This is a genomic window from Streptomyces sp. CB01881, assembly GCF_002953255.1.
In the GTDB taxonomy this organism is placed as follows: Bacteria; Actinomycetota; Actinomycetes; order Streptomycetales; family Streptomycetaceae; genus Kitasatospora.
Map to the genome: position 1 here is coordinate 7,877,610 of NZ_CP026498.1, position 84,957 is coordinate 7,962,566.

Below are 84,957 nucleotides of genomic sequence, written 5' to 3' on the forward strand. Positions count from 1 at the left end.
CAGTCTGCTGGGTCCCTGCCCGAGCAGGGCGGCGACCATGGCCTTGGGGACCAGGTTCTTCGCACCACGGACGCGGATCTCGCCTTCGAGCGGGTTTCCGCCGTGAACCAGCAGGACGTCGTCGGTCATCGTTCTCGCAATCCGGGGTGCCAGAGGAGTGGGTGGGGCTCCGGTCGGGAGCCGGCGGTGGACCGGTCGTACGGGCGCGTTCGGGCCCCCGGCGTGACCGAGTCGGCACCGTATAAGGGCGTCCACCATCAGTAGATGGTAGTGGGCGTATCGGTGGTTCCCGTGAGCCTCTCCCGTGATGGTGCTCTCTCGGGGTGGTGTCGCGCCCGCCGGTGCGTCCGTACGGGTGTTCGCGCGGCGCGGCGGCGGCCGTGCGGACGGTCTCCGTGTTGCGGTGTCCGCCCCCGGGGGTTCTGCGGGATCATGTGAGGCATGACGGCGGCCCATTCGCACGGAGGCCGGTCCCACACCGGCCGTTTGCTCGTCGCGACCCCCGTGCTCACCGACCCGAACTTCGCGCGGGCGGTGGTGCTCCTCCTCGACCACGACGCCGAGGGGGCGCTCGGCGTCGTCCTGAACAGACCGACGCCGGTCAAGGTCGGCAGTGTGCTGGACGGCTGGGGCGGCCTGGTCGGTCCGCCGGCCGTGGTGTTCCAGGGCGGTCCGGTCGCCCTGGACTCGGCGCTCGGCCTGGCGGTGGCGCCGGGGGAGCCGGGCACCGTCGAACCGCTCGGCTGGCGGCGGGTGCACGGCGCGATCGGCCTGGTGGACCTGGAGGCGCCGCCCGAGGTGCTGGCCGGGGAGCTGGGCGGGCTGCGGATCTTCGCCGGGTACGCGGGCTGGTCGCCGGGGCAGCTGGAGGCGGAGGTCGACTCCGGCGCCTGGTACCTGGTGGACTGCGAGCCGGGCGACATCTCCAGCCCCGAGCCGGAGCGGCTCTGGCGTGCGGTGCTGCGCCGCCAGCGCGGCCCGCTGGCACTGCTCGCGACGTACCCGGACGACCCCACGCTGAACTGACGTGCGACCGCCCCGGGCGCGACACTGGCCCGCTTTCCCGGGGCCCCCATAGACTTGGCACCCATGAGCACTCTTGAGCCCGAGCGCGGCCTCGGCACCGGCACCCTGGTCGAGCCCGTCCCGCAGGTGTCCAACGGGGACGGCGACCACGAGCGCTTCGCGCACTACGTCCAGAAGGACAAGATCATGGAGAGTGCGCTCTCCGGATCCCCCGTGGTGGCGCTCTGCGGCAAGGTCTGGGTGCCCGGGCGCGACCCGAAGAAGTACCCGGTCTGTCCGATGTGCAAGGAGATCTACGACGGCATCGGCAAGCCCCAGGACGGCAAGGGCGGCGACGACAAGTAGGCCGCCGGCCCGGCCCGTTTTGCACAGTGGACCATTTCGCGAAGTGGTCTATGCCAATTGAGCCGGGCGGGGGCAGGATGGCGGGATGGACCTCATCCCCGCCCCCTTGAGCTCCGTCCGCCTCCAGGACCAGGACTTCCCCCTCGACCGCGGCACCACCCTCACCGCCCCGGCCTCGCTGGCCGGTGCCGAGCGGTGGTTGCGGGCCTCGCTGACCGCGGCGACCGGACTGCCGCTCGCCCCCGGGCGGCCCGGTGAGGGCGTCGAACTGGTGCACGACGAGACGCTGGCCGGCGAGGCGTACCGGCTCTCGGTACGCCCCGGCCGTGCCGTGATCACCGCCGGAGGCCCGGCCGGCGCGCTCTGGGGCGCGCAGACGCTGCGCCGGCTGCTCGGCCCGGACGCCTACCGCCGGGCCCCGCTGCGCGACGGCGGCTGGGTGCTGCCGGGCACCGACATCGAGGACGCCCCCCGCTTCGCCTGGCGCGGCGCGCTGCTGGACGTCGCCCGGCACTTCCTCCCCAAGGCCGACGTCCTGCGCTTCGTCGACCAGCTCTCCGCGCACAAGCTCAACGTGCTGCACCTGCACCTGACCGACGACCAGGGCTGGCGGCTGGAGATCAAGCGTTACCCGAAACTGGCGGAGCAGGCCTCCTGGCGCGAGCGCTCGATGGTCGGCTACCGGGCCGGCGGGCGGCGTGACGACCGCCCGCACGGCGGCTTCTACACCCAGGACGACGTGCGCGAGATCGTCGCGTACGCAGCCGAGCGGGCGGTCACCGTCGTCCCGGAGATCGACCTGCCGGGCCACTCGCAGGCCGCCATCGCCGCCTACCCGGAGCTGGGCAACACCGACGTGGTGGACACCGCGGCGCTGGGCGTCTGGACCGACTGGGGCGTCAGTCACAACGTGCTCAACCCCTCCGAGGCCACCCTCCGCTTCTTCGAGGGCGTGCTGGAAGAGGTGCTGGAGCTCTTCCCGTCCGAGTTCATCCACCTCGGCGGCGACGAGTGCCCCAAGGAGCAGTGGAAGGACAGCGCGGCCGCCCAGGCGCGGATCCGGGAACTGGGCCTGGCCAACGAGGACGAGCTGCAGAGCCACGTGATCCGGCACTTCGACCGCTGGCTGGCCGGGCGCGGGCGCCGGCTGATCGGGTGGGACGAGATCCTGGAGGGCGGCCTGGCCCCCGGTGCGGCCGTCTCCTCCTGGCGCGGATACGGCGGCGGGATCGCCGCCGCGCAGGCCGGTCACGACGTGGTGATGTGCCCCGAGCAGCACGTCTACCTGGACCACCGGCAGGCGCCGGGCCGGGACGAGCCGGTCCCGGTCGGCTTCGTCCGCACCCTGGAGGACGTCTACCGGTTCGAGCCGGTGCCGGCGCAGCTGGACGAGGCCGCGGCCCGCCGGGTGATCGGCACCCAGGCCAACCTGTGGACCGAGTTCATGGACAGCGCCCGGGACGTCGACTACCGGGCCTTCCCCCGGCTCGCGGCCTTCGCCGAGGTCGCCTGGTCCGCGCTGCCCGCCGACCCGGCCGCGCGCGACTACGCCGGCTTCGAGCGCCGGATGGAGGCCCACCGGGCCGTGCTGGACGCGCTCGGCGTCGAGTACCGGCCGGCCGCCGGGCCGCACCCCTGGCAGCGCCGGCCCGGCGTGCTCGGCCGCCCGCTCGACGGAGCGCCGCCGGCCGTCTGACGGGGGAGGGTCCCCGAGACGTTCGGGAACTTCTGAGTGGTCATCTGACGTCAAGAACAGATGAACATCTGCTTCGGTCCGGTCCGGGCCGGAGCAGATACCGCCCGGTATCCGTCCCAATCGGGCAGTTCCGTTCGCCCGTCCCGAAATGATCATCGAGCATTGTGTGCCAGAGTTGCCCAACCCGGCCCGATCGCCCGTACCCTACGGGCCAGGCCGGGCTGCCGACGCGGACACCCCGGCCGAGGCCTGCGGGCGGCAGGCGATCGATGAGCAAGTGGAGCACGGTGGGACCCAGGTGAACCGGACGATCATGCTGCCGGCCTCCCTCGACGAGGCCGTCGACGCGCTGGCCTCCCACCCGGCCGCGGTGCCGGTGGCCGGCGCCACCGACCTGATGGAGGCCGTCAACGCCGGACGACTGCGCCCTGCCGCCCTGATCGGCCTCGGCCGCATCACCGAACTGCGCGGCTGGCGCTACGAGGACGGCGGCACCGCCGTCCTCGGCGCCGGGCTCACCCACGCCCGGATGGACCGGCCCGACTTCGCCGCGCTCATCCCCGCCCTCGCCGACGCCGCCCGCACCGCCGGACCCCCGCAGGTGCGCAACGTCGGCACCCTCGGCGGCAACATCGCCACGGCCGCCCCGGCGGGCGACACCCTCCCGGTGCTCACCGCCCTGGAGGCCAGCGTCACCCTCGCGCGGGCCGGCGCCACCCGCGAGGTCCCGGTCAGCCACCTGCTCACCGGCCTCGACCCGCTGCGCCCCGGCGAACTGCTCACCTGGGTGCGCGTCCCGCTGCTGCACGCCCCGCAGGTCTTCCTCAAGGCCACCGGCCGCAGCGGCCCGGCCCGCGCCACCGCCTCCGTCGCGCTCGTCCTCGACCCCGCCCGGCGCGCCGTGCGCTGCGCCGTCGGCGCCGTCGCCCCCGTCCCGCTGCGGCCGCTGGAGGCCGAGGCGTGGGTGGCCGGCTGCATCGACTGGGACGGCAGCCGCGAGATCGACCCGGCCGCGACCGCCGCCTTCGGCGAGTACGTGGCCGCCGCCTGCGTGCCCGACAACTACGGCGCCGAGGGCGCCTGGGAGGCCGTGACCGAGGGGCCGAGCGCGGCCGCCGTCCGGCTACGGCGTACCGTGTCGGTGCTGGCCCGACGGGCACTGGGAAGGGCGCTGAAGTGACCACTGACCCCATCGAGACCCTCGACGCCGGTCTGTTCGACCATGCGCCCGTCAGCCGCGAGCTGCGCCCCTGCGCCTCCTACACGCTGCGGGTCAACGGTTTCGAACGGCCCGTCACCGACGCCTGGATCGGCGAGAGCCTGCTCTACGTGCTGCGCGAGCGGCTCGGCCTGGCCGGTGCCAAGGACGGCTGCGAGCAGGGCGAGTGTGGCGCCTGCTCGGTGCAGGTCGACGGGCAGCTGGTGGCCGGCTGCCTGGTGCCCGCCGCACTGGCCGCGGACAGCGAGATCAACACCGTCGAGGGCCTCTCGGCCGCCGGCGGCGCCAGCGACGTCCAGCAGGCGCTGGCCGAGTCCGGCGCGGTGCAGTGCGGCTACTGCACGCCCGGCATGGCTATGGCCGTGCACGACCTGCTCCAGCGCAACCACCGGCCCACCGATGTCGAGGCCCGTCAGGCGCTCTGCGGCAACCTCTGCCGCTGCACCGGCTACCGGGGCGTGCTGGCCGCGGTCCAGAGCATCGCCGACGCGCGTGCGGTCGAGGCCGAGGACGCCGGGGACGCGCCCGCCGGGGAGCCGGCCGGTGAGGCCGCCGCCCAGAACGCGGGGACCCCGCTCCCGGCCGCGCCGGAGGAGCCCGGGCAGACGGCCGGGCCGACGGTGTACACCGACGAGGACGCCTGGATCGAGCACGTCCCGCAGCCGCCCGCCGAGGAGGCCCAGGCCGTCGTCGGGACCACCGCCGGCACGGGCGTCGGCGTCGGCATGCAGTACGGCACGCCGGACGACCAGGGCGGCTACGACACGGGCGTCTACGACACCGCGGTGCTGCCGCCCGTGCCGGTCATCCCCGCGCAGGCCGACGGCCAGGGCTACTACCCGCAGCAGGGCTACCCCGAGCAGACCGTCTACCAGGAGACGGCCGGCCTGGGGAGCGCCGGGCAGGGCATGGGCGCGCCGGGCACGGGCGTGCACGACGTCGGCATGCAGGGGATGGGCGGGCAGCCCGCCCCGGCCCACGGCGGCTACACACCTGGCGCCTTCCCCGACGGTGGCTATCCGCAGCCCGGCTACGACGCCGCCCCGCCGTACGACGCCGCCCCGCCGTACGAGGCCGCCTCGCCGTACGACGGCCCGGTCTACGAGCCGACCCCCGCGCACGGCGTCCCCGTACCCGGCGCCGCCTTCGACGGCACCGGGTACGACGGCACCGGGTACGACGGCCCCGGCTTCGAGGCCCCCGCCTTCGACGGCACGCCCGCGCACGGCACGCCGTACGTCGCCACGCCCCCGCACGGCGTCCCGGCCGAGGGCACCGCCCCCGCCGGGGTCCCGTACGGTGCCACCCCCGCCCACGGCATCCGGCTCCCCGAGGACGACCACGCATCATGACGTCGCCTACCGACATCGGCGCAGCGCCCCAGCAGGACGGTGACGAGGGCGGCGCAGCGGAGCCGTTCGGGCTCGGCAGCTCCCCGCTGCGCAGCGACGCCCTGCCGAAGGCGCTCGGCATCTACCCGTACGCCGCCGACCTCTGGGCCGAGGGCCTGCTCTGGGGCGCGGTGCTGCGCTCGCCCCATCCGCACGCCCGGATCAACGGCATCGACACCTCCGCCGCGCTCGCCCTGCCCGGCGTGCACGCCGTGGTCACCGCCGCCGACCTGCCGGCCGGCCCGGACGGCGGCTTCGACGGCGCCCCGGCCGGCCCGATCGTCGCCGACCGGCCGGTGCTCGCCGCCGGGGTGGTCCGCCACCACGGCGAGCCGGTCGCCGCCGTCGCCGCCGACCACCCGGACACCGCCCGTCTCGCCGTCGGCCTGATCGTCGTCGACTACGAGCCGCTGGAGGCGGTCACCGACCCCGAGCAGTCCTTCACCGCCCCGGCGCTGCACCCGGACGGCAACCTCTTCCGCCACCTGCCGCTGCGCACCGGGGACCCGGAGGCGGCCGGCGAGATCATCGTCGAGGGGCTCTACCAGGTCGGACGGCAGGACCCGGCGCCGCTGGGCGCCGAGGCGGGCCTGGCCGTGCCGCGCCCGGACGGCGGCGTCGAGCTGCACCTGTCCTCCACGGACCCGCACGGGGACCGCGACCGCACCGCCACCTGCCTCGGCCTGGAGCCGGACCGGGTGCGGCTGGTCGTCACCGGCGTGCCCGGCGCCACCTCCGACCGCGAGGACCTCTCCTTCCAGGTCACCCTGGCGCTGCTGGCACTGCGCACCGGCCGGCCGGTGAAGATGACGCTCACCCGCGAGGAGTCCTTCCACACCCACACCTCCCGGCACCCCGCACTGCTGCGCTACCGCCACCACGCCGACGCCGAGGGCCGGCTGGTCAAGGTCGAGGCGCAGATCCTGCTGGACGGCGGCGCGTACGCGGACGTCTCCGCCGAGGCGCTGGCGGCCGCCACCGCCTTCTCGGTCGGCCCTTACGTCTGCCCGAACGTCTTCGTGGACGCCTGGGCGGTGCGCACCAACAACCCGCCGGCCGGCCGGATGCGCGGCGAGGGCGCGCTCCAGGCCTGCTTCGCCTACGAGTCCCAGCTCGACCAGCTGGCCGCCCGGGTCGGCGTCGACCCGGTCGAGATCCGCCGCCGCAACGCCATGGCCACCGGTGACGCGATGCCCACCGGACAGGCCGTCACCTGCCCCGCGCCGGTGGCCGCACTGCTGGACGCCGTCTCCTCGGAGCCGTTGCCCGCGCTGCCGGTGGACGACCCGGACGCCGATTGGCTGCTGCCGGGCGGGCCCGGCGGTGCCGGTGACCCGGCGGCGGTGCGGCGCGGCATCGGCTACGCGGTCGGCATGGTGCACATGCTGGGCGCCGAGGGCGAGGACGAGGTCTCCACCGCGACGGTGCGGGTCAGCGGCGACCACGCCACGGTGATCTGCGCGGCCGTCGACTCCGGGCAGGGCTTCGCCACCCTGGCCCGGCAGATCGTGCAGACGGTGCTGGGCGTCAGCGAGGTGTACATCGCGCCGGCCGACAGCGACCAGTCGATCGCCGGGCCGTCCGCCCGGGGCCGGCACACCTGGGTCTCCGGCGGCGCGGTCGAGCGGGCCGCACTGATGGTCCGTCACCAGCTGCTCCAGCCGATCGCCGCCAACTTCGGGATGTCGGTCGAGCTGCTCCAGATCTCCGACGGGAAGATCACCTCGTACGACGGGGTGCTCGGCATGCCGGTCGCCGAGGCGCTGGAGGGCAAGGAGCTCTGGGCCACCGCGCAGTGCCGTCCGCACCCGACCGAGCCGCTGGACGAGGCCGGCCAGGGCGACGCCTTCGTCTCCATCGCGTTCTGCGCGATGCGGGCCGTGGTGGACGTGGACATCGAGCTCGGCGCCGTCCGGGTGGTCGACATGACGGTGGCCCAGGACGTCGGCCGGGCGCTCAACCCGCGCCAGATCGAGGACCGGATCGAGGCGGGCGTCGCCCAGGGCGTCGGCCTGGCCCTGCTGGAGGACCTGCGCACCGAGGGCGGGCTGCTGATGAACCCCTCCCTCACCGGCTACCGCCTGCCGACCGCCCTGGACACCCCCGAGGTCCGGATCGCCGCCCTGCTGGAGGAGCGCGACGTGGTCGCCGCCTTCGGCGCCAAGGCGGTCAGCGCCGCCCCGGCCGTGGTCGCCCCCGCCGCCGTCGCCGCGGCGGTCCGCGCCGCGACCGGTCTGCCGGTGGGCCGCCTGCCCATCCGGCCCGAGGACGCCGTCACCGGCTGACCCGTCGGGGGCGGCCGGCCGGCCGCCCCGGGAATTCCCGGGAATTCCCCGGGGTGAAATAGAACGACGAATTGCCGGTCGGCGCAACAGGCGCCGACCGGCAATTCGTTTCACGGAGGCCATGACGGGAATCGAACCCGTGTAAACCGCTTTGCAGGCGGTTCCCTCAACCACTCGGGCACACGGCCGTGGGGGGTGGAGCTGTACTGCGGGTGCGGCTCAGGCGCAGTGGCAGCAGCGACAGGCGCGACAACACCGGGGAGCGGTGGTACAGGTGCGGGGGGCCGCGGGGGCCGCCGTCTTCCTGTCCATTGCCGACTCCTGTCGTCGTTCGCCGTGTTGGTGAATTCATCTTGGCGGAATGGGCGGGGGAGCGTCAATATCCGTTTGTAAATTCTGTATGGCGGCTTGTGCTACCGTCGAAGACAGGTGGCCGATTGAAGGCCGCCCCGGACGAGCGCGTCGTACCCGGTGACGACAAGACGGCGCAGCACAGCGGCAACCCGGCCGCTGCTGACTGCGGAGGTGCTGTCGTCATGGCGTGGCTCGTTCTGATCGTTTCCGGTGTCCTGGAAACCGTCTGGGCGGTGGCCCTGGAGTCGTCCAAGGGGTTCTCCCGGCTCGTCCCCACCGTCGTCTTCGGCATCGCGCTGGCACTGAGCATGGGCGGCCTGGCGTACGCGATGCGCTCCATCCCGATCGGCACCGGCTACGCGGTCTGGGTCGGCATCGGTGCGGTCGGCACCGCGCTGTACGGCATGGCGGTGCTGGGGGACGCGGCGACGGCGGCCCGGATCGGGTGCCTGCTGCTGATCGTCTCCGGCGTGGTGGGCCTCAAGGCGCTGCACTGAGGCGGGACCTAGGCCCTGCGCAGTAGGCGGCCACCGCCGCTGGTCAGGGGCCATCCGGCCGGACGCGCCTTACGATGGCACGCATGACCACTGCCTCCCCCACCTCGGTCGACGCCGGCCCGACACCCCCCGACACGAGCGACTCCGGCGGGGTGCTCGGCGCCCGTTACCGGGCGCTGACCCTGGGCATCGTCTCGGTGGTCCTGCTGCTCGCCTTCGAGGCGACGGCCGTCAACACCGCGATGCCGGTGGCGGCCCGTCAGCTGGACGGGCTGGGGCTGTACGCGTTCGCGTTCTCCGGCTACTTCACCACCACCCTGTTCGCCCTGGTCGTCTCCGGCCAGTGGTGCGACAAGCGGGGCCCGCTGCAACCGCTGTTCACCGGTATCGCGGTGTTCGGCGCGGGCCTGGTGGTGGCCGGGGCGGCGCCCGGGATGTGGGTGTTCGTCGCGGGCCGGGCGATCCAGGGCCTGGGAGGCGGGCTGGTGATCGTCGCCCTGTACGTGGTGGTCGGAAGGGCCTACCCGGAGCGGCTGCGGCCGGCCGTCTTCGCGGCCTTCTCCTCGGCCTGGGTGCTGCCCTCGATCGTCGGCCCGGTGGTCTCCGGAGCCGTCACCCAGCACCTGGGCTGGCGCTGGGTGTTCCTCTCCGTCCCGGTGCTGATACTGCTGCCCCTGGCGGTGATGGGCCCGGCGCTGCGCCGCTCGGAGCGGGAGCAGCCGGTGCTGAAGGGCGTCGACTTCGACCGCCGCCGCACCCGGCTGGCCGCGATGGCCGCGCTCGGCGCGGGCCTGCTGCAGTACGCCGGGCAGCGGCTGGACCTGGTCGCGCTGGTTCCGGCCGCCGCCGGGGCGGCGCTGCTGCTGCCCGCCGTGCTGGGGCTGCTGCCCGCGGGGACGCTGCGGGCGGGGCGCGGGCTGCCGACGGTGATCCTGCTGCGCGGGGTGGCGGCGGGGGCGTTCTTCTCGGCGGAGGCGTTCATCCCGCTGATGATGGTCACCGAGCGGGGCCTGTCGCCGACGCTGGCCGGCCTGACGCTGACCAGCGGCGGCCTCTCCTGGGCGCTGGGCTCCTGGCTGCAGGGCCGGCCGGGGGCGGAGCGGTTCCGGGAGGCGATGATCCGGGGCGGCTTCGTACTGACCGCGGTGGCGATCGCGGGGGCGGCCCTGGTGCTGGTCCCGGCGGTGCCGGCCTGGGTGGCGGCGGTGGCCTGGGGGGTCGGCGGGATCGGCATGGGGCTGGCGGTGGCGAGTGTCAGCGTGCTGATGATGAGCCTGTCCGCGCCGGAGGACGCCGGGGCCAACTCGGCCTCGCTGCAGGTGAGCGACGCGCTCGGCAACGTGCTGCTGGTCGGCCTCGCGGGGGTGCTGTTCTCGGCGCTGGGCGGCGGCTCGGCCGCCGCCGCCCGCGAGGGCGCCGGGGGCACCGGCTCGTCCGGCGCGTTCGCGGTGATCTTCCTGACCATGACCGGGGTGGCGCTGCTGGGCGCCCTCGTCGCGGGCCGGGTGCGGAAGGCGTAGGGCCGCGGGTCAGCCGGCGGCGGCCGCGGGGGCGGGGGAGCCCAGGAAGGTCTCCCAGCCGCCGGCGGGGGCCTGGCCGGGGGCGAGGCTCTGGAGCTTGCGCAGCACCGCCGGGTCCTGCGCGTCCAGCCAGTTCACCAGCTGGCGGAAGGAGACCAGCCGGACGCCGGGCCGGCCGGCGATGGCCTTCAGCGCGTCCTCGACGGCGTTCATGTAGATGCCGCCGTTCCACTGCTCGAAGTGGTTGCCGATGACGTACGGCGCCCGGTTGGTGGTGTACGCCCGCTCGAAGCCCATCAGGTAGGAGTCCCGGGCCTGGGTCTGGTACGCCGCGTGGAGCGAGGGGTCGGCCTTGGTGTTGCTGCCGGACTGGTTGAACATGATGTTGTAGTCCATCGACAGCACCTGGAAGGTGTGCCCGGGGAAGGGGATGGACTGCAACGGGAGGTCCCAGAGCGCGCCGCCCTGGATCTTCTGGGGCCACACCTGGGTGCCGTTGCCGCTGCTGTCGTACCGCCAGCCGCGCCTGGCGGCGGTCGGCAGCAGGTTGCGCTGGCCCTCCAGGCAGGGGGTGCGGCTGCCGATCAGCTCCTTGCGGTAGTCGAAGGGCAGCGCGGGCAGGTCGGTGAAGCCGGTGTTGGTCTTCCAGTTCATGACGAAGTCCATCGCCTGCTCGATCTCGCTGTCCCACTCCTCCGGCGACCACCTGCCGACGCCGGTGGCGCCGCAGAAGTGCCCGTTGAAGTGGGTGCCGATCTCGTGCCCCTCCATCCACGCCGCGTGCAGGTTCGTCAGCGTGTCGTGGATGTGCTGGTCGCTCAGGTAGCCGATGTCGGAGGCGCCGGCCTTGTGCTGCGGCGGGCGGTAGAGGTCCTTCTTGGACTCGGGCAGCAGGTAGAGGCCGCTCAGGAAGAAGGTCATCGAGGCGTTGTGCTCCCGCGCGAGCTTGCGGAACCGGCCGAAGAGGCCGTTGTCGAGCTCGCCGGCGCCGTCCCAGGAGAAGACCACGAACTGCGGCGGGCGCTCGCCGAGCTTCAGCGGTTCGGCGGTGGGCTGGCCCGGCTGCGGGCCGGTGTCCGAGGTGGAGCCGTCGCCGATGAGGGTGGCCGGGGGTTTGGGGGCCTCGGACGAGTGCCCGGCCTGGTCCGCCGCCGGGCTGGCCGGCGCCGGCGCCGGCGTGGCCCCCTGCCCACCGACCTGCCCGCTGTTTCCGCCGCAGCCGGCCGCGAGGGTGGCGGCGGTCGCGGCACCGGCGGCCAGTAGGGTGCGGCGGGAAAGAGGGTCCATGGTCACTCCGTTCGTGAGGCGTGCGGACGGCGTGCGACGGCCCCGGCGGGAGGAAGCGCCACACGTCCGGTCGGACAAGTGCGGTGATAGACCTTGAGCGGGGTCAGCATGGCATGTGGTCTCGACCGGTCAGTGATGCACCACGGTCGGTCCGAACTGATCGCCCGATTGATGCAACCGGATGGGCCGCCCAGATGGTCGATGCCCATGCGGGCGGAACCGGGGGCAGTCATTCCGGGGACCGCTGCTCTCTCCGGGTGGTCGGGGGTCTACTCGGAGTACGCCCCGGGCCCTCGGCCCTGCCGATCGGGGGGTGCCGGTACGACCATCGTGTTGATGTGCCTTAGGGTCCCGTCCGGTTGGATTGTTCCCAGGGATCTCCCAGGGAGCAGCAAGTCGTCAGCAGAGGAGAGCACCGGGTGGGTGCCCAGCAGAGCAGGAGCCCGTGGCCGGGCACCCTGGCGGTCGGTGCCGCGCTCGTCCTCGGCGCCTGGATGCTGAACCAGGGCGGCCACCTCGAACTGCCCCCGGCCCCGGCCGCCGGCCAGGCCCTCTCGGGCTTCGCCCCGGTCTCCGTCGTCCCGCCGCTCGGCCCCTCCGCCCCCACCCGGATCCGGATCCCCGCCGTGAAGCTCGACGCCCCGGTCACCGGCCTCGGCCTGGACGCCGACGGCCACCTCCAGGCACCCCCGGAGACCGACCGGAACCTGGCCGGTTGGTACCGCGGCGGCGCCACCCCCGGGCAGCGCGGCACCGCGATCATCGCGGGCCACGTCGACAACCGGACCGGACCCGCCGTCTTCTACGATCTGGGGGCGCTGCACCGCGGCGACCGGATCGAGATCGCCCGCGAGGACGGCGCCACCGCCGTCTACCAGCTCTACGCCATCGAAGTGCACGACCGAAAGGACTTCCCGGACGACCGGGTGTACCGCCAGGCCGCAGACGCCCAGCTCAGGGTGATCACCTGCGGCGGCGGGTACAGCGAGGAACACGGCTACCAGGGAAACGTGGTCGCCTACGGCTTCCTGGCCGACACCACCCGGCCGGGGAAGAAGATATGACGCCCGTCTCGCTTGCCGTCCGCTGGAACCCGATCGACTGGCCGCTGACGCACGGCCCGATCCCGTACGCCGTGCTCGCGGCCGGCTGGGGGTCCCTGCTCCTGCTGGGGCTGGCCCGCGGCCGCGCCTGGTGGGGCCGCCGGCTGCCCGCCGCGCTGCTCGCGGCCGCCGCGCTCAGCGTGCTGGTGGACGTCGTCGTCGACGGCTGGTGGCACCCCTTCCCGGAGGGGCTGCCGCGGTACGTCCGCTGGTGGATCGCCGTCGCCCTGCTGGCCGGCTGCCTGGCCGGGTTCCGGGTGCCGAGGCTGCGCCTGCGGGGCAGGCTGCTGGCGGTCGGCGGCGCGCTCCTGGTGCTGCTGATGTCCTCCTCGCAGGTCAACCGCGGCTTCGACCAGTACCCCAGCGGGCGCGTCATGCTCGCGCCCTGGCTGAACAAGACGCAGGAGCTGACCACCAGCAGGAGGGCCGAGACCGTGGCGGCGCCGCCCGGCAAGGCGCTCTCCGAGGTCTGGCACGCCCCTCCCGGCCTGCCGGCCAAGGGCACCGTCTCCAAGACGCCGATCCCCGGGGCCAAGTCCGGCTTCAAGGCCCGCGACGCCTACGTCTACCTGCCGCCCGCCTACCACGCCACCCCCAGGCCGCTGCTGCCCGTGGTGGTCCTGCTGGGCGGCCAGCCGGGCGTGCCCGAGGACTGGGTGAACACCGCTCAGGTGAACGAGGCCCTGGACGCCTTCGCCGCCGCGCACGAGGGCCTGGCACCGATCGTGGTGATGCCCGACCAGCTGGGCTCCACCTGGGCCAACACCCTCTGCTTCGACTCGAAGATCGCCAAGGTCCAGACCTACCTGGCGGTGGACGTCCCGGAGTGGGTGGGCGAGCACCTCCAGGCCGCCAAGGGCCGGGGCTCCTGGTCGATCGGCGGCGCCTCCATGGGCGGTACCTGCGCCCTCCAGCTCGCCGTCAACGCCCCCGAGGTCTACGGCTCCTTCCTCGACATGTCCGGCCAGGACGAGCCCACCCTGGGCACCCGGACGGAGACCGTCAACGTCGCCTTCGGCGGGGACAACGCCGCGTTCGAGGCCGTCAACCCCATGCACCTGCTGACCCGCAAGAAGTTCCCGGACACCGCCGCCGCGATCGTCGTCGGCCGCACCGACGACTACTTCCGCCGGCAGCAGGAGAAGATCTACCAGGCGGCCCTGGCGGCCGGCATGAAGGCCAAGTTCGACCTGATGCCGGGCGGACACGGCTGGGTGATCTTCCGGCCCGGCATCGCCGACCAGCTGCCCTGGCTGGCCCAGCAGACCGGGCTGACCCCGTGATACGGCTCGGTGCGGCCCCCGTGGTGCCTGCCCAGCGGACCGCCGCCGACCCGGCACCGGCAGCGGCACCGGCAGCGGCCCCGGAACCGGGCCCGGAACCGGGCCGGCGGGTGCTGACCGGGCCGGCCGCCCGGCTGCGCGCCGCACCGCTGACCCTCACGCTGCTCGCCGTCCTCTGGGCGGTCGGCGGTGCCACCGGCAGCCTGGCCCACGGCCCCTCCCGGGGGCTGCTGGCGCAGGCCGGCGTCGGCCTGCCCACCCTCGCCGAGGGACGCTGGTGGACACCGTTCACCTCGCTGCTCTGGTGCTCCGGCCTGGCCTCGTACGTCTCCACCAGCCTGCTGCTGCTCCTGGTCGGCCCGGCCGCCGAGAACCGGCTGGGCCGGCGCCGGACCCTCCTGGTGCTGGTCGGCGGCCAGCTGGCGGGCACCCTGCTGGGGACCGCACTGGTCGCGGCCGGCTCCCGGGCCGGCGAGCACTGGACCCACTCGGTCGCGGACCAGACCGCGATCGGCCCCATCGTCGGCCTGTTCGCCCTGGCCGGGGTGCTCGGCTACCGGCTCACCGTGCTCTGGCGGCGCCGGCTGCACCTGCTGGTAGTGCTCGTCCCGCTGGTGATGACGCTGTACGTCGGCCATCTGCAGAGCGTCCAGCGCTTCGCCGGCGCGCTGGTCGGCCTCGGCGCCGGCGCGCTGCTGGCCCGGGGCCGGTGGCAGCTGGGCCCGCACCGGGCCTCGCACAACGAGACCCGGGTGCTGGTCGCGCTCTGCCTGGTGGCCGCGGCCCTCGGGCCGCTGATCGCCTCGCTGTACGACAACGCCGCCGGGCCGTTCAACACCTTCTCGGAGCTGTACTTCTCCCAGCGGCTCACCCCGGACGAGGTCGCCGACTTCTGCGCGCTCTCCGCCCACGAGTGCGCCCGGGCGCACGCCGTCGAGCGGATCTTCGACACGCCGGCCCGGCTGATGGCCGCGCTGTTCCCGGCGCTGCTGCTGGTCCTCGCCGAGGGGCTGCGGCGCGGGCTGCGGCTCGCCTGGCGGATCACCGTCGCCACCGAGCTGCTCTGGGCCGCGCTGCTGGTCTGGCTGTTCACCGAGACCGGTACCGGCTCCGGGGACGTGGTGCAGTACTTCGTCGAGGCGCTGCTGCTGCCGCTGCTCACCACCGGCCTGCTGCTGACCACCCGGCAGCGGTTCGGCCTGCGGCTGCCGGGCGCGCTGCACGGCCGGCTTGCCGCCCTGCTCGGCGGGGCGGTACTGGCCGCCTCCGCCGCGTACGCGGGCCTCGGTCTGCTGGCGTCCGGTCAGTTCGAGCCGGGCGCGACCTTCCGCGGGCTGGTCTCCGGGCTGCCGGCGCAGTTCCTTCCCCCGGCCTACAACGACCTGCTGCCCGACTACCCGATCGCCGTCGGCCCGCTCGCCCGGCTGCTGGAGACGTACTGCGGGCTGGTCTTCTGGGTGGTCGCGCTGACCGCGCTGCTGGTGGCCTTCCGGCGGCCGGCGGTGCACGCGGACGCCGCGGACGCGGCCCGCGCCCGGGCGCTGCTCACCGCGCACGGCGGCGGCACGCTCTCCTTCATCACCACCTGGGACGGCAACCACTACTGGTTCGACGAGGAGGGCCGGGCCGCGGTCGCCTACCGGGTGCTCTCGACGGTCGCGCTGACCACCGGAGACCCGTTCGGCGAACCGGAGGCCCGCCGCCGGGCGGTGGCCGGCTTCGCCCGCTACTGCGACGCCCGCGGCTGGACGCCGTGCTTCTACAGCGTCACCCCGGAGACCATGGCCGAAGCCGGGCAGCTCGGCTGGCGTTCGCTGCAGGTCGCCGAGGACACCGTGGTCGCGCTGCCCGGGCTGGCCTTCACCGGCCGCAAGTGGCAGGACATCCGCACCGCGCTCAACAAGGCCGGCAAGCAGGGCATCACCGCCGAGTGGTGGGCCTACCGCGACGCGCCGCTCGCGCTGCGGGACCAGATCCGCTCGATCTCGGAGGAGTGGGTCTCGGAGAAGGGCCTGCCCGAGATGGGCTTCACCCTCGGCGGCCTGGAGGAGCTGGACGACCCGGCCGTCCGGCTGCTGATCGCCGTCGACGGGGACCGGACCGTCCACGGGCTGACCAGCTGGATGCCGGTGTACGAGAACGGGGCGCCGGTCGGCTGGACGCTGGACTTCATGCGCCGGCGCTCGGACGGCTTCCGCGGGGTGACGGAGTTCCTGATCGCCTCGGCCGCGCTCGGCTTCAAGGAGGAGGGCGCGCGCTTCCTCTCGCTCTCGGGCGCGCCGCTGGCCCGCTCCGGGCAGGACGCGGCGCCCACCGGGATGCAGCGGATGCTGGACTGGATGGGCCGGGTGCTGGAGCCGGTGTACGGGTTCCGCTCGCTGCTCGCGTTCAAGGCGAAGTTCCAGCCGGAGTACCGGCCGATGTTCATGGCGTACCCGGACCCGGCGGCGCTGCCCAGCATCACCCGGGCGATCGGCAAGGCGTACCTGCCGCACCTGACGGCGGCGCAGGGCGTCCGGCTGATGCGCCGGCTCTCGTCCTGAGTCCCGGCCCTCCCGTCCTCCGGCTCCGCTCTGCCCGGGCCCGGCCCGGCCCGGGCGGACGCGGACGGCCGGGCCTGCCCGGGGGCTCCCGGGCGTGGGCACGCTCCGGCGCCGGGCACTCAGCCCAGCAGCTCGGCCAGCGCCCGGTCGGCGTCCAGGTGCAGGTGCTCCTCGCCCTCGGGGACGGCCAGCCGGCTGCGCCAGAGGAAGCGCCGCAGGTCGGCGCTGTCGAACTGGACGAGTGCGGTGCCCTCGGGCGCGCGCAGCTCGACCATGGTGCGCCGGCCGATCGCGGGCCGGACGTGGACGTCACCGACCCCGGCGGGCAGCTCCAGCCCGGCCGTGAGCAGCCGGCGGGCGAACACCCAGACGATGTCCGGGCCGCCGTCCGGGCCGGGCGCGTCGGAGGGCTCGTCCAGGGAGAACTCGGCCGGGAAGGCCATCCGGACCGCGAGCGGGTCGTCCGGGCGGTAGGACAGGGCGACCCGCAGCCGGGCGGAGCGGTGGGTGGAGAGGATCAGGCGGGCCTGGACGGTCTCTTCGACGGCGGTGTGCACGGCGCGTCCCTTCTCGGGGTGTGGGGCCTTCTCGGTGGCGTGAGGCCGCAGTGACGGCTGTGGAGGGTGGGGCGGCCTCACCCTGGTGAGAGTCGGTACAGGTGGCTCCGCTTACCCGCTTTTCCCGGGCAATCCCTGTGACCTGCGTCATATCGCTTTCCGGCCGCGCAGGCCGCGCGGGGGCCCGGCCTGGCCGCCCGGACGGTGCCGGGCCGGGTAGGCTGGGCTGGTTGTCCGATTGCCTCCCGACCGCGGGTCAGGGCTGCCAAACCGCCTCTGACCTGCGATGATCCCCCCTCGGAGACCGTGAGTACTGCCGCCGCCTCCTCGATGCCGCTCTTCTCCGACGTGCAGGAGCCGCACGCGCCCGGCCGGACCGCCGGCCATGCGTCGGCCTCCCCCTCGCACCACCTGTCGCCGGCCTTCCCCGGCCGGGCCCCCTGGGGCACCGCCGGGAAGCTGCGGGCCTGGCAGCAGGGTGCGCTGGACAAGTACATCGAGAACCAGCCGCGCGACTTCCTCGCGGTCGCGACCCCGGGTGCAGGCAAGACCACCTTCGCGCTGACCCTGGCCTCCTACCTGCTCCACAACCACCTGGTGCAGCAGGTCACCGTGGTCGCGCCGACCGAGCACCTCAAGAAGCAGTGGGCCGAGGCCGCCGCGCGGATAGGCATCAGGCTGGACCCGGCGTACTCCTCCGGGCCGCTCTCCCGGGACTACCACGGCATCGTGGTCACCTACGCGGGCGTCGGCGTGAACCCGATGCTGCACCGCAACCGCACCGAGGCCCGCAAGACGCTGGTCATCATGGACGAGATCCACCACGCCGGTGACTCCAAGTCCTGGGGCGAGGCCTGCTTCGAGGCCTTCGAGCCGGCCTCCCGCCGGCTGGCGCTGACCGGTACGCCGTTCCGCTCGGACACCAACCCGATCCCGTTCGTCCAGTACGAGGCGGGCGGCGACGGCATCCGCAAGTCGGTCGCCGACTACACCTACGGCTACGGGCACGCCCTCGCCGACCACGTCGTGCGCCCGGTGATCTTCCTCTCCTACAGCGGCAACATGCGCTGGCGGACCAAGTCCGGCGACGAGCTGGAGGCGCGGCTCGGCGAGCCGATGACCAAGGACCTGATCGCCCAGGCCTGGCGCACCGCGCTGGCCCCGCAGGGCGAGTGGATCCCCAGCGTGCTCCAGGCGGCCGACCGGCGCCTGACCGAGGTCCGCAAGGCGATCCCGGACGCCGGCGGCCTGGTGATCGCCACCGACCAGAACGTGGCGCGCGCGTACGCCAAGATGCTGCGCGAGATCAGCGGCGAGAAGGCCACCGTGGTGCTCTCCGACGAGGCGGAGGCGTCCAAGCGGATCTCCGACTTCTCGGCGGGCGACTCGCGCTGGATGGTCGCCGTCCGCATGGTGTCCGAGGGCGTCGACGTGCCCCGCCTGGCCGTCGGCGTGTACGCCACCTCGATCTCCACCCCGCTGTTCTTCGCGCAGGCCGTCGGCCGTTTCGTGCGCGCCCGCAAGCGCGGGGAGACGGCCTCCGTCTTCCTGCCGACCATCCCGACGCTGCTGGGCTTCGCCAACGAGATGGAGCTCCAGCGCGACCACGTGCTGGACCGGCCGAAGAAGGAGGGCGAGGGCCTCTTCGATGAGGAGGACCGGCTGCTCGCCGAGGCCGAGCGGGCCAACGACGGGCCGGACGGCGCCGGCGGCGACGAGTTCTCCTACGAGGCGATCGGCTCCGACGCGGTCTTCGACCGGGTGCTGTACAACGCCATGGAGTTCGGCATGCAGGCGCACCCGGGCAGCGAGGAGGAGGAGGACTACCTCGGCATCCCGGGCCTGCTGGAGCCGGACCAGGTGCAGATGCTGCTGCAGAAGCGCCAGCACCGGCAGATCCAGCGCAGCAAGGCCAAGCCGGCCGATGAGGCCGACCTGCTGGAGCTGCCGGCCGAGCAGCGGCCGGTCGTCACCCACCAGGAACTGCGCGAGCTCCGCAAGGAGTTGAACGCGCTGGTGGCGGCCTGGCACCACCGGACCAGCCAGCCGCACGGCACCATTCACAACGAGCTGCGCCGTCAGTGCGGGGGGCCGCTCACCGCGCAGGCGACCGCCAATCAGCTGAAGGCGCGGATCGAGCGAATCCGGGAATGGGCGAAGTAACGATCCGTCAGCGGTTCGTTTTAACCGGTAATCCGGGCTGTTCCCAAGAGCATGTGACATTCCGGTATACGCGAAGGAATTGTAGAGACAGCCGGTGTGATGATCGGCTAGTGTTCCGCGTGCTGCGCCGCCTTCGGGCCGTCGGAGTTGTGCGCCGGCCCGTCAGGGGCGGCCGCCACGGCCTCCGATGCGCCAGGCCGGCGAACCTCACCGACCCGAGGCCGCGACAACCGTCGGGCCCGGGCCTGTCGTCACAAGGAGCACACCGAACGTGTCGTACCCCCCCTACGCCCAGCAGCCCGAGCTGTCCGACAAGTCGAAGGTCGTCGCGGGCGTCCTGACGATCCTGCTCGGCAGCCTGGGTGTCGGCCGGTTCTACACCGGTCACATCGGCATCGGCATCGCCCAGCTGCTGACCTGCGGTGGCTTCGGCATCTGGTCCCTGATCGACGGCATCCTCTTCCTCACCAGCAACGACCGCACGGACGCCCAGGGCCGTCTGCTGCGCAGCTGATCTTGCGCATGCCATCCACGGCGCGCCGCCCCGGCTCCGGCCTGGGCGGCTTCGCCGTGCCCGCGTCCTGGGCCGCCCGGCTGCCCCTGCTCGCCCGGCTGTCCCGCTCCGCCCGGCTGCGCTTCGCCGGGCCGCCGCTGGCGGTGGCCGCCGGCGGCCTCGCCGGTGCCGCGTACCTGTGGTCCCGCAACCCGCACCTGCCCGGACAGGCGCTGCCGTTCTGCCCCTGGCGCAGGATCACCGGGCTGGACTGCCCGGGCTGCGGCGGCACCCGGATGACGTACGACCTGCTGCACGGCGACCTCGCGGCGGCCTGGCACGACAACGCGGCGCTACTGCTCTCGCTGCCGCTGGTCGCGCTGCTCTACCTCACCTGGCTGCGGCACGGCCTGGCCGGCCGGAGCTGGCGGCCCCCGCTCGAACGCCGCGGCACGGCCGTGCTGCTCGGCGTCGCGGTGGCCTGGACGGTGCTGCGCAACCTGCTCTGACCCGGAGCGTGGCGCCCCCGTGGCCCGGAGTGTCCGGACATCGGACTGTGCTCGAACTTGCACCCGGTCGTCACCGGCGAAATACGGGCCTTTGCCCGTATTTGTCATGCGTGGCGAAATTGATCATGCCCGAATTTTGGACAAGCACTTCCGCTGGGGGAATTCCTTCACTACCTTTCCCCCACGCTCTCCCGCTGGGAAACCCCCGCGAGACGGGCACCGCAGGACCGCCAGGACGTCAAGGACGACACACCGCGGCCCGAGCGCGGCCACCCACCCTGCGCGCGACACCTGAGTCCCGGACCGGCGCCTCCGTTCCGGCGACCCGCCGCGGAAAGGAATTGCGCGTCGTGACTGCAGAGACCTCCCAGACCCTGGACCGTGGCGTCCGGGTCCTCAAGCTCCTCGCCGACTCCGAGCGCGGGCTGACCGTCACCGAGCTGGCGGCCCGGCTCGCCGTCAACCGGACCGTCGTCTACCGGCTGCTGGCCACCCTGGAACAGCACGGGCTGGTCCGCCGGGACATCGGCGGCCGTGCCCGGGTCGGCCTCGGCGTGCTGAGGCTGGCCCACCGGGTGCACCCGCTGCTGCGCGAAGCGGCGCTGCCCGCCCTGCGCAGCCTGGCCGAGGACCTCGGAGCCACCGCCCACCTCACCCTGGTGGACGGGAGCGAGGCGCTGGCGGTCGCCGTGGTCGAGCCCAGCTGGACCGACTTCCACGTCGCATACCGGACCGGGCTGCGCCACCCGCTGGGGGAGAGCGCCGCGGGGCGGGCGATCCTGGAGGCGCGCGGCTTCCCCAGCCAGCGCCGTCCGGAGCAGGGGTTCGTCATCACCCGCGCGGAGGAGCAGTCCGGGGCGAGCGGCGCGGCCGCCGCGCTGGTCGGGCTGAGCGGGATCGAGGGCAGCGTGGGCGTGGTGATGCTGAACGGCCTGGTCCCCGAACGGGTCGGCCCCCGGGTCGTGGAGGCCGCGACGGAGGTCGCCGACGCCCTCCGGTAGTGCCTGACCAGGGGCCCGGGTGTGTTTGGATGCCTCTGTGTCCGACTCCAAGCTGCCCCCGGCCCTGACCTCCCCCCGGACCCGCGCGCTGACGCTGTGCGGGGCGCTGGTCGCCGCGCTGTTCGCCGTCGCCGCCTACGTCCCGCTGCCGTACACGCTGACCTGGCCGGGCGTGACCGCGGACACCCTCGGCAGCTACCAGGACAAGCCGGTGCTCACCATCACCGGCGCGCCGCTGCGGACCACCGGGGGCCAGCTGCGGATGGTCACCATCTCGGCGACCAACCCGGACGAGAAGACCACCTTCTGGCGCTCGCTGCGGGCCTGGTTCGACCAGGACGAGGCGATCCGGCCGACCGAGACGGTCTACCCGGCGGGCAACCCGGCCAAGGCCGAGGAGGAGAACGCCCGGCAGATGACCGAGTCGCAGGACAGTGCCACCGCGGCCGCGCTCTCCTACCTCCACCTCTCGCCGGACCAGGTCAAGGTGAAGGTCGACCTCGGTGACATCGGCGGCCCGAGCGCCGGCCAGATGCTGGCACTGGGCATCGTCGACAAGCTCGCCGGGGACGGCAAGGGCGGCGACCTCACCGGCGGGCTGAAGATCGCGGGCACCGGGACCATCGACGACCAGGGCGTGGTCGGTGCCGTCGGCGGCGTGCCACTGAAGACCCAGGCGGCCGCCCGGGACGGTGCGACGGTGTTCCTGCTGCCCAAGGACGAGTGCGCGGACGCCAAGGTCAACACGCCCGAGGGGCTGCGGCTCGTGCCCGTGGGCACGCTGGGCGAGGCCGTCTCCGCGCTGGAGGCGCTGCACAGCGGCGGCGCCGTCCCCGGCTGCTGAGGACGCCGGCCCGGACGGCGGGGCGCGCTGCCGCGGCTCCTGGCGTGCTGCGTGACGGGGCCGGTCGCCGTCGTGGCGGGGTCCCGTCCCGGGGGCCGGGCGAGCCCTGTCCGACGGCCCCGGGGGCCCGGTCGTGTCCCCGCTCCCGGCCGGCCCGGGCTACTCGGCGGCGGCCTGGTCCACCAGCGGCAGGATCCGGTACGGCACCGGGTTCTCCAGGGCGATCGCCGTCGAGGACCGGACGATCCCGTCGAAGCCGACCACCCGGTCGATCACCCGCTGAAGATCGGCGTTGGAGCGGGCCACGATGCGCACCATCATGTCCCCGCGTCCGGTGATCGTGTGCAGCTCCAGCACCTCCGGCACCGCCGCCAGGTGCGTCCGGACGTCGGAACCCTGCCCCTGGGAGATCTCCAGCGTGGCGAAGGCCGTCACCGGGTAGCCCAGCGCCGCCGGGTCCACCTCCGGCCCGAAACCGCCGATCACCCCCTTGGACTGGAGCCGGTCCAGCCGGGCCTGCACGGTGCCCCGGGCCACCTGGAGGCGGCGCGAACACTCCAGCACCCCGATCCGCGGCTCCTCGGCCAGCAGCCGGATCAGCCGGCCGTCCAGCGCGTCGATCGCGTCGTTGCCGCCGCCCGCCGGCGTGGAATTGCCCTGCCCGGCAGGGGAGTCGGGGTCGCTCGGGGCGTGGGCGGGGGGCATCGCGGGCTCCGTCCTCCGGTGGGCAATCTGTACAGCGGTACCGCCGATTCTCCCGCCCCGGCGCACACCTTGACCAGGAGGAAACGGAACAGTTGCGCGGCGGTCGGCGCGGCGCCACCCTCCAGCCACAACCCCGTGAGCCGCTCCCCACACCGGCCCGCGGGGGCAGATCGTGGTCCCGTACGCCTTCCGGGAGGGCCGACATGACCGACACCGCCGCCGAACCCGTGCTGCTCACCGCGGGCCGGGAGGAACCCGACCTCGTCCCGATGGGGCACGCCGACGCGGTGGTCTTCGCGGTCGGCGACGCCGGGCGGGCGGCCCGCCGCTACGCCACCGCGCTCGGACTGCGCTGTACCGCCTACGCCGGCCCGGAGACCGGCGAGCCCGAGACCGTCTCCTACGTCCTGGACGCGCCCGGGACCAGGTTCGTGATCACCTCGCTGGTCCAGGTGATCGGGCCGCGCGGCCGGGAACTGGCCGCACGCCTGGCCCGGCACGGCGACGGGGTCGTCGACCTCGCGGTGGCCGTGCCGGACGTCTACTACGCGTACGACTACGCCGTGGACCGCGGCGCCGGCTCGCTCGCCGAGCCCTACGAGGTGCAGGACCGGTACGGGACGGTGGTGCTCGCCGCGATCGGGGTGCCCGGCGGCACCCGGCACACCCTGGTCGACCGGTCCCGCTACCGCGGTCCCTACCTGCCCGGGTACGTGCCGTTCGCGGGGTGGTAGCCGGCCCGGGGTCACCACCGCCCGGGGGTGACGGCCGGGCGGGGGCCGGTCAGCGGACGACGGTGTCGACGGTCGGCGGGTGGCCGTTCCACGCGACGAAGACCGAGTTGGCCTGGTCGCCCCTGGTGAAGTCCACCCGCAGCCACTGCGGGCCGTTCCAGACCTGCATCTGCCAGCCCGGGTCCGGTGTGGCGGAGACCAGCGAGGCGCTGTCGGTGCGCAGGTCGAGCGCCACCCGGCCGCCCGACACCGGGTAACTGCGCACCGAGGACGTGGTCGTGGCGACCGGCGCCGGGCGGCGCGAGGACGGCTGGGCACCGGACGGCTGGGCACTGGACGGCGCGACGCCGTGCGGGGCGGCCGTCGAGGCCTGGGCGGACGTCGGCGTGGGCTGCTCCGGCCGGGGGGCGGACTGCGCCGGGGCCGTCGCGGTGGGCGTCGGCGCCGCCGCTCCGGCGGACGCCGGGGACGGCAGCGGCAGCGCCGTCGGCTGCTCGAACGCGGCGCCGGTCAGCACCGCGTGCACGCCGAACCAGGACAGCGCCACCGCCGCCCCGGTGGCCGCCGCCCAGGCGCCGAGCTGTACGAGTCCGTTCCGCATCGTCCGCACATCCTGCCGTACTCCGGGGCGCGGCAGGCGGGCACCCCTGCTGTTCAACAGGGAAGTTGCAGAAAGCCCGAGGGTCGCACCGGAACGGCCCGGGCCCGGCCCCGGCGGCCCGTCAGGAGCCCGCCGCGCCGTGCGTCCCTCCACCGGTTCCGACCCACCCGAGGTACAGACCACCGGAGGCCGATGGCGTACCGTGCAGGGCCATGGCAACAGTGCTCGTGGTCGAGGACGACCCCTTCGTACGCTCCGCCCTCATCCGGCACCTGGCCGACACCGGTCACGCGGTCCGCAGTGTGGGCACGGCACTTGAGGCTCTGCGCGAGGTCGCCCAGGTCGGCTGCGACCTGGTGATCCTCGACCTCGGCCTGCCCGATCTGGACGGCAGCGAGGCGCTGAAGATGATCCGCGGCCTGACCAACGTGCCGGTGATCATCTCCACCGCGCGGGACGACGAGGCCGAGATCGTCCGGCTGCTCAACGACGGCGCCGACGACTACCTGGTGAAACCGTTCTCCGGCGAACACCTCAGCGCCCGGATGGCCGCCGTGCTGCGGCGGCTCGGCGGCGGCGCCGCACCGGTCGCCCAGGTGCTCAGGGTCGGCGGTCTCGCCATCGACCTCCAGCGCCGCGAGGCCTCCCTGGACGCCCGGCCCCTCGACCTGACCCGGCGTGAGTTCGACCTGCTGGCCTTCCTCGCCGCCCGCCCCGGCGTGGTCGTCCCGCGCAAGGAGATCCTGGCCGAGGTCTGGCGCCAGACCTACGGCGGCGACCAGACCATCGACGTCCACCTGTCCTGGCTGCGCCGCAAGCTCGGCGAGACCGCCTCCAACCCCCGCTACCTGCACACCGTGCGCGGCGTCGGCGTCCGGCTGGAGGCGCCCGGGCAGCCGGCCGGGCCGGGACCCGCCCCCGCGGAGCGCCGGACATGAGGAGGTTCGGGCACTCGCTGCGCTGGGCCCTGATCAAGGCCGCCGTGGCCGGGACCACCATGGTCGCGCTGGCCTTCCTCATCCCGCTCGGGCTGATGGTCCAGCAGACCGCCCGGGACCGGGCGTTCACGGCGGCCGAGCGTCAGGCGGCGGCGCTCGGGCCGGCGCTCGCCATCACCACCGACCAGGACGCCATCGCCCGCGCGGTGGCCAGTACGGACGCCGGCGCGCAGGGGCGGATGGCGGTCCATCTGCCGCTGCCCCTGCCGCTGCCGGCGGGGGCGGTCGCCCCGGCGGCCGCTTCGCCCGGCACGGCTTCGCCCGGCGGCGTACCGTCCGCTGCCGCCGCAGCCGGTTCCGCTTCGCCCGGCGGGGCGGCCGGGACGCCGCCCGCCGCGACGGCGATGGCCGGGCCGGACGGCGGCGCGACCATCGGCGAGGCCCGCGCGCTGGCCGCCGACGTGGCCACCGCGGGCGGCCAGGGACGCTCGTTCACCGTCGGGGTGCCCGGCGGCTTCGCGCTGCTCCAGCCGGTCGCCGTCGACACCGGCCGGACCGCCGTGGTCGAGGTGTTCGTCGCGGACGGCGACCTCACCCGGGGCATCTCCACCGCCTGGCTGGTGCTCTCGGCGGTCGCACTCGCGCTGGTGGCCATCTCGGTGCTGGTCGCCGACCGGATGGGCGCGCGGATCGTCGCCTCCGCCCGGCGGCTGGCCGCCGCGGCCCGTTCGCTCGGGGCCGGCAACCTCGCCGTCCGGGTGCCGGTCGACGGCCGGGAGAGCGCCGGCAGCCCCGAGGAGCTCCGCGAGGCCGGCCACGCGTTCAACTCGATGGCCGACCGCGTCGTCCAGCTGCTCGCGGCGGAGCGGGAGTTGGCCGCCGACCTGTCGCACCGGCTGCGCACCCCGCTCACCGTGCTGCGGCTCAACGCCGCCTCGCTCGGCGAGGGCGACGCCGCCGACGCCACCCGGCACGCCGTCTCCCAACTGGAGCGCGAGGTCGACCAGATCATCCGCTCGGCCCGCCGCGCCCCCGAGGACGCGCCCGCCGTCACCGTCGGCTGCGACGCCGCCGAGGTGATCCGGGAGCGCGTCGGCTTCTGGTCCGCGCTCGCCGAGGACGAGGGCCGCCGCTGGCAGCTGGCCGGCGCCGACCGGCCCGCCCCGGTGCCGGTCCAGCGCGGCGACCTCGCCGCCGCCGTGGACGCGCTGCTCGGCAACGTGTTCCGGCACACCACCGTCGGCACGGCCTTCTCGGTGGACGTGCTGGCCACCGACAGCTCGTTCATCGTCCTGGTCGGCGACGCCGGTCCGGGCTTCACCGACCCCGAGTCGGCCCTCCAGCGCGGCCAGGGCCACGGCGGCGAGGGCTCCACCGGCCTCGGCCTGGACATCGTCCGCAAGCTCGCCGAGGCCACCGGCGGAGACCTCGCACTCGGCCACTCCGCGGTGCTCGGCGGCGCCGAGATCCGGCTGCGGCTCCAGGCCCGGCCCGACGGCGCGCCGGCCCGCGCCAGCCGCCGGCGCAGCCGCAGCGCGCTCTTCCAGCGGTGACCGGCGGACAGTGACCGGCGGACGGCGGACGGCGGACGGCGGACGGCGGGCGACGCAGGACGGGCGGCCGGCGTGCCGTGCGGCGATGGTGGCGGCGGCGGGACCGCCCGGGTCTCACCCCTTCTTTCTTAAGCGGGCCCTAAGAGAGCTGTACCCCTCGCTCAGGGGGCCGTTTCCGGCCACCCGCCCCCGCTAGCGTCGTCCGCGCCGGTCACCCGACCGAGCCGGGGCACGCCGCCCGCAACGGGTCCACGGGACCCCTGCCCGGCCGCGGCGCCCCCATCCGGCCCAGCTGCCACCTGCGGAGGTACGCCCACATGACGACCCAGCCCAACCGCCGCCCAGGCCGCCGCCGTCGCAGCCGCAAGGGTGTTGTCCTCGGAGCCTCGGCGGTCGCCGCCGCGCTGGTCGCCGGTGGTGTCGTCGTCCTCGCCTCCTCGGCCAGCGCCGCCTCGCTCGGCGCCGTCTACAGCCGCACCAGCACCTGGGACGCCGGCTACACCGGCCAGTACCTGGTCAGCAACCCGGACGGCAGCGCGATCGAGAACTGGACGCTGACCTTCGACCTGCCGGCCGGGGCGAAGATCGACTCGCTCTGGAACGCCACCTTCAGCGCCGAGGGCCAGCACATCACCGTCAAGCCCGAGTCCTGGAACAAGCGGCTGGAGCCCGGCAAGAGCGTGGTGGTCGGCTTCGTCGCCCAGGGCTCCGGCGCCGCCCAGGCCGAGCCGGGTAACTGCCTGATCAACAACGTCTCCTGCAAGGCCGGGGACGGCACCGCGCCGACCCCCTCGGGCCGCCCGACCGGCACGCCCACCACCTCGCCGACCGCGACCACGGCGCCGACCGCCACGCCGACCGCGACCGCGACCGCGACCGCCAAGCCCACCACGGCACCGCCGAGCCCGACCGCCACGGCCAGGCCCACCACCCCGGCGCCGACCGCGACCACCACCCCGGCGCCCACCCCCACCGCGACCGGGGCCCCCGTCCCGGCCGCCGGCGCCGGCTTCGCCCCGTACGTCGACACCTCGCTCTACCCGCCGTACGACCTCGTCGCCACCGCCAAGGCCACCGGCGTCAAGAACTTCAACCTGGCCTTCGTCGTCTCCGGCGGCGGCTGCACCCCCAAGTGGGGCGGCGTCAGCGACCTCGCCGCCGACGCGGTGGCCGCCCAGATCGGCGCGCTGCGGGCGGCCGGCGGCGACGTCCGGGTCTCCTTCGGCGGCGCCAACGGCAGCGAGCTGGCCCTCGCCTGCTCCTCGGTGGCCGACCTCACGGCCGTCTACCAGAAGACCGTCGACGCCTTCGGCCTCACCAAGGTCGACTTCGACGTCGAGGGCGGCGCGATCGGCAACACCGCGGCCAACACCCGCCGCGCCCAGGCCATCGCCCAGTTGCAGAAGAACGCCGCCGCCAAGGGCAAGGCCCTGGACGTCTCCTTCACCCTGCCCGCGCTGCCCTCCGGCCTGACCCAGGAGGGCGTCAACCTGGTCGCCGACGCCAAGAGCAACGGTGTCGCGATCGGCGCGGTCAACATCATGGCGATGGACTTCGGCGACGGCGTCGCCCCCAACCCGCAGGGCCAGATGGGCAAGTACGCCATCGCCGCCGCCACCGCCACCCAGGCCCAGGTGAAGAGCGTCCTCGGCGTGGACGACGCCGCCGCCTGGCGCAAGGTCGCCGTCACCCCGATGATCGGCGTCAACGACGTGGCCAGCGAGATCTTCACCGTGGCCGACGCCAAGCAACTCGCCGACTTCGCCACGAGCAAGCACCTGGCCTGGCTGGCGATGTGGTCCGGCACCCGCGACAAGGCCTGCGAGGGCGGCGCCAAGGCCTACGCCGACGCCAGCTGCAGCAGCATCGTCCAGCAGCCGCTGGACTTCACCCGGGCTCTCGGCGCCTACGCCGGCTGAGCCCACACCCGGGAGGCGCCCCACCCCTCCCGGGGACCCCGGCCGGCCCTGCTCCGCCCGCAACGGAGCACGGCCGGCCGGGCCTGTTGCTCACTTTCCGTCACCGGCTCTGGCCGGGCCCGCCGGGCGGGCATCCGGTATCGTCGCTGGTTGGTCGAACGGTGGACGGAGCGAACAGTGACAGCGGTGCAAGACGAGCGCAGCACGGTGCGGAACGCACCCGACCCGGCGCCCGCCCCCCTGTCGGACCGCCTCGCGGCCGCCCTCGGCGCACCCGTACGGGCGTTGCGCGAGGCACCGCGCCGCCCGCTGCTGGCCGTCTCGGCCGTGGCGCTGCTGTCCCTGGTGGTCTACGCCGTGGTCCGGCACTTCGTCCACACCTCGATGGTCGACATGATCGTCTACCGGGCCGAGGGCGCCGCCGTGGCCGACGGCCGCGACCTCTACGCCCTGCGGGTCACCGAGTGGAACCTGCCCGCCACCTACCCGCCGTTCGCCGCGATGCTGTTCGTGCCGACGACCTGGTTCCCCGTCCCGGTCCTCCGGATCGTGATCACGCTCGGCAACCTCGGGCTGCTCGCGCTCCTCACCCATCTCTCCTTCAAGCTCGTCGGCTGGCCGCGCCGCGAACTGCGCGCCCTCGGCGTGATCCTGGTCACCGGCGCCGGGGTCTGGCTCGAACCCGTCTTCACCACACTGCGCTACGGCCAGATCAACCTCGCCCTGGCGTGCCTCATCCTCTGGGACCTCACCCGCCCGGACGGCCGCCGCAGCAAGGGCGTCGCGATCGGCATCGCCGCCGGCATCAAGCTCACCCCCGGCCTGTTCGCCGTCTACCTGCTGCTCACCGGCCGGATCCGGGCCGCCTTCGTGGCCGGTTTCACCTTCCTCGGCACGTTCCTGGTCGGAGCGCTGGTGCTGCCCGACGCCACCTGGGGCTTCTGGACCAAGTACCTCTACGACTCCTCGCGGGTCGGCAAGACCCACATCGTCGACAACCAGTCTCTCCGCGGCGCCTTCGCCCGGCTGCTGCACACCAGCGACCCCGGGACCGTCGCCACCCTGGGCGCCGGCCTGGCCGCACTGGCCGGCCTCGCCATCGCCGCCTGGGCGGCCAGGAGCTCGCGCTGGCTGCCGCGCGCCGAGGCGTGGGGCGTCTGCTGCGCCGCCGTCACCGCGGTGCTGATCTCGCCGATCAGCTGGACCCACCACTGGGTCTGGTGCGTGCCCCTGCTCGTCCTGCTCGCCTGCGAGGCGTCGGTCGAGCGGGCCCGTCCGGTCGCCGTCCGCAAGGTGCGCTGGCGCGCCGCCTTCGGGGCGACGCTGGTGGCGTTCCTCTCCTTCGCGATGTGGGCCGCGAAGCCGCTGGGCGACCTCGTCCTGCACCTCTCGCCGCTCCGCCAGATCCCGACCTCCATCTACCCCCTGGTCGGGATCTGCTTCCTGCTCGCCGCCACGCTACGGATATGGGCGCGCCGACGGGCCGCCGGCGCGCCGCTGGTCCGGCTGCCCGGGCAGCGGGCGGGCGGCGGCCGTCCGGGCCCCGCGCGCGACCATCAACAGGCCCCCGCGGCCCGCTGAGTCGTCGGGGCCGGGTCGGGTCCCGGGGTGGGCCGGGCCGTCGTGGCCGGGTCGGGTCCTGGAGTGCGCCGGGCCGTCGTGGCCCGGTGGGCCGGTGGGATGCGCCGGGCCGGTGGGGCCGTGCCGCGCGACCAGGTCGCGCGCACTCACGCGAGCAACTCGGCGAGCGAGCCGTCCATGTCCAGCGCAGCCGTCTCGCTGCCCGGCGGCACCAGCCGGTGAGCACGCTCCAGCCAGGCGGCCACCACCGGCAGCGGCGCCTCCAGCAGCGCATCCCCGGCCGGCGAGCTCAGCGCCATGCAGAGCACGCTGCGCCGCCCCGACCGGGTCGGCCAGATCCGCACGTCCCCCTGCCCGCACGGGCGGAAGGTGCCCTCCACCAGCAGCTCGCGGGCGAACACCCAGGTGACCGGCGAGCCGGTGTCCAGGTGGAAGGTGATGTGCACCGCGTACGGGTCGTGGCTGCCGTACGACAGCCGGGCCGGGACGGGGACGCTGTGCTCGGGGGAGAGCACCAGGTTGAGCTCCAGTTCGTGCTCCACCACGCTCGTCGGGCGTTCCATGATCGCTTCCTCTCTGCCTGCGGTTCGTGCCCGGTGCCGGGCCCTGTGACTTTGGAGAGCGCGGGCCGGGCGCGCTCTTACACACGTTTCCGGGATTTCTTCGCGGGAGTCCGCGAGCCGCGGCGCAGGGCGGTGGGGTGCCGGGGGAGCGGGCGCGGGACCGCCGCGGTGCGCCCTCGTCCCTACCCCGGCCGGGCCGGGGCTGTCCGGTGATTGGCCAAGTTCCAACCTCCGGGCTTCCGAGGTACTACCCTTTGTGACTGTCCGGCGACTGTCCGCCTATCCGGCGGTACCCTCGCGCGCGCCGACGGCGAAGCCACCCGTGCCGCCCGAGCCGCCGCCGTGAACCACTCGCCGGGCGCGCCGCACGGCCCTGCGAGGAAAGAAGACCCCCATGACGGACCAGCCCTTCGCCGGCGGCGCGGACACGGCCGTCGATCCCGCACCGGGCTACTACCCCGACCCCTCCATCCCCGGCTTCGTCCGCTACTGGGGCGGCACGGCCTGGGTGCCCGGGACCAGCCGCCGCGCACCGGCGGAGGGCGAGGTGCTTCAGCCGCCCCGGTTCGTGGCCCGCGGCAGCGGGGCGGCGAGCGGTGCCGGCGGCGCGGGGGCCGGGGCACGGTACGTGCCGCCGCCGGCGGTGCCGGCCGGACCGGAGGAGGCGGAGGGCGGGGCGGCGCCGCACGCCCCCGGGGGTGCCGCGGCTGCCGTGGAGCGGGTGCCGGAGCGGGCGCCCGACAAGGTGCCGGAGGCAGCGGCGGCCTCGTCCGGGGAGACCGGACCGGTGTACCTGGACGAGACGGCGGGCGGCGCGTCGTTCACCTTCGGGCCGCAGCTGGCCGCCGGCGGGATGGTGTTCCGGCCGGAGGGCGCGGACGACGCGGCGGGCGCGGCGGGATGGGACTCGGTGCGCGAGGCGGTGCGCGAGGTCGGGCCGGCAGACGAGGCGCCGGCCGGCTGGCAGGTCGATCCGCGGGCGCAGCGGGGGCTGATGGAGACCGGCGGCGCGCCGCGGTGGGTCTCCTGGGGTGTGCTGCCCGGGGCGGAGCCGTGGGTGGAAGAGTCCAGGGGTGAGGCGTCCCGGGTTGAGGCGGTTCGGACGGAGGCGTTCGGGGCGGAGGTGCCCAGGACGGAGGTGTCCAGGACGGAGGCGTTTGGGGCGGAGGTGGGCGCTCCGGTCGCTGGGCCGGTCGTGGCGGCCGAGGCCGCGGCGGATCCCGCGCCGGTGCCGGCGGCCGTGCGGGTCACCGCGCCGGTGCCCGTTCCGGTGACGGGGCCGGAGCCGGTGGCGGGCCCTGAGTCGGCGGCGGACGTGGCGCCGGAGCCGGGCCCTGGGCCGGCGGTGAACGTGGCGCCGGAGCCGGCGCCCGTTCCTGCCGTGGCCCCCGCCGCCCGTGCGGTGCGGCCGGTGCCCGGGCCGCGCCCGGCTCCCCGTCGCCGCCCGGCCCCGCCGGTGCCGGCCGGGCTCGGACGCCGGCTGGCCGCCCGGCTGGTGGACACCGCCGTCCTGGCCGTGGTCGCCACCGCCGCCGCCGTTCCGCTCGGCAGCTCGGTCATGACCCACCTCCAGCACAAGCTCGACCAGGCCCGGATGGCCAGCTCACTCACCCGCCGCCAGGTCGACGTCTGGCTGGTGGACGGCGTGGTGGTCGGCAAGTTCGCCGTCCTGGTCGGCATCCTCGCCTTCGTCGGCCTGCTCTACGAGGTCCTGCCGACCGCCCGCACCGGCCAGACCTTCGGCAAGCGGCTGGCCCGGATCCGGGTCGTCGACGCGGCCCCCTCGGCCGCCCGTGTCCGGCTGACCGTCGGTCGCTCGCTCTGTCGATGGCTGGTCAGGAACGCCTCGGCGGTCCTGCTGCTCGGCCTCGTCTGGCCGGTGTTCGACCGTCCGGCCCGGCGCGGCTGGCACGACCGCGCGGCCCGCACTCGGGTCGTCCGGTCCTGACCCCGGCCCGGCGGAGGTTACCGGGCGAAACGGACTAAATATCCGAAGCTCGGAGAATGTGTGATGTTCTACTCGGGGCATGAGCACCTACAATCCCTCAGGCCCCGAGCCGGAGGGGGGCGGCCAGCCCTCCTCCGACAAGCAGCCCTCGCAGTCGGCCGGCGGCACGCCGGAAGGTGCGCCGTCAGACCCGTACGGAAACCCCCAGCCCGGCAGCCCCGACGACCGCCCCGGCGCGTACGGCGGCAACTACGGCGGCACCCCCGGCGGGTCTCCGTACGGGCAGAACCCCTACGGCCAGTCGCCGTACGACCAGCCGCCGTCCGGCTACGGCCCCACGGGCTACGGCTCGCCGGGCGCCGGGCCCGTCCCCGGGATGCCGCCGCTCGGCAGTTGGCCCAGCCGGATCCTCGCCCAGCTGATCGACTACGTGCTGGTCCAGGCGGTCGCACTTCTCGTGGTGCTGCCCTTCGCCAGTCTCGGCGACCGCTCCGGCTCGGCCGGCGCGTTCTGGCTTGCCTGCGGGCTGTACCTGATCTACGACGGTGTGATGCTCAGCCGGGACGGCCAGACCCTCGGCAAGAAGGCGATGAAGATCCGGGTCGCCATGCTGATCGACGGCAGCACGCCGACCCCGGCCGCCGCCTGGACCAGGTCCGCCGTCTTCATCCTCCCGGCGGTGGTCTGCTGCGCCGCCTTCTGGTGGGTGATCGACGGCCTGTTCGGCGTCTTCGACAAGCCGTACGGCCAGTGCATCCACGACAAGGCCGCGAAGACCGTGGTGGTCTCCACGGCCTGAACGTCCGTGACTCCGGTACCGCCCGGTGGCGCCTCAGCGCTGCCGGGCGTACTCGTGCCCGGCGGGAGTGGGCTCCGGCGTGGGTGCGGGTGCGGGTGCGGGTGCGGACTCCGGCGCGGGGGTGGGTGCGGGGGCCAGCGCGGGAGCCGGCTTCGGTGCAGGGGTCCCGCGCTGCGCGGCGGTGGACAGCGACAGCACCGTCACCAGCGTGCCGAGCGCGAGCGCGAACCCGACCAGCACCGCGACCGCCAGGACGCCCGAGGCGCCCGAGACGGCCAGCAGCGCCACGGTGGCGGCGACGACGGTGAAGGTGCCGAGGCAGATCTGAGCGGTGGTCGGGCGCGGCATGGCGTCGGTCCTTCGCACGTCGGGGGAAACGGGCGGGTGGTGCCGGTACCGAATATTCCTACCCGGAACGGGAGTTCGGTAAGTGCAGCCTAATCCGCCGGACCTGGGGCACGGGGGGCGCACGGGCTCACCGCGGGGTCGTGCGCCCCGCTCGGTACGGTGATCGCGACCGGACCGTCCACGCACCCAGGGGGAACCGCCGTGCCCGTCGCCGACTGGCCCACCACCGAGACCGAGGCGATCGCCGAACAGGAACGGCTGCGCCCGCTCGTCCAGCCGTACGGCCCCGGCCCCTCCGGCGCGGCGGACGACCGGCTGATCGCCGGCGTCGACGTCGCCTACGACGACGAACGGGACCTCGTGGTCGCCGCCGCGGTGGTCCTCGACCTCGACGGCCTCGCCGTCGTCGAGGAGGCCACCGCCGTCGACCGCGTCGCCTTCCCCTACGTCCCCGGCCTGCTCGCCTTCCGCGAACTCCCCGCAGTCCTGGACGTCCTCGAACGGCTCATCCACGCCCCCGGCACCGTCGTCTGCGACGGCTACGGTCTCGCCCACCCGCGCCGCCTCGGCCTCGCCAGCCACCTCGGCGTGCTCACCGGTCTGCGCACCATCGGCGTCGCCAAGACCCCGTTCACCTTCGACCACCGCGAACCGGGCGCCCCCCGCGGCTCCTGGACCCCGCTCACCGACCCGGCCACCGGCGAGGAGGTCGGGCGCGCCGTCCGCACCCGGGCCGGCGTCAAACCCGTCTTCGTCTCCGTCGGCCACCGCATCGGCCTGACCGAAGCCGTCGACACCACCCTCGCCCTCGCCGGCCGGTACCGGCTGCCCGAGACCACCCGCCACGCCGACTCGCTCTGCCGCCGGGCCCTCGCCGCCCTACAGAAGGGGACGTCCGCGAACTGACGGTGCGCCAGGCCGTCGGCGGTTCGGCCGAAGCGCCATACTCCCGGCCCGGAGCATGTGTTAGACATGTGTCTCCGGAAGCTGCGCAGGACAGTCGAACGGGACGGCTCCACAAGGTGGCTTCACGGGGCCGCTTCACGGGGCAGCTTCCATAGGGCAGCTTCACAGGGCAGCGGAACGACGGACGCAGGGGGAGGCGCCGGAAGTGGCGACGGGGACCGGAACGACCGGCGGGGGCGGCCAGGGATACCGCGTCGAGGTCGAACAGCTGAGGGCGTTCGCCGCCCAGGTGCGCGGACTGCTGGCCGAGTTCCAGCACCACGCCGACGGCACCACGGCCCACGGCCAGAGCGCCGTGGGCAAGAGCGCCCTCGGCACCTTCGCCGAGGCCACCGAGCTGCACGACCGCTACCAGACCATGCGGGACGGCCTGCGCGACGTCCTCAACCAGCTCCAGGACGCCGTCGACGACGCCCAGAAGAAGGCCGAACTCACCGCCACCAACTACGAGGAGCAGGAACACCGCACCTCGGGCAAGCTGAAGCTCGGCGACGACGGCTGGTCGGTCGCCAGCCCCTCCGCCACCAGCGCCGTCGCCTACGCCCAGACCGTCGCCCCGGCCCAGCACAGCGGCGGGAAGTCCGAGCGATGAGCGCCGCACGCCAACAGCCCCCGGAGAACGGAGACGGCCACCGATGAGCGGATCGGGCTACACCAAGTTCAACGACTACAGCCACGCCGAACTCCGGAAGATGGCGCAGGCCCTCAACCCCGGCGAGGTGATGGCCGCCAGCGACCCCTGGCGCCGCGCCGCCGACACCCTCAAGGCCATCCGCGCCACCCTCACCCGCGCCAGCACCGAGGCCGCCGTCAGCTGGGAAGGCAGCACCAGCGACGCCTTCCACAAGCGCATGCTCAACCTCGCCGCCACCATCAACAACGCGGCCTCCTACGCCAACGACGCCGCCAACACCCTCAAGCACCTGTCCGAGGCCATCGCCCAGGCCAAGCACGACATGCCCGAAGAGCCCAGCGGGTGGGAGCAGTTCACCGACGGAGTCGGTGACACGGTCTCCGCCGTCTTCGGCGGCGACGACGAGGACACGAAGACGGCGGTCGCGGAGCAGAAGAAGGCCGAAGCGGCGGCGATCATGCAGACGCTGGCGATGCACTACCGGGTCGCGGCGCCGATGCTGAAGCCGCCGCCGGCGCTTCCGCCGCCAAAGGGCGAGAAGAGTCGTGGTGATCTCGACGACGCCACTTCGTCGGGCGATTCCACAGGGGAGGGTGCATTCAGCGCCATGATGGCCGGGGCTGGATACACCAGCACTGCTGCCACTCCGAAGTCGAGTGGCAGCAGCACGCCGTCGCTGTCTCAGCGTCCCGCTGCCCAGTCCGCACCGAAGCGCTCGACGCCGGCCGGACCAGCCGCGCCGACCGATTCGGGAATCAAGGGCGGCACGGTGCATGCAGTGCCCAAGCCGCCCTCCGTCACGAACTACGGCCCCGGCACGGGGATCGACGGTACGACGGTCAATCCTCCCAGCACATCCGGGACCAGCCCGCTGTCCACCAACCCCGCCAATCCGACGTCCAACCCCGGAACACCCATCAGTCCCACGACGAGTGGCAATGGTGGCGGACCGGGTCCGACCGGAGGTGGGCCGATCATGGGTGGGCAGGCAGGGCAGGGAAACAACCCGGGCAAGGGCGGCGGGACTCAGAACAAGGACGTACTTGGCCGTACAGCAAGCGTCCCCGGCAAGGCTGCCGGAGGCGGGGGTAAGGCGTTCGGCGCGGGAGAGGTGCTCGAAGGCGGTTTCGGGACTGGAGGCCGCGCCGCAGGGGCCCGTCCCGGAGGCGGCCTTTCGGGGCGGGCCGGAGGCATCGTCGGCGGGGGAGCGCGTCCGGGCGGCGGATCCGGGGCGAAGCAGGCCTTCACCGAAGGCGGTTCCGGGCTCGGGGCCCGAGGCCGGGTCAGGGGAGAGTTGGGCGCGAACGCTACGGGCGGTGTGGCTCCCGGCATGCCGCTCACCGATGCCCAGCGGCGCAACAGGGACAAGGACAAGGACGGCAAGCGGCCGGACTACCTCGTCGAGGATGAGGAGACCTGGGCGTCGGACAAGCCCACCAACCCGAACGTGGTGGAATGAGTCCTGTCCGCTGGTGGACAGGCTGATGATCGGTCGTCCCGCAGGTCGGAGACCTGCGGGACGCTTCGCTGAGTGGGGTGACCAGGCTTGACGAGCAGCCGGCTTGTGCGAGGTGCAGCTTCGTTGGCTGCTGGGACCCTGCTTTGGGGAATCGCTGTCTCACCGGCAGCGGCGGACCAGGCTCGGGACTCTCAGTGGGCACTAAAGAGCTTCGAGGCGGAGACCAAAGTCTGGCCCATCAGTCAGGGTGAGGGCATCGTGGTCGCAGTGGTGGATGGTGGCGTCAGTCCTGACCACCAGGACATGATCGACCAGGTGCTTCCCGGTGCCGACTTCTCAGGCGGGAAGACGGATGGCAGGGACGACAAGACCGGCCATGGAACAGGCATGGCGAGCCTGATTGCTGCTCGTGGACACGGACCCCAGGCAGGGGTGATGGGTCTGGCGCCGAAGGCGAAGATCCTTCCGGTGAAGATCAGAACCAACGATGAGTCTCCGGACCTCCAGCAGTCGGACATTGCGCTGGCTGTCAGATTCGCCGTTGATCACGGGGCGAAGGTCATCAATATGTCGATCGGCGGTTTCTCGCGGTTCGACTCCCAAGCGCGTGCCGCGATCAGTTACGCGGTTTCGAAGGATGTCGTCCTTGTAGCAGCCACGGGAAACAGCGGGGACAAGTCAGGGTCCGTTGAATACCCGGCTGCCTTCCCTGGGGTCGTGGCGGCGGCGGCGATCGACGAGTACGGCAAAGCATGGGAGAGATCCACATTCGGTCCTGAAACCACGCTTGCGGCGCCAGGCGTGGAGGTGTACCAGGCCACGGCCAAATCGGCGTCGAGCTATGGCATCGGAAGGGGAACCTCTGACGCCACTGCTTATGTGTCCGCCACGGCGGCCCTCATTCGTTCGAAGTACCCCAATCTCTCCGCCGGGCAGGTCATCAACAGGATGATCAAGAGCGCTGCCCCTCCGTCGGACGGTTCGGCAGTGCCCGATGCCCACTACGGGTACGGGATCGTCGACCCTGCCAAGGCCCTGGCGGCGAATCCTGCCGTCGATAGCGGGCCGAGGGAGAACCCGTTGCTGAAGCGGGTGGAGTCTCAAGGCGCTCCGCCCGATGCGGCGCCGGAGTCCACCGACGAGGCTTCCGAGGCCCCGCCCGGCGTGCCCTCCGCGGGGGTGAAGGGCAATCCCGGGATCACCTACACGCTCATCGGCGCAGGGGTGCTGTTTGGGCTGGTGCTCGTCGCCGTCTGCGTGTCGTTGGTGGTGCGCGGGAGGCGGAAGCAGCGGGAGGCGGCGGCGGTGCCGGGTGGCACCGGCTACCCGTATCCGGTGCCACCGCCTCCCGGGCAGCCCGGGCAGCAGGGGTACGGCTACGCGCCGCCGCCGCAGCAGCCTCCGGCGCCGCCGACGGGGAACCCGTATCAGTAGGCCTGCGCCCGGGCCGCCAGCCACTCGTCGCGCAGGGCGGCCATGTGCAGGACGTCGTGGAACTCGCCGGCCCAGTGATGGGCCTGGCGGGCGCGGCCTTCGAGGATGAAGCCGGCCTTCTCGTAGGCGCGGGCGGCGCGTTCGTTGAAGGCCCAGACCTCCAGGTGGACGCGGTGGAGGCGGACCTCCTCGAAGGCGTGGCGGAGGAGGAGGCGGGTGGCCTCGGTGCCGATGCCGCGGCCGGTGCTGCCGGGGGTGAGGGCGATCCGGAAGCTCGCGGAGGCGTTGTCGCGGTCGAGGTCGTTGAGGGCGAGTTCGCCGAGGAACCGGCCGGTGGCGGGGTCCTCGACGGCGAGGTCGAGGCGGTCGGGCTGTTCGGCGCGGGTGGCGCACCAGGTGCGGATCTGGTCCTGGGTGAAGGCCTGGCGGGTGCCGGTGAGGCGGTTGGTCTCCTCGTCGGCGGTGAACCGCCACATGGGTTCGGTGTGGTGGGCGGCCAGGGGCACGAGGGTGATGGTGGGCCCGTGCAGGGTGGGCTTCTCGGCGAGTGCGGCGTCGTTGATCATGTCCGGGCGGCCTCAGAGCTTCCGGTGCATGACGTGCAGGCCGACGTAGCCCTTGTCGGGGTGGTGGAAGGCCTCGGGGACGGTGGTGAGGATCTCGAAGCCGAAGGTCTGCCAGAGGGCGACGGCGCGGTGGTTGGTCTCGACGACGGCGTTGAACTGCATGGCGCGGTAGCCGTCGGCGCGGGCCCGGTCGAGGACGTGGGCGCAGAGGGCGCGGGCGACGCCCCGGCCGGAGTGCCGGGGGTTGACCATGAAGCCGGCGTTGGCGACGTGGGAGCCGCCGCCGGCCTGGTTGGGGTGGCTCTCGGCGGTGCCGAGGACGGTGCCGTCCTCGTCGACGGCGACGAAGGTGCGGCCGGGTGCGGGCTTGAACCAGAGGGCGCGGGCGCGTTCCTCGTCGGTGTCGCGGTCCCAGCTGTAGGTTTCGCCGGCGGCGATGATCTCGCGCAGGAAGGGCCAGATCGCCGGCCAGTCGTCGGGGGTGGCTTCGCGGATGAGCATGGTGTCCAGCATGGACCGCTGCGCCCCGGTCCGACCAGCGGATTTGGCCGGGCGGATCTCCCTGCGGCCGGGCGGATCTGCCTGCGGAGGGCCCGCGCCGGCCCGCGCCGGCCCGCGCCGGCCCGCGCCGGGCACGCCGGGCTACGCGGCGACGGCGATCTGCTCGCGGTGGTGGGCGGGTGCGGTGAGCTCGTCGACCACGGCCACCGCGAGGTCGGCCTGGGCGATGCGCTCGCCGAGGACCTGCGGGCCGCCGGTCCGGTAGCGGCCGGTGCCGGGGGCGGTGCGGTCGAGGTCGAGGGGAGGGGTGACCACGACCCAGTCGAGGGCGGCGCCGGACTCCCGCAGCCGGTCCAGGGCGAGGGCGTGGCCGAGCGAGAAGGCGCGATAGGCCTCGGGGAAGGCCGGGTCGTCGTGGACGGCGGTGCCGGGCGCGGTCTCCAGGGTGGTGGCGACGCCGACGTGCACCAGCCGGCGGACCCGGGCCGTGCCGAGGCCGGCCACCAGGGCGTCGGCGGTGGCCCCGTAGAAGTCCGTGGAGGGGACGTCGGGCGTGTAGACGGTGGAGACGGCGGCGGTGTGCCCGTGTGCGGTGGCGGCGACGGCGGCCGGGTCGGTGACGTCGCAGCGCACGAGGCTGACGCCCTCGCCGACGAGGTCCCGGTGGCGTTCGGGGTCGCGGACGGCGGCGGTGACCGTCAGTCCGCGCCGGAGGGCCTCGGTGACGACCGCGCGCCCGACCTGGCCGCCCGCGCCGAAGACGACGATGCCGCGGTCAACCTGCTGGGGGGTGCTGCTCATTGTGGTCTCCGTCCGCTCGCCGGGGGCGCTGTCGCCCGCCGTTGCGGTGACGGTAGACCGGGGGGTGCCGGTTACTTCAACGGTACCGGCGGGGGCCCGCGGGGACGGCGGGTCGGCTACGGTCGGGGCCATGCCGCAGACCGCGATCGAACCCCTGCCGCTGGAACCGTCGCCTCTCGCACCCCAGCCTCTCGAACACCCGCCCCTCGCACCCCTGCCGGCGGACTTCTTCGACCCGGACTGCCCGGTGCAGACGATGCCGGTGCTGGGCGGCAAGAAGTGGACCTGGAAGCTGATGCGCTGTCTGGAGGGCGGTCCGCGCCGGTTCTCCGAGCTGCGGGTGCCACTGGTGGGCATCACGGCGAAGGTGCTGGCCGAGACGCTCCGCGCGATGGAGCACGACGGGGTGGTGAGCCGGACCGAGTACGCCGAGAACCCGCCGCGGGTGGAGTACGCGCTGACGCCGCTGGGCCGTTCGCTGCTGGGGCCGATGGACGCGGTCTGCGGGTGGAGCCGCGAGCACCTGGCCGCCCTGCTGGAGGCCCGCGAGGCGTACGAGCGGGACGAGTAGGACGAGCACACCCAGCAGGACGAGCACACCCAGCAGGCCGAGCAGGCCGAGCGGGCCCAGCGGGCCGAGCCGCGGCGCGGGGGCTGAGCGGCGTCGGGCTGGCAGCATTTCGGTGCCCGCTGGCGCTGTGGCCGCTGGTGGGGGCCGCGCCCGGGCGGCCATTCTGGACGCATGACCACTCCTGAGAACACCCCCGCCGCCATCACCGCCGTCCCCGGCGACGCCATCGTCCCGGACACCAAGGACTGGACGTGGGTCCTGGAGCGCGCCTGCCCGGACTGCGGCCTGGACTCCGCGGCCGTGGCCCGTGAGGCCGTCCCCGGGCTGATCCGGGACAACGCCGGCGCCTGGGTGGCCGTGCTGGCCGGGGACGAGGAGGAGCTGCGCCGCCGCCCCCGTCCGGAGATCTGGTCGGACCTGGAGTACGCGTGCCATGTGCGGGACGTCTTCCGGTTGTTCCACTTCCGGCTGAACCTCATGCTCGACCGGGAGAACCCGGACTTCCCGAACTGGGACCAGGACGAGACGGCCGTGGCGGAGCGCTACGCGGAGCAGCTGCCGCAGAAGGTCTCGGTGGAGCTGGACGAGGCCGCGCAGGTCCTGGCGGACGCGTTCGAGCGGCTGGCCGCCGAGCAGTGGCAGCGCACCGGAAACCGCAGCGACGGCGCGCGCTTCACCGTGGAGTCGTTCTCCCGCTACCTGGTCCACGACCCGGTCCACCACCTGTTCGACGTGACGGGCGAGCGGGTCTGATCCCGCCGGCCGAACGGCGGTGCGGGGGAGTGGGGCGCGACGGCCCGGCCGGGGTCACCAGCCGGAGGCCTCGCGGAGCATGGTGCGGCGGAGCCGGCCGGCCACGCTGGCGGTGTCGGTGCCGATGACGTCGGCGATCTCGGGGGCGGCGAGGCCGACGATGTAGTGCAGGATCGCCAGGTCGTCGTCGGCGGGGCGGCTGGGCCCGGCCGGCGGGTCGGCGCGGCGGGTGTGCTCGTTGACCGTCCCGCGCAGGATCTGCCAGGCGTTCGCGGTCGGGTTGGAGCTTCCCAGCAACTCGCGCCACTGGACGGCGATTTCGGCGAACGCCTGCTGGACGGCGCCGGCCGCCTCGGTACTGTCCGGCAGCCAGACCCGGGCGTAGCTGAGGTAACGCGGCCGGTGGAGCTCGCAGAACGCCGCGAACTCCAGTGATACCGCAGGCGGTTCGCCGGGCCCCGGGGGAGGCTCGGCGGTGCTGTCATGACGGTTGGTCATCTCGGCTTCTCGGCAAGTGAGATGGGCTTCTGGCGGTCGATCATCCGTGCTCACTCTACGGTAGGCGCTCGGTGCGCTGGGTTACCAATCGGATTGAATGCCCGGAACGTGCCGCCGCTCGGCCGGTTCCAGCGGTGGCCGGGTGTGGGCCGACGGGCGGCGGGGTGGCGCGGGGCCGGTGATGGAGGTGGTGCGCAGCGCTGCCAGGGTCGCGAGAGTGAAGATGTCATGGCCGGTCAGCGAGGGTGGCCGGCAAGGGCGGTGGAGCGGTTGATGGGCCACCGTAGGCGGTCCGGTGGCTCACGTCCACACCCGAGGCGTGAAGCCCCGCCCGCGCCACCGGACGCGCGCGCGGCGGATGGGCAGCGGGCGCGGAGGCGGGCGTGCGGGTGGGTGGTGCGCTCCCGTGGGCCGCGGCGCGCCGGGGGCGGGCGAAGCCGGGCGTCCGGGGTGGCGAAGGTGCGGGGCCGGGTGGTGGGGTGGGGCAGGGATTGGTGGGGCGGGTCGGCCTGCGCCCGCCCCGTTCGCACCCCTCGCGCCTGCCGTATGTGCGGACGGCCGGACGGGAAGGGCGGTATGACGATGCGTCAGCTGGGTGTGCGGACCTCCGAGGGGGAGGGCAGGTCGTCCGCCGCGGTGCTCCGTCCGAGCTGGGCGGGGAACGACTCGACGGCCCGCCGCCGGGCCAGTTCGGCCGCAGTGGCCGCCGCCGCACGGGCCGCGGCCGCCACGCTCTCGGCGTCGCCCTCCCCGGGGCCCTCCCCGGTACCCCTCGCGGCGCCTTCCCGGTGCCGCCGGACGGCCGCGCCGGCCCCGTCGGCTGCCCCGGCCGCGCCGGCCGCGCCGGCCGCGTCGGCCGCGTCGGCCGCGTCGGCCGCGTCCGCCGGGCCGGTCCCGCCGCCCGCGTCGGTTCCGTCACCTCCCCGCCCCCGGCCGGCGGCCGTGCGGGCGGCGTGTTCCTCGGCCGCCTGTCTCGCGGCCAGGTAGGCCTGGACGGCGGCCATCCCGTAGACGGGCTGGATCAGTTGGTGCCCCTTGAAGAAAGGCCTGGCCGGGGCGAATCCGGCGGCGACCACGAGGTCGCGGATCTCGGCTATCTCGGCTTCGCTGCGGGCGGTGAAGCGGACCTCCCAGCCCTTCTTGTACGTATGGCCCTGTTCGCCGCTGCGGCGGGCCGGGTCCGGCCGGCGGACGTATCCGGGCAGGCGGCCGAGGCGGAGCTGGGCCGCGCGGAGGCCGGCGGTCTCGTCACGTGACATGAACTAAGGGTAGGCAATCCAGGGAGCGGGAGTGACGTCCGGCGGCGCTTCGGCGTATGCCCTTGGTCACTCTCGGTCAGAAACCCTGGTCGTTGACCGGCCACGGCCAGCGGCGGCAACCGCCTGACCTCCCATTACTCCAAATGGGTGAGGGTATGGGGACTTTAGTGCGGGCTGATCCCGTTTTCGCGACGGTTGGGTAACAGTGCGTCAGGCGACCGATGAGCGGTCCGGGCTGTTGGGGATGGTGTCGGCATGAGCTACCGGATTCCCTCGCCGCCGCCGTCCCTGGAGGAACTGGCGAAGCGTCAGCAGAACGTCATCACCGCCAGCCAGCTGCGCGCCCGGGGCGTGCCGGGCCGGGTCGTCAGTGAGCACTGCCGCCGCGGCGGGCCCTGGCAGCGCCTGCTGCCCAGGGTCTACCTGCTGCAGTCCGGCGAACCCACCCCCGAGCAGCGGATGTGGGCCGCGCTGCTGTACGCGGCGCAGAACGGCCGGGAGGAGGGCCGCCGGGAGGGCGCGGTGATCACCGGCACCGCCGCGCTCGCGCTGTACGGCTTCGCCGCGGTGCCCCGGCTTCCGGCCGTCACCGGGGTGGACGTGCTGGTGCCCCGTCAGCGCCGCCTGAAGGACGCCGGCGAGGTCCGGATCCGGCGTACCGAACGGGAGTTGGTGGCCCGCTCGGTGCACGGGCTGGCCTGTGCGCCGGTCGCCCGGGCGGTCGCGGACGCGCTGCGCGAGTGGACGGCCGAGGGCGCGGCGGAGTCCGGCGACGGCGCCGCGCTGCCCGTCCGCGAGGTGCTCCGGGAGGCCCTGGGCCGGGCCGGCGCCCGGGTGCGCCGGTCCGAGGCCCGCTGCACCCTCCGGGAGCTGGTCGCCGAGCTGACCGAGTCCGGGCTGGCCGCCGACCTGCGGGTGCGGCCCGCGCTGGACGAGCTGCTGGCCGAGGAGCGGGACGCCGCGCTGGCGCGGATCGGCGAGCTGGTGGACGAGTGGCTGCTGCCCGTCCCGCTGGCCGGCCCGGAGCTGCGGATGCGCGGCGGCACCTACATCGCCGTGCCGGACCTGTACTGGCCGCAGGCCGGCGTGGCGGTGGAGGTCGACTCGGAGCTGCGCTGCGTCAGCGAGGGCGAGGCCGCCTGGGTGCGCGGCGGCCAGCACCGGATGGAGTACCTGGGGATCCGGGTGGTCTACCTCTCCGGCGCCCGGCTGGCCACCGAGCCGGACGCGGTCGGCGCCGAACTGCGCGAGGCCTTCCGGCAGGGCGGCACCGACGTGGTGGAACTGCTGCTCGGTGAGGGCTGACCCGGCTCAGCCGTGAACGGTCGGCGTGCCGACCAGCTCGACCCCGGCCGCCCGCAGCTCCTCCAGCGCGGCGGCGGTGGTCCCGGGTGCCACGCCCGCCGTCAGGTCCAGCAGGACGCGGGTGGTGAAGCCCGCCCGGGCCGCGTCCAGCGCGGTGGCCTTGACGCAGTGGTCGGTGGCCAGGCCGACCACGTCCACCTCGGTGACCTGACGCTCGCGCAGCCAGTCGACCGGCCCGCGGTTGTTCTCGTCCAGCCCCTCGAACCCGCTGTACGCCGCCGCGTAGGCACCCTTGTCGAAGACCGCCTCGATGGCGCCGGAGGTGACGGAGGGCGCGAAGTTGGGGTGGAAGCCCACCCCCTCGGTGCCCGCCACGCAGTGCACCGGCCAGCTGTTGACGTAGTCCGGGTGGTCGGAGAAGTGGTCGCCCGGGTCGATGTGGTTGTCGCGGGTGGCGAGGACGTGCTGGTACCCGGGGCGGCCCTCGGCGATCAGGTCGGTGATCGCGGCGGCCACCTCGGCCCCGCCGGCGACGGCCAGACTGCCGCCCTCGCAGAAGTCGTTCTGCACGTCGACGACGATCAGTGCCCGGTGCATGGCTCGCATCCTCGGTTGTGGGGGGACGGCGCGCCGGTTCTGTGCGCCTCCGGTGGGAACTCTACGGTCGACTGTAGGCAGTGGCACCCGGGGGCGGAAGGTCCGGGGAGCACCCGGCCCCGCCCCGCGGTCCGCCGCCCGCTGTCACAGCATCAGTTCGGTCGGCAGGACCGGGTCGCCCTTGGAGAGCTGGGTGGCCGAGAGCGGCAGCCCCGCGCGGGCCCGGACGTGCCGCTCGCGGGCCGCGCCGAGCGGCTCCCGGCCGACGACCTCGCCGGCCAGCACCAGCGGCACCTGGAGCAGGTGTGGCTCCAGGCCGGCCGGGACGGGGCCGGTGCCGACCACCTCGGCCTCGGCCACGCCGTCCGCGTCGGGCCGCCGGGCCGCCCACTTGCGGCCGCCGATGCTGGTCTTGCCGCCGGCCGCGCGCTTGGCGACCGGCACCAGCGGGCCGTCCTGCGAAGCGGCCCGGGCGACCAGCTTGTAGACCATCGCGCAGGTCGGGTGGCCGCTGCCGGTGACCAGGCTGGTGCCGACGCCGTAGCCGTCCACCGGGGCGGCCGCCAGGGCGGCGATCGCGTACTCGTCGAGGTCCGAGGTGACGATGATCTTCGTGTCGCGGGCGCCGAGCTCGTCCAGCTGGCGGCGGACCCGGTGGGCCAGCAGGGTGAGGTCGCCGGAGTCGATCCGCACCGCGCCCAGCCCGGTCCCGGCCACCTCGACGGCGGTGCGGACGGCCTCGCGCAGGTCGTAGGTGTCGACCAGCAACGTCGTGCCCTTGCCCATTGAGGCGATCTGCGCCCGGAACGCGTCCCGCTCGCTGTCGTGCACCAGCGTGAAGGCGTGCGCGGCGGTGCCGGTGGTGGGGATGCCGTGGGTGAAGCCGGCCTCCAGGTCGGAGGTGGCCGCGAAGCCGGCCACATACGCGGCCCGGGCGGCCGAGACGGCGGCCTGCTCGTGGGCGCGCCGGGCGCCCATCTCGATCACCGGGCGCCCGCCGGCGGCGGAGGTCATCCGGGAGGCGGCGGCGGCGATCGCCGAGTCGTGGTTGAGGATCGACAGGATCACCGTCTCCAGGATCACCGCCTCGGCGAAGGTGCCCTCGACGGTCAGCAGCGGCGAGGAAGTACGCCTCGCCCTCCGGGTAGCCGTGGATGTCGCCGGTGAAGCGGTAGTCGGCCAGGAAGCGCAGGGTGTCGGCGTCGACCACGTCCTGGGCGGCCAGCCAGTCGAGCTGCGCCGCGGTGAAGCGGAAGTTCTCGACGGCGTCCAGGACCCGGCCGGTGCCGGCCATCACGCCGTAACGGCGCCCGCTCGGCAGGCGGCGGGTGAACACCTCGAACACGGAGCGGCGGTGCGCGGCCCCGCTCTGCAGGGCGGCCTGCAGCATGGTGAGCTCGTAGCGGTCGGTGAGGAGCGCGGTCGAACCGGCCGCGCGCACTGAAGTGGCGTCCATGGGGATGATGCTACTACCACTTAGCGTCAGATTGACGATTTCTCGTGGGGGGCGTTCGCGAAGGCGTGGGGCGGAATCGCCCGGAGGTCCCCCGGATGGCAGCATGGGGGCTGAAAGGTGCAGGTACCGGAGGAACGGCAAGGAGGACCCGGCGGTGAGTGTCGCGCCCGCAGAGATCGAGCGACCGGAGGTCGAAGGCCTGCCGGTGGCGGAGCCGGACACGCCCTGGGTGACCATCGTGCACAACGACCCGGTCAACCTGATGAGCTACGTCCAGTACGTCTTCCAGGCCTACTTCGGGTACCCGAAGGACAAGGCCCGGAAGCTGATGATGGAGGTGCACACCAAGGGTCGGGCGGTGGTCTCCAGCGGCTCCCGCGAGGAGATGGAGCGCGACGTGCAGGCGATGCACGGCTACGGCCTCTGGGCGACGCTCCAGCACGACTGAGCCGCGGCGCCGCCGGGTGCCGCACCACCGGGGGCGGCGCCGCACCACCGAAGACGACGAAGACGGGCTGACCGATAACGATGGCTGGGTTGTTCGAGAGTGCCGGCGGCGGGAGCGCGGCGATCGCGCTGGACGAGGTGGAGGCCTCCATCCTGCGCTCCCTGGAAGTGCAGATGCTGGAGCTGATCGGCCCCGGCCCGGGCGGCGAGGGCGGCGACCCGCTGGCCGCGCTGTTCGCCGAGGGCCCGACCGAGGCGCCCTCGGACCCGGCGCTGGCCCGGCTGTTCCCGGACGCCTACCGGGACCCGGAGAAGCCCGAGGACGACGAGAGCAGGGCGGCCTCCGGTGAGTTCCGCCGCTACACCGAGCTCGACCTGCGCGCCCGCAAGCGCGACGACGCGCTGCAGGTGGTCCGGGCGCTGGACGGGCTCGGCGGTGAGGGCGGGGTGCTCAAGCTGCCCGCCGCCGACTGCCCGCGCTGGTTGTGCGCGCTCAACGACCTCCGGCTGACCCTGGGCGTGCGGCTGGACGTCACCGAGGAGGACGAGCAGGGGCTGTACGACCTGCCGGACGCCGACGAGCGGAAGCCGCTGGTGATGGCGTACCTGTGGCTGGGCGCCCTCCAGGAGTCGCTGCTGGAGGCGCTCTCGGACTGAATTCTGCCCGGAACCGGGCAGGCCCCGACCCCCGTCCGCATGCTGGACAGGAGGTCGGGGCCTTTAGGTTCAAAACGGGCGAAACCGTAGTACTCCATGCTCAAATGTCGCTCAGATGAACACCGCTGTCCGGACGTCGCGTGGTACGACTTCTCACCCCACGAGACCCACCCAGGACGGTGCACCATGGCCGAGCAGCTCCACGACGAAACGGTCGACACCAAACCGGACGGCGAGGGCTACGAGCGGGGGCTGGGCAGCCGCCAGATCCAGATGATCGCGATCGGCGGCGCCATCGGCACCGGCCTCTTCCTCGGCGCCGGCACCGCGATCTCCAAGTCCGGCCCGAGCCTGATCCTGTCGTACGCGGTGGCGGGCGTGGCGATCTTCGCGATCATGCGGGCGCTCGGTGAACTCCTCACGTACCGCCCGGTGTCCGGCAGCTTCGCGGAGTACGCCCGGGAGTTCCTCGGCCCCTTCGCGGGCTACGTGACGGGCTGGACGTACTGGCTCTTCTGGGTGGTCACGGGCATGGCGGAAACCACCGCCGCCGCCGTCTACGTGAAGTTCTGGGCGCCCGGCATCCCACAGTGGCTCAGCGCGCTGACCTTCCTGGTCGTCCTCTACGCGGCCAACCTGATCTCGGTGAAGCTCTTCGGCGAGATCGAGTTCTGGTTCTCCATGGTCAAGGTCACCGCCATCATCGGCATGATCCTGATCGGCATCGGCGTCCTCACCCTCGGCTTCAGCGACGCCGGTGACACCGCGTCGGTCAGCCACCTCTGGGAGAACGGCGGCTTCTTCCCCAAGGGGATCGGCGCCACCGTGATGACGCTGCAGATCGTCATGTTCGCCTACCTCGGCGTGGAACTCGTCGGCGTCACCGCCGGCGAGAGCGAGGACCCGCAGAAGACCCTGCCGCGCGCCATCAACACCCTCCCCTGGCGCATCGCGCTGTTCTACATCGGCGCCCTGGTGGTCATCCTCTCGCTCGTCCCGTGGACCGAGTTCCAGCCCGGCGTCAGCCCGTTCGTCGCCGCCTTCGGCAAGATCGGCATCCCCGCCGCGGCCGGCATCATCAACTTCGTGGTGCTCACCGCCGCGCTTTCCTCCTGCAACTCCGGCATGTACTCCACCGGCCGGATGCTGCGCGACCTCGCCCTGCGCGGCCAGGCCCCCGCCGGCCTCACCAAGCTCAACTCCCGCCGCACCCCGGCCGCCGCGATCACCCTCTCCTCGCTGCTGATGGGCGCCGGCGTCGTCCTCAACTACCTCGTCCCGGCCAAGGCGTTCGAGTACATCACCTCGGTCGCCACCGTCTGCGGCCTCTGGACCTGGGCGATGATCCTGATCTGCCAGATCCGCTACCGCAAGGCCTGGAAGGCCGGCCACCTCCCGCCGCCCACCTTCAAGGCACCCGGTGGCGTCTGGAGCAGCTGGGCCGCGCTCGCCTTCCTCGCCCTGGTCGTCGTGCTGATCGCCCTGGACGAGGACAGCCGCATCTCGCTGTACGTCCTCCCCGTCTGGGCCGTGCTGCTGGTGGTCGGCTACCAGGCCCTCAAGCGCCGCAGCCCGGCCGCCCTCGACGCCGTCGCCGACGACCAGCAGCACGCCCACGTCGGTGGCTGACCACCTGTCGGACCACGGCGTGGACGCCCCGGCCGGGGCCCGCGGGGCGTGGCTATCCTGACCGCATGCTGACCATCACCCGAGAACTGCGCGACGCGATCGTCGCCCACGCCCGCGCCGACCACCCGGACGAGGCCTGTGGCGTGGTGGCAGGAGCGGCCGGGACCGGGCGGCCCGAGCGGTTCGTCCCGATGCTCAACGCCGCCCGCTCGCCCACCTTCTACGAGTTCGACTCGGGCGACCTGCTCAAGCTGTACCGCGAGATGGACGACCGGGACGAGGAGCCCGTGGTCGTCTACCACTCGCACACCGCGACCGAGGCCTACCCCTCGCGCACCGACGTGAGCTACGCCTCCGAGCCGTTCGCCCACTACGTCCTGGTCTCCACCGCCGACGGCAACGGCCCCGACGACCCGTACCAGTTCCGCTCGTTCCGCATCGTGGACGGCGAGATCACAGAGGAAGACGTCCAGGTCGTCGAGGCCTACCAGCCCTGACCAGCACCCACCTGGGCGCGGCCCGCCGACTGCCCGCGAGCGGTCGGCGGGCCGACGTCATCTCAACAGAAGAAACAGAAACATCCGGATCACGAGACGGGCATGTCGGAGCGAGGCCGGGAATCTATACGATGAGCCCATGCGTTCCGTCGATGTGAGCACCCAGGCCCCGGGCACCCGCCTCGTGGCGCGCCTGCACATCGACCTGTGCCGGCTCGCCAGTGCGATCTGTCCCGGCACGCCGGCGCGCTCTCGCTGAGCCGCCCGCCCGCGCCCGCCGCACGCCCTGCGCCCCGGGCCCACCCCGCCCCGCCGCGCCCGCTGCGGCCCATCCACCTCACGACTCGCACAGGAGCGCACCCATGGCCATCGAGGTCCGCATCCCGACCATCCTCCGCACCTACACCGACGGCGCCAAGGCCGTCGAGGGCTCCGGCAGCAACCTCGGGGAACTCTTCCACGACCTCGACGCCCGCCACCCGGGCATCGCCGCCCGCCTGCTGGAGGGCGGCGAGCTGCGCCGCTTCGTCAACGTCTACCTGAACGACGAGGACGTCCGCTTCCTGGAGGGCATCTCCACCGCCCTCGCCGACGGCGACAGCGTCACCATCCTGCCCGCCGTGGCCGGCGGCGCCCGCTGATCTCCCGCTCCCCCGCCCGCCCGCCCGCGTGGGCGGGGGAGCCGCCGCTCCCGACCCTCACCGCCGTTGCCGGAGGCCCCCCTTGCGTTACGACAGCCCGCTCGAAGCCGTCGGCAACACCCCGCTGGTCCGCCTGCCCCGACTCTCCGCCGGCATCCCCGGCAACACCGACGGCCAGGTCACCCTCTGGGCCAAGCTGGAGGACCGCAACCCCACCGGCTCCATCAAGGACCGCCCGGCGCTGCACATGATCGAGCGCGCCGAGGCCACCGGAGTGCTCACCCCCGGCTGCACCATCCTGGAACCCACCAGCGGCAACACCGGCATCTCGCTCGCCATGGCCGCCAAGCTCAAGGGCTACCGGATGGTCTGCGTGATGCCCGAGAACACCAGCGAGGAGCGCCGCGAACTGCTGCGCATGTGGGGCGCCGAGATCATCGCCTCCCCGGCCGCCGGCGGCTCCAACACCGCGGTGCGGATCGCCAAGGAGATCGCCGCCGAGCATCCCGACTGGGTCATGCTCTACCAGTACGGCAACCCGGACAACGCCGGCGCCCACTACGCCACGACCGGCCCCGAGATCCTCGCCGACCTGCCCACCGTCACGCACTTCGTGGCCGGCCTCGGCACCACCGGCACCCTGATGGGCGTCGGCCGCTACCTGCGCGAGAAGGTCCCCGGCATCCGGATCGTCGCCGCCGAACCGCGCTACGACGACCTGGTCTACGGCCTGCGCAACCTCGACGAGGGCTTCGTCCCCGAGCTGTACGACGCCGAGGTGCTCACCACCCGGTTCTCCGTCGGCTCCGCCGACGCCGTCCGCCGCACCCGCGAACTCCTCCAGCAGGAGGGCATCTTCGCCGGCGTGTCCACCGGCGCGATCCTGCACGCCGCGCTCGGCGCCGGCCGCAAGGCCGCCGCGGCCGGGCAGCGCGCCGACATCGTCTTCGTCGTCGCCGACGGCGGCTGGAAGTACCTGTCCACCGGCATCTACACCGCCGAGACGACCGAGGCCGCGGTCGAGGCACTGCAGGGCCAGCTCTGGGCCTGACGGCTCACCGGCCGGCCGACATCGCCCGCTGCGCGCGGGCCCAGATCTGCCGGTCCACCACGCCGGCCCGGCGGCGGAAGTCGGCGAGCGGCACCTCGCGCAGCTCGTCCGTCTCCAGCCAACTGGTCCGGCCCTGGCGGTCGCCCACCGAGCCCGGCGGCAGCGGCAGCACGCCCGGCCGGTCGGCGTGGTGCTTGCTGGTGATCTTCGCGACGGTCGCGGTGCGGCCGGTCACCCGCAGCACCAGGCACGGGCGGTCCTTCACCCCCGGGCCGTCCTCGAACGGCACCTGCGCCCACCAGATCTCCTGCGGCGCGGGGCCGCCCGCCCGCCTCCGCTCCGGACGGGGCCGCGGCGGCGCCGTCGGCACGGGGGCCCGCCGCGCCTTCCGGCGGGCCAGGATCAGGCCCCCCACCCAGGCGCCCACCGCCGCGGCGACCGTCCAGAGCGCGAGCCACCAGTAGTTGGTCATGCGGCGAACCGTACCCGGCGCCCACCCGCCGCCACCACCGTTGTCCGGGTGGCAGCAGGTGATTTGTCCGCGTCCTGCTCCCGGTTCGTCACGGTATGACCACAGGGCGCGGTCCGCGGTGGGGCCGCCCCGGGCACCGGTCAGGCTGATCACGCCCGCCCCCACGCACAACCGGAGGTGACGCCGTGAGCCGCAGCCCCGACCTGTGGTCGTACGCCGAGATCGCCCGCCACATCACCGTCCAGCCGGAGACCGTCCGCAACTACCGGCGGCACGGCCTGCTGCCCGACCCGGACGTCGTCGGCGGCGGCCACCCCCGCTGGTACCCCGAGACGATCAGGGCCTGGGCCCGCCGGCGTCCCCGCCACCGCTGAATCGGCCCCTCCGGTCCCCGCCGGACCGGCGGCCCCGGCGTTCTGGTGATTCCAGCCACAGCGCGGCACGGAGACGGGGGCAAAGTGCCTCTCCGCCCTTACCCTCGACACACGCGAGGGCAGCGCCACCGGCCGGTTCACCGGCCCGCACTGCCATGACCAGCGGCAGCCAGGACGTGTCGGGGCGGAGGGGCTCGGATGAAACTGACCGTGGTGGGGTGCTCGGGGAGCTTCCCGTCCGCCGACTCCCCGTGCTCCAGCTACCTCGTGGAGACCGACGGCTACCGGGTCGTGCTCGACCTCGGCAACGGCGCACTCGGCGCCCTGCAGAAGTACGCCGACATCTACGACGTCGACGCCGTCCTGCTCAGCCACCTGCACGCCGACCACTGCGTCGACCTCTGCGCCTACTGGGTCGCCCGCAACTACCGCGCCGAGGGCTGTCCCGACCCGATGCCCGTCTACGGCCCGGCCGGCACCGCCGAGCGGCTCGCCCGCGCGTACGACATGCCGGAGAACCCCGGCATGAAGGAGGTCTTCGACTTCCGCACCCTCACCCCCGGCACCTTCGACCTCGGCCCGTTCCGGATCGGCGTCGCCCAGGTCAACCACCCCGTCGACGCCTTCGCCTTCCGGCTCGAACACGACGGCCGCAGCCTCGTCTACTCCGGCGACACCGGCGAAAGCGACGAACTCGTCGAGCTCGCCCGCGACGCCGACCTCTTCCTCTGCGAAGCCGCGTACATCGACGGCCGCGACACCTACCGGGCCGTCCACCTCAACGGCCGCGAGGCCGGCGAGCACGCCGCCGCCGCCCGAGCCCGCCGCCTCGTCCTCACCCACATCCCGCCGTGGACCGACGCCGAGCACAACCGCCGGGACGCCGCCGCCGCCTTCGCGGGCCCGGTCGACATCGCCCGGGCCGGCGCGGTCTACGAGATCTGAGCCGACGGGCGGGCCCTTCGCGGGCGCACACGAAGAATTTTCGGAATCACCTGCAACCGCCGGGCCTCCCGGGCGTCTTGGTAAGTGAGCGGCGGGAGAGCCGCCACCGCCAGGCCGGGCCCGTCGGGCCGGCCACCGTCAACGTCACCAGCACGCCTACTTCGTGCTGCCCGGAGGCCTCGCCGCCGTCCGGGAAGGTTCCGGGGGGAATCCATGCGCCAGAAGCAGCTCAACCGTGCCCTGCGCCGTGTCCGCGGCGTCGTGCCGGCCGTCGTCCTCACCGCCGGGCTGGTCGCCGGAGGGGCGGTGACCGCCGCGCCGGCCTTCGCCGCCGCGGGGCCGCTCAACCTCACCGTCCACGGCCCGGCCGGGATCGGCTTCGCCGGCCAGCCGGTGGAGTTCACCGAGACCATCGGCAACGCGGGGGACCAGGGCTTCGCCGTCGCGCTGGAACTCTCGGTCGAGACCAGCCTCGGGGCGCCGGCCAACGCCATGAGCCTGGACTGGCGCAACGACATGACCGGCGGCTGGGAGCACCTCTCGCTGGAGTCCCGCACCGCGGGGGACAAGGTCGTCTTCTCTACCGTCGCGGGCAAGATCATCGTCCCGCCGGGGGGAACCGACGTCCACCTGCGGCTCGGCGCACCCATGGGGACGCCGCACAACGGCGACAGCAACGGCGGCGTCGGTCCCGCCGCCACCCTCCGGTCGAGTGTCAAGGGCTGGTGGCAGGACAGCCCGGTCGAGCCCGAGGTCAAGGACGCCCGCCAGATCAAGGTGGACTCGATCTCCAACGGCATCGCCGGGGTGCCGCACACGGCCGTCGCCGGCGGCGCGCCGATCGAGTTCGACGCGGTGCTCCGGAACCCGAGCCCGTCGGCCTACGCCAACCTCGGCAACGTGCTCTTCACGGACGGACACGCCAAGCTCGAAGTGCGCGGCGCCGACGGCCGGTGGACGGCGCTGACCGCCGTGCCCCGGGGGGAGGCGGACGGCGGAGGCTCGGGCTTCTACCTCGACGGCCGTGACTCCTCGGCCGCGCCCGGCAGCACGACGACCAAGCGGGTCCGGGTGACCTACCCCTCCGCCATGCCGGCCGGCCCGACCCGGTTGCAGCCCTGCGTCTTCGTCAACGAGTCGGCCGGCCACCCCTTCCGCGGCACCACGGCCTGCTCGGACGGCGTGGACGTCCAGGTCGCCGTGGACACCGCCGCGAAGGGGCGCGGCGCCGGCCCGACCACCACCGCCACCATCCCGGCCACCGGCCAGGGCGCGGGTCAGGGCACGGGCACGGGCACGGGCACGGGCCAGGCCACCGGCCAGGACACCAACCAGGCCAAGCCGAAGCCGAAGGGCGGTGCCGCCCCCGCCCCCGCCCCCGCGCCGGCCGCCGCCGTCACCACCGCCCCGGCCGCGCCCGGCGCGACCGCCACGCCGACCGCCACCCCCGCCTCGTCCGGCACGGTGACCGTGGCCGCGCCCGCCCCCGCCGAGCGGCTGGCCACCACCGGCGCCGACGGCGACCGCACCAGCGTGATCGCGGGCGCCGCCGCGGTGCTGCTCGGCGTCGGCTCGGGCGCCTTCGCCCTGTTCCGCCGCCGCCGCTCCGCCTGACACCACGGCGACCACCGGCACCCCGACCTGGGGGCGCAGAGCCGCTTCCAGGCCGGCGTGCACGCGGCCCGCCTCGCCGGATCTGAGTCCGGTCCGTGGCGGGCCGCGCGCCGGCGGGGCTCAGGGCCGTCCGGGCACCGGCAGGCCGAGGTGCTCGCGCAGCGTCGTCCCGGTGTACTCGGTGCGGAACACCCCGCGCTCCTGGAGCAGCGGCACCACCTGGTCCACGAAGTCGTCCAGCCCACCCGGGGTGAGGTGCGGGACGAGGATGAAGCCGTCCGCCGCGTCGCTCTGCACGTGGGCGTCGAGCTGGGCGGCGATCGTCGCCGCGCTGCCGATGAACGACTGCCGGCCGGTCACCTCGATCACCAGCTCGCGGCTGCTCAGCCCCTTCTCGGCCGCCACCGCCCGCCACCGGGCGGCGATCTCCAGCGGGTCGCCGAGCCTGGTCCGGCCCTGGACGAGGGTGCTGTCCACCACCGGGTCGGCGGTGGGCAGCGGCCCGTCCGGGTCGTGGCCGGAGAGGTCGGTGCCCCAGATCTGCTCCAGGTAGGCGATGGCGGTCCGCGGCCCGACCTGGGCGCGGCGGATCTCGGCGGCGCGCTCGGCGGCGTCGGCGTCGGTGTCCCCCAGCACGTACGTGACACCGGGCATGATCTTCAGCTCGTCCGGCTTGCGCCCGTACGCGGCCAGCCGTCGCTTCACGTCGGCGTGGAAGGCCTGGCCGGCGGCCAGGGTGGAGTGCCGGCTGAAGACGACGTCGGCCGTGGCGGCGGCGAACTCCCGGCCCTCGTCGGAGTCCCCGGCCTGGATGACCACCGGGTGCCCCTGCGGCGGGCGGGGGAGGGAGAGCCGGCCCTCGACGTCGAACTGCGGGCCGACGTGCCGGACGTCCCCGCCCCCGGTGTCCCAGAACTCCCGGGTCAGCTGCACGAATTCGGCGGCCCGGGTGTAGCGGTCGGCGCGGTCGAGGTAGCCGCCGCGGCGGAAGTTCTCGCCGGTGAAGGCGTCCGAGGAGGTGACCACGTTCCAGGCCGCCCGGCCGCCGGAGAGGTGGTCCAGCGAGGCGAACCGCCGGGCCAGCTCGTACGGTTCGTTGAAGGTGGCGTTGACGGTGGCGGCCAGGCCGAGGTGGGTGGTGACGGCGGCCAGGGCGCCCAGGACGGTGATCGACTCGGGCCGGCCGACCACGTCCAGGTCGTGGATCAGGCCCTTCACCTCGCGCAGCCGCAGGCCCTCGGCGAGGAAGAAGAAGTCGAACCTCCCGCGTTCGGCGGTCTCGGCGAGATGGCGGAAGGAGGAGAACTCGATCTGGCTCCGGGAGGCCGGGTCCGTCCACACCGTGGTGTTGTTGACGCCCGGGAAGTGCGCCGCGAGGTGGATCTGCTTGAGCGGTCGGTCCGTCATCGGGTCACCTCGAAGGCGTTGGTCGCAGCGGTGGCGACGGCAGGCGCGCCGACGGTGGCCGGGGCGGGGGCGTAGCGGCCGGCCGGGCGGGCCAGGCCGAGGTGGTCGCGCAGGGTGCGGCCGGTGTACCCGGTGCGGAACAGTCCGCGCCCGCGCAGCGCCGGGACGACGCGGTCGGCGAGGGCGGCCAGGTCACGGGCGGGGTCGGCGGGCACCAGGTGGAAGCCGTCGACGCCTGCGCCGCCCCCGGAGAGTTCGGCGGTCAGGGCGGCGGCGGCCGTCTCGTCGGGCAGGGCGGCGTCGATCCGGGCCAGGATGCGCAGGCCCTCGCCCGCGCGCAGCCGCAGTTCGGTGGCGGCGGCCAGCCGGGCGGTCCGGCCGGGGGCGTCGAGCAGGACGACGTCCGCGTACCGGGCCGCCGTCTCGACCCGGGCCCGGCCGCCGGCCGGGGCGTCCGGCGCGAGGTCGGCCGCGGCGACGGCGACCGCGACGACCGGCCGGCCCTGCGGCGGGCGCGGGGTGATGGACGGGCCCCGGACGGAGAAGTGCGGGCCCTCGAAGTCGATGTGGTGCAGCTTGTCGCGGTCGATGAACCGGCCGGTCGCGACGTCGCGGATCTCCGCGTCGTCCTCCCAGCTGTCCCAGAGCCGCGCGGCGACCTCGGCGGCGTCGGCGGCCTCGGCCCAGAGCACGTCGGCCGGGGCGACGTCCTTGCGGCCGAAGGCCCGGGCCTGCGCCTCGGTGTCGGAGACCCCGACCAGCCAGCCGGCCCGGCCCTCGCTCACCCAGTCCAGGGTGTTGACGGAGATCGAGGTGTGGAACGGCTCGGTGTGCGTGGTGGTCACGGTCGGGACCAGGCCGATCCCCCGGGTGTCCGGGGCGAGCCGGGCGAAGGTGGCGAGGGCGTCGAGCCGCTGCGGCTCGGGGGCGTAGGAGTCGTCGAGGGTGACGAAGTCCAGGGTGGCCCGCTCGGCGAGGCGGGCGAGGTCGGTGAAGTGCCCGGCGTCGAAGTGGCCGGAGCTGTCGAGGGCGGCGGACAGGTGCAACTGGCGGGGCATGGCGAGGCCTTGACTTTCCTCGTACGGGAGTGGTGCCTGCACAGTGCAGGCGGGCACGTGGCGGCGGCCCGGGCGGCGGGCGGTCACGTGTGACGGGAAGCGGGGGCCGGGGCGCGGCGGGGCGTCAGCCGGGCGGCGGCGGGGGAACGGTCAGGTCAGGCGCAACACGCCGCCGACCACACGCGACCGAAGTCGATGTGGCTGCGGGTGACCAGGATGCGCGGGGCGTTCACCGACTCAGTTGACCAGCGGTCTTGTCGGTTCGTCAACCGTCGTCTCACCGGAGCGCTCCGGCGGTGGGACGGGCGGGGCGAGGGCGGGCAGCGCGAACGGCCCCGCCCCGCCGCTCGGGGGAGCGAGCGGCGGGGCGGGGCCGGGGGTGCTGCGGGTCGTACCTCGGCGTCAGGCCTTGGTGACGTCCTCGATCTCGTCGTCGTCCTCGCGACCGGGGGTCTTGAGGTCGAACTTGACGATCGCGAAGCGGAAGAGGAAGTAGTACAGCGCGGCGAACGCGATACCGATCGGGATGATCATCCACGGGTCGGTGGCCTTGTTCCAGGCGAGCGCGTAGTCGATCAGGCCGCCGGAGAAGGTGAAGCCGTCGTGCACGCCGAGCGCCCAGGTGAGGGCCATCGAGACGGCGGTCAGCACCGCGTGGATGACGTACAGGGCCGGGGCGATGAAGACGAAGGCGAACTCGATCGGCTCGGTGACACCGGTGACGAAGGAGGTCAGCGCCAGCGACAGCATCATGCCGGTGACGGCCTTGCGGCGGTGCGGCTTGGCGGTGTGGGCGATGGCGAACGCGGCGGCGGGCAGCGCGAACATCATGATCGGGAAGAAGCCCGACATGAACTGTCCGGCGGTCGGGTCGCCGGCGAAGAAGCGGGTGAGGTCACCGTGGACGACGGTGCCGTCGGGCTTGGTGAAGTCACCGGTCTGGAACCAGGCGTAGGAGTTCACGAACTGGTGCATGCCGACCGGCAGCAGACCGCGGTTGACCAGGCCGAACGCGCCAGCGCCGAACGCGCCGGCGCCGATCAGGGTGTCGTTCAGGCTCTTGATGGCGTCGCCGACCGGGCCCCAGGCCAGGGCGAAGACGACACCGACGGCGGTGCCGACGAAGGCCATGATGATCGGGACGAGGCGGCGGCCGTTGAAGAAGCCGAGCCAGTCGACCAGCCTGGTGCGGTGGTACTTCTGCCACAGCACGGCGGAGAGCAGACCGATCACGATGCCGCCGAGCACACCCGGGTTCTGGTACGTGGCCGCGGTGTACTTGCCGTCGACGACCGCGGCCTCGGTGACCGGGAAGGCGGTCAGCACGTTCTTGTACACCAGGAAGCCGACGAGGGCGGCGAGCGCGGTGGAGCCGTCCGCCTTCTTGGCGAAGCCGATCGCGATACCCACCGCGAACAGCAGCGGCAGGTTGGCGAAGACCGCGTCACCGGCGGTGGCGAACACCGCGGCGACCTTGTTCCAGCCGAGGCCGTCCTTGCCGAACACGTCGTCCTGGCCGAGGCGCAGCAGCAGACCGGCGGCCGGGAGAACGGCGATGGGCAGCTGGAGGCTGCGGCCGATCTTCTGCAGACCCTGCAGCAGGTTCTGGCCGAACTTCTTGGTGGGGCTGGGCGTGGCCGGAGCCGCGGCGGGCGCCGGTGCCTGCGCAGACTGACTCATGGGGGTGGGTTCCTAACGGCAGGGCGGGTCGGTCGGGGGTAGGTGCACAGGGGGCCGAACCGCGAACTGGTCTACACCACACGTGGTGTAGACCAGTTTTGTAGCACGGGTGGAGAAGGGGGGGAACCCCTGAAAGCGGTGCTGGTGAGAAGCGCTATGAAATCGAAACCTACTTGCGGATCGACGATCATGATTACCCGCCGTGATTGGTATTTTGGCTATTTGCGCAACAAAAAGAGGCGGTCGACCACTGGAGGCCGACCGGCGGGCCAGTCCTGGGGGCGGGGGTCCGCCGGGGACGTCCGTCCGGCGGGGCGGGCGGCGGCGCGCGCAGGTGTCCGGGAGCGGCAGGGGTGGGGCGGGGCACGGGGCGGCCGGCTGCGGACCGGCCGGCCGGGCGGCATCCGGGGCGGCCGGACGCGGGGGAGTGCGAGAGGGTTCCGGCCCCCCTGGCCGCCGTCCGGAAAACGCCGCCGCATTGCCGTCGCGCTCCGCCGGGCCTTCCCATGCGCCGGGCGAACCCGTGGCGGCGCCCCGGTGACGCGGTTGCGGCGGATTGCCGGCCGCCGGGCCGCGGTCGCGGTGGCGGTCTTCCCCCACCCGGCTCCCGTCCGGCCCCCACCCGGATTCCGCCCGGCCCCCGCCCGGTTTCCCGTCCGGTCCTCCCGCCGAAGCCGTGCGGGCGGGCCGGGTGCCCGGGCGGCGGCGGGCCCCCGTGCGGGCGGGCCGGGGCGGGGTCCGGGTGGGGCCGCAGGTCGCGTTCCGGGGTGCCGCCGAATTTCCCGGCTGCCGAATAGCCGGAGTTCCGTACCGGGACCATCGCCCTGTTCCGGATATGCCGAAGGCCCCCGGACCGGTGGTCCGCGGGCCTTTTCGGAAGGCGCGTGGTGACGCTCGGTTTATGCCTTGGTCACGTCCTCGACCTCGCTCTCGTCCTCGCGCCCGGGTGTTTTCATGTCGAATTTCACGATGATGAACCGGAACAGCGCGTAGTACACGGCGGCGAAGCCGAGCCCGATGAGGATGATCATCCAGGGCTTCGTGGCCAGGCTCCAGTTGATCACGTAGTCGATCAGGCCGGCCGAGAAGCTGAAGCCGTCGTGCACCCCCAGCCCCCAGGTCACCGCCATCGAAGCGCCGGTCAGCAGGGCGTGCACCGCGTACAGCGCCGGGGCGACGTAGGCGAAGGAGTACTCGATCGGCTCGGTCACGCCGGTGACGAAGGAGGTCAGGCCGACCGAGAGCATCAGACCGTAGATCTCCTTGCGGCGGTGCACCTTGGCGGAGTGCGCGATCGCCAGGGCGGCGGCCGGCAGCGCGAACATCATGATGGGGAAGAAGCCGGACTGGAACTGGCCGGCCGTCGGGTCGCCCGCCAGGAAGCGCGGGATGTCGCCGTGCACGACCATGCCGTCCGGCTTGGTGAACGAGCCGAACTGGAACCAGACGAAGGTGTTCAGCAGTTGGTGCATGCCGATCAGCAGCAGCACGCGGTTGCAGACGCCGAAGATGCCGGCGCCGCCCGACTGCAGGTCGACGAGGTGCTGGCTGAAGTCGTTCATGGCGCGGCCGATCGGCGGCCAGGCCCAGACCGCGAGGCAGGCGGCGAGCATGCCCACCAGGGCGGTGATCATCGGGACCAGGCGGCGGCCGTTGAAGAAGCCGAGCCAGTCCACCAGCCTGGTGCGGTGGAAGCGCACCCAGAGCCAGGCCGACATCAGGCCGATCAGGATGCCGCCCAGCACCCCCGGGTTCTGGTACGTCGCGGCCGCCGCCTTCGCCGAGGTGTAGTCCACACACTGGTTGCCGACCAGGATCGTGGGCGCCTTGCAGTCCTCGGGGAAGGCGTGCAGCACCTGGTAGTAGACGAGGAATCCCACCACGGCCGCGAGCGCCGTCGAGCCGTCCGCCTTCTTCGCCATGCCGATCGCGACCCCGATGCAGAAGAGCATCGGCAGGCCGAGCGAGGAGTCAAGCAGTGCGCCACCCGCCGCGGCGAAGACCTTGGCGACGTTGTCCCAGCCGAGGCCCTCCTTGCCGAAGACGTCCGGCTGTCCGAGCCGGTTGAGGATGCCGGCGGCCGGCAGCACCGCGACCGGCAGCTGGAGCGAGCGGCCCATCTTCTGGAGCCCGCCGTAGAAGGTGTGCCACCACGTGGTCTGCGGGGCCGTGGCGCCTGCCGAACTCATCCTTCGCCCTCCGGGAGCGGTAGCCGGCCGGTGGCCCCCTGCGGGACCGCTGGACGGGACTCAGGAACACCCGGGGCCCTTCCTGCGTTCATCGGGGTACACATATATTGGTGTAGACCACTTTTGGAGACGCAGGCAGCGTGCGCCGGGACGGAAGCCCCGCTGATCGTCATCCTCGGACGAAGATCCAGACGGTGCGCGCCAGAATGGGCCAAAAGTGGACTAACGTGGCATACCGGTCCTGGGCGGGTGATGCTTGTCGCGCTGCCGTGCAGCGCGACGGCCGCTGAATCCGCGTCAGCACCGGCACGGACCCACCCCCGGCCTCCGGCCGGGGACCCCCAGCACAGCGCAGGACGGCACCCGGCAGAGCAGCCGACGGGCCGAGACAGAGGGAGAACAACAGATGGCCAGCAAGGCTGAGAAGATCGTCGCCGGTCTGGGCGGCATCGACAACATCGAAGAGGTCGAAGGCTGCATCACCCGCCTGCGCACCGAGGTCAAGGACGCCTCCCTCGTCAACGAGGCCGCCCTCAAGGCGGCCGGCGCCCACGGCGTCGTGAAGATGGGCACCGCGATCCAGGTCGTCATCGGCACCGACGCCGACCCGATCGCCGCCGACATCGAGGACATGATGTGAGCTGAGCCCCCGGGCTCACCCCCCTCCGGCCCGGCGCCCCCTCCCCGGGGCGGCGGGCCGAGGGCCTTCCGGGCAGCCCGGAAGGCCCGGAATGGCAGCGCCCCCGGCACCGGGCACCCGGCCCCGCCCCCGCGAGCGCACCCCCGTACCCCCGGGGCGCACCCCCGGGCGCACCCCGGGCCCGGCCGCGGCAGGCGCGATTCCGGACCGGTCGGGGCGTACCGGGACCACCCGGCGGAAGCGGCTACGCTCGGTGCCTATGTCACGCATCGACGGCCGCACCCCCGAACAGCTCCGCCCCATCACCATCGAGCGGGGCTGGAGCAAGCACGCCGAAGGCTCCGTCCTCATCTCCTACGGCGACACCAAGGTGCTGTGCACCGCCAGCGTCACCGAGGGCGTCCCGCGCTGGCGCAAGGGCAGCGGCGAAGGCTGGGTCACCGCCGAATACTCCATGCTCCCCCGCGCCACCAACACCCGCGGCGACCGCGAAGCCGTCAAGGGCCGCATCGGCGGACGCACCCACGAGATCAGCCGCCTCATCGGCCGCTCCCTGCGCGCCGTCATCGACCACCGCGCCCTCGCCGAGAACACCATCGTCCTCGACTGCGACGTCCTCCAGGCCGACGGCGGCACCCGCACCGCCGCCATCACCGGCGCCTACGTCGCCCTCGTCGACGCCGTCGCCTGGGCCCGCGACAAGAAGATCCTCCGCGCCAAGGGCCAGCCCATCACCGGCGGCGTCAGCGCCGTCAGCGTCGGCATCATCGACGGCACCCCCATGCTCGACCTCCAGTACGAGGAGGACGTCCGCGCCGAGACCGACATGAACATCGTCTGCACCTCCGACGGCCGCTTCGTCGAGGTCCAGGGCACCGCCGAGGGCGCCCCCTTCGACCGCGCCCTCCTCGACCGCCTCCTCGACCTCGGCGCCCTCGGCTGCGCCGAGCTCGACGAGATCCAGCGCAAGGCCCTGGAGGGCTGACCCCCCGCCACCCGCGGCTCTCCGGGCCACCGGCGTTTACAGGCCGGGCCCGGAGACCGTACGGTTCCCGCAGCACACCGTTGCGGGAACCACGGGCACCCTCCGCGCGTCCCTCCTGAACGGAAACCGCGCCCACGAGGAGGACTTGATGCCCGACAGCATCACCCGCGCCGGCATCGCCCGCCCCGCCACTCTCGCCGTGGTCGCACTCATCGCCGTCCTCCCGCTCAGCGTGGTCAGCTGCTCCGCCGTGCAGAAGGCCATCGACTGCGGCAACACCGCGATCACGATCTCCGGCGACGTCAACGACGTCGTCAACGCCTACAACAACGTCAACAACGACGCCGCGGCCGCCGGGCAGGCCCTCCAGAAGCTCAAGACCGACCTCGACCAGCTCGGCAAGAACTCCTCCAACACCGACGTCGCCAAGGCCGTCACCGACCTCAACACCCAGGTCGACAAGATCCAGCAGGCGGCCAACAACAAGCAGGTCCCCGACCTCAAGCCGCTCGGCGACGCCGCGGGCAACCTCACCAAGGTCTGCACCGGCTGACGTCCGGTTAGGGTGGGTTCATGACCACCCGACTCATCCTCGCCACCCGCAACCAGCACAAGGTCGCCGAACTCCGCGCCATCCTCGGCGACGCCGGCCTGGACGTCGAACTGGTCGGTGCCGACGCCTATCCCGAGATTCCGGACGTCCCCGAGACCGGCGTCACCTTCGCCGAGAACGCCCTCCTCAAGGCACACGCCCTCGCCACGGCCACCGGCCTGCCCGCCGTCGCCGACGACTCCGGCCTCTGCGTGGACGTGCTGAACGGCGCCCCCGGCATCTTCTCCGCCCGCTGGGCCGGCAAGCACGGCGACGACCGCGCCAACCTGGACCTGCTCCTCGCCCAGCTCTCCGACATCGCCCCCGAGCACCGCGGCGCCCACTTCTTCTGCGCGGCGGCGCTCGCCCTGCCCGACGGCACCGAGCGCGTCGTCGAGGGCCGCCTCCCGGGCACCCTGCGGACCGCCCCGGCCGGCGAGGGCGGCTTCGGCTACGACCCGGTCCTCCAGCCCCTGGGGGAGACCCGCACGTGCGCGGAGATGACGGCCGACGAGAAGAACGCCATCAGCCACCGCGGCCAGGCCTTCCGCGCCCTCGCCCCGGTGGTGCGGGAGCTGCTGGGCTGAGCGGGGCGCAGGAACGGCGAAGGCCCGCCCGGAGATCATCTCCGGGCGGGCCTTCGATGTGAAGGATCGTGCGGCCTGAGGGATTCGAACCCTCACGGGATTTCTCCCACGGGCACCTAAAACCCGCGCGGCTGCCGGTTACGCCAAGGCCGCATGGTCCTCAGTCTAGGGGCTTGCCCGGGGCACGGACACCGCCATTTCGAGGTGCGCCGCCGTCCTGGCCGTCCGCCGGGTCCGGCGCGGTGCTCCTGTTCTTGTTGCGTCCGCAGTAAGTGTCGGTGACGGCGTGGCAGTTCGGGCAGAGCAGCCGGAGGTTGCCGGGGCGGTTGTCCGACCAGTCGCCGCTGATGTGGTCGACCTCCAGGGTCAGCGGGCGGCCCTGCCACTCGGGTCCGGTGCCGCAGCCCTCGCACAACTCGGGTCGGCCGAGCTCTCCGAGGGCCCGGCGGATCCGTACGCCGGGAAGCCGCTTGGCGTCCCACGGACGCCGGGTGAGGAGCCGTTCGGCCGGGATGCGGGTGGGGCCCTGCTTGCCGCGACTGTGGGCCTGTCCGGTGAAGTGCGAGGTGTCGATGCCGAGGGCCTTGATCCGGCGGCCGATGTGGGCCTGGGTGCCGCCGGCCTGGCGCTGGTTGAGGAACCGTACGACCCCCGCCACGCTCCGGCAGGCCGAGACGGCCTCCTGGAGGAGTTCGCGGGTGTAGATGCTTCCGGCCTGCCGGAAGTGCGATGTGTCGATCGCGTGCTCGGTCAGCTTGCGGCGCAGGTACTTGCGGCGGTCCTTGTTCGGCTCCTTGCCGAGGGCGGCGAGCATCTCGTCGAGCGAGGCGGTTGCCGCCGCGGTGGCCGCGAGCAGTTCGCGTGTGTACTTGACCGTCATGGTCGTCCCCCTTCGGGCTGGTGTGCGCCCGTCCCCCGTGCGGGTGAACGATCGTCGGGGCGTTCGGTTACGGCCCAGCCGGGGCTTCCCGGTGCTTCCCGGTGGTGGTGTGGGGTGGTCGTGGGTGTGCGGAGGAGCGGCCGGGACCGGCCGTCGCGGATCGGCCGTTCGGCCTGCGTTCTTGGGGATTTGATGACCAATTGGTACAGACCTATTGACCTATGTGGTTCAGACCACATAGCTTCGGCGCCAATCTGCATTCCCCCACGTGCGTGCTCCCCCACAGGCACGCGCCGACACTCTCTCCCGGAGGACCGAGTGTTGATCCGATCCACGGCGGAGCGGCGTCCCACCGCCGCCCGTCACTCCAAGAGCCCCGCCGCCCGGGCGGGTCTGGCCTCGCTGGCGGCCGCCGGCCTGGCGGGCCTGCTGGTGGCGACGCTGGGCGCGGCGCCCTCGCAGGCGTCCGCGACCGTCGACAACGCGTCCTGTCGTCCCGACGGCATGTACCAGACCCCCGGGGTGGACGTCCCGTACTGCAGCGTCTACGACACCGCGGGCCGCGAGAAGATGGGCGCGGACCACCAGCGCCGCATCATCGGCTACTTCACGGGCTGGCGCACCGGCAAGGACGGGACCCAGCCCTACCTGGTGAGCGACGTCCCCTGGGACAAGGTCACCCACCTGAACTACGCCTTCGGGCACGTCGGCGGCGACAACAAGATCTCCGTCGGCACCGACAACGACAAGAACGAGGCCACCGGGATCTCCTTCCCGGGCGTGCCCGGTGCGGAGCTGGACCCGTCGCTGCCCTACAAGGGGCACTTCAACCTGCTGACGAAGTTCAAGAAGCAGTACCCGAACGTCAAGACCATGATCTCGGTGGGCGGTTGGACCGAGACCGGCGGCTACTTCGGCGACGACGGCAAGCGCGTCAACTCCGGCGGCTTCTACTCGATGACCGTCAACCCGGACGGCAGCGTCAACCAGGCGGGCATCGACACCTTCGCCAACTCCTCGGTCGACTTCATCAAGAAGTACGGCTTCAACGGCGTCGACATCGACTACGAGTACCCGACCTCGATGAAGGACGCGGGCAACCCGCTGGACTGGCAGCTCGCCAACTCCAAGCGCGGTTCGCTCGCCAAGGGTTACGCGGCCCTGATGAAGACCCTGCGCGAGAAGCTGGACCGGGCCGGCGCCGCCGACGGCAAGCACTACCTGCTGTCGGTCGCGGCCCCGTCGTCCGGCTACCTGCTGCGTGGCATGGAGACCTTCCAGGTGGCGCAGTACCTGGACTACGTCAACATCATGTCGTACGACCTGCACGGCGCCTGGAACAAGTACGTCGGCCCGAACGCCTCGCTGTTCGACGACGGCAAGGACGGCGAGCTGGCCGCGGCCAACGTGTACGGCACCGGCCAGTACGGCGGGATCGGCTACTTGAACGCGGACTGGTCGTACCACTACTTCCGCGGTGCGGTGCCGGGCGGCCGGATCAACGTCGGGCTGCCGTACTACACGCGCGGGTTCAAGAACGTCACCGGCGGGACGAACGGCCTCTGGGGCACCTCCTCCACCAACAGCTGCCCGGTCGGCTCCGGCCTGACCACCTGCGGTGACGGCGCCGTCGGCATCGACAACATCTGGAACGACAAGGACGACGCGGGCAAGGAGTCCCCGGCCGGCTCGAACCCGATGTGGCACGCGAAGAACCTGGAGAAGGGCATCGTGCCCGACTACCTCTCCAAGTACGGCGTGACCGACACCGCCCTGCAGGGCACCTACGCCCGCAACTACAGCTCCTCGCTGGTGGCGCCGTGGCTGTGGAACGACTCGAAGAAGGTGTTCCTCTCCACCGAGGACGAGCAGTCGGTGGGCGCCAAGGCGGACTACATCGTCAACCAGGGTGCCGGCGGCGCGATGATCTGGGAGCTCGCGGGCGACTACAAGTGGGACGCGGCCGCCAACGGCGGCAAGGGCCAGTACGTGCCGGGCTCGACGCTGACCTCGCTGATGTACGACAAGTTCAAGGCGGCCTCGCCGTACGGTGCGGTCCGCTCGACGACCGCGCTGCCGCAGCAGACCCTGCCGATCGACGTGTCGTTCACCAACTTCGCGCTGGGCGACTCGAACTACCCGATCAACCCGAAGATCCACATCGTCAACAACTCGACGGTGACCCTGCCGGGCGGCACGGAGTTCCAATTCGACTACAGCAACTCGGCTCCGGGCAACGCGAAGGACCAGTCCGGCTTCGGGCTGACCGTCATCAAGCAGGACAACCCCGGTCCGGGCAACGTGGGCGGCCTCAAGGGCACCTACAACCGGGTCTCGGTGAAGCTGCCGGGCTGGCAGTCGCTGGCGCCGGGTGCGTCGATCGACATGGACTTCGTCTACTACCTGCCGGTGTCGACGCCGTCGAACTGGACGGTCAACGTCGGCGGCACGCTGTACGGCCTCAAGGGTGACCTGAGCCGGGGCGCCGTGGACGGCGGCACCGCGACGCCGACCCCGTCGCAGACGGCCACGCCGACCGCGACCCCGACGGTCACGCCCACGGTGACCCCGACGGTCACCCCGACCGTGACGCCCACGGTGACCCCGACGGTCACCCCGACCGTGACGCCGACCGCGACCCCGACCTCGGGCACCTGCACGGGTGCGCCGGCCTGGGACGCGGCTGCCACCTACGCGACCACCACCAAGGTGTCGTGGAAGGGCCACTACTACCAGAACAAGTGGTGGACCAAGGGCGACGACCCCAGCGCGAGCGGCTCGTGGGGCGTCTGGAGCGACCTCGGGACCTGCTGACGACAGCGGTCCGCCGAGGTGAGAGACGGCGGTGGCGGTGCACCCGGTCGGGGGGTGCGCCGCCACCGCTCCGTTTTCGCGACCGACCCGCTTTTCGCGACCGCTCCGATCCGGACGTCCGCACGTCCCGGTGAGGAGCGCGGCCGTCCGGGCCGTCCCGTCCGGGCCGTCTCGTCAGGCGCTCTCGTCAGGCGGTCTCGACCTTGAGGTCGCGCAGCAGTTTGGCGACGTGGCCGGTGGCCTTCACGTTGTAGAGCGCGCGCTCGACCTTGCCCTGCTCGTCCACGATCACCGTGGAGCGGATCACACCCTGGTAGGTGCGGCCGTAGTTCTGCTTCTCGCCGTACGCGGCGTAGGCCTCCAGGACGGCGTGGTCCGGGTCGGAGAGCAGGACGACCTTGAGGTCCTCGGCCTCGCGGAACTTGCCGAGCTTCTCCGGCTTGTCCGGCGAGATGCCGATGACGTCGTAGCCGGCGCCGGCGAAGACCTCCAGGTTGTCGGTGAAGTCGCAGGCCTGCTTGGTGCAGCCCGGGGTGAGCGCGGCGGGGTAGAAGTAGACGATCACCTTGCGGCCGAGGTGGTCGGCGAGCGACACCTGGTTGCCGTCGGCGTCCGACAGGCTGAAGGCGGGCGCGGTGTCGCCGGGCTGGAGGCGCTCAGTCACGGGGGACTCTCCTGGTGCGTGGGCGGGTGGTCGTACCACGGCAAACTTACCTCCGATGGTGGGTGGGGCCGCGCGGCCGTTCGCGGTAGCTGACAAACTGGGTCAGTCGCACAGGACAACATCAGTGAATTGGGGTGGCCCGAGTGGGCGAGGCGAGCACGAAGGACAACTCGGCGAGGACGACCGCCCAGATCGAGGCGGACATCTCCCGCACCCGCACCCAGCTTGCGGCGACCCTGGACGAGCTCGCCATGCGTGTCCACCCGACCACGATCTCCGCCCAGGTCAAGGCGAAGGCGGTGGCCTCCGTGGAGGAGAAGGCCGCCCGGGCCTACGTGGCGGCCAGCGGGCTGGTGGAGAAGGCCAAGGCGCAGTTCGTGGACGAGGACGGGCGGCCGCGCAAGGAGCGGGTCGTCCCGGCCGCGCTCGTCGGCGCCGGTCTGGTGCTGCTGGTCGCCTCGGCCCGGAAGCGCCGCAAGAGCTGAACGGCGGGTTTCACGGGGCCGGGCGCCGCGGGTGCCCGGCCTTCCGTATGCCCGGGCGCCTTTCCCCGTGCCCGGGGGACTGCGCGGCCCGGGACCGCCGGTGGCCCGGGACCGCCGGTGGCCCGGGACCGTGCGGCCCGGGACCGCCCGCGCGGGCTTCTCGTACTCCGGGCCAGCGTCACGCTGCGAGCCCGGGAGCGGTACCTTCGGGATCGTGAGTACGAACGACGAACCGACCCCGAAGACCGCCTCGCCGGAGCACGACTCGCCGCGCCACGACCGGCTGGGCGAGAAGTTGCCGATCAAGATGCTGCACGACCGCGTCCTGGTGAAGACCGAAGGCAGCGAGGGCGAGCGCCGCTCGACCGGCGGCATCCTCATCCCGGCGACCGCGGAGCTGAGTAAAAGGTGCACCTGGGCGGAGGCCGTCGCAGTCGGCCAGAGCGTCCGGTCTGTCGAGCCCGGTGACCGGGTGCTCTACGACCCGGAGGACAAGCTGGAGGTCGAGGTCCGCGGCGCCACGTACGTGCTGCTGCGCGAGCGCGACCTGCACGCCGTCGCGGCGATGCGCTTCGGCGACACCGAGGGGTCGACCGGGCTGTACCTCTGAGGACCCGACCGGCCCCGGGCGGGCCGTCGCGCCGTGGTGCGCGGCGGCCCGCCTCTTCGCGTCCGGAGGCCGTTGTCGGACGGTGGCAGTAGGGTCCGGCCATGAGCAGTGGTGTGCGTTCGAGCGGTCTGCCCCTGATCGGTGACGAGCAGCGCCGGGCCCGGGTGGGGCGGCGGCACCTGCTGGCGCCCGCCGGGCGGGCGGCGCGGGTCGAGCAGGTGGCGGACGCGGTGGTCGGGCTGCACGCCACCGATGCCGCGACGGTGTACCTGTCGGCGTGCGCGCGGTTGGCGGGGCCGTGGGCGGCCGAGGTCGAGCGGGCGTTGTACGAGGACGTCTCGCTGGTGAAGCTGCTGTCGATGCGGCGGACGATCTTCGCGGTCACGGAGGAGTTCGCGCCGTTCGTGAGCGCGTCCACGGCGCGGGCGATCGCGGTCAAGGAGCGGGCGACGTTGCTGAAGCACCTCGGCCAGTTCGCCGAGGGCTGGGACGAGATGCGGCTCGCCGAGACGGAGCGGGCGGTGCTGGCGGCGCTGGAGCGGCGCGGTGAGGCGACGACGAGCGAACTCGGCGAGGACGTGCCGGCGTTGCGCGAGACGATGCTGATGTCGGCGGGCAAGCCCTACGAGGCGAAGCAGAGCGTGGGCAGTCGGCTGCTGCGGCTGCTGGCCTCGGACGGGCATCTGCGCCGGTGCCGGCCGCGGGGGTCGTGGCTGAGCAGCAGCTATCCGTGGGCGCGGGTGCCGCAGTGGCCGGACGTGCCGGTGCGGGAGGCCAAGGCGGAGGTGGTGCGGCGGTGGCTGGCGGCGTACGGGCCGGCCACGGTCGAGGACGTGAAGTGGTGGACGGGCTGGACGCTGGGGGACACCCGCAAGGCGCTGGCCGACGTGGGTGCGGTGGACGCGGCGCTGTCCGGGGGCGTGACGGGCCTGCTGCTGCCGGGGGACGTGGAGCCGGTGGCGGAGCCGGAGCCGTGGGCGGCGCTGTTGCCGGCGCTGGATCCGACGGTGATGGGCTGGCGCGGGCGTGACTGGTACCTGCGGCCGGAGGACGTCCCGGCCCTGTTCGACCGGGCGGGCAACGCGGGGCCGACGGTCTGGTGGTGCGGCCGGGTGGTGGGCGGCTGGGCGCAGCGTGCGGACGGCGAGGTGGTGTGGCGGCTGTTCACGGATGCCGGGGCGGAGGCGGGGGCGGCGGTCGCGGTGGAGGCGGCGCGGTTGTCGGGCTGGCTGGGGGAGGTGCGGGTGACGCCGCGGTTCCGGACGCCGCTGGAGCGGGAGCTGGTGTCGTGAGGCGCGTGGTGGCCGGGGCCGCTACGGGGCGGGTGGGGTGGCGGCGGCGGGCCCGGGGCCGGGGCCGCTGGTGGGGGTCACGGCCGGTGGCTCCGGGGTGGGTGTGGGGTGGGGCGCTTCGGGGGTGGGGTCGGCCGGCCGGGTCTCGGTGGGGCGGGTCTCGGTGGGGCGGCTGCTCGGGGTGGGCCGTTCGGGTGCCGGCGTGGTCGGGGCCGGGGTGCCGGTCGGCGCGCCGGTGGTGCTCGTGCCGGGGGACGGCATGGCCGGGGCGGTGGTGGTGGCGGGTGTGCTCGGCTCGTTGTTGCCCCGGCTGGGCTGGAGGTCGAAGTTCTGGACGGCGGTGCTCTCCAGGACGTCGGCCATGTAGGCGGTCCAGATCTCGGTGGGGAAGGCGCCGCCGTTGATCCGGGTGTAGCCGGCGGTGCCGGAGAGCGGTTCCTTGGCGTGGGTCTTCGGGTTCTCCCGGAAGAGGCCGACGGTGGTGGTGAGTTCGGGGGTGAAGCCGGCGAACCAGGCGGAGAGGTTGGAGTCGGTGGTGCCGGTCTTGCCGGCGGCGGGGCGGCCGAGGTCGAGGGCGGCGGCGCCGGTGCCGCGGGGGCTGACGACGTCGCGCAGGACGTCGGTGACGGCGTCGGCGGTGCCCCGGTCGATGGCGGCGGTCGGGACGTGTTCGGGCATCTTGGGGACGTCGATGGCGCCGCCGGTGTGGACGCGTTCGAGTTTGGTGACGGACCACGGGGTGTACGCCTGGCCGTGGTTGGCGAAGGCGGCGTAGGCGCCGGCCAGGTTGAGGGCGCTGGGGGTGGCGGTGCCCAGGGTCATCGAGGTGTTGGCCGGGTCCATGCCGGGGACGTTGTCGGGGATGCCGAGCCGGACGGCGGTTTCGCGGACGTGGGCGAGTCCGGCGTCGACGCCTTCCTGGGCGTAGACCGAGTTGACCGACTTCGCCATGGCGCGGCGCAGGGTGATGTCGCCGTAGTCGATGTCGTCCTCGTTGGGCGGCGCGTACGGGGTGGGACCGCCGGTGACGGGGCGTTCGCTGGCGCCGTCGTAGCGGGTTTCGGTGGTGATCGGGCGGCCGTCGCCGCTGCTGCGGCCGGAGTTGAGGCCGGCGGCGAGGTCGAAGGGCTTGAAGGTGGAGCCGATCTGGTTGTCCTGGCGCAGCGCGTCGTTGTAGGGCTGTCTGGCGTAGTCGGGGCCGCCGTAGACGGCGACGACGCGTCCGGTGGCGGGTTCGACGGAGGCGCCGGCGACGCGGACGTCGGTGTCGGTGGTGGGGCGTTTGGCGGGGTCGAGTTCGTCGGTGAGTTCCCGCTGGACGGCGTGGGTGAAGGCGTCCTGCTTGTCCTTGTCGAAGGTGGTGGTGATCCGCCAGCCGCCGGCTTTGAGGGTGGCGGTGTCGATGATGCCGGAGGAGAGGAGGTAGTCGTCCGCGACGCCGACCAGGTAGCCGGCCTGGCCGCCGAGGCCGGTGGCGGGCTGGGGGTCGACGGGTTCGGGGAAGGTGATGGCGGCGCGGTCGGCGGCGGTGAGGAAGCCGAGTTGGACCATGCCGTCGAGGGTGTAGTTCCAGCGGGCGACGGCCTTCTCGCGGTTGGCGGGGGTGGCGGTCTTGACGTCGTAGATGCTGGGGGCCTGGAGCAGGGCGGCGAGGTAGGCGCCCTGGGGGAGGGTGAGCTGGGAGACGTCGACGCCGTAGTAGGCGTGGGCGGCGCTCTGGATGCCGTAGGCGTTGCGGCCGAAGTAGCTGCTGTTGAGGTAGCCGGTGAGGACCTCGTTCTTGCTGCGTTGCTGGTCGACCTTGAGGGCGATGAAGAGTTCGCGGCCCTTGCGCTCGATGGTCTGGTCCTGGGTCAGGTAGTAGTTCTTGACGTACTGCTGGGTGATGGTGGAGCCGCCCTGCATGCCTTTGCCGGTGAGGGTGTTCCAGCCGGCCCGGACCATGCCCTTCAGGTCGACGCCGCGGTTCTGGTAGAAGGTGCGGTCCTCGGCGGAGACGACGGCGTGCTGGGTGTCGGGCGGGATCTGGGTGATCGTGACGTCGGTGCGGTTGACGGCGCCGGTGCGGGCGATCTCGGTGGTGCCGTCGGCGTAGAGGTAGATGTTGTTCTGGGCGACGGCGTGGGCGTTGGCGTCGGGCACGGGGACGATGAGGTAGAGCACGGCGAAGGAGCCGACGGCGGCGAGCAGGACGGCGGTGAGCGCGCCGAGGGTGACCCGCCAGGTGGGCAGGAGCCGGCGCCAGAACGGCTTGGCGCGGCGCGCCTCGCGACGGGCGGCCCGTTTGGCCTGGCGCCGGGTGCGGTGGTCTGCCCTCAAGGTCATGCGGTGATTATGTGCTATTTGATCCGCGATCAGGTGTTGGGAAAACCTGGTGCGTCAGGTGATCGTCGGCGGTACGGTGAAAGGTGCAAACCACATAGCGCACCCGGTTCTCGCGTACGAGGCCCGGTAGCTCCGCCCGCCCGCCCGGTACCCCCGGGTGGGGACGGCCGGAGCTGGTCCGGCATGCGCCGGTGTCCTGTGTGCCGGTGTCCCGCGCGCCGGTGCGCGGTGGGCCGGCGTTGCGGGAGCCCGGTTCCGTGCGCCCCGTTCCGGGTGCCTCCGCCTGCTCGTATTTGTCGATAAGGAGACAGTATGCCTATCGCTGTGCCCATGGAGACGCAGCTCAGGCCCCCTCCCGATGTCGGCGGCACCGCCCGCCTCTACCTCGCCGTCGCCCGCGGCGGCTTCCGCCGCTACTCGACCTACCGGGCCGCCACCGTGGCCGGCGCCGTCACCAACACCGTCTTCGGCTTCATCCTCGCCTACACCTTCATCGCCCTCTGGCAGGCCAGGCCCGGCCTCGGCGGCTACGACACCGCCCAGGCGGTCACCTACATCTGGATCAGCCAGTCCCTGCTGGCCACCGTCGCGGTCCTCGGCGGCGGCTTCCAGGACGACATCCAGGAGCGGTTCCGCAAGGGCGACATCGCGGTCGACCTCTACCGGCCGGTCGACTTCCAGGGCTGGTGGCTGGCCAACGACATCGGCCGGGCCGGCTTCCAGCTGCTGGCCCGCGGTGTCCTGCCGGTCGTCGCCGGCTGCCTGGCCTTCGACACCCGGCTGCCGCACGACCCGTCCGTCTGGGCCGTGTTCCTGGTCTCCGTCCTGCTCGCCGTGGTGGTCAGCTTCGGGCTGCGCTTCCTGGTCTCGCTGACCGGGTTCTGGCTCCAGGACGCGGACGGGATCCGCTCGGTCACGGTGGTGCTGACGATGTTCTTCTCCGGGATGCTGCTGCCGCTCGGCCTCTTCCCGGGCTGGCTCGGCGAGATCGCCCGGGTGCTGCCCTGGGCCGCGATGATCCAGATCCCCACGGACGTCTTCCTGGAGCGGAGCGCCGGCACCGGCCTGTTCGGCAGCCTCGGCCTCCAGGCGCTCTGGGCGGTCCTGCTGCTCGCCGCCGGGCAGGGCGTCCAGCGGCTCGCGACCCGCAAGGTGGTGGTCCAGGGTGGCTGACTCCCGACCCGCCGGCACCGCCTGCGCCGGGGAGCCCCCGGCCGGCACCGCCTGTGCCGGGAAGTCCCCGGCCGTCGCCGGGGCGCCCCCGGCCGGCCTCGTCCGGCCGGAGGGGCCCGTGGCGCGGGTCCGCTGGGCGGTCCGCTCCTGGTGGCTGGTGGCGGCCATGTGGAACCGCTCCACCATGTCCTACCGGCTCTCCTTCGCCCTGATGGCCCTGGCGAGCACGGTCGTCACCTTCCTCGACTTCGCCGTCATCCTGCTGATGTTCCAGCACACCCACGCCCTCGGCGGCTGGACCCTGCCCGAACTCGGCTTCCTGTACGGGACGTCGTCGTTCGCGCTGGGCACCGCCAACCTGCTGGTCGGCACGGCCGACGCGCTCGGCGAACGGATCCGCACCGGAAGCCTGGACACCATGCTGATCCGCCCCGCCCCCGCGCTGGCCCAGCTCTGCGCCGAGCGCTTCACCCTCCGCCGGCTCGGGCGGCCGGTGCAGGGGGCGGCCGTGCTGGTCTGGTCGCTGGCGGCCGTGGACGTCCACTGGACGTGGGACCGGGTGCTGCTGGTGCCCGTCCTGCTCGTCTGCGGCACCGCCATCTTCGCGTCGGCCTTCATCGGCGGCGCCACCGTGCAGTTCTGGTGGGGCGAAGCCGGCGAACTGCAGAACTCCATCACCTACGGCGGCGCCACCGTGCTGCAGTACCCGCCGACGATCTTCGCCAAGGAGCTCGTGGCCGGCGTGGTCTTCGGCATCCCGCTGGCGTTCGTCAACTGGCTGCCCGCCCAGCGCATCCTCGGCCGGCCCGACCCGCTCGGCCTGCCCACCGCCTTCCAGTACGCCTCGCCGGTCGCCGCGGTGCTCTGCTGCGCCGCCGCCGGCCTCGCCTGGCGGGCCGGTCTGCGCGCGTACCGCGGCACCGGCAGCTGATCCCCACCCCCTCGTGAAAGCAGAACTCCCATGGCACTGATCGAACTCGACGACGTCCGTCGCACCTTCACCGTCCGCGCCAAGGCCGGCCGGTTCCGGCGCGAGAAGCGCGAGGTGCGCGCCGTGGACGGGCTGAGCTTCAAGGTGGAGGCCGGCGAGTGCGTCGGCTACATCGGCCCGAACGGCGCCGGCAAGTCCACCACCATCAAGATGCTCACCGGCATCCTGGTGCCCTCCGGCGGGCGGCTGCGCGTCGCCGGCGTCGACCCGGCCCGGGAACGCGTCGCGCTGGCCCGCCGGATCGGCGTCGTCTTCGGGCAACGCACCACGCTCTGGTGGGACCTGCCGCTGCGCGACTCCTACGAACTCGCCCGCCGCCTCTATCGCATCCCCGACCAGCGATATCGCGCCAACCTCGAACGCTGCGTCGAACTGCTCGACCTCGGCGACCTGTTGGACACGCCGGTGCGCCAGCTCTCGCTCGGCCAGCGGATGCGCGGGGACCTGGCGGCGGCGCTGCTGCACGACCCGCAGGTGCTCTACCTGGACGAGCCCACCATCGGGCTGGACGTGGTCAGCAAGGGCAAGGTGCGCGAGTTCCTGCGGGAGGTCAACCGCGAACAGGGCACCACCGTGCTGCTCACCACCCACGACCTCACCGACATCGAGCAGCTCTGCGACCGGGTGATGGTGATCGACCACGGCCGGGTCGTCTACGACGGCGGACTGGACGGCCTGCACGCGGCGGGCGAGAGTGAGCGGACCCTGGTGGTCGACCTCGCCGAGACCGGGCCCCCGATCGAGGTGGCCGGCGCCCGGGTGGTGAAGGTCGAGGGGCCGCGGCAGTGGCTGGCCTTCCCGGCCCAGCAGAGCGCCGCCCCCATCGTCGCGGCCGTCGCCGGGCGGTACCCGATGGTCGACCTCTCGGTGCGCGAGCCCGCGATCGAGGACGTGATCGCCCGGATGTACGCGGAGGTCGCGATCGGCTGATGCGGCGGCGCGCGGCCGGGGGCGCCACGCCCCGGCCGCGCGCCTGCCCGCCGGCCGGGGGTGTTGTGGCCCGGCCGCGCGTGCTCGACGAGTGCGCCGGCCGCGTGCCCGGGTGCCCTCGGGCGCGTGGCGGCGGGCTCCCGGCGCGCGGTGGCGGGGCGCGCCGTTCGCTCGCGCTGGGCAAGGGGCAGACTGGCGGGGTGAGTGACGAAGCCTTCAGCGGGACCGGGCCCGGCGTTCGGTTCACCGCGGCCGACGAGGAGAAGAGACGCGGCGTCCGCCGGATGAAGACCATCGCGACCGGCCTGCTGGCCTTCGCGACCCTGGTCTTCGCCCTGGCCACCTGGGCGAAGGCGGCCGGCGCCGGTGCCTGGGCCGGTTACGTCGCAGCGGCCGCCGAGGCGGGCATGGTGGGCGCGCTGGCCGACTGGTTCGCGGTGACCGCGCTGTTCCGCCGCCCGTTCGGCCTGCCGATCCCGCACACCGCGATCATCCCGACCAAGAAGGACGCCTTCGGCCGGTCGCTCGGCGACTTCGTGGGCGACAACTTCCTCTCCGGCCACGTGGTGCGCGGCCGGCTCGCCGCGCTCGGCATCGCCCGCAGGCTGGGCGAGTGGCTGGCCGCGCCCGGCAGCGCCGAGCGGGTCACCAAGGAGGCCTCGGCCGCGCTGCGCGGGGTGCTCGCGGTGCTGCGCGACGACGACGTGCAGGCGGTCGTCGGCGAGGCGGTGACCCGGCGGGCCTCCGCCACCTCGGTCGCCGAGCCGATGGGCCGGATGCTCGGCAAGGTGGTCGCCGACGGCGGTCACCACGGTGTGGTCGACCTGGTCACCGTGCGGGCGCACGACTGGCTGACCGAGAACCACGAGGAGGTGGTCCAGAAGGTCACCCAGAAGACCCCGGGCTGGACGCCGAAGTTCATCGACCACCAGGTCGGCGAGCGGGTCTACAAGGAGCTGATGCGGTTCGTCACCGACATCCGCGACGACCCCGAGCACCCGGCCCGCGGCGCCGTCGACAACTTCCTCGCCGACTTCGCCACCGAGTTGCAGACCGACCCGGAGACCATCGCCCGGGTCGAGCGGGCCAAGGAGGACCTGCTGGCCCGTTCCGAGGTGCAGGACCTGATCGCCTCCACCTGGGCCGCGGTCCGCTCCCTGGTGCTGAACGCCGCCGAGGACGAGGACAGCGAACTACGCCGGCGCATCCGCACGGGCGTGCGCGAGTTCGGCGCGCGCCTGGCGACCGACCCGAAGCTCCAGGCCAAGGTGGACGGCTGGCTCCAGGACGCGGCCCAGTACCTGGTCGACACCTACCGCGCGGAGATCACCTCGCTGATCTCCGAGACGGTGGCGGGCTGGGACGCGGACGACGCCTCCCGCAAGATCGAGGCCAACGTCGGCCGCGACCTCCAGTTCATCCGGATCAACGGCACCGTGGTCGGCGCCCTGGCCGGCCTGCTGATCCACACGGTGGCGGTCGCGCTCGGCGGGTGAGCCGGGCCGCGCCGTGCCGGGCCGGGTGTGCTTATTCTGGCTGACACTGCTTGATACGCGCGTAGAGGAAAGAAGGGCACCACCGTGGTCCAGCCGGACGGAAGTCGGATCGGAAACCCCAGCGGGAACCGGGGCATCGAGGCGTTCATCGCCGGCATGCCCAAGGCGGAGCTGCACGTCCACCACGTCGGCTCGGCCTCGCCGCGTGTGGTCGCCGAGCTGGCCGCCCGCCACCGCGGCCAGGCCAAGGTGCCGACCGACCCCGCGGCCCTCGCCGAGTACTTCACCTTCACCGACTTCGCGCACTTCATCGAGGTCTACCTCAGCGTCGTCGACCTGATCCGCGACGCCGAGGACGTCCGCGCGCTCACCTACGGCGTCGCCGAGGACATGGCCCGGCAGAACATCCGCTACGCCGAGCTGACCGTGACCCCGTACTCGTCGGTCAGCCGCGGCATCCCCGACGTCGCCTTCATGGAGGCCATCGAGGACGCCCGGCTGCGCGCCGAGAAGGAGCTCGGCGTGGTGCTCCGCTGGTGCTTCGACATCCCCGGGGAGGCCGGCCTGGCCGCCGCCGAGGAGACCGCCCGGCTCGCCGTCGACCTCGCCCCCGAGGGCCTGGTCAGCTTCGGCCTGGGCGGCCCGGAGATCGGCGTTCCGCGCCCGCAGTTCAAGCCGTACTTCGACCGGGCGCGCGCGACCGGCCTGCGCAGCGTCCCGCACGCCGGTGAGACCACCGGCCCGGAGACGGTCTGGGACGCGCTGCGGGTGCTCGGCGCCGAGCGCATCGGCCACGGCACGCAGGCGGTGAAGGACCCGGCGCTGATGGACTTCCTCGGCGAGCACCGGATCCCGCTGGAGGTCTGCCCGACCTCCAACATCGCCACCCGGGCGGTGGAGCGGATGGAGGAGCACCCGATCAGGCGGATGGTGGACGCGGGCCTGCTGGTCACCGTCAACAGCGACGACCCGCCGATGTTCGGCACCGACCTCAACACCGAGTACGCGGTGGCAGCCCGGTTGCTGGACCTGGACGAGGCCGGCGTCGCCGCGCTGGCCCGCAACGCGGTCGAGGCGTCCTTCCTGGACGCGGCCGGCAAGGCCCGGATCGCCGACGAGATCGACGCCTACCTGGCGGCATGGCGGGCCTGAGCCCCTTCCCGCACCGCACCCCACCGCCCCGTCGGCTTCGGCCGGCGGGGCGGTGCTGCTTCCGGCGCGGCCCCTTCCCGCACCGTGGTGCCAAAGTGGTGCCATTAATGCCTCGACATGGCACCACGGCTGTGCCATGCTGAAGCCATGGACCTCACGCCGTACGTCGAAAACCTCCGGAACGAGCTCGCGGTGGCCGCCGCCGCCGGCGGGGAGGAGGCCCGCGCGCTGGCCGAGCGGCTGGCCCTCCCATTGGACTCGGCCGTGCGGCTCACTCTGCTCAACGCGCTCTCGGCCGCCATGGGCGAAGTCACCCGTGACCTCGCCCCGGGCTCGGTGGACGTGCGCCTGCGCGGGCTCGACCCGGAGTTCGTGGTGACGGTACCGCCCGGCTCCGACAGCTTCCACAGCGATGCGTCGTTCGTGATGCCACCGGTGGCTCCGGTGGTGCCATCCGGTTCACCGGGGGCTCCGTCGGCGGTGCCGTCGGTGGCACCGGAGTCGGACGAGTCGGGCACCGCCCGGATCAACCTGCGCCTGCCCGCGAACCTCAAGGCCCGGGCGGAGGAGGCCGCGGGGCAGGAGGGCCTGTCCCTCAACGCCTGGCTGGTCCGGGCCGTCGCCGGCGCACTGGAGGGCGGTGAGTCCGCCGCCCGCCCGGTGGCCGGCCCCGGCATCCGTGCTCCGCGCGGCGTCGGCGGCCAGGGCTTCACCGGCTGGGTCCACTGACGCTTCCGCACCATCCGAACCCCCTGCACCTTCCACGTCACCCCCGCTCCGACCAGCGGGAACACCTACACGAGTCAAGAGGACGGGACAGTCATGCCTACGTACGAGACCGACGGACCGATCTCCGCCACCCTGGAGTTCGAGATCGGCACGGTGTGGATCCGCGCGGGCAAGCGCACCGACACCGTGGTCGAGGTCCGCCCCGCCAACGCAGCCAGGGAGGCGGACGTCAAGGCCGCCGAGCTGACCCAGGTCGACTTCGCCGGTGGTCGGCTCACCCTCAAGGGCCCCAAGCAGCGCACCGTGTTCTCCAACAAGAAGGGCTCGATCGAGGTCCTGGTCGAACTGCCGTCGGGCTCCGAGGTGCACGCCGACTCCCCGATGGCCGACTTCGTCACCGAGGGCCCGCTCGGCGACTGCCGGCTGAAGGCCTCCATGGGGCGGATCCAGATCGACCGGGCCGAGGGCGTGCGGCTCAAGACCGACCACGGGGACATCCGGGTCGGCGCGGTCTCCGGGGACGCCGAGGTGTCCGGCGCCGGCCGGATCGAGGTCGGCAGTGTCGGGGGCCGGCTGACGGTCAAGAACAGCAACGGCGACACCGAGATCGACGAGGTGTACGGCGAGCTGACGGCCAACGCCTCCAACGGCCGGATCCACGTCGGCCTCGCCGAGGCGGGCGTGGACGCCAAGACGGCCAACGGCCACATCCGGCTCGGCCGGGTGGTCCGGGGCAAGGTCGTCGTGCAGAGCGGCGTCGGGGACGTGGAGGTCGGCATCGCGGAGGGCACGGCGGCCTGGCTCGACGTGCACAGCAAGTTCGGCACGGTGCGCAACACCCTCGGTGCGGCGGAGGGTCCGGGCGACGCCCGGGAGACCGTCGAGGTCCGCGGCCGGACCCAGGTGGGCAGCATCATCGTCCGGAGGGCGTGATGGCGGCGATCTCGGCGATCGGGCTCACCAAGTCCTACGGGGACAAGGAGGTGCTGAAGGGCGTCGACCTGGAGATCCCGGCAGGCACCGTGTTCGCCCTCCTCGGGCCGAACGGGGCCGGCAAGACGACCACCGTGCAGATCCTCTCCACCCTGATCCCGGCCGACGGCGGGGTGGCCCGGGTGGCCGGGCACGACCTCGTCCGCGAGGCCGACGGGGTGCGGGCGGCGATCGGGGTGACCGGTCAGTTCTCGGCGGTGGACAACCTGCTCACCGCCGAGGAGAACCTGCTGCTGATGGCGGACCTCAACCACCTCCGCCGTCGGGAGGGGCGGAGGCGGGTGGAGGCGTTGCTGGCCCGCTTCGATCTCACGGAGGCCGCGCGCAAGCCCGTGGCCACCTTTTCGGGAGGCATGCGGCGAAAGCTCGACCTGGCGATGACGCTGGTCGGCGACCCGGAGGTGATCTTCCTCGACGAGCCGACCACCGGGCTGGACCCGCGCAGCCGGCGGACGATGTGGGAGATCATCCGGGGGCTGGTCAGCGACCATGGGGTGACGATCTTCCTGACCACCCAGTACCTGGACGAGGCCGACCAGCTCGCCGACCGGATCGCCGTCCTGGACGGCGGCCGGATCGTCGCCGAGGGCACGGCCGAGGAGCTCAAGCGGATCGTCCCCGGCGGGCGGATCCGGCTCCACTTCGCGGACGGCGCCCAGCTGGGCGCGGCCGCCGCGCTGTTCGACTACGCGACGGTGGACATCGAGGCCCTGCGGCTGGACATCCCCGGGGACAACTCCGTCCTCACCGTGAAGACCGTGCTCGACGTACTCGACAACGCCTCGGTGCGAGCGGAGCGGCTGGTCGTGGAGACGGCCGATCTGGACGACGTGTTCCTCACCCTGACCGAGGGGGCCGCCCGATGAGCAGCGCGACGACCTACGCCGTCAGCGACTCGCTGACGATGCTGCGGCGCAACCTCAAGCACGCGCAGCGGTACCCGTCGCTGACCTTCGCGGTCGTGATGATGCCCGTGATGATGCTGCTGCTGTTCAACTACGCGTTCGGCGGCGCGCTCGGCCTGGGCATCGGCGCCGGCGAGTACATCGACTACGTCACCCCCGGCATTCTGCTGATGGCGGCGACGTCCGGGGCCCTGGTGACGGCGATCGGCGTCTGCGTCGACATGACCGAGGGCATCGTCAACCGCTTCCGGACGATGGCGATATCGCGCTCGGCGTTCCTCACCGGCCACGTGGTCGGCAGCGTCATCCAGACGGCGATCGGCCTGGTCCTCGTGCTCGCCGCCGCCCTCGCGATGGGCTTCCGGCCCAACGCCACCCCGGTGGAGTGGCTCGCCGTCGCCGGCCTGCTCCTCTTCGTCATCCTGGCCCTGACCTGGCTCTCCGCCGGAATCGGCCTGGTCGCCAAGACGCCGGAGAGCGCCAGCAACATCCCGATGCCGCTCCAGTTCCTGCCCTTCATCGGCAGCGCCATCGTCCCGCCGGACTCGATGCCGACGGCACTGCGGTGGTTCGCCGAGTACCAGCCGTTCACCCCGATCATCGAGAGCCTGCGCGGCCTGCTGATGGGCACGGAGATAGGCGGCAGCGCGGTGGCCGCGCTGGGCTGGTGCGTCGCCCTGACCGGGATCGGTTACCTCTGGGCACGGCGCACCTTCTACCGCACGGCGCGCGGGTAGCGACTGCGCCCCTGGCACCGTCTGACCGCCACCGTGTCGGGTGGCGGTCAGCGGCGGTTGGCGTGCTTGGTGCCCGGTGCCCGGTGCCTGGCGGCTTGCGGTCAGGCCAGGACCAGGAGGTCCATCCAACTGACGGCCGGCTCGTCCGGTGCGGCAGCGGCGGCCGCCCGGAGACGGGCCAGCCCGTCGGCATACTGGGTGTCGGTGAGGGCACGGAGCTTGGAGTCGGCCTCGCGCCGCAGCCCGTCGGCGAAGGCGCCGAGGGTCGGCGCACTCTGCTGGGGGAGGGAGCGGAGGGCGACGCGGGCGAAGCCGGCGGTGGCGAAGGCGGCGCAGACCTGGTCGACGCTCGGGTAGCCGTCGATGCTCCGTGCGGTCTCGGGGAAGTAGCGCACCCGGAGGTCCCGGTCGCAGCGCCCGGGGAAGGTGTTGCGGATCAGCACGGGCGCGCCCGGCCGAAGGGCGCGCCGCAGTTCGCGGGCGGCGGCCTCCAGGTCGGTGAGGTGGTGGAGCACCGAGCCGAGCCAGGCCGCGTCCGCGCAGCCGTCCGGTACGGGCAGGGCCTCGGCCGTTCCGGCGAGCACCTCGATGCCCGGGGAGTCGGGGATCAACGCCCGCATCGCTTCGGCGGGTTCGACGGCCAGGACCCGCACGCCGTACCAGTCGTGGAATGCGGCGGCGAAGGCCCCGGTGCCGGCGCCCACGTCCAGCACGGTCGAACCGGGGGTGAGCGGGGCGGCCTCGGCAACGGCCTGCCGCCACGCGGTGAGCCCGTCGCGGGGCACCTCGCGGGCGGTGCGGTAGTCGGCGGCGGTCTGGCGGTCGTAGACGCTGTCGGCCATGTCGGTGCTCCCCCAGGGTGGTTGGGCAGGTGATCATGCCAGACGGCGGCGTGGGAGTGAGCGGGCGCAGGAAGTCGATGAGGTCGACTTCCTGCGCCGAATGGAGAGCGGAGTCAGACGTCGAACTCGCCGTTGCGGATGCCGGTGAGGAGGACGCGCCATTCGTCCTTGGTCAGTTGGGCGATGGAGGATGGGCTGAGGCTGCTGCGCAGGTAGACGGTGTCAGAGGTGATGGCCACTTCCGGGCAGTTGTTGGAATTGGCGCATGCGGTGGGTCGCATCCAGAGGGTGTCGTCCATCGATCTAGATCTCCTTCTTGACTCTTGCGATGAAGTCCCGCGAACCCTCGATCGAGAGAGACCGGTTAGTCATCTTGTCGACGATCGCGCGGTACTTCTCCAGGTGTTCCGCTGAGTGGAGGTAGATCGGGCCGTCGACCGAGTCGTACTGAACCGTGTCGAGCCGTGGTACGTCGCCCCTCGCATAGATGATCGCTTGACCGGATCCTACGAAGCCGCCCGACTCGAAGGTCACGACTCGCAGCGTCACGTGCGGGAGATGGGATAGCTCAAGCATCCGGTCCAACTGGTCCCGGGTGACCGCGCGCCCTCCGAAGCGCATGCGAAGGGCAGCTTCGTGAACGATGGCTGTATACGGTTGCGCGCCGTCTTTCATCAACGTCTCGCATCGCCGCATGCGATGTTCGATGCGAGTCTCGACGATGCGAGGCGTCAAGGGCGGCTCGGCCTCGCGGAAGACGGCCCGGCTGTACTGCTCAGTTTGCATCGGCCCTGGCGGATGGCAGATCTGATACGAGCACATGCCTTTCGCGTTGTACTCGAACTCGGCGATCTCAAGGAAGCCGGGCGGTACTGCTCCTCGGTACTCCTCCCACCACCCCTTGGTCCGATCGCCCGCCATCGCGGCGAGTGCACTGACGTACGCGGAGTCGGCTTCCTCGTATCTGTGAGCAAGGGCCATCACCCGCTTGGGGGTCACGGCGTAACTCCCCTGCTCGATGAGGGTGATCTTCGTGCGAGCCAGTCCGAGGACAGCGGCAGCCTCAGCAGCGGTTACGTCGGCGGCGTCGCGCATCTTGCGCAGTTCGATACCGATCCGCTGCTTTCGTGCACTCGGGGGAGAGGACATGGGGTCAAGCATCCATCGGGACTGTATCGAGAGTCCAGCCACATAGAGGTACATGTCCCAGAAGTGGTGGTACATGTACCCCACTATGCCCTACAGTCTGTGATGCACCGATCACCGGATGGGTAGTCAATAACGTCCATGAGCAGGGCAGTTGGTACCGGCTGCCCGGGCACCGAAGAGCACGTGCAGGCGGCGACGCCAACCCCGCTGCGCGCTCGCTCACGGCGACGGACCCTCCGGGTGCGTCCTTCATCGCCTACACCGCAGGGAGATTCCCCGTGTGTAACTGCACCCTCAACTCCCCTTCCCTCGCCCTCGCCCGCGAGGCCCTGCGCGCCGCCATGGCGCGCGCCGGTTGGGACTTCGAGTCCATCGCGGATGCCGAACTTGCCCTCGCCGAGCTCATCGTGAACGCGTGGCGGCACGGCGGGACGACCTCGCCCGTCGTCCTGGTCCTGATCCTCGGCCGTACGCTCCGCGTCTCCGTGAGCGACGACAGCACCGACTTCCCCGAGCAGCGCGAACCCTGCGAGTTCGCGGAGTCCGGGCGCGGCCTCCGGCTCGTCCAGGGCCTCACCCACCGCTGGGGGACCGAGCCCCAGAAGCACGGCAAGTCCGTCTGGTTCGAGTGCGCCCTGAAAGCGCCTGGTTGTATTCCCGGCAGAGCCGGGAGGAATTCGGAGGATATTCCTGGGTCCAATGGCTTACCTGGCGCCGAAA

The 84,957-nt window shown here is 73.1% G+C and carries 79 protein-coding genes, 2 tRNA genes, 4 pseudogenes and 1 riboswitch (1 of these 86 cut by a window edge); of the genes and pseudogenes, 58 read left to right on the forward strand and 27 right to left on the reverse strand.

Annotated elements, in window-relative coordinates:
* On the reverse strand, nt 1-129 hold the start of the coding sequence (gene murA, locus C2142_RS24400; RefSeq protein WP_148644613.1) for a UDP-N-acetylglucosamine 1-carboxyvinyltransferase. It extends 1,212 nt beyond the left edge of the window; 129 of the gene's 1,341 nt are visible here — the first part of the coding sequence; it begins with the start codon at nt 127-129; its stop codon lies beyond the left edge, outside the window.
* Nucleotides 130-441: 312 nt separating this feature from the next.
* Here murA and C2142_RS24405 point away from each other — a divergent pair, with 312 nt between their 5' ends.
* The 6 genes and pseudogenes from C2142_RS24405 (at nt 442) to C2142_RS24430 (ending at nt 7,962) form a co-directional block, all read left to right on the forward strand.
* Nucleotides 442-1,026 carry a YqgE/AlgH family protein gene (locus C2142_RS24405; RefSeq protein ID WP_148644614.1) on the forward strand — a complete coding sequence of 195 codons (585 nt, stop codon included), beginning with the start codon at nt 442-444 and terminating at the stop codon, nt 1,024-1,026.
* A gap of 63 nt (nt 1,027-1,089) precedes the next feature.
* Entirely contained in the window at nt 1,090-1,371 is a 282-nt protein-coding gene (locus C2142_RS24410) for a DUF3039 domain-containing protein (RefSeq protein ID WP_174315682.1), read from the forward strand.
* Nucleotides 1,372-1,456: 85 nt separating this feature from the next.
* Nucleotides 1,457-3,067 carry a beta-N-acetylhexosaminidase gene (locus C2142_RS24415; protein WP_148644616.1) on the forward strand — a complete coding sequence of 537 codons (1,611 nt, stop codon included), beginning with the start codon at nt 1,457-1,459 and terminating at the stop codon, nt 3,065-3,067.
* Between the two features lie 313 nt (nt 3,068-3,380).
* A complete protein-coding gene (locus C2142_RS24420) occupies nt 3,381-4,247 on the forward strand; it encodes an FAD binding domain-containing protein (protein ID WP_148644995.1) in 867 nt (288 codons plus the stop codon).
* Between the two features lie 74 nt (nt 4,248-4,321).
* A pseudogene (locus C2142_RS40330) lies at nt 4,322-4,768 on the forward strand ((2Fe-2S)-binding protein); the annotation flags it as partial.
* An 866-nt stretch (nt 4,769-5,634) separates the two neighbouring features.
* Entirely contained in the window at nt 5,635-7,962 is a 2,328-nt protein-coding gene (locus C2142_RS24430; RefSeq protein ID WP_148644617.1) for a xanthine dehydrogenase family protein molybdopterin-binding subunit, read from the forward strand.
* Between the two features lie 116 nt (nt 7,963-8,078).
* Here the strand turns inward: C2142_RS24430 and C2142_RS24435 are convergent.
* A tRNA-Cys gene (locus C2142_RS24435) sits at nt 8,079-8,150 on the reverse strand.
* Between the two features lie 238 nt (nt 8,151-8,388).
* Nucleotides 8,389-8,454: riboswitch (guanidine-III (ykkC-III) riboswitch) on the forward strand.
* 44 nt (nt 8,455-8,498) lie between these two features.
* Here C2142_RS24435 and C2142_RS24440 point away from each other — a divergent pair.
* A complete protein-coding gene (locus tag C2142_RS24440) occupies nt 8,499-8,813 on the forward strand; it encodes an SMR family transporter (protein WP_148644618.1) in 315 nt (104 codons plus the stop codon).
* Nucleotides 8,814-8,896: 83 nt separating this feature from the next.
* The gene (locus C2142_RS24445; RefSeq protein WP_194235803.1) at nt 8,897-10,333 is read left to right on the forward strand and encodes an MFS transporter; all 1,437 of its coding nucleotides are present in this window, start codon (nt 8,897-8,899) and stop codon (nt 10,331-10,333) included.
* Nucleotides 10,334-10,342: 9 nt separating this feature from the next.
* Here C2142_RS24445 and C2142_RS24450 read toward each other — a convergent pair whose 3' ends face one another.
* Entirely contained in the window at nt 10,343-11,620 is a 1,278-nt protein-coding gene (locus C2142_RS24450; protein ID WP_148644620.1) for a hypothetical protein, read from the reverse strand.
* A gap of 494 nt (nt 11,621-12,114) precedes the next feature.
* Between C2142_RS24450 and C2142_RS24455 the strand changes: the two genes are divergently transcribed.
* The 3 genes from C2142_RS24455 to C2142_RS24465 all read left to right on the forward strand — a co-directional run bounded on the left by C2142_RS24455 (nt 12,115) and on the right by C2142_RS24465 (nt 16,549).
* Nucleotides 12,115-12,684: a class F sortase gene (locus C2142_RS24455; protein WP_148644996.1), complete on the forward strand. Its 570-nt coding sequence runs from the start codon at nt 12,115-12,117 to the stop codon at nt 12,682-12,684.
* The gene (locus tag C2142_RS24460; protein WP_148644621.1) at nt 12,681-14,006 is read left to right on the forward strand and encodes an alpha/beta hydrolase-fold protein; all 1,326 of its coding nucleotides are present in this window, start codon (nt 12,681-12,683) and stop codon (nt 14,004-14,006) included. The genes C2142_RS24455 and C2142_RS24460 overlap by 4 nt, the downstream gene beginning before the upstream one ends.
* Nucleotides 14,007-14,116: 110 nt before the next feature.
* Entirely contained in the window at nt 14,117-16,549 is a 2,433-nt protein-coding gene (locus tag C2142_RS24465) for a DUF2156 domain-containing protein (protein ID WP_162002530.1), read from the forward strand.
* A gap of 119 nt (nt 16,550-16,668) precedes the next feature.
* On the opposite strand, the gene C2142_RS24470 is transcribed toward C2142_RS24465, so the two are convergent.
* On the reverse strand, nt 16,669-17,106 hold the full coding sequence (locus tag C2142_RS24470) for an SsgA family sporulation/cell division regulator (protein ID WP_148644623.1): 438 nt from the start codon (nt 17,104-17,106) through the stop codon (nt 16,669-16,671).
* A 330-nt stretch (nt 17,107-17,436) separates the two neighbouring features.
* On the opposite strand from C2142_RS24470, the gene C2142_RS24475 reads away from it, so the two are divergent.
* The 5 genes and pseudogenes from C2142_RS24475 (at nt 17,437) to C2142_RS24495 (ending at nt 22,116) form a co-directional block, all read left to right on the forward strand.
* Nucleotides 17,437-19,269 carry a DEAD/DEAH box helicase gene (locus tag C2142_RS24475; RefSeq protein ID WP_148644997.1) on the forward strand — a complete coding sequence of 611 codons (1,833 nt, stop codon included), beginning with the start codon at nt 17,437-17,439 and terminating at the stop codon, nt 19,267-19,269.
* Nucleotides 19,270-19,576: 307 nt separating this feature from the next.
* A pseudogene (locus tag C2142_RS40335) lies at nt 19,577-19,783 on the forward strand (TM2 domain-containing protein); the annotation flags it as partial.
* A gap of 8 nt (nt 19,784-19,791) precedes the next feature.
* Nucleotides 19,792-20,271, forward strand: coding sequence for a DUF2752 domain-containing protein (locus tag C2142_RS24485; protein WP_148644625.1), 480 nt, complete (start codon nt 19,792-19,794; stop codon nt 20,269-20,271).
* A gap of 350 nt (nt 20,272-20,621) precedes the next feature.
* Entirely contained in the window at nt 20,622-21,272 is a 651-nt protein-coding gene (locus C2142_RS24490; RefSeq protein ID WP_148644626.1) for a helix-turn-helix domain-containing protein, read from the forward strand.
* Nucleotides 21,273-21,309: 37 nt separating this feature from the next.
* Nucleotides 21,310-22,116 (forward strand): S16 family serine protease, encoded by an 807-nt coding sequence (locus C2142_RS24495; protein ID WP_241002751.1) that lies wholly within the window; start codon nt 21,310-21,312, stop codon nt 22,114-22,116.
* A 159-nt stretch (nt 22,117-22,275) separates the two neighbouring features.
* Here C2142_RS24495 and C2142_RS24500 read toward each other — a convergent pair whose 3' ends face one another.
* Nucleotides 22,276-22,821 (reverse strand): Lrp/AsnC family transcriptional regulator, encoded by a 546-nt coding sequence (locus C2142_RS24500; RefSeq protein ID WP_241002752.1) that lies wholly within the window; start codon nt 22,819-22,821, stop codon nt 22,276-22,278.
* 269 nt (nt 22,822-23,090) lie between these two features.
* On the opposite strand from C2142_RS24500, the pseudogene C2142_RS24505 reads away from it, so the two are divergent.
* Nucleotides 23,091-23,537 (forward strand): annotated as a pseudogene (locus C2142_RS24505) (VOC family protein); the annotation flags it as partial.
* Nucleotides 23,538-23,604: 67 nt separating this feature from the next.
* On the opposite strand, the gene C2142_RS24510 reads toward C2142_RS24505, so the two are convergent.
* Nucleotides 23,605-24,156, reverse strand: a complete 552-nt coding sequence (locus C2142_RS24510) for a hypothetical protein (RefSeq protein ID WP_148644628.1) — start codon at nt 24,154-24,156, stop codon at nt 23,605-23,607.
* 212 nt (nt 24,157-24,368) lie between these two features.
* Here C2142_RS24510 and C2142_RS24515 point away from each other — a divergent pair, with 212 nt between their 5' ends.
* From C2142_RS24515 to C2142_RS24530, 4 genes are all read left to right on the forward strand, one after another.
* Nucleotides 24,369-25,094, forward strand: a complete 726-nt coding sequence (locus C2142_RS24515) for a response regulator transcription factor (RefSeq protein WP_174315683.1) — start codon at nt 24,369-24,371, stop codon at nt 25,092-25,094.
* Complete coding sequence (locus C2142_RS24520; protein WP_241002753.1) at nt 25,091-26,647, forward strand: HAMP domain-containing sensor histidine kinase; 1,557 nt, start codon at nt 25,091-25,093, stop codon at nt 26,645-26,647. Before C2142_RS24515 ends, C2142_RS24520 begins: the two co-directional genes overlap by 4 nt.
* A gap of 317 nt (nt 26,648-26,964) precedes the next feature.
* Nucleotides 26,965-28,566, forward strand: a complete 1,602-nt coding sequence (locus C2142_RS24525) for a cellulose binding domain-containing protein (protein ID WP_148644629.1) — start codon at nt 26,965-26,967, stop codon at nt 28,564-28,566.
* Nucleotides 28,567-28,743: 177 nt separating this feature from the next.
* Nucleotides 28,744-30,147, forward strand: coding sequence for a glycosyltransferase 87 family protein (locus C2142_RS24530; protein WP_148644630.1), 1,404 nt, complete (start codon nt 28,744-28,746; stop codon nt 30,145-30,147).
* A gap of 146 nt (nt 30,148-30,293) precedes the next feature.
* On the opposite strand, the gene C2142_RS24535 is transcribed toward C2142_RS24530, so the two are convergent.
* The gene (locus tag C2142_RS24535) at nt 30,294-30,710 is read right to left on the reverse strand and encodes an SsgA family sporulation/cell division regulator (RefSeq protein ID WP_148644631.1); all 417 of its coding nucleotides are present in this window, start codon (nt 30,708-30,710) and stop codon (nt 30,294-30,296) included.
* 394 nt (nt 30,711-31,104) lie between these two features.
* Between C2142_RS24535 and C2142_RS24540 the strand changes: the two genes are divergently transcribed.
* Nucleotides 31,105-32,658, forward strand: coding sequence for an RDD family protein (locus C2142_RS24540; RefSeq protein WP_148644632.1), 1,554 nt, complete (start codon nt 31,105-31,107; stop codon nt 32,656-32,658).
* A gap of 79 nt (nt 32,659-32,737) precedes the next feature.
* A complete protein-coding gene (locus tag C2142_RS24545; RefSeq protein ID WP_148644633.1) occupies nt 32,738-33,457 on the forward strand; it encodes an RDD family protein in 720 nt (239 codons plus the stop codon).
* 33 nt (nt 33,458-33,490) lie between these two features.
* On the opposite strand, the gene C2142_RS24550 is transcribed toward C2142_RS24545, so the two are convergent.
* Nucleotides 33,491-33,805: a hypothetical protein gene (locus C2142_RS24550; RefSeq protein ID WP_153882814.1), complete on the reverse strand. Its 315-nt coding sequence runs from the start codon at nt 33,803-33,805 to the stop codon at nt 33,491-33,493.
* A 201-nt stretch (nt 33,806-34,006) separates the two neighbouring features.
* On the opposite strand from C2142_RS24550, the gene C2142_RS24555 reads away from it, so the two are divergent.
* From C2142_RS24555 to mycP, 4 genes are all read left to right on the forward strand, one after another.
* Nucleotides 34,007-34,711 (forward strand): endonuclease V, encoded by a 705-nt coding sequence (locus tag C2142_RS24555; RefSeq protein WP_148644634.1) that lies wholly within the window; start codon nt 34,007-34,009, stop codon nt 34,709-34,711.
* 205 nt (nt 34,712-34,916) lie between these two features.
* Nucleotides 34,917-35,363 (forward strand): hypothetical protein, encoded by a 447-nt coding sequence (locus C2142_RS24560; protein ID WP_148644635.1) that lies wholly within the window; start codon nt 34,917-34,919, stop codon nt 35,361-35,363.
* 43 nt (nt 35,364-35,406) lie between these two features.
* The gene (locus C2142_RS24565) at nt 35,407-36,864 is read left to right on the forward strand and encodes a WXG100 family type VII secretion target (protein ID WP_153882815.1); all 1,458 of its coding nucleotides are present in this window, start codon (nt 35,407-35,409) and stop codon (nt 36,862-36,864) included.
* Nucleotides 36,865-36,969: 105 nt separating this feature from the next.
* Entirely contained in the window at nt 36,970-38,298 is a 1,329-nt protein-coding gene (gene mycP, locus C2142_RS24570) for a type VII secretion-associated serine protease mycosin (protein WP_277347343.1), read from the forward strand.
* Here mycP and C2142_RS24575 read toward each other — a convergent pair.
* The 3 genes from C2142_RS24575 to C2142_RS24585 all read right to left on the reverse strand — a co-directional run bounded on the left by C2142_RS24575 (nt 38,292) and on the right by C2142_RS24585 (nt 40,166).
* On the reverse strand, nt 38,292-38,864 hold the full coding sequence (locus C2142_RS24575; protein WP_148644637.1) for a GNAT family protein: 573 nt from the start codon (nt 38,862-38,864) through the stop codon (nt 38,292-38,294). The genes mycP and C2142_RS24575 overlap by 7 nt on opposite strands.
* A 12-nt stretch (nt 38,865-38,876) precedes the next feature.
* A complete protein-coding gene (locus C2142_RS24580) occupies nt 38,877-39,365 on the reverse strand; it encodes a GNAT family N-acetyltransferase (RefSeq protein ID WP_206671000.1) in 489 nt (162 codons plus the stop codon).
* Nucleotides 39,366-39,506: 141 nt separating this feature from the next.
* Nucleotides 39,507-40,166 (reverse strand): NAD(P)H-binding protein, encoded by a 660-nt coding sequence (locus tag C2142_RS24585; protein ID WP_148644639.1) that lies wholly within the window; start codon nt 40,164-40,166, stop codon nt 39,507-39,509.
* A gap of 130 nt (nt 40,167-40,296) precedes the next feature.
* Here C2142_RS24585 and C2142_RS24590 point away from each other — a divergent pair, with 130 nt between their 5' ends.
* Entirely contained in the window at nt 40,297-40,737 is a 441-nt protein-coding gene (locus C2142_RS24590) for a helix-turn-helix domain-containing protein (protein WP_148644640.1), read from the forward strand.
* 171 nt (nt 40,738-40,908) lie between these two features.
* On the forward strand, nt 40,909-41,490 hold the full coding sequence (locus C2142_RS24595; RefSeq protein WP_148644641.1) for a DinB family protein: 582 nt from the start codon (nt 40,909-40,911) through the stop codon (nt 41,488-41,490).
* A gap of 54 nt (nt 41,491-41,544) precedes the next feature.
* On the opposite strand, the gene C2142_RS24600 is transcribed toward C2142_RS24595, so the two are convergent.
* Both C2142_RS24600 and C2142_RS24605 read right to left on the reverse strand, forming a co-directional pair.
* Entirely contained in the window at nt 41,545-41,988 is a 444-nt protein-coding gene (locus C2142_RS24600; RefSeq protein WP_148644642.1) for a sigma-70 family RNA polymerase sigma factor, read from the reverse strand.
* 587 nt (nt 41,989-42,575) lie between these two features.
* Nucleotides 42,576-43,247: a hypothetical protein gene (locus C2142_RS24605; RefSeq protein WP_148644643.1), complete on the reverse strand. Its 672-nt coding sequence runs from the start codon at nt 43,245-43,247 to the stop codon at nt 42,576-42,578.
* Between the two features lie 255 nt (nt 43,248-43,502).
* Between C2142_RS24605 and C2142_RS24610 the strand changes: the two genes are divergently transcribed.
* The gene (locus C2142_RS24610) at nt 43,503-44,552 is read left to right on the forward strand and encodes a hypothetical protein (protein ID WP_148644644.1); all 1,050 of its coding nucleotides are present in this window, start codon (nt 43,503-43,505) and stop codon (nt 44,550-44,552) included.
* A gap of 6 nt (nt 44,553-44,558) precedes the next feature.
* On the opposite strand, the gene C2142_RS24615 is transcribed toward C2142_RS24610, so the two are convergent.
* Together C2142_RS24615 and C2142_RS24620 are read right to left on the reverse strand one after the other, a co-directional pair.
* Nucleotides 44,559-45,149 (reverse strand): isochorismatase family protein, encoded by a 591-nt coding sequence (locus tag C2142_RS24615; protein ID WP_148644645.1) that lies wholly within the window; start codon nt 45,147-45,149, stop codon nt 44,559-44,561.
* A gap of 144 nt (nt 45,150-45,293) precedes the next feature.
* Nucleotides 45,294-46,605, reverse strand: a pseudogene (locus tag C2142_RS24620) (nicotinate phosphoribosyltransferase).
* Nucleotides 46,606-46,759: 154 nt separating this feature from the next.
* Here C2142_RS24620 and clpS point away from each other — a divergent pair.
* From clpS to C2142_RS24650, 7 genes are all read left to right on the forward strand, one after another.
* On the forward strand, nt 46,760-47,053 hold the full coding sequence (clpS, locus tag C2142_RS24625) for an ATP-dependent Clp protease adapter ClpS (protein WP_148644646.1): 294 nt from the start codon (nt 46,760-46,762) through the stop codon (nt 47,051-47,053).
* Nucleotides 47,054-47,133: 80 nt separating this feature from the next.
* Entirely contained in the window at nt 47,134-47,709 is a 576-nt protein-coding gene (locus tag C2142_RS24630) for a DUF2017 domain-containing protein (RefSeq protein WP_148644647.1), read from the forward strand.
* A 186-nt stretch (nt 47,710-47,895) separates the two neighbouring features.
* Nucleotides 47,896-49,338 carry an amino acid permease gene (locus C2142_RS24635; protein ID WP_148644648.1) on the forward strand — a complete coding sequence of 481 codons (1,443 nt, stop codon included), beginning with the start codon at nt 47,896-47,898 and terminating at the stop codon, nt 49,336-49,338.
* Between the two features lie 65 nt (nt 49,339-49,403).
* Complete coding sequence (locus tag C2142_RS24640) at nt 49,404-49,835, forward strand: M67 family metallopeptidase (protein WP_148644649.1); 432 nt, start codon at nt 49,404-49,406, stop codon at nt 49,833-49,835.
* Between the two features lie 139 nt (nt 49,836-49,974).
* Entirely contained in the window at nt 49,975-50,094 is a 120-nt protein-coding gene (locus C2142_RS42015; RefSeq protein WP_326846449.1) for a putative leader peptide, read from the forward strand.
* Between the two features lie 103 nt (nt 50,095-50,197).
* Nucleotides 50,198-50,476: a MoaD/ThiS family protein gene (locus tag C2142_RS24645; protein ID WP_148644650.1), complete on the forward strand. Its 279-nt coding sequence runs from the start codon at nt 50,198-50,200 to the stop codon at nt 50,474-50,476.
* Between the two features lie 82 nt (nt 50,477-50,558).
* A complete protein-coding gene (locus C2142_RS24650; RefSeq protein ID WP_148644651.1) occupies nt 50,559-51,527 on the forward strand; it encodes a cysteine synthase in 969 nt (322 codons plus the stop codon).
* Between the two features lie 4 nt (nt 51,528-51,531).
* Here C2142_RS24650 and C2142_RS24655 read toward each other — a convergent pair whose 3' ends face one another.
* Nucleotides 51,532-51,999 carry a type II toxin-antitoxin system PemK/MazF family toxin gene (locus C2142_RS24655; protein WP_148644652.1) on the reverse strand — a complete coding sequence of 156 codons (468 nt, stop codon included), beginning with the start codon at nt 51,997-51,999 and terminating at the stop codon, nt 51,532-51,534.
* A gap of 185 nt (nt 52,000-52,184) precedes the next feature.
* Here C2142_RS24655 and C2142_RS24660 point away from each other — a divergent pair, with 185 nt between their 5' ends.
* The 3 genes from C2142_RS24660 (at nt 52,185) to C2142_RS24670 (ending at nt 54,932) form a co-directional block, all read left to right on the forward strand.
* Nucleotides 52,185-52,373 carry a MerR family transcriptional regulator gene (locus tag C2142_RS24660; RefSeq protein ID WP_148644653.1) on the forward strand — a complete coding sequence of 63 codons (189 nt, stop codon included), beginning with the start codon at nt 52,185-52,187 and terminating at the stop codon, nt 52,371-52,373.
* A 198-nt stretch (nt 52,374-52,571) separates the two neighbouring features.
* Nucleotides 52,572-53,318 carry an MBL fold metallo-hydrolase gene (locus C2142_RS24665; RefSeq protein WP_148644654.1) on the forward strand — a complete coding sequence of 249 codons (747 nt, stop codon included), beginning with the start codon at nt 52,572-52,574 and terminating at the stop codon, nt 53,316-53,318.
* Nucleotides 53,319-53,531: 213 nt separating this feature from the next.
* Nucleotides 53,532-54,932, forward strand: a complete 1,401-nt coding sequence (locus tag C2142_RS24670) for a hypothetical protein (protein WP_148644655.1) — start codon at nt 53,532-53,534, stop codon at nt 54,930-54,932.
* Between the two features lie 120 nt (nt 54,933-55,052).
* Here the strand turns inward: C2142_RS24670 and C2142_RS24675 are convergent, their stop codons facing one another.
* The 4 genes from C2142_RS24675 to C2142_RS24690 all read right to left on the reverse strand — a co-directional run bounded on the left by C2142_RS24675 (nt 55,053) and on the right by C2142_RS24690 (nt 61,266).
* Nucleotides 55,053-56,339: an LLM class flavin-dependent oxidoreductase gene (locus tag C2142_RS24675; RefSeq protein WP_148644656.1), complete on the reverse strand. Its 1,287-nt coding sequence runs from the start codon at nt 56,337-56,339 to the stop codon at nt 55,053-55,055.
* Nucleotides 56,336-57,397: an LLM class flavin-dependent oxidoreductase gene (locus C2142_RS24680; protein ID WP_148644657.1), complete on the reverse strand. Its 1,062-nt coding sequence runs from the start codon at nt 57,395-57,397 to the stop codon at nt 56,336-56,338. The genes C2142_RS24675 and C2142_RS24680 overlap by 4 nt, the downstream gene beginning before the upstream one ends.
* A gap of 402 nt (nt 57,398-57,799) precedes the next feature.
* Nucleotides 57,800-59,077: a PTS transporter subunit EIIC gene (locus tag C2142_RS24685; protein WP_148644658.1), complete on the reverse strand. Its 1,278-nt coding sequence runs from the start codon at nt 59,075-59,077 to the stop codon at nt 57,800-57,802.
* A gap of 899 nt (nt 59,078-59,976) precedes the next feature.
* Nucleotides 59,977-61,266: a PTS transporter subunit EIIC gene (locus C2142_RS24690; protein WP_148644659.1), complete on the reverse strand. Its 1,290-nt coding sequence runs from the start codon at nt 61,264-61,266 to the stop codon at nt 59,977-59,979.
* Between the two features lie 256 nt (nt 61,267-61,522).
* Between C2142_RS24690 and C2142_RS41700 the strand changes: the two genes are divergently transcribed.
* The 4 genes from C2142_RS41700 to rdgB all read left to right on the forward strand — a co-directional run bounded on the left by C2142_RS41700 (nt 61,523) and on the right by rdgB (nt 64,070).
* Nucleotides 61,523-61,906: a PTS glucose/sucrose transporter subunit IIB gene (locus C2142_RS41700; RefSeq protein ID WP_277347271.1), complete on the forward strand. Its 384-nt coding sequence runs from the start codon at nt 61,523-61,525 to the stop codon at nt 61,904-61,906.
* Between the two features lie 259 nt (nt 61,907-62,165).
* Nucleotides 62,166-62,891: a ribonuclease PH gene (gene rph / locus C2142_RS24700; protein ID WP_148644661.1), complete on the forward strand. Its 726-nt coding sequence runs from the start codon at nt 62,166-62,168 to the stop codon at nt 62,889-62,891.
* A gap of 148 nt (nt 62,892-63,039) precedes the next feature.
* Nucleotides 63,040-63,444, forward strand: a complete 405-nt coding sequence (locus tag C2142_RS24705) for a hypothetical protein (RefSeq protein WP_148644662.1) — start codon at nt 63,040-63,042, stop codon at nt 63,442-63,444.
* A gap of 20 nt (nt 63,445-63,464) precedes the next feature.
* On the forward strand, nt 63,465-64,070 hold the full coding sequence (gene rdgB, locus C2142_RS24710; protein ID WP_148644663.1) for an RdgB/HAM1 family non-canonical purine NTP pyrophosphatase: 606 nt from the start codon (nt 63,465-63,467) through the stop codon (nt 64,068-64,070).
* Between the two features lie 69 nt (nt 64,071-64,139).
* Here rdgB and C2142_RS24715 read toward each other — a convergent pair.
* Nucleotides 64,140-64,223: transfer RNA gene (locus C2142_RS24715), tRNA-Leu, on the reverse strand.
* Between the two features lie 7 nt (nt 64,224-64,230).
* Entirely contained in the window at nt 64,231-64,950 is a 720-nt protein-coding gene (locus C2142_RS24720; protein WP_148644664.1) for an HNH endonuclease signature motif containing protein, read from the reverse strand.
* 318 nt (nt 64,951-65,268) lie between these two features.
* On the opposite strand from C2142_RS24720, the gene C2142_RS24725 reads away from it, so the two are divergent.
* Nucleotides 65,269-67,764 (forward strand): glycosyl hydrolase family 18 protein, encoded by a 2,496-nt coding sequence (locus C2142_RS24725; protein WP_241002754.1) that lies wholly within the window; start codon nt 65,269-65,271, stop codon nt 67,762-67,764.
* A gap of 187 nt (nt 67,765-67,951) precedes the next feature.
* On the opposite strand, the gene bcp is transcribed toward C2142_RS24725, so the two are convergent.
* Complete coding sequence (gene bcp, locus C2142_RS24730) at nt 67,952-68,428, reverse strand: thioredoxin-dependent thiol peroxidase (RefSeq protein WP_148644666.1); 477 nt, start codon at nt 68,426-68,428, stop codon at nt 67,952-67,954.
* Between the two features lie 143 nt (nt 68,429-68,571).
* Between bcp and C2142_RS24735 the strand changes: the two genes are divergently transcribed.
* The 3 genes from C2142_RS24735 to C2142_RS24745 all read left to right on the forward strand — a co-directional run bounded on the left by C2142_RS24735 (nt 68,572) and on the right by C2142_RS24745 (nt 70,815).
* Nucleotides 68,572-68,913, forward strand: a complete 342-nt coding sequence (locus C2142_RS24735; protein ID WP_148644667.1) for a DUF3618 domain-containing protein — start codon at nt 68,572-68,574, stop codon at nt 68,911-68,913.
* Between the two features lie 307 nt (nt 68,914-69,220).
* Nucleotides 69,221-69,523 carry a co-chaperone GroES gene (locus tag C2142_RS24740; protein WP_148645002.1) on the forward strand — a complete coding sequence of 101 codons (303 nt, stop codon included), beginning with the start codon at nt 69,221-69,223 and terminating at the stop codon, nt 69,521-69,523.
* Nucleotides 69,524-69,624: 101 nt separating this feature from the next.
* Nucleotides 69,625-70,815, forward strand: coding sequence for a winged helix DNA-binding domain-containing protein (locus C2142_RS24745; protein WP_174315684.1), 1,191 nt, complete (start codon nt 69,625-69,627; stop codon nt 70,813-70,815).
* A gap of 21 nt (nt 70,816-70,836) precedes the next feature.
* Here the strand turns inward: C2142_RS24745 and C2142_RS24750 are convergent, their stop codons facing one another.
* Nucleotides 70,837-73,140 carry a transglycosylase domain-containing protein gene (locus C2142_RS24750; protein WP_208693233.1) on the reverse strand — a complete coding sequence of 768 codons (2,304 nt, stop codon included), beginning with the start codon at nt 73,138-73,140 and terminating at the stop codon, nt 70,837-70,839.
* Nucleotides 73,141-73,470: 330 nt separating this feature from the next.
* On the opposite strand from C2142_RS24750, the gene C2142_RS24755 reads away from it, so the two are divergent.
* The 9 genes from C2142_RS24755 to C2142_RS24795 all read left to right on the forward strand — a co-directional run bounded on the left by C2142_RS24755 (nt 73,471) and on the right by C2142_RS24795 (nt 82,246).
* Nucleotides 73,471-74,313, forward strand: coding sequence for an ABC-2 family transporter protein (locus C2142_RS24755; RefSeq protein WP_148645877.1), 843 nt, complete (start codon nt 73,471-73,473; stop codon nt 74,311-74,313).
* Nucleotides 74,306-75,244: an ABC-2 family transporter protein gene (locus C2142_RS24760; protein ID WP_346766392.1), complete on the forward strand. Its 939-nt coding sequence runs from the start codon at nt 74,306-74,308 to the stop codon at nt 75,242-75,244. The genes C2142_RS24755 and C2142_RS24760 overlap by 8 nt, the downstream gene beginning before the upstream one ends.
* 30 nt (nt 75,245-75,274) lie before the next feature.
* Nucleotides 75,275-76,234, forward strand: a complete 960-nt coding sequence (locus C2142_RS24765; protein ID WP_148645005.1) for an ATP-binding cassette domain-containing protein — start codon at nt 75,275-75,277, stop codon at nt 76,232-76,234.
* Nucleotides 76,235-76,434: 200 nt separating this feature from the next.
* Nucleotides 76,435-77,730: a DUF445 domain-containing protein gene (locus tag C2142_RS24770; RefSeq protein WP_241002755.1), complete on the forward strand. Its 1,296-nt coding sequence runs from the start codon at nt 76,435-76,437 to the stop codon at nt 77,728-77,730.
* An 84-nt stretch (nt 77,731-77,814) separates the two neighbouring features.
* On the forward strand, nt 77,815-78,882 hold the full coding sequence (locus C2142_RS24775) for an adenosine deaminase (protein WP_174315734.1): 1,068 nt from the start codon (nt 77,815-77,817) through the stop codon (nt 78,880-78,882).
* 147 nt (nt 78,883-79,029) lie between these two features.
* Complete coding sequence (locus tag C2142_RS24780; RefSeq protein WP_148645006.1) at nt 79,030-79,611, forward strand: toxin-antitoxin system HicB family antitoxin; 582 nt, start codon at nt 79,030-79,032, stop codon at nt 79,609-79,611.
* A gap of 93 nt (nt 79,612-79,704) precedes the next feature.
* Nucleotides 79,705-80,544, forward strand: a complete 840-nt coding sequence (locus C2142_RS24785) for a DUF4097 family beta strand repeat-containing protein (protein WP_148645007.1) — start codon at nt 79,705-79,707, stop codon at nt 80,542-80,544.
* The gene (locus tag C2142_RS24790) at nt 80,544-81,470 is read left to right on the forward strand and encodes an ATP-binding cassette domain-containing protein (protein ID WP_148645008.1); all 927 of its coding nucleotides are present in this window, start codon (nt 80,544-80,546) and stop codon (nt 81,468-81,470) included. The genes C2142_RS24785 and C2142_RS24790 overlap by 1 nt, the downstream gene beginning before the upstream one ends.
* Nucleotides 81,467-82,246: an ABC transporter permease gene (locus C2142_RS24795; RefSeq protein ID WP_148645009.1), complete on the forward strand. Its 780-nt coding sequence runs from the start codon at nt 81,467-81,469 to the stop codon at nt 82,244-82,246. The genes C2142_RS24790 and C2142_RS24795 overlap by 4 nt, the downstream gene beginning before the upstream one ends.
* 101 nt (nt 82,247-82,347) lie before the next feature.
* Here the strand turns inward: C2142_RS24795 and C2142_RS24800 are convergent, their stop codons facing one another.
* From C2142_RS24800 to C2142_RS24810, 3 genes are all read right to left on the reverse strand, one after another.
* The gene (locus tag C2142_RS24800) at nt 82,348-83,088 is read right to left on the reverse strand and encodes a class I SAM-dependent methyltransferase (protein ID WP_148645010.1); all 741 of its coding nucleotides are present in this window, start codon (nt 83,086-83,088) and stop codon (nt 82,348-82,350) included.
* A 113-nt stretch (nt 83,089-83,201) separates the two neighbouring features.
* Complete coding sequence (locus C2142_RS24805; protein ID WP_148645011.1) at nt 83,202-83,387, reverse strand: DUF397 domain-containing protein; 186 nt, start codon at nt 83,385-83,387, stop codon at nt 83,202-83,204.
* 4 nt (nt 83,388-83,391) lie between these two features.
* Nucleotides 83,392-84,312 (reverse strand): DUF5753 domain-containing protein, encoded by a 921-nt coding sequence (locus C2142_RS24810; RefSeq protein WP_148645012.1) that lies wholly within the window; start codon nt 84,310-84,312, stop codon nt 83,392-83,394.
* Nucleotides 84,313-84,515: 203 nt separating this feature from the next.
* Between C2142_RS24810 and C2142_RS24815 the strand changes: the two genes are divergently transcribed.
* Nucleotides 84,516-84,957: ATP-binding protein (locus C2142_RS24815; RefSeq protein WP_162002545.1), on the forward strand; the 442-nt coding region annotated here is incomplete at its 3' end.

Excerpts from the sequence above, each read along its gene's own strand:
- C2142_RS24405 (WP_148644614.1), top strand. The coding sequence starts at position 442 with ATGACGGCGGCCCATTCGCACGGAGGCCGGTCCCACACCGGCCGTTTG.
- C2142_RS24410 (WP_174315682.1), top strand. The coding sequence starts at position 1,090 with ATGAGCACTCTTGAGCCCGAGCGCGGCCTCGGCACCGGCACCCTGGTC.
- C2142_RS24415 (WP_148644616.1), top strand. The coding sequence starts at position 1,457 with ATGGACCTCATCCCCGCCCCCTTGAGCTCCGTCCGCCTCCAGGACCAG.
- C2142_RS24420 (WP_148644995.1), top strand. The coding sequence starts at position 3,381 with ATGCTGCCGGCCTCCCTCGACGAGGCCGTCGACGCGCTGGCCTCCCAC.
- C2142_RS24430 (WP_148644617.1), top strand. The coding sequence starts at position 5,635 with ATGACGTCGCCTACCGACATCGGCGCAGCGCCCCAGCAGGACGGTGAC.
- C2142_RS24440 (WP_148644618.1), top strand. The coding sequence starts at position 8,499 with ATGGCGTGGCTCGTTCTGATCGTTTCCGGTGTCCTGGAAACCGTCTGG.
- C2142_RS24445 (WP_194235803.1), top strand. The coding sequence starts at position 8,897 with ATGACCACTGCCTCCCCCACCTCGGTCGACGCCGGCCCGACACCCCCC.
- C2142_RS24450 (WP_148644620.1), bottom strand. The coding sequence starts at position 11,620 with ATGGACCCTCTTTCCCGCCGCACCCTACTGGCCGCCGGTGCCGCGACC.
- C2142_RS24455 (WP_148644996.1), top strand. The coding sequence starts at position 12,115 with ATGCTGAACCAGGGCGGCCACCTCGAACTGCCCCCGGCCCCGGCCGCC.
- C2142_RS24460 (WP_148644621.1), top strand. The coding sequence starts at position 12,681 with ATGACGCCCGTCTCGCTTGCCGTCCGCTGGAACCCGATCGACTGGCCG.
- C2142_RS24475 (WP_148644997.1), top strand. The coding sequence starts at position 17,437 with ATGCCGCTCTTCTCCGACGTGCAGGAGCCGCACGCGCCCGGCCGGACC.
- C2142_RS24485 (WP_148644625.1), top strand. The coding sequence starts at position 19,792 with ATGCCATCCACGGCGCGCCGCCCCGGCTCCGGCCTGGGCGGCTTCGCC.
- C2142_RS24500 (WP_241002752.1), bottom strand. The coding sequence starts at position 22,821 with ATGCCCCCCGCCCACGCCCCGAGCGACCCCGACTCCCCTGCCGGGCAG.
- C2142_RS24510 (WP_148644628.1), bottom strand. The coding sequence starts at position 24,156 with ATGCGGAACGGACTCGTACAGCTCGGCGCCTGGGCGGCGGCCACCGGG.
- C2142_RS24515 (WP_174315683.1), top strand. The coding sequence starts at position 24,369 with ATGGCAACAGTGCTCGTGGTCGAGGACGACCCCTTCGTACGCTCCGCC.
- C2142_RS24520 (WP_241002753.1), top strand. The coding sequence starts at position 25,091 with ATGAGGAGGTTCGGGCACTCGCTGCGCTGGGCCCTGATCAAGGCCGCC.
- C2142_RS24525 (WP_148644629.1), top strand. The coding sequence starts at position 26,965 with ATGACGACCCAGCCCAACCGCCGCCCAGGCCGCCGCCGTCGCAGCCGC.
- C2142_RS24535 (WP_148644631.1), bottom strand. The coding sequence starts at position 30,710 with ATGGAACGCCCGACGAGCGTGGTGGAGCACGAACTGGAGCTCAACCTG.
- C2142_RS24540 (WP_148644632.1), top strand. The coding sequence starts at position 31,105 with ATGACGGACCAGCCCTTCGCCGGCGGCGCGGACACGGCCGTCGATCCC.
- C2142_RS24545 (WP_148644633.1), top strand. The coding sequence starts at position 32,738 with ATGAGCACCTACAATCCCTCAGGCCCCGAGCCGGAGGGGGGCGGCCAG.
- C2142_RS24550 (WP_153882814.1), bottom strand. The coding sequence starts at position 33,805 with ATGCCGCGCCCGACCACCGCTCAGATCTGCCTCGGCACCTTCACCGTC.
- C2142_RS24565 (WP_153882815.1), top strand. The coding sequence starts at position 35,407 with ATGAGCGGATCGGGCTACACCAAGTTCAACGACTACAGCCACGCCGAA.
- C2142_RS24575 (WP_148644637.1), bottom strand. The coding sequence starts at position 38,864 with ATGATCAACGACGCCGCACTCGCCGAGAAGCCCACCCTGCACGGGCCC.
- C2142_RS24580 (WP_206671000.1), bottom strand. The coding sequence starts at position 39,365 with ATGCTCATCCGCGAAGCCACCCCCGACGACTGGCCGGCGATCTGGCCC.
- C2142_RS24585 (WP_148644639.1), bottom strand. The coding sequence starts at position 40,166 with ATGAGCAGCACCCCCCAGCAGGTTGACCGCGGCATCGTCGTCTTCGGC.
- C2142_RS24590 (WP_148644640.1), top strand. The coding sequence starts at position 40,297 with ATGCCGCAGACCGCGATCGAACCCCTGCCGCTGGAACCGTCGCCTCTC.
- C2142_RS24595 (WP_148644641.1), top strand. The coding sequence starts at position 40,909 with ATGACCACTCCTGAGAACACCCCCGCCGCCATCACCGCCGTCCCCGGC.
- C2142_RS24600 (WP_148644642.1), bottom strand. The coding sequence starts at position 41,988 with ATGACCAACCGTCATGACAGCACCGCCGAGCCTCCCCCGGGGCCCGGC.
- C2142_RS24605 (WP_148644643.1), bottom strand. The coding sequence starts at position 43,247 with ATGTCACGTGACGAGACCGCCGGCCTCCGCGCGGCCCAGCTCCGCCTC.
- C2142_RS24610 (WP_148644644.1), top strand. The coding sequence starts at position 43,503 with ATGAGCTACCGGATTCCCTCGCCGCCGCCGTCCCTGGAGGAACTGGCG.
- C2142_RS24615 (WP_148644645.1), bottom strand. The coding sequence starts at position 45,149 with ATGCACCGGGCACTGATCGTCGTCGACGTGCAGAACGACTTCTGCGAG.
- C2142_RS24630 (WP_148644647.1), top strand. The coding sequence starts at position 47,134 with ATGGCTGGGTTGTTCGAGAGTGCCGGCGGCGGGAGCGCGGCGATCGCG.
- C2142_RS24635 (WP_148644648.1), top strand. The coding sequence starts at position 47,896 with ATGGCCGAGCAGCTCCACGACGAAACGGTCGACACCAAACCGGACGGC.
- C2142_RS24640 (WP_148644649.1), top strand. The coding sequence starts at position 49,404 with ATGCTGACCATCACCCGAGAACTGCGCGACGCGATCGTCGCCCACGCC.
- C2142_RS42015 (WP_326846449.1), top strand. The coding sequence starts at position 49,975 with ATGCGTTCCGTCGATGTGAGCACCCAGGCCCCGGGCACCCGCCTCGTG.
- C2142_RS24645 (WP_148644650.1), top strand. The coding sequence starts at position 50,198 with ATGGCCATCGAGGTCCGCATCCCGACCATCCTCCGCACCTACACCGAC.
- C2142_RS24655 (WP_148644652.1), bottom strand. The coding sequence starts at position 51,999 with ATGACCAACTACTGGTGGCTCGCGCTCTGGACGGTCGCCGCGGCGGTG.
- C2142_RS24665 (WP_148644654.1), top strand. The coding sequence starts at position 52,572 with ATGAAACTGACCGTGGTGGGGTGCTCGGGGAGCTTCCCGTCCGCCGAC.
- C2142_RS24670 (WP_148644655.1), top strand. The coding sequence starts at position 53,532 with ATGCGCCAGAAGCAGCTCAACCGTGCCCTGCGCCGTGTCCGCGGCGTC.
- C2142_RS24675 (WP_148644656.1), bottom strand. The coding sequence starts at position 56,339 with ATGACGGACCGACCGCTCAAGCAGATCCACCTCGCGGCGCACTTCCCG.
- C2142_RS24680 (WP_148644657.1), bottom strand. The coding sequence starts at position 57,397 with ATGCCCCGCCAGTTGCACCTGTCCGCCGCCCTCGACAGCTCCGGCCAC.
- C2142_RS24685 (WP_148644658.1), bottom strand. The coding sequence starts at position 59,077 with ATGAGTCAGTCTGCGCAGGCACCGGCGCCCGCCGCGGCTCCGGCCACG.
- C2142_RS24690 (WP_148644659.1), bottom strand. The coding sequence starts at position 61,266 with ATGAGTTCGGCAGGCGCCACGGCCCCGCAGACCACGTGGTGGCACACC.
- rph (WP_148644661.1), top strand. The coding sequence starts at position 62,166 with ATGTCACGCATCGACGGCCGCACCCCCGAACAGCTCCGCCCCATCACC.
- C2142_RS24705 (WP_148644662.1), top strand. The coding sequence starts at position 63,040 with ATGCCCGACAGCATCACCCGCGCCGGCATCGCCCGCCCCGCCACTCTC.
- rdgB (WP_148644663.1), top strand. The coding sequence starts at position 63,465 with ATGACCACCCGACTCATCCTCGCCACCCGCAACCAGCACAAGGTCGCC.
- C2142_RS24720 (WP_148644664.1), bottom strand. The coding sequence starts at position 64,950 with ATGACGGTCAAGTACACACGCGAACTGCTCGCGGCCACCGCGGCGGCA.
- C2142_RS24740 (WP_148645002.1), top strand. The coding sequence starts at position 69,221 with ATGCTGCACGACCGCGTCCTGGTGAAGACCGAAGGCAGCGAGGGCGAG.
- C2142_RS24745 (WP_174315684.1), top strand. The coding sequence starts at position 69,625 with ATGAGCAGTGGTGTGCGTTCGAGCGGTCTGCCCCTGATCGGTGACGAG.
- C2142_RS24750 (WP_208693233.1), bottom strand. The coding sequence starts at position 73,140 with ATGACCTTGAGGGCAGACCACCGCACCCGGCGCCAGGCCAAACGGGCC.
- C2142_RS24755 (WP_148645877.1), top strand. The coding sequence starts at position 73,471 with ATGGAGACGCAGCTCAGGCCCCCTCCCGATGTCGGCGGCACCGCCCGC.
- C2142_RS24765 (WP_148645005.1), top strand. The coding sequence starts at position 75,275 with ATGGCACTGATCGAACTCGACGACGTCCGTCGCACCTTCACCGTCCGC.
- C2142_RS24780 (WP_148645006.1), top strand. The coding sequence starts at position 79,030 with ATGGACCTCACGCCGTACGTCGAAAACCTCCGGAACGAGCTCGCGGTG.
- C2142_RS24785 (WP_148645007.1), top strand. The coding sequence starts at position 79,705 with ATGCCTACGTACGAGACCGACGGACCGATCTCCGCCACCCTGGAGTTC.
- C2142_RS24790 (WP_148645008.1), top strand. The coding sequence starts at position 80,544 with ATGGCGGCGATCTCGGCGATCGGGCTCACCAAGTCCTACGGGGACAAG.
- C2142_RS24795 (WP_148645009.1), top strand. The coding sequence starts at position 81,467 with ATGAGCAGCGCGACGACCTACGCCGTCAGCGACTCGCTGACGATGCTG.
- C2142_RS24800 (WP_148645010.1), bottom strand. The coding sequence starts at position 83,088 with ATGGCCGACAGCGTCTACGACCGCCAGACCGCCGCCGACTACCGCACC.
- C2142_RS24805 (WP_148645011.1), bottom strand. The coding sequence starts at position 83,387 with ATGGACGACACCCTCTGGATGCGACCCACCGCATGCGCCAATTCCAAC.
- C2142_RS24810 (WP_148645012.1), bottom strand. The coding sequence starts at position 84,312 with ATGTACCACCACTTCTGGGACATGTACCTCTATGTGGCTGGACTCTCG.